The organism is Methanoculleus sediminis (genome assembly GCF_001017125.1).
Lineage (GTDB): Archaea > Halobacteriota > Methanomicrobia > Methanomicrobiales > Methanoculleaceae > Methanoculleus > Methanoculleus sediminis.
Map to the genome: position 1 here is coordinate 217,597 of NZ_JXOJ01000002.1, position 111,073 is coordinate 328,669.

118 protein-coding genes and 2 tRNA genes (1 of these 120 cut by a window edge) are annotated in these 111,073 nt (G+C 63.3%); 54 read left to right on the forward strand and 66 right to left on the reverse strand.

All coding sequences use genetic code 11. The features are described 5' to 3' along the window. Positions 1-769: the 3' portion of an MBL fold metallo-hydrolase gene (locus SZ63_RS03875; protein ID WP_048181472.1), read on the forward strand. Its footprint begins 17 nt before the window's first position; only the last 769 of its 786 coding nucleotides appear in the window; the start codon falls outside the window, past its left edge; it ends in the stop codon at positions 767-769. Positions 770-773: 4 nt separating this feature from the next. On the opposite strand, the gene SZ63_RS03880 is transcribed toward SZ63_RS03875, so the two are convergent. Then, entirely contained in the window at positions 774-2,033 is a 1,260-nt protein-coding gene (locus SZ63_RS03880; protein WP_048181475.1) for a PAS domain S-box protein, read from the reverse strand. A gap of 265 nt (positions 2,034-2,298) precedes the next feature. After that, entirely contained in the window at positions 2,299-3,474 is a 1,176-nt protein-coding gene (locus SZ63_RS03885; RefSeq protein ID WP_048181478.1) for a hypothetical protein, read from the reverse strand. Positions 3,475-3,751: 277 nt separating this feature from the next. Here SZ63_RS03885 and SZ63_RS03890 point away from each other — a divergent pair, with 277 nt between their 5' ends. The 7 genes from SZ63_RS03890 (at position 3,752) to SZ63_RS03920 (ending at position 10,096) form a co-directional block, all read left to right on the forward strand. Next, a complete protein-coding gene (locus tag SZ63_RS03890; RefSeq protein WP_048181482.1) occupies positions 3,752-4,162 on the forward strand; it encodes a PaaI family thioesterase in 411 nt (136 codons plus the stop codon). A gap of 138 nt (positions 4,163-4,300) precedes the next feature. Then, on the forward strand, positions 4,301-5,890 hold the full coding sequence (locus SZ63_RS03895) for a CTP synthase (RefSeq protein ID WP_048181484.1): 1,590 nt from the start codon (positions 4,301-4,303) through the stop codon (positions 5,888-5,890). A 9-nt stretch (positions 5,891-5,899) separates the two neighbouring features. Beyond that, positions 5,900-6,817, forward strand: a complete 918-nt coding sequence (gene guaA / locus SZ63_RS03900) for a glutamine-hydrolyzing GMP synthase (protein WP_048181486.1) — start codon at positions 5,900-5,902, stop codon at positions 6,815-6,817. A gap of 4 nt (positions 6,818-6,821) precedes the next feature. Continuing rightward, positions 6,822-7,946, forward strand: a complete 1,125-nt coding sequence (locus SZ63_RS03905) for an acetylornithine transaminase (RefSeq protein ID WP_048181493.1) — start codon at positions 6,822-6,824, stop codon at positions 7,944-7,946. Then, a complete protein-coding gene (gene hisC, locus SZ63_RS03910; protein ID WP_048181497.1) occupies positions 7,930-8,988 on the forward strand; it encodes a histidinol-phosphate transaminase in 1,059 nt (352 codons plus the stop codon). The genes SZ63_RS03905 and hisC overlap by 17 nt, the downstream gene beginning before the upstream one ends. Beyond that, positions 8,985-9,497: an adenylate kinase family protein gene (locus tag SZ63_RS03915; RefSeq protein ID WP_048181503.1), complete on the forward strand. Its 513-nt coding sequence runs from the start codon at positions 8,985-8,987 to the stop codon at positions 9,495-9,497. The genes hisC and SZ63_RS03915 overlap by 4 nt, the downstream gene beginning before the upstream one ends. Further along, positions 9,494-10,096: a CDP-alcohol phosphatidyltransferase family protein gene (locus tag SZ63_RS03920; protein ID WP_048181507.1), complete on the forward strand. Its 603-nt coding sequence runs from the start codon at positions 9,494-9,496 to the stop codon at positions 10,094-10,096. The genes SZ63_RS03915 and SZ63_RS03920 overlap by 4 nt, the downstream gene beginning before the upstream one ends. Before the next feature lie 132 nt (positions 10,097-10,228). Here SZ63_RS03920 and SZ63_RS03925 read toward each other — a convergent pair whose 3' ends face one another. Further along, the gene (locus SZ63_RS03925) at positions 10,229-10,711 is read right to left on the reverse strand and encodes a TspO/MBR family protein (RefSeq protein WP_048181511.1); all 483 of its coding nucleotides are present in this window, start codon (positions 10,709-10,711) and stop codon (positions 10,229-10,231) included. Positions 10,712-10,818: 107 nt separating this feature from the next. Beyond that, a complete protein-coding gene (locus tag SZ63_RS12355; RefSeq protein ID WP_082122638.1) occupies positions 10,819-12,798 on the reverse strand; it encodes a hybrid sensor histidine kinase/response regulator in 1,980 nt (659 codons plus the stop codon). 146 nt (positions 12,799-12,944) lie between these two features. Here SZ63_RS12355 and SZ63_RS12890 point away from each other — a divergent pair, with 146 nt between their 5' ends. Next, complete coding sequence (locus SZ63_RS12890) at positions 12,945-13,139, forward strand: LPXTG cell wall anchor domain-containing protein (RefSeq protein ID WP_156168357.1); 195 nt, start codon at positions 12,945-12,947, stop codon at positions 13,137-13,139. 629 nt (positions 13,140-13,768) lie between these two features. Here the strand turns inward: SZ63_RS12890 and SZ63_RS03935 are convergent. The 6 genes from SZ63_RS03935 to nifS are packed head-to-tail and all read right to left on the reverse strand — an operon-like array spanning position 13,769 to position 17,227. Continuing rightward, the gene (locus tag SZ63_RS03935) at positions 13,769-14,044 is read right to left on the reverse strand and encodes a DUF1894 domain-containing protein (RefSeq protein ID WP_048181515.1); all 276 of its coding nucleotides are present in this window, start codon (positions 14,042-14,044) and stop codon (positions 13,769-13,771) included. Then, a complete protein-coding gene (locus SZ63_RS03940; protein WP_048181520.1) occupies positions 14,023-14,496 on the reverse strand; it encodes a DUF1890 domain-containing protein in 474 nt (157 codons plus the stop codon). The genes SZ63_RS03935 and SZ63_RS03940 overlap by 22 nt, the downstream gene beginning before the upstream one ends. Then, entirely contained in the window at positions 14,493-15,242 is a 750-nt protein-coding gene (gene fdhD, locus SZ63_RS03945) for a formate dehydrogenase accessory sulfurtransferase FdhD (RefSeq protein WP_048181524.1), read from the reverse strand. The genes SZ63_RS03940 and fdhD overlap by 4 nt, the downstream gene beginning before the upstream one ends. Next, positions 15,242-15,559, reverse strand: a complete 318-nt coding sequence (gene cutA / locus SZ63_RS03950; protein ID WP_048181527.1) for a divalent-cation tolerance protein CutA — start codon at positions 15,557-15,559, stop codon at positions 15,242-15,244. The genes fdhD and cutA overlap by 1 nt, the downstream gene beginning before the upstream one ends. A gap of 25 nt (positions 15,560-15,584) precedes the next feature. After that, a complete protein-coding gene (locus tag SZ63_RS03955; RefSeq protein WP_048181530.1) occupies positions 15,585-16,028 on the reverse strand; it encodes an iron-sulfur cluster assembly scaffold protein NifU in 444 nt (147 codons plus the stop codon). Next, complete coding sequence (nifS, locus tag SZ63_RS03960; protein WP_048181536.1) at positions 16,028-17,227, reverse strand: cysteine desulfurase NifS; 1,200 nt, start codon at positions 17,225-17,227, stop codon at positions 16,028-16,030. Before nifS ends, SZ63_RS03955 begins: the two co-directional genes overlap by 1 nt. A gap of 114 nt (positions 17,228-17,341) precedes the next feature. Between nifS and SZ63_RS03965 the strand changes: the two genes are divergently transcribed. From SZ63_RS03965 to SZ63_RS03985, 5 genes are all read left to right on the forward strand, one after another. After that, positions 17,342-18,490, forward strand: a complete 1,149-nt coding sequence (locus tag SZ63_RS03965; RefSeq protein WP_048183560.1) for an LL-diaminopimelate aminotransferase — start codon at positions 17,342-17,344, stop codon at positions 18,488-18,490. Then, positions 18,487-19,779 carry a diaminopimelate decarboxylase gene (gene lysA, locus SZ63_RS03970; RefSeq protein ID WP_048181540.1) on the forward strand — a complete coding sequence of 431 codons (1,293 nt, stop codon included), beginning with the start codon at positions 18,487-18,489 and terminating at the stop codon, positions 19,777-19,779. Before SZ63_RS03965 ends, lysA begins: the two co-directional genes overlap by 4 nt. A 16-nt stretch (positions 19,780-19,795) precedes the next feature. Further along, the gene (locus SZ63_RS03975) at positions 19,796-21,085 is read left to right on the forward strand and encodes an OB-fold nucleic acid binding domain-containing protein (protein ID WP_048181546.1); all 1,290 of its coding nucleotides are present in this window, start codon (positions 19,796-19,798) and stop codon (positions 21,083-21,085) included. A 101-nt stretch (positions 21,086-21,186) separates the two neighbouring features. After that, a complete protein-coding gene (gene radA / locus SZ63_RS03980; protein WP_048181550.1) occupies positions 21,187-22,161 on the forward strand; it encodes a DNA repair and recombination protein RadA in 975 nt (324 codons plus the stop codon). Next, positions 22,155-22,859, forward strand: coding sequence for a phosphoglycolate phosphatase (locus SZ63_RS03985; protein ID WP_048181554.1), 705 nt, complete (start codon positions 22,155-22,157; stop codon positions 22,857-22,859). The genes radA and SZ63_RS03985 overlap by 7 nt, the downstream gene beginning before the upstream one ends. Here SZ63_RS03985 and SZ63_RS03990 read toward each other — a convergent pair. From SZ63_RS03990 to SZ63_RS04000, 3 genes are all read right to left on the reverse strand, one after another. After that, entirely contained in the window at positions 22,841-23,092 is a 252-nt protein-coding gene (locus SZ63_RS03990; RefSeq protein WP_048181559.1) for a PRC-barrel domain-containing protein, read from the reverse strand. The two genes, SZ63_RS03985 and SZ63_RS03990, sit on opposite strands and share 19 nt — an antisense overlap. A gap of 228 nt (positions 23,093-23,320) precedes the next feature. Then, positions 23,321-23,530 (reverse strand): histone family protein, encoded by a 210-nt coding sequence (locus SZ63_RS03995; RefSeq protein ID WP_011844756.1) that lies wholly within the window; start codon positions 23,528-23,530, stop codon positions 23,321-23,323. A 143-nt stretch (positions 23,531-23,673) separates the two neighbouring features. Beyond that, entirely contained in the window at positions 23,674-24,555 is an 882-nt protein-coding gene (locus SZ63_RS04000; RefSeq protein WP_048181563.1) for a CBS domain-containing protein, read from the reverse strand. 48 nt (positions 24,556-24,603) lie between these two features. On the opposite strand from SZ63_RS04000, the gene SZ63_RS04005 reads away from it, so the two are divergent. Then, positions 24,604-25,584, forward strand: coding sequence for an NOG1 family protein (locus SZ63_RS04005; protein WP_048181565.1), 981 nt, complete (start codon positions 24,604-24,606; stop codon positions 25,582-25,584). Here the strand turns inward: SZ63_RS04005 and SZ63_RS04010 are convergent. Further along, positions 25,523-26,428, reverse strand: coding sequence for a presenilin family intramembrane aspartyl protease PSH (locus SZ63_RS04010; RefSeq protein WP_048181569.1), 906 nt, complete (start codon positions 26,426-26,428; stop codon positions 25,523-25,525). The genes SZ63_RS04005 and SZ63_RS04010 overlap by 62 nt on opposite strands. 57 nt (positions 26,429-26,485) lie before the next feature. Between SZ63_RS04010 and SZ63_RS04015 the strand changes: the two genes are divergently transcribed. The 5 genes from SZ63_RS04015 (at position 26,486) to SZ63_RS04035 (ending at position 30,766) form a co-directional block, all read left to right on the forward strand. Further along, positions 26,486-26,800: a hypothetical protein gene (locus SZ63_RS04015; protein WP_048181570.1), complete on the forward strand. Its 315-nt coding sequence runs from the start codon at positions 26,486-26,488 to the stop codon at positions 26,798-26,800. Between the two features lie 48 nt (positions 26,801-26,848). Continuing rightward, a complete protein-coding gene (fen, locus tag SZ63_RS04020) occupies positions 26,849-27,850 on the forward strand; it encodes a flap endonuclease-1 (protein ID WP_048181574.1) in 1,002 nt (333 codons plus the stop codon). Positions 27,851-28,233: 383 nt separating this feature from the next. After that, positions 28,234-29,733: a DUF2193 domain-containing protein gene (locus SZ63_RS04025; protein ID WP_048181577.1), complete on the forward strand. Its 1,500-nt coding sequence runs from the start codon at positions 28,234-28,236 to the stop codon at positions 29,731-29,733. An 11-nt stretch (positions 29,734-29,744) separates the two neighbouring features. Beyond that, entirely contained in the window at positions 29,745-29,954 is a 210-nt protein-coding gene (locus tag SZ63_RS04030; RefSeq protein ID WP_048181580.1) for a DUF2180 family protein, read from the forward strand. A 68-nt stretch (positions 29,955-30,022) separates the two neighbouring features. Next, the gene (locus tag SZ63_RS04035; RefSeq protein ID WP_048181582.1) at positions 30,023-30,766 is read left to right on the forward strand and encodes an MIP/aquaporin family protein; all 744 of its coding nucleotides are present in this window, start codon (positions 30,023-30,025) and stop codon (positions 30,764-30,766) included. A 519-nt stretch (positions 30,767-31,285) separates the two neighbouring features. Here SZ63_RS04035 and SZ63_RS04040 read toward each other — a convergent pair. From SZ63_RS04040 to SZ63_RS04050, 3 genes are all read right to left on the reverse strand, one after another. Further along, on the reverse strand, positions 31,286-32,905 hold the full coding sequence (locus SZ63_RS04040; protein ID WP_048181585.1) for a thiamine pyrophosphate-binding protein: 1,620 nt from the start codon (positions 32,903-32,905) through the stop codon (positions 31,286-31,288). Continuing rightward, the gene (locus SZ63_RS04045) at positions 32,886-33,089 is read right to left on the reverse strand and encodes a rubredoxin (protein ID WP_048183565.1); all 204 of its coding nucleotides are present in this window, start codon (positions 33,087-33,089) and stop codon (positions 32,886-32,888) included. The genes SZ63_RS04040 and SZ63_RS04045 overlap by 20 nt, the downstream gene beginning before the upstream one ends. A gap of 92 nt (positions 33,090-33,181) precedes the next feature. Then, entirely contained in the window at positions 33,182-34,138 is a 957-nt protein-coding gene (locus SZ63_RS04050) for a slipin family protein (RefSeq protein ID WP_082122640.1), read from the reverse strand. An 89-nt stretch (positions 34,139-34,227) separates the two neighbouring features. Between SZ63_RS04050 and nfi the strand changes: the two genes are divergently transcribed. From nfi to SZ63_RS04070, 4 genes are all read left to right on the forward strand, one after another. After that, complete coding sequence (nfi, locus tag SZ63_RS04055; protein WP_048181588.1) at positions 34,228-34,932, forward strand: deoxyribonuclease V; 705 nt, start codon at positions 34,228-34,230, stop codon at positions 34,930-34,932. A 158-nt stretch (positions 34,933-35,090) separates the two neighbouring features. Beyond that, positions 35,091-36,281 (forward strand): FprA family A-type flavoprotein, encoded by a 1,191-nt coding sequence (locus SZ63_RS04060; RefSeq protein ID WP_048181592.1) that lies wholly within the window; start codon positions 35,091-35,093, stop codon positions 36,279-36,281. A gap of 101 nt (positions 36,282-36,382) precedes the next feature. Beyond that, positions 36,383-37,405, forward strand: a complete 1,023-nt coding sequence (locus SZ63_RS04065; protein WP_048181595.1) for a phosphoribulokinase — start codon at positions 36,383-36,385, stop codon at positions 37,403-37,405. A gap of 80 nt (positions 37,406-37,485) precedes the next feature. Continuing rightward, positions 37,486-38,943, forward strand: coding sequence for a TrkH family potassium uptake protein (locus SZ63_RS04070; RefSeq protein WP_048181599.1), 1,458 nt, complete (start codon positions 37,486-37,488; stop codon positions 38,941-38,943). 44 nt (positions 38,944-38,987) lie between these two features. Here the strand turns inward: SZ63_RS04070 and SZ63_RS04075 are convergent, their stop codons facing one another. Continuing rightward, positions 38,988-39,536, reverse strand: coding sequence for a hypothetical protein (locus tag SZ63_RS04075; protein ID WP_241481236.1), 549 nt, complete (start codon positions 39,534-39,536; stop codon positions 38,988-38,990). A gap of 297 nt (positions 39,537-39,833) precedes the next feature. Between SZ63_RS04075 and cfbC the strand changes: the two genes are divergently transcribed. The 3 genes from cfbC (at position 39,834) to SZ63_RS04090 (ending at position 42,269) form a co-directional block, all read left to right on the forward strand. Continuing rightward, on the forward strand, positions 39,834-40,652 hold the full coding sequence (cfbC, locus tag SZ63_RS04080) for a Ni-sirohydrochlorin a,c-diamide reductive cyclase ATP-dependent reductase subunit (RefSeq protein WP_048181605.1): 819 nt from the start codon (positions 39,834-39,836) through the stop codon (positions 40,650-40,652). Further along, on the forward strand, positions 40,612-41,679 hold the full coding sequence (locus SZ63_RS04085; protein WP_048181608.1) for a nitrogenase component 1: 1,068 nt from the start codon (positions 40,612-40,614) through the stop codon (positions 41,677-41,679). Before cfbC ends, SZ63_RS04085 begins: the two co-directional genes overlap by 41 nt. A gap of 116 nt (positions 41,680-41,795) precedes the next feature. Then, complete coding sequence (locus SZ63_RS04090) at positions 41,796-42,269, forward strand: universal stress protein (RefSeq protein WP_048181611.1); 474 nt, start codon at positions 41,796-41,798, stop codon at positions 42,267-42,269. Between the two features lie 34 nt (positions 42,270-42,303). On the opposite strand, the gene SZ63_RS04095 is transcribed toward SZ63_RS04090, so the two are convergent. The 7 genes from SZ63_RS04095 to SZ63_RS04125 all read right to left on the reverse strand — a co-directional run bounded on the left by SZ63_RS04095 (position 42,304) and on the right by SZ63_RS04125 (position 48,487). Further along, complete coding sequence (locus tag SZ63_RS04095; RefSeq protein WP_048181614.1) at positions 42,304-42,891, reverse strand: PH domain-containing protein; 588 nt, start codon at positions 42,889-42,891, stop codon at positions 42,304-42,306. 29 nt (positions 42,892-42,920) lie between these two features. Beyond that, positions 42,921-43,382: a GNAT family N-acetyltransferase gene (locus SZ63_RS04100; RefSeq protein ID WP_048181617.1), complete on the reverse strand. Its 462-nt coding sequence runs from the start codon at positions 43,380-43,382 to the stop codon at positions 42,921-42,923. A gap of 73 nt (positions 43,383-43,455) precedes the next feature. Then, positions 43,456-43,665, reverse strand: a complete 210-nt coding sequence (locus SZ63_RS04105; protein ID WP_048181619.1) for a hypothetical protein — start codon at positions 43,663-43,665, stop codon at positions 43,456-43,458. Between the two features lie 175 nt (positions 43,666-43,840). Next, positions 43,841-45,007: a nitrogenase component 1 gene (locus SZ63_RS04110; protein ID WP_048181622.1), complete on the reverse strand. Its 1,167-nt coding sequence runs from the start codon at positions 45,005-45,007 to the stop codon at positions 43,841-43,843. Positions 45,008-45,633: 626 nt separating this feature from the next. Next, the gene (locus SZ63_RS04115) at positions 45,634-46,755 is read right to left on the reverse strand and encodes an isocitrate/isopropylmalate dehydrogenase family protein (protein WP_048181625.1); all 1,122 of its coding nucleotides are present in this window, start codon (positions 46,753-46,755) and stop codon (positions 45,634-45,636) included. After that, on the reverse strand, positions 46,740-47,231 hold the full coding sequence (locus SZ63_RS04120) for a 3-isopropylmalate dehydratase small subunit (RefSeq protein ID WP_048181627.1): 492 nt from the start codon (positions 47,229-47,231) through the stop codon (positions 46,740-46,742). The genes SZ63_RS04115 and SZ63_RS04120 overlap by 16 nt, the downstream gene beginning before the upstream one ends. 2 nt (positions 47,232-47,233) lie before the next feature. Next, a complete protein-coding gene (locus SZ63_RS04125; protein ID WP_048181630.1) occupies positions 47,234-48,487 on the reverse strand; it encodes a 3-isopropylmalate dehydratase large subunit in 1,254 nt (417 codons plus the stop codon). Between the two features lie 145 nt (positions 48,488-48,632). Between SZ63_RS04125 and mutS the strand changes: the two genes are divergently transcribed. Then, on the forward strand, positions 48,633-51,254 hold the full coding sequence (mutS, locus tag SZ63_RS04130) for a DNA mismatch repair protein MutS (RefSeq protein WP_048181633.1): 2,622 nt from the start codon (positions 48,633-48,635) through the stop codon (positions 51,252-51,254). Further along, the gene (gene mutL / locus SZ63_RS04135) at positions 51,251-53,008 is read left to right on the forward strand and encodes a DNA mismatch repair endonuclease MutL (RefSeq protein WP_048181636.1); all 1,758 of its coding nucleotides are present in this window, start codon (positions 51,251-51,253) and stop codon (positions 53,006-53,008) included. Before mutS ends, mutL begins: the two co-directional genes overlap by 4 nt. Before the next feature lie 477 nt (positions 53,009-53,485). On the opposite strand, the gene SZ63_RS04140 is transcribed toward mutL, so the two are convergent. From SZ63_RS04140 to SZ63_RS04150, 3 genes are all read right to left on the reverse strand, one after another. Continuing rightward, positions 53,486-54,085 (reverse strand): PsbP-related protein, encoded by a 600-nt coding sequence (locus tag SZ63_RS04140; protein ID WP_048181639.1) that lies wholly within the window; start codon positions 54,083-54,085, stop codon positions 53,486-53,488. 43 nt (positions 54,086-54,128) lie between these two features. Beyond that, entirely contained in the window at positions 54,129-54,998 is an 870-nt protein-coding gene (locus SZ63_RS04145; RefSeq protein WP_048183576.1) for a S16 family serine protease, read from the reverse strand. A gap of 159 nt (positions 54,999-55,157) precedes the next feature. After that, a complete protein-coding gene (locus SZ63_RS04150; protein WP_048181641.1) occupies positions 55,158-55,955 on the reverse strand; it encodes a methyltransferase domain-containing protein in 798 nt (265 codons plus the stop codon). Between the two features lie 252 nt (positions 55,956-56,207). On the opposite strand from SZ63_RS04150, the gene SZ63_RS04155 reads away from it, so the two are divergent. After that, positions 56,208-58,025: a C45 family peptidase gene (locus tag SZ63_RS04155; RefSeq protein WP_048181644.1), complete on the forward strand. Its 1,818-nt coding sequence runs from the start codon at positions 56,208-56,210 to the stop codon at positions 58,023-58,025. A 135-nt stretch (positions 58,026-58,160) separates the two neighbouring features. On the opposite strand, the gene SZ63_RS04160 is transcribed toward SZ63_RS04155, so the two are convergent. From SZ63_RS04160 to SZ63_RS04265, 22 genes are all read right to left on the reverse strand, one after another. Next, positions 58,161-58,727: a HemK2/MTQ2 family protein methyltransferase gene (locus tag SZ63_RS04160; protein ID WP_048181647.1), complete on the reverse strand. Its 567-nt coding sequence runs from the start codon at positions 58,725-58,727 to the stop codon at positions 58,161-58,163. 2 nt (positions 58,728-58,729) lie between these two features. Continuing rightward, positions 58,730-59,503 (reverse strand): 16S rRNA (adenine(1518)-N(6)/adenine(1519)-N(6))-dimethyltransferase RsmA, encoded by a 774-nt coding sequence (gene rsmA, locus SZ63_RS04165; RefSeq protein WP_048181650.1) that lies wholly within the window; start codon positions 59,501-59,503, stop codon positions 58,730-58,732. Beyond that, on the reverse strand, positions 59,500-60,063 hold the full coding sequence (locus SZ63_RS04170; RefSeq protein ID WP_048181653.1) for a DUF655 domain-containing protein: 564 nt from the start codon (positions 60,061-60,063) through the stop codon (positions 59,500-59,502). Before SZ63_RS04170 ends, rsmA begins: the two co-directional genes overlap by 4 nt. A 17-nt stretch (positions 60,064-60,080) precedes the next feature. After that, positions 60,081-60,431 carry an RNA polymerase Rpb4 family protein gene (locus tag SZ63_RS04175; protein WP_048181656.1) on the reverse strand — a complete coding sequence of 117 codons (351 nt, stop codon included), beginning with the start codon at positions 60,429-60,431 and terminating at the stop codon, positions 60,081-60,083. A gap of 21 nt (positions 60,432-60,452) precedes the next feature. Next, a complete protein-coding gene (locus SZ63_RS04180) occupies positions 60,453-60,746 on the reverse strand; it encodes a 50S ribosomal protein L21e (protein ID WP_048181659.1) in 294 nt (97 codons plus the stop codon). A 2-nt stretch (positions 60,747-60,748) separates the two neighbouring features. Then, a complete protein-coding gene (locus SZ63_RS04185; RefSeq protein ID WP_048181661.1) occupies positions 60,749-61,987 on the reverse strand; it encodes a tRNA pseudouridine(54/55) synthase Pus10 in 1,239 nt (412 codons plus the stop codon). Beyond that, entirely contained in the window at positions 61,987-62,556 is a 570-nt protein-coding gene (gene trmY / locus SZ63_RS04190; protein WP_048181664.1) for a tRNA (pseudouridine(54)-N(1))-methyltransferase TrmY, read from the reverse strand. Before trmY ends, SZ63_RS04185 begins: the two co-directional genes overlap by 1 nt. Further along, positions 62,553-63,884 (reverse strand): signal recognition particle protein Srp54, encoded by a 1,332-nt coding sequence (locus SZ63_RS04195; protein ID WP_048181667.1) that lies wholly within the window; start codon positions 63,882-63,884, stop codon positions 62,553-62,555. The genes trmY and SZ63_RS04195 overlap by 4 nt, the downstream gene beginning before the upstream one ends. Continuing rightward, positions 63,884-64,975 (reverse strand): signal recognition particle-docking protein FtsY, encoded by a 1,092-nt coding sequence (ftsY, locus tag SZ63_RS04200; protein ID WP_048181670.1) that lies wholly within the window; start codon positions 64,973-64,975, stop codon positions 63,884-63,886. Before ftsY ends, SZ63_RS04195 begins: the two co-directional genes overlap by 1 nt. Further along, complete coding sequence (pfdA, locus tag SZ63_RS04205) at positions 64,975-65,433, reverse strand: prefoldin subunit alpha (protein WP_394298770.1); 459 nt, start codon at positions 65,431-65,433, stop codon at positions 64,975-64,977. The genes ftsY and pfdA overlap by 1 nt, the downstream gene beginning before the upstream one ends. Continuing rightward, entirely contained in the window at positions 65,426-65,617 is a 192-nt protein-coding gene (gene rpl18a, locus SZ63_RS04210; protein WP_011844802.1) for a 50S ribosomal protein L18Ae, read from the reverse strand. Before rpl18a ends, pfdA begins: the two co-directional genes overlap by 8 nt. A 7-nt stretch (positions 65,618-65,624) precedes the next feature. Beyond that, positions 65,625-66,287: a translation initiation factor IF-6 gene (locus SZ63_RS04215; RefSeq protein ID WP_048181676.1), complete on the reverse strand. Its 663-nt coding sequence runs from the start codon at positions 66,285-66,287 to the stop codon at positions 65,625-65,627. Position 66,288: 1 nt separating this feature from the next. Then, positions 66,289-66,552, reverse strand: a complete 264-nt coding sequence (locus SZ63_RS04220; RefSeq protein ID WP_011844804.1) for a 50S ribosomal protein L31e — start codon at positions 66,550-66,552, stop codon at positions 66,289-66,291. A 4-nt stretch (positions 66,553-66,556) separates the two neighbouring features. Then, positions 66,557-66,709, reverse strand: coding sequence for a 50S ribosomal protein L39e (locus tag SZ63_RS04225; RefSeq protein WP_011844805.1), 153 nt, complete (start codon positions 66,707-66,709; stop codon positions 66,557-66,559). A 20-nt stretch (positions 66,710-66,729) separates the two neighbouring features. Continuing rightward, on the reverse strand, positions 66,730-67,320 hold the full coding sequence (locus tag SZ63_RS04230) for a DUF7411 family protein (protein ID WP_048181679.1): 591 nt from the start codon (positions 67,318-67,320) through the stop codon (positions 66,730-66,732). Further along, positions 67,320-67,658, reverse strand: coding sequence for a DNA-binding protein (locus tag SZ63_RS04235; RefSeq protein ID WP_048181682.1), 339 nt, complete (start codon positions 67,656-67,658; stop codon positions 67,320-67,322). The genes SZ63_RS04230 and SZ63_RS04235 overlap by 1 nt, the downstream gene beginning before the upstream one ends. A 19-nt stretch (positions 67,659-67,677) precedes the next feature. After that, a complete protein-coding gene (locus tag SZ63_RS04240) occupies positions 67,678-68,127 on the reverse strand; it encodes a 30S ribosomal protein S19e (RefSeq protein ID WP_048181685.1) in 450 nt (149 codons plus the stop codon). A 51-nt stretch (positions 68,128-68,178) separates the two neighbouring features. After that, on the reverse strand, positions 68,179-68,439 hold the full coding sequence (locus SZ63_RS04245; RefSeq protein ID WP_048181688.1) for a YhbY family RNA-binding protein: 261 nt from the start codon (positions 68,437-68,439) through the stop codon (positions 68,179-68,181). Continuing rightward, on the reverse strand, positions 68,436-68,753 hold the full coding sequence (locus SZ63_RS04250; protein ID WP_048181691.1) for a ribonuclease P protein component 4: 318 nt from the start codon (positions 68,751-68,753) through the stop codon (positions 68,436-68,438). Before SZ63_RS04250 ends, SZ63_RS04245 begins: the two co-directional genes overlap by 4 nt. A gap of 71 nt (positions 68,754-68,824) precedes the next feature. Continuing rightward, positions 68,825-69,451 carry a phosphoribosylglycinamide formyltransferase gene (gene purN, locus SZ63_RS04255; protein ID WP_048181695.1) on the reverse strand — a complete coding sequence of 209 codons (627 nt, stop codon included), beginning with the start codon at positions 69,449-69,451 and terminating at the stop codon, positions 68,825-68,827. A gap of 21 nt (positions 69,452-69,472) precedes the next feature. After that, a complete protein-coding gene (locus SZ63_RS04260) occupies positions 69,473-70,753 on the reverse strand; it encodes a hemolysin family protein (protein WP_048181700.1) in 1,281 nt (426 codons plus the stop codon). Between the two features lie 95 nt (positions 70,754-70,848). Then, positions 70,849-71,673, reverse strand: a complete 825-nt coding sequence (locus tag SZ63_RS04265; RefSeq protein WP_048181703.1) for a sugar phosphate isomerase/epimerase family protein — start codon at positions 71,671-71,673, stop codon at positions 70,849-70,851. A gap of 39 nt (positions 71,674-71,712) precedes the next feature. On the opposite strand from SZ63_RS04265, the gene xseA reads away from it, so the two are divergent. Both xseA and xseB read left to right on the forward strand, forming a co-directional pair. Beyond that, the gene (gene xseA, locus SZ63_RS04270) at positions 71,713-72,960 is read left to right on the forward strand and encodes an exodeoxyribonuclease VII large subunit (RefSeq protein ID WP_241481238.1); all 1,248 of its coding nucleotides are present in this window, start codon (positions 71,713-71,715) and stop codon (positions 72,958-72,960) included. Further along, positions 72,944-73,129, forward strand: a complete 186-nt coding sequence (gene xseB / locus SZ63_RS04275; RefSeq protein WP_048181707.1) for an exodeoxyribonuclease VII small subunit — start codon at positions 72,944-72,946, stop codon at positions 73,127-73,129. The genes xseA and xseB overlap by 17 nt, the downstream gene beginning before the upstream one ends. Here xseB and SZ63_RS12360 read toward each other — a convergent pair. After that, positions 73,104-75,059, reverse strand: a complete 1,956-nt coding sequence (locus SZ63_RS12360) for a PAS domain S-box protein (RefSeq protein WP_052959054.1) — start codon at positions 75,057-75,059, stop codon at positions 73,104-73,106. The genes xseB and SZ63_RS12360 overlap by 26 nt on opposite strands. 138 nt (positions 75,060-75,197) lie before the next feature. Here SZ63_RS12360 and SZ63_RS04285 point away from each other — a divergent pair, with 138 nt between their 5' ends. After that, entirely contained in the window at positions 75,198-75,386 is a 189-nt protein-coding gene (locus SZ63_RS04285) for a hypothetical protein (RefSeq protein ID WP_156168359.1), read from the forward strand. Positions 75,387-75,483: 97 nt separating this feature from the next. Here the strand turns inward: SZ63_RS04285 and SZ63_RS04290 are convergent, their stop codons facing one another. Next, positions 75,484-75,924 carry a DUF371 domain-containing protein gene (locus SZ63_RS04290; RefSeq protein WP_048181712.1) on the reverse strand — a complete coding sequence of 147 codons (441 nt, stop codon included), beginning with the start codon at positions 75,922-75,924 and terminating at the stop codon, positions 75,484-75,486. A 32-nt stretch (positions 75,925-75,956) separates the two neighbouring features. On the opposite strand from SZ63_RS04290, the gene SZ63_RS04295 reads away from it, so the two are divergent. Further along, a complete protein-coding gene (locus SZ63_RS04295; protein ID WP_048181717.1) occupies positions 75,957-76,547 on the forward strand; it encodes an HVO_0476 family zinc finger protein in 591 nt (196 codons plus the stop codon). A gap of 3 nt (positions 76,548-76,550) precedes the next feature. On the opposite strand, the gene SZ63_RS04300 is transcribed toward SZ63_RS04295, so the two are convergent. Both SZ63_RS04300 and SZ63_RS04305 read right to left on the reverse strand, forming a co-directional pair. After that, positions 76,551-76,829 (reverse strand): thioredoxin family protein, encoded by a 279-nt coding sequence (locus SZ63_RS04300; protein ID WP_048181719.1) that lies wholly within the window; start codon positions 76,827-76,829, stop codon positions 76,551-76,553. 44 nt (positions 76,830-76,873) lie between these two features. Further along, positions 76,874-77,572, reverse strand: coding sequence for a hypothetical protein (locus SZ63_RS04305; RefSeq protein WP_048181722.1), 699 nt, complete (start codon positions 77,570-77,572; stop codon positions 76,874-76,876). A gap of 157 nt (positions 77,573-77,729) precedes the next feature. On the opposite strand from SZ63_RS04305, the gene SZ63_RS04310 reads away from it, so the two are divergent. The 4 genes from SZ63_RS04310 (at position 77,730) to SZ63_RS04325 (ending at position 82,395) form a co-directional block, all read left to right on the forward strand. Next, positions 77,730-78,200 (forward strand): Hsp20/alpha crystallin family protein, encoded by a 471-nt coding sequence (locus SZ63_RS04310; RefSeq protein ID WP_048181725.1) that lies wholly within the window; start codon positions 77,730-77,732, stop codon positions 78,198-78,200. 69 nt (positions 78,201-78,269) lie between these two features. After that, positions 78,270-79,058 carry a CBS domain-containing ParB/RepB/Spo0J family partition protein gene (locus SZ63_RS04315; protein WP_048183586.1) on the forward strand — a complete coding sequence of 263 codons (789 nt, stop codon included), beginning with the start codon at positions 78,270-78,272 and terminating at the stop codon, positions 79,056-79,058. Positions 79,059-79,353: 295 nt separating this feature from the next. Further along, a complete protein-coding gene (locus SZ63_RS04320) occupies positions 79,354-81,354 on the forward strand; it encodes a cytochrome ubiquinol oxidase subunit I (RefSeq protein ID WP_048181727.1) in 2,001 nt (666 codons plus the stop codon). Positions 81,355-81,429: 75 nt separating this feature from the next. Then, positions 81,430-82,395 carry a hypothetical protein gene (locus SZ63_RS04325; RefSeq protein ID WP_048181729.1) on the forward strand — a complete coding sequence of 322 codons (966 nt, stop codon included), beginning with the start codon at positions 81,430-81,432 and terminating at the stop codon, positions 82,393-82,395. Between the two features lie 99 nt (positions 82,396-82,494). Here the strand turns inward: SZ63_RS04325 and SZ63_RS04330 are convergent, their stop codons facing one another. Next, positions 82,495-83,673 (reverse strand): sugar phosphate nucleotidyltransferase, encoded by a 1,179-nt coding sequence (locus tag SZ63_RS04330; RefSeq protein ID WP_048181732.1) that lies wholly within the window; start codon positions 83,671-83,673, stop codon positions 82,495-82,497. A 95-nt stretch (positions 83,674-83,768) separates the two neighbouring features. Here SZ63_RS04330 and SZ63_RS04335 point away from each other — a divergent pair, with 95 nt between their 5' ends. Then, entirely contained in the window at positions 83,769-84,266 is a 498-nt protein-coding gene (locus SZ63_RS04335; protein WP_156168361.1) for a YkgJ family cysteine cluster protein, read from the forward strand. Beyond that, positions 84,259-84,519 carry a hypothetical protein gene (locus tag SZ63_RS04340; RefSeq protein ID WP_048181734.1) on the forward strand — a complete coding sequence of 87 codons (261 nt, stop codon included), beginning with the start codon at positions 84,259-84,261 and terminating at the stop codon, positions 84,517-84,519. The genes SZ63_RS04335 and SZ63_RS04340 overlap by 8 nt, the downstream gene beginning before the upstream one ends. Before the next feature lie 6 nt (positions 84,520-84,525). Here the strand turns inward: SZ63_RS04340 and SZ63_RS04345 are convergent, their stop codons facing one another. The 3 genes from SZ63_RS04345 to SZ63_RS04355 form a co-directional block, all read right to left on the reverse strand. Continuing rightward, entirely contained in the window at positions 84,526-84,861 is a 336-nt protein-coding gene (locus SZ63_RS04345; RefSeq protein ID WP_048181737.1) for a type II secretion system protein E, read from the reverse strand. A gap of 129 nt (positions 84,862-84,990) precedes the next feature. Then, a complete protein-coding gene (yciH, locus tag SZ63_RS04350; RefSeq protein WP_011844832.1) occupies positions 84,991-85,296 on the reverse strand; it encodes a stress response translation initiation inhibitor YciH in 306 nt (101 codons plus the stop codon). Positions 85,297-85,338: 42 nt separating this feature from the next. Next, complete coding sequence (locus SZ63_RS04355) at positions 85,339-86,985, reverse strand: adenosylcobalamin-dependent ribonucleoside-diphosphate reductase (RefSeq protein ID WP_048181740.1); 1,647 nt, start codon at positions 86,983-86,985, stop codon at positions 85,339-85,341. Between the two features lie 59 nt (positions 86,986-87,044). Between SZ63_RS04355 and SZ63_RS04360 the strand changes: the two genes are divergently transcribed. Next, on the forward strand, positions 87,045-88,532 hold the full coding sequence (locus SZ63_RS04360) for a cobyric acid synthase (RefSeq protein WP_048181744.1): 1,488 nt from the start codon (positions 87,045-87,047) through the stop codon (positions 88,530-88,532). Continuing rightward, a complete protein-coding gene (locus SZ63_RS04365; RefSeq protein WP_048181747.1) occupies positions 88,529-89,113 on the forward strand; it encodes a GrpB family protein in 585 nt (194 codons plus the stop codon). The genes SZ63_RS04360 and SZ63_RS04365 overlap by 4 nt, the downstream gene beginning before the upstream one ends. 192 nt (positions 89,114-89,305) lie before the next feature. On the opposite strand, the gene SZ63_RS04370 is transcribed toward SZ63_RS04365, so the two are convergent. From SZ63_RS04370 to SZ63_RS04385, 4 genes are read right to left on the reverse strand one after another with little or no spacing between them, the layout of a single operon-like run. Further along, positions 89,306-90,310 (reverse strand): type II secretion system F family protein, encoded by a 1,005-nt coding sequence (locus SZ63_RS04370; RefSeq protein ID WP_394298771.1) that lies wholly within the window; start codon positions 90,308-90,310, stop codon positions 89,306-89,308. 46 nt (positions 90,311-90,356) lie between these two features. Further along, entirely contained in the window at positions 90,357-91,280 is a 924-nt protein-coding gene (locus tag SZ63_RS04375) for a type II secretion system F family protein (RefSeq protein WP_048181753.1), read from the reverse strand. Then, on the reverse strand, positions 91,277-93,769 hold the full coding sequence (locus SZ63_RS04380; RefSeq protein WP_241481239.1) for a type II/IV secretion system ATPase subunit: 2,493 nt from the start codon (positions 93,767-93,769) through the stop codon (positions 91,277-91,279). Before SZ63_RS04380 ends, SZ63_RS04375 begins: the two co-directional genes overlap by 4 nt. Beyond that, positions 93,756-94,394, reverse strand: coding sequence for a hypothetical protein (locus tag SZ63_RS04385; protein ID WP_048181755.1), 639 nt, complete (start codon positions 94,392-94,394; stop codon positions 93,756-93,758). The genes SZ63_RS04380 and SZ63_RS04385 overlap by 14 nt, the downstream gene beginning before the upstream one ends. A gap of 405 nt (positions 94,395-94,799) precedes the next feature. On the opposite strand from SZ63_RS04385, the gene SZ63_RS04390 reads away from it, so the two are divergent. From SZ63_RS04390 to leuS, 4 genes are read left to right on the forward strand one after another with little or no spacing between them, the layout of a single operon-like run. After that, the gene (locus tag SZ63_RS04390) at positions 94,800-95,573 is read left to right on the forward strand and encodes an A24 family peptidase C-terminal domain-containing protein (protein WP_241481240.1); all 774 of its coding nucleotides are present in this window, start codon (positions 94,800-94,802) and stop codon (positions 95,571-95,573) included. A 6-nt stretch (positions 95,574-95,579) separates the two neighbouring features. Continuing rightward, positions 95,580-95,945, forward strand: coding sequence for a phosphoribosyl-AMP cyclohydrolase (gene hisI, locus SZ63_RS04395; protein ID WP_048181760.1), 366 nt, complete (start codon positions 95,580-95,582; stop codon positions 95,943-95,945). 23 nt (positions 95,946-95,968) lie between these two features. Continuing rightward, complete coding sequence (locus SZ63_RS04400; protein ID WP_048181764.1) at positions 95,969-97,864, forward strand: PINc/VapC family ATPase; 1,896 nt, start codon at positions 95,969-95,971, stop codon at positions 97,862-97,864. Between the two features lie 40 nt (positions 97,865-97,904). Beyond that, positions 97,905-100,682, forward strand: a complete 2,778-nt coding sequence (leuS, locus tag SZ63_RS04405; RefSeq protein ID WP_394298772.1) for a leucine--tRNA ligase — start codon at positions 97,905-97,907, stop codon at positions 100,680-100,682. Between the two features lie 382 nt (positions 100,683-101,064). Here the strand turns inward: leuS and SZ63_RS04410 are convergent, their stop codons facing one another. Further along, positions 101,065-101,391: a DUF5611 family protein gene (locus tag SZ63_RS04410; RefSeq protein WP_048181769.1), complete on the reverse strand. Its 327-nt coding sequence runs from the start codon at positions 101,389-101,391 to the stop codon at positions 101,065-101,067. Positions 101,392-101,450: 59 nt separating this feature from the next. Here SZ63_RS04410 and SZ63_RS04415 point away from each other — a divergent pair, with 59 nt between their 5' ends. From SZ63_RS04415 to SZ63_RS04430, 4 genes are all read left to right on the forward strand, one after another. Further along, positions 101,451-102,164, forward strand: a complete 714-nt coding sequence (locus SZ63_RS04415; RefSeq protein ID WP_048181772.1) for a proteasome assembly chaperone family protein — start codon at positions 101,451-101,453, stop codon at positions 102,162-102,164. A 5-nt stretch (positions 102,165-102,169) separates the two neighbouring features. Beyond that, complete coding sequence (locus tag SZ63_RS04420) at positions 102,170-102,559, forward strand: DUF473 domain-containing protein (protein ID WP_048183593.1); 390 nt, start codon at positions 102,170-102,172, stop codon at positions 102,557-102,559. Positions 102,560-102,637: 78 nt separating this feature from the next. Then, positions 102,638-102,712: transfer RNA gene (locus SZ63_RS04425), tRNA-Arg, on the forward strand. Positions 102,713-102,830: 118 nt separating this feature from the next. Further along, positions 102,831-103,133 carry a YunC family protein gene (locus tag SZ63_RS04430; RefSeq protein ID WP_048181775.1) on the forward strand — a complete coding sequence of 101 codons (303 nt, stop codon included), beginning with the start codon at positions 102,831-102,833 and terminating at the stop codon, positions 103,131-103,133. 56 nt (positions 103,134-103,189) lie between these two features. On the opposite strand, the gene metG is transcribed toward SZ63_RS04430, so the two are convergent. Next, positions 103,190-105,184: a methionine--tRNA ligase gene (gene metG, locus SZ63_RS04435; RefSeq protein WP_048181781.1), complete on the reverse strand. Its 1,995-nt coding sequence runs from the start codon at positions 105,182-105,184 to the stop codon at positions 103,190-103,192. 42 nt (positions 105,185-105,226) lie between these two features. Here metG and SZ63_RS04440 point away from each other — a divergent pair, with 42 nt between their 5' ends. Further along, on the forward strand, positions 105,227-106,012 hold the full coding sequence (locus SZ63_RS04440; protein WP_048181788.1) for a hypothetical protein: 786 nt from the start codon (positions 105,227-105,229) through the stop codon (positions 106,010-106,012). Here SZ63_RS04440 and SZ63_RS04445 read toward each other — a convergent pair. Further along, the gene (locus tag SZ63_RS04445) at positions 105,999-106,973 is read right to left on the reverse strand and encodes a DHH family phosphoesterase (RefSeq protein ID WP_048181793.1); all 975 of its coding nucleotides are present in this window, start codon (positions 106,971-106,973) and stop codon (positions 105,999-106,001) included. The two genes, SZ63_RS04440 and SZ63_RS04445, sit on opposite strands and share 14 nt — an antisense overlap. 116 nt (positions 106,974-107,089) lie before the next feature. On the opposite strand from SZ63_RS04445, the gene SZ63_RS04450 reads away from it, so the two are divergent. Then, positions 107,090-107,163: transfer RNA gene (locus tag SZ63_RS04450), tRNA-Phe, on the forward strand. A 39-nt stretch (positions 107,164-107,202) separates the two neighbouring features. Beyond that, complete coding sequence (locus tag SZ63_RS04455; RefSeq protein ID WP_048181800.1) at positions 107,203-107,862, forward strand: phosphoribosylanthranilate isomerase; 660 nt, start codon at positions 107,203-107,205, stop codon at positions 107,860-107,862. Between the two features lie 130 nt (positions 107,863-107,992). Here the strand turns inward: SZ63_RS04455 and SZ63_RS12615 are convergent, their stop codons facing one another. Next, positions 107,993-108,229 carry a DUF5320 domain-containing protein gene (locus SZ63_RS12615; protein WP_082122644.1) on the reverse strand — a complete coding sequence of 79 codons (237 nt, stop codon included), beginning with the start codon at positions 108,227-108,229 and terminating at the stop codon, positions 107,993-107,995. 223 nt (positions 108,230-108,452) lie between these two features. Between SZ63_RS12615 and SZ63_RS12365 the strand changes: the two genes are divergently transcribed. Next, positions 108,453-110,855: a PAS domain S-box protein gene (locus tag SZ63_RS12365; protein ID WP_052959055.1), complete on the forward strand. Its 2,403-nt coding sequence runs from the start codon at positions 108,453-108,455 to the stop codon at positions 110,853-110,855. Positions 110,856-111,073 lie beyond the last annotated feature (218 nt).

Here is a 111,073-nt window from a genome sequence, read left to right on the forward strand (position 1 = left end):
CGCCAGCGGGAGCAAAGGAAACTGCACCTATCTTCGGGGGGAGCGGGGTGCGCTGCTCATCGACGCAGGACTCTCCGCTCGCGAGATCCTTCGGCGTCTCGAGGCCGCCGGTGGGGACGCAACGCTCATCGAGGCGATACTCGTCACGCACGAGCACATCGATCACATCCGGGGCGTCGACGTCCTGGCAAGGAGGCTCGGGGTGCCGGTCTACGCGACCGGCGGAACGCTCGAGGCGTTCACCGCAAAGTGCGGGGGAACGAGCGCGGAGGTTCGGCGATGCCGCTCCGGCGAGACGTTCTCCGTCGGTGACTTCTCGATCGAGCCGTTCGCCGCCTCCCACGATGCCCGTGAGCCCTGCGGGTTCTGTGTCGCCGAAGGCGATCTGCGCATCGGGTGCTGCACCGATACCGGCACCGTCACCTCCTCGATGTTTGATCGGCTCGCATCCTGCGATGCCGTCCTTCTCGAGAGCAACCACTGTCCGGATATGCTTGAAAACGGCCCGTATCCCGCATACTTAAAGAGCCGGATACGATCGAAGCGCGGGCACCTCTCGAACCCCGACGCCGCCCGCTGCCTGCAGAGACTCGCCGGTCGCATCCACATGGCGATGCTCGCCCACGTGAGCGAGATCAACAACACGCCGGAAAAAGTCCTCCTCTCCGCGCTTGAAGGGCTCGGGCTCTACTCCGACCAGATCGGGGTCGCCGTGGCGCCCCAGGACCCGGGAGCGGTTCACCCGGAATCCTACGGCTTTCGGCTCTGAAGATTCACGCCTTCCGGAACGTGCAGACCATGCCGATCACGGTGCCTGCACCATCGGCGATCGGGTCGCCGGAGACGCGGACAACCTCTTTCGACCCGTCGCTTCTCACGAGTTCCGCTCCTACCGCGCACTCCACGGACCTGCCCTGCCCCAGCACTTCCCTGACGAGATGCTCCCCGACACCGACGCCCGAAAATAACGACGATACCGGCTTCCCGGCCAGTTCGTCCCCGGCGTAGCCGGTGAGGTGTTCCGCCGCCATGTCGACGATGACGATCGTCCCGGCGGCGTCGGTGGTGATCCTCGCTTCCCCGGGTTCATCCGCCCCGAGAGAGCCCAGTTCGACCGATAAGTCCAGCCAGTCCTCCGCAGCTTTGCGCTCGGTCATCTCGATATAGTAGAGGAGCTGCTCGAGCTGCTTGTTCGCGCGTTCGAGTTCGGCGGTTCGCTCGGCAACGAGTTCCTCCAGGTGCTCGCGGTGGCGGTGCAGTTCCTCTTCCGCCTTCTTGCGCTCCGTAATCTCCCTGATGATGACCATCAGGTGCATCTCCTGCAGCGGGATGACGCGGGCCTCGTAGTGCCGGGTCTCTCCGGCTACCGTTCGGCTGAACTCAAGGGGTGCCGCGGGCGTATTCGCCCTGACGGCCTCCTGCAGCGCGGCAGAAAGGGCATCACCCACTCCGGCGGGGAGCAGATCCTGCACCCGCCGGCCGAGATGCGTCCGGGAGACTATCGGCGCTTCCGCGAGCCTCCCCGCCCTGACGTCGAGGATCGTGCCGTCGGCGTTCAACCTGATGAAGAGATCGGGAAATGCTTCGATCACCGCGGTCAGTTCGGACGTCGCCTGCCTGAGGTTCTCCTCGGTCAGGGCCTGCTCGGTTACGTCCCGGACGGTGAACAGGACAGAGCCGCCCTCGATCGACGCCCGCCGGAACTCGATGTCGCGCACCCTGCCGTCCCGGCAGACCGCGCTGGCAACCATCGTGTCCCGCTCTCCTGAAAACAGTTCCTGCCCCAGCTTTTCCACTTTCTCCCGGTATGCAGGGTTCGGGTGAGCACGCTCGAACCACAACGCAAGTGTCGGGACATCCTCCCGGGTATACCCGGTTATCCGGGTAAACGCCGGGTTCAGGTACCGGCATCCCCCCTCACCGTCCAGAAGAACGAGGCCGTCCGGCGCTTCACGGAGGATCGAGAGGCAGATATCCCCTCCAAGGTCAGGCGATTCGCGGGCGCCATCCCGAGTTGTTCTGTTTCCCGTCATCGTAACCGATCCTCCACGGCATATCTGCGTATTCGGGCCTGCAAGCGCCGCTTACAGGAAATTTTGCCTTTCGAGATAGATATATGCATCGTTCTGTCTTTCCGCGTTATTTTCGAAACGGACAATTCCGATCGATTATCTGGAGAAACGCCGGCACAGGGAAACCTATCCGGGACTAACGGCGATCCGCAGGCGGAAAAGAGGATTCTCCGCCACGAGGTCCGGAGTTCCCCGGGGGAACTTTGCAGCACACCAACCACTCCCGTCACTCCCTGATCTTCAAGACCCGCATGCTGTACTGATCCATGGCCGTAAAGAACGTGGATCGTGCACGCTTCGCCCGTTCTTCATCTCCTTCGATGAAGTCGCGGAGGATGTAATCCAGTGCCGTGGTGTAGTAATCCCGTCCGGGAGAAGCCTTCTTTGCCTCCTCGAAGCAGACGTAACTCTCCATCTTGTGGTTGCACATGACCTCGAAGACGGCATCGAGCATCAGGAGCAGGTGCCGGGGGAACTCTTTCAAGATCGCCAGTTTCCGGAAACTCGCGTAGGATCTCGGCTGAGCTCCGAGAATCGCGAGTTTCATCCCGTAGTAGAGCGGCTCGAGATCGTCGGGATACTGCTGCATCATCTGTTTGACGATGGCGGCGGCACCGCTCCCGTTGCGCAGCTCCACGCGGGTGTTGAACGCCTCCGTCAGGAAGAACCTGTCGTCCGAGAACCGCTCCGTTGCATGAGCAAGGAGGTGGTTGCGGCGTTCGACGTCCCCCTCGTGCTTCGTCCAGGTGACGCCCATGCGGTAGAACTCCGGTTCGCTCGGGAACCAGGCGAACGCCAGGTCCAGCATGAACCAGAAGATCGAGTTCAACCGGCTGTCTTTGCGATTGAAGAGGCCAAGACGGTTGAGCGGGGCGCGGACCCGGGAGAGGTTCAGCATCTCCTCGCGGGCATGCAGTTCCAGGTCGTCGGGGCGAAGTCTCGACTTCTGGTTCTTCGCGAGGGACAGAGCATAGTAGCAGTAGGCGATTGCAGCGTTGATGCGGCCGTCGTAACTCCTGTGGGGCGTAAGACACTCCATCGCCTGGTAATAGTTGCCGGAGTCGATCAGCTTGAGGGCCACAATCACGTCGAGCGTTGCCCGCCCCTTGCGGCGCCGCTTGTTCCCCATGGCGTGCCGCAGGACTTTATCGAGAAACTCCGGGGTAGGTGCCTCGCTCGTGACGCCGAGAAGCGCAGAAACGGTCGCATCGATGAAGTCGTCGTAGGTCCGATCATCGAGATCGGGAAACGTTTTGTCGAGCGTGGCGGCAACGTGCCCGAAGAAGACCGGGAGATTCTCCTCCACCTGTCCGGTGTTCTTTACGATGTAATCGTCCATGGTGGCCCGGAGCTGCTCGAGTCTCCTGTTCCTGAGCGCTTCAGGCTGCCACGCATCTTCCATACCTGTATTGGTGGAGAGGTGAAGAGATATTTCTTGTTATATGCTCTCCGGGGCTCCCCAGCCAGGAGAGGACTTCGAATCCCATATATGGAGCAGTACAACGGGATTTATTCCGGAAAGGGTTTTTTGGACGGTGAGGCGGCAACGGATTCTGCCGCCGGGACTCCGGCGTCCCGCCGGTAAAAGCGCAGGATAAACGAATCGGATTCCGTATTCGGAATCGGAATTCACAACGTTTATCCCGACAGACCCCAAATTTTCCGGGAGGTGTGATCGCGTGGGCTACATTGACGAGCTGAAACGGGTAGGAAGGGACGCGAATCCCTTCTTCAAAATGATGGGGATAGACGTGGGCGAATACGGCGACGGGCGCGCCCGCCTCACCATGGAGGTCCGGCCGGAGATGCTGAACGGCGCCGGGTGGCTCCAGGGCGGGGTCTACGTGGCGCTCGCCGACGAAGCGATTGCGCTTGCGCTCTACACGCTCCTTTCCGAGAACGAGCGAATCGCCACGATCGACGAGCACACCAGTTTCATCAAGGGCGTCAGCACGGGGGCGATCGTCGCCACCGGACGGGTCGTCCGCAAAGGCCGCCGGGTTGCGTTTGCAGACGGGGAGGTCAGGAGCGCGGCGGACGACACGCTTCTTACCCGGACATCGACGTCGTTTGCGGTCATCGAGGGGTAGCACCGCGACGGCCCGCCCGGCGAAACCCCTCTTCGCGCCGGCGGTGATTCCCCGGGACCGCCGGAACAATACATTCTCAATACCCGAGATCACATACATAGGATAGAGCATCCGGAACAACCGGAGGGGAACGAGAGCTTGAAGTATATCGTTGTAACCGGCGGCGTCATGAGCGGGCTCGGAAAAGGCATCACCACCGCATCCATCGGCCGCCTCCTGAAAAACCGCGGCTACCTGGTAACGGCGGTGAAGATCGACCCGTACCTGAACATCGACGCCGGCACCATGAACCCCGCCCAGCACGGTGAAGTCTTCGTCCTCTCCGACGGAGGGGAAGTCGACCTTGATCTCGGCAACTACGAGCGGTTCCTAAACATCAACCTCAAGTCGATCCATAACATCACGACGGGCAAGGTCTACCGGAACGTCATCGAGAAGGAGCGGCGCGGGGACTTCCTCGGCGCGACCGTCCAGATCATCCCCCACATCACGGACGAGATCAAGCACTGCATCAGCCGCGCGGCACAGGAAGCGGTCAACGGCGGCAAGGTTGCCGATGTCTGCATGGTCGAGGTCGGCGGCACGGTGGGCGATATCGAGAGCATGCCGTTTTTAGAGGCCGTCCGGCAGATGCACGGCGAGCTTGCGCCGGAAGAGATGATCCTGGTTCACGTCACCCTGGTCCCGATGGACACGATGGGTGATTTCAAGACCAAACCCACGCAGCACTCGGTGAAGGCGCTCCGCGAACTCGGGCTGCAGCCCGACATCATCGTCGCGAGAAGCAGCGATGTGATCGGGCCGCAGACGAAGAAGAAGATCTCCGCCTTCACCGATGTCCCGGTAAAAGCCGTCGTCTCCGCAAAGGACGCTCCCGACATCTACCAGATCCCGATGGAGCTGGAGAAGGAAGGGCTCGCGGACGTCGTCTGCAGTTACCTTTCCCTGGAGAACCGGGAGCCGGATCCCGCGTGGTACCGGGTGGTCTCGCAGGAGTACACGAACCGGGCGACGGTCGCCATCGTCAGCAAGTACGGGATCGAGGACGTCTACATGTCCATCAAGGAGTCGCTCAAGCACGCCGGAAGAGCGCTCTCCACCGAGGTAAACATCCGCTGGCTGGATGCGGAGACGTTCGAACTCCGCGATCTCGCCGACGTCGACGGCATCCTGATCCCGGGCGGGTTCGGTCAGCGCGGGATCGAGGGCAAGATCCGGGCGATCCGGTATGCCCGCGAGAACAAAAAGCCCTACCTCGGCCTCTGCCTCGGGTTCCAGCTCTCGGTGATCGAGTACGCGCGGCATGTCCTCGGCATCGAGGATGCCACGAGCGAAGAGATGGGCGACGGGACGCACGTCATCGCCATCCTTCCCGAGCAGGAAGAAGTCAGCGACCTCGGCGGCACGATGCGCCTCGGGGACTGCGACGTCGTCCTGAAAGATGGGACGAGGGTGACCGGCCTTTACGGGAAGACGGCAATCGTGGAGCGGCACCGTCACCGCTACGAGGTGAACCCCGCGTTCATCGCGGACCTCGAAGATGCCGGGCTCGTCTTCTCGGGAACCTGCGGGCCGCGGATGGAGGTCTGCGAACTCCCGGATCATCCCTTCTATCTCGCGACGCAGTTCCACCCCGAGTTCAAATCGAGCCCGACAAACCCCTCCCCACCCTACATCGGATTCGTAGAGGCATGCAAGAAGAATAAATCATCATCAGAGACCAGGTGAGACAGCAGAATGGTAAACGTCGAGAAGTTTATCGACCGGGCAGTCAAGCAGATACGCGATGCTGCCGGCGAAGAAAAGGTCGTGATGGCGCTCTCCGGAGGCGTGGACTCGTCGGTCTGCGCGGCGCTCGCGACCCGCGCGATAGGCGACCAGCTCGTCCCGATATACGTGGATACCGGCCTCATGCGGAAGGGAGAGACCGATCGCATCCGGTCGCTCTTTGCCGACGCAAACCTCCGCGTCGTGGATGCCGCAGACGAGTTCTTCGAGGCTCTCGCGGGCATCGTCGACCCCGAGGAGAAGCGCAAGGCCATCGGCGCGAAGTTCATCAGGATCTTCGAGCGGGAAGCGAAGCGGACCGGGGCGACGATGCTCCTGCAGGGGACGATCTACCCCGACCGCATCGAGAGCGAGGGGGGCATCAAGAGCCACCACAACGTCGGCGGCATGCCCCTCGATATTGAATTCAAAGGCGTCATCGAACCGCTTGCCGACCTCTACAAGGACGAGGTCCGCGAGGTCGCCGGCGGGCTCGGCCTTCCCGCGGAGATCCAGCACCGGATGCCCTTCCCGGGCCCGGGGCTCGCCGTCCGGGTGCTCGGCGAGGTGACGAAGGAGAAGATCGCGATCGTTCGCGAGGCGAACGCCATCGTCGAGGAGTGCCTGGTGGAGGAGTACCGCCCCTGGCAGTGTTTCGCGGCGCTGATCGGGCTCGGAACCGGGGTCAAGGGAGATGTCCGGCTCCACGGCTGGATCGTCGCCGTCCGGGCCGTCGGGTCGCGGGACGGGATGACCGCCGATCCGCTACTCCTGCCTTACGAGACGCTTTCCCGGATGGCAACAAGGATCACCGCCGAGATCCCCGGCGTCGCCCGGGTCGTCTACGACGTCACCCCCAAGCCCCCGGCGACGATCGAATACGAGTGATATCATGGCAGAAGACTCACGCGTGCTCGATGCACGCTACTATATGCCCGCGTTCAGCCGGACGATGAAAATCGTCCGCGGTGCGGGGTCGCGCGTCTGGGACGACCAGGGGCGCGAGTATATCGACTGCGTGGCGGGTATTGCGGTCTGCAGCACCGGCCACTGCCACCCGTTGGTCGTCGAGGCGATCTGCAGTCAGGCAAAAGAGTTGATCCACTGCTCAAACCTCTACTACATCCCGAACCAGGCGGAGCTCGCGGAGAGACTCGTGGGAATCACGGGGCTTTCCAAAGCCTTCTTCTCGAACTCCGGCGCGGAGGCGAACGACGGTGCGATAAAACTCGCCCGCGTCCGGACGGGGAGAAAGAAGTTCGTCGCGTTCGCCCACGGGTTCCACGGCCGGACCTGCGGATCGCTTGCCGTCACCCACAAGCCCGCCATAAGGGAGCCGTTCGAGCCGCTCTCGACCCCCTGCACCTTCGTCGACTACGGCGACCTGGACGCTCTTGCGGGAGCGGTCGATAAGGATACCGCCGGGGTCTTCGTCGAGCCGATCCAGGGCGAAGCGGGCGTCCTGATCCCGCCCGACAAGTTCCTCCTTGGCGTCCGGGAGATCTGCGACGATACCGGCGCGCTGATGATCGTCGACGAGGTGCAGACCGGCATGGGCCGGACCGGAAAGTGGTTCGCCTTCCAGCACTCCGGGGTGACCCCCGACATCGTCACGATAGCAAAAGGGCTCGCGAGCGGCTTTCCGATCGGCGCGCTCGTCGCCCGCGAAGGGCTCGAGTTCAAGAAGGGCGAGCACGGGAGCACCTTTGCCGGAGGGCCGCTCGCCTGCGCGACGGCGCTCGCGACGATCGGCGTCATCGAGGAGATCCTCCCCGATGTCGCGCGGAAGGGCGAGCGGTTCAAGAAGGGCCTTGCCGCCCACAACCCCCGGGGCCGCGGCCTGATGATCGGCATGTCGGTCGGCGACCGGTGTCCGGAGGTGCAGCAGACCTGCGCCGATAACGGGGTGCTCGTCAACTGCGCCGCCGACGGAAACCTCCGGCTGATCCCGCCGCTGGTGATCACGGACGAGGAGATCGACGCGGCTGTCGGTGTCATCAATGCGGCGCTTGGTTAGGGCGTGCTATACGGGCACGGGCGGTTACTCCTACGCGAAGAAGGCCGACGACGTCGCACGGGAGCACGGCTTCGACCGGGTGGCCCGTCTCGCGAGCAACGAGAACCCCCGGCCGCCGTCGCCCGCCGCGCTGGAAGCGGCAGAGGCCGCTCTCCGGGAGGGGAACCGCTACCCGGACGAGCGGGCATCTGCGCTCGTCGAAGCCCTCCGCCGCTACCACGGCGACTACCGGTTCGTCACCGGCGCCGGGATGGACGGCGTCATCGAGACGGTGATCCGGACGGTCGTCGAGCCCGGCGAAGCGGTGGTCGTCTCGACCCCGACCTTCTCGTTCTACGGGATCGCGGCCGCGGCGCACGGGGCCCGGGTGGTGAACGCCCCCCGGAGGGAGGACTTCTCGGTCGATCCGGCAGGATTCGTTGAAGCCTGCCGCGGGGTGAAACTCGCCTTTCTCTGCTCCCCGAACAACCCCACAGGGAACTCGGTTCCGATCGAGGACGTCGAGGCGATCCTCGAGGGGATGGACGGGCTGCTCTTCCTCGACAACGCCTACGTCGATTTTGCGGATATCGATTACCGGCCGCTGATGCGGCGATACGAGAACCTGGTCCTCGGGCGGACGATGTCGAAGATCTTCGCCCTTGCCGGGTTCCGGGTCGGCTACGCATTCGTCCCCGCATGGTTCGAGCCGTTCTACCAGAGGGCCGCAACACCGTTCGCGCTGAACTCGGTCTCGATGGCCGCGGGCGCAGGAGCGCTCGCCGACACCGAACAGGTGAGGGAGACCCGCGACCATGTGCGGGAGTGGCGGCGGCGGTTCCTTGAAGAGGTGCCGTTCAAAGTATACCCCTCGGACGCAAACTTCGTCATGATCGACGTCGGCCCCCACACAGGCGACGAGGCAGTGGCGCGCCTCGCGGCGAAGGGCGTCCTCGTCCGGTCCTGCACCAGTTTCCCGGGGCTCGGGAGCCACTACATCAGGGTCTGCATCGGTGAAGACTGGGAGAACATCCGATTCCTCGAGGCGATCAAGAACTTATGATGACGGGCATCACCGGCACGCCGGGAACAGGGAAGACATCCATTGCGGCGGAACTCGAGCGGCGCGGATATATGATCGTCCGGCTGGCGGATACGGTGCGACCCTACGTCATCGAGGAGGACCGTGACCGGCAGACGCTGGTGGTGGACGTCGACCGGTGGGCGGAGGAGTTCGAGCCCCTCGACGGGATCGTCGAAGGCCACCTCGCCCACCTCCTCCCCTGCGACCGGGTGGTGGTGCTCCGGTGCCGGCCGGACGTCCTCGCCGCGCGTCTTTCCCCGAGGAACTATCCGGAGGAGAAGATCACGGAGAACGTCGAGGCGGAGGCGCTCGACGTCATCCTGATCGAGACGCTCGAGGAGCACCCGGACGAGCACGTTCTCGAGGTGGATACGACCGATCTCTCCGTCGACGAGTGCGCCGACCGGATCGAGCGGTTCGTCCGGGGAGGACTCCCGCCGTCCTGCGGCTCCATCGACTGGTCGGAGTACCTGGAGGTCGGGAGATGACACTCGACCAGTTCCGGCCGCAGGTGCAGGGCATCATTCAGCCCGTGGTGAACCTGATGCGAAGGCTCGGGGTCACCCCGAACGCGCTGACGATTGCATCGTTCCTCGTCTCGGCACTTGCGGGCATCGCGTTCTATGCCGGAGGGGTCGTCTTCGGCACCGTCATGGTCGCGTTCAACGCCGTCTTCGACGCGCTCGACGGGGCGCTCGCCCGGGACATGGGGGTCGCGGGCCTCCGCGGGGACTTTCTCGATCACGTCATCGACCGCTACGCCGACATATTCATCATCACCGGGATATTTGCGGGCGGGGCCGCACCCTGGCAGATCGGCGTCTTCGCGCTGACGGGCGTCCTGATGTCCTCCTACCTCGGCACCCAGGCGCAGGCCGTCGGGGTTGGCAGGTTCTACGGCGGAATCCTCGGCCGGGCGGATCGGCTGGTGCTGATCATCATCGCAGGCGCCCTCACGGTGCTGATACCGGGAGAGATCTACGGCCTGAACTATCTCGGGTGGCTCCTCGTCATATTCGGCTTCCTCGGGCACTACACCGCGTTCCAGCGGTTCGCCCACGTCTGGCGGCAGATAGAAAAACAGTAGAAACTTCCGCTCATTTTTGTGGCCCGAAGGATTTCGGCCCACGTGCATCCTGTGGCTCGCACAGGGTCCCCTCGCCGTGACGGGGTGCAGCATCCCCGCATTGCCCAAAAAAAGCGGGGTTGTCGACGACCCCTACGGGTTGAGGACGTAGATGCCGTAATTGAGATAAGCCGCGAAACTCACCCAGAGCAAATAAGGGACGAGCAGAATCGCCGCGGGCACCGAGACCCGGTCGAAGGCGACTATCGTCATGAGGATTGCAACCCAGAGGAACAGGATCACGATGAGCGCGAAGAACGGCGCCTGCATTCCGAAGAATACGAACGACCAGACGACGTTTAAGATCAGTTGAGCGCCGAAGATCGCCGTCGCGACGTGCACGTTCTTATGCCATCCCTTGCTCCAGACGAGATAGAGCGCGATGCCCATGAGGATGTAGAGCACCGTCCAGACGGGGCCGAAGACCCATGAGGGCGGGCTGAACGCGGGCATTGTAAGACCGGCGTACCAGGTGGGGATCGCCGGCATCGTGAAGATCGAGCCGATCTGCCCGGCCGCGAGACTGACCCCTATCGCCACGATGAACTGGATGATTCGGACGTAGGCTGGTGTCACGTTGGGAAATAATGTTTCCTGCGCTCTTAAGCCTTTTGATCCACGCAGCAATCGTCAGTCAGGGTTCCGACGGAAAGCCGACGATGCGCCGTCTTCACCACGGAATTTTATTCGCACTCCTCTCCGTCCGGGGTATCGTCATCCTCGTCGTCGCCGGCGGGGAGAACCTCATGGAGGGTGAACCTGAATGCCGCACCGAGATCCGGCCGCCCTTCCACCCGGTCCTCCACCCGGATGCTGCCGCCGTAGCGCTCGACCAGGGCACGGACGATGAAGAGGCCGAGGCCGTCGCCGTATCCCCCGACCCATCCCCGCTCGAACCGGGAAAAGATCGACTCCTTCATGGGATCGGGTATGCCCGGCCCGGTATCCTCGACCGAGACCAGCACGCTCTCGCCGTCGTAATCCTCCACCCGGATGGCGATCCTGACCTCCTGGCCGCCGAACTTGACGGCGTTCCGGATGAGGTTCGCAAAGACCTCGGGGAGAAGGTCGTCCGCCCAGACCCGGGCGAGGGCGCTCCCCGCAAACTCGATCGCGACGTCCGGGAAGGCGGCGACCTCTTCCCTGATGACGGCGTCGAGGTCGACCGGCCCGACGTCGGGCGAGTCGTGATGGATACGGCGGATCGTGGTGACGTTGCCGAGGATCTCCGCGCTCCGATGAATGCTGCTCCGGATCTTCCTCGCGTAGAGCGCGGCCTCTCCGTCAAGCATCTCGAGGAGGAGATCGGTGTAGAGGTTCGAGACATTCTCGGCGTTCTTGATGTCGTGCGTCATGATGTCGAGGTAGAGGTTCGCCTCCCGGTTGGCCGCCTCGAGTTTCTTGTGCAGCATCCCCTTCAGGATCCCCGACCCGATCTCCTGCCCTATCGTCTCGAGGAGTTCCCTCTCATCCCGGGAGAAGGATGCTTTCGTTCTGCTGCCGGCATATACCGCACCGACGACGACCGACTCCGCGACGAGGGGGATGCAGGCGAGTGCGGAGACCTCGAGTTCCCGGAGTATGCTCGCCTCGATGGTGTTGAGGTCGGCCTGCTGCTCGATGTAGCGGGGCTGGCCGGCGATGAAGATGAAGTTGAACGGCCAGTGGTGAACCTTGATCAGGCGGTTCCGGGTCAGGGCCGATTCCGGCATCCCCTTCTGGTGCTGCAGCAGCGCCCGTTTTCGCTCGGCGTCGAGCATATAGACGATACCGACGTCGAGCCTCATCAGTTCGAGTGTCTTTTCGAGAGACTCCTCCAGGAGTCCGGCGAGAGAGAGGGAAGCGGCCGTGACGCCGATCACCTGGTTGAGCACCATGAGGTGCTCGTTCCGGACCCGGAGTTCCTCCTCGGCGCGTTTGCGCTCGGTGATATCCATGACACCGGCAATCGAGCCCCGGAACCTGCCGGACTCGTCGGTGACCGGCGACGTGACCACGAGCGCGTGGACGCACCCGCCGTCGCCGTGGAGGAGATCCAGTTCGAACTCCAGTCTCTCTTCGGTCTCCCGGCAGAACGGATTCTTCGAAGCGGTTCCCTCCGGACCGGGGGCATCGAAGAACCCGGCGACCGGCGATCCGACCAGGCGTTCCGCGGAGCAGCCGAGGATCTCCTCCATCGCCGGGTTCGCGAAGGTGATGCAACCGGCCTCGTCGACGGCGATGACACCTTCGTTGAGGTTCTCGACGAGCCTCCGGTACATCGCTTCAGAGTGCCGGAGCGCGACCTCCACCCTTGTGCGCTCGAGCGCGTACCGGATCGCCCGGCAGAGCAGTTCCGCGTCGGTCTTTCCCTTGACCAGGTAATCCTGCGCGCCGTTCTGCATCGCGTGGAGCGCAGCGGGGTCTTCTCCCGCCGCGGTGAGCACGATGACCGGGACGTCGGGGACCGTACGGCGCAGGCGGTCGAAGGCCGCCGCCCCCCGTCCGCCCGTGAGATCGAGGTCGAGGAGCACGACGTCGATTCCGCCCCCCGATACCGCGGCAAAACCGTTCTCGGGCCGCTCGCAGTGGATAAACTCGACGTCGCGCCCGCACTCGCGAAGCATCTCCCCGAGATTGCCGGGACTTTTCCCGATCAACAGCACGCGTAAGGGTTCGCTCATGGTCTCACTCGCATCCAGGGCCGGTACCTGCCCGTATCGGTGTAGATTCAGGTTTCCCGGCCGCAGACGGCCGCCGCGGGCATGATCGCACGCGGCCGGGTTCTCATTACTGTAGTACGGTTCTCCGGGAATTTATATCTCGTTCTTTGAGTGCGCCCGCCGCACCGGGCCGGGGGCTTCGGGGACGGCGGTGTCGTACGCGGCCAGCAGGGCCCGGCGCAGAGCAGACCCCGATCGTCCTTGCAGCCGGGGTGATCCTGGTGCTCACCGCCGGCGGGTTCCTGGTCCGCCGCTGGTGGACGCACCGGCAGAGCCCGGCGCTCTTCCGGGACTACGACTGACTCCGCGATCGATGAACCGGGGCAGATTGCCCCCATATTTTTGTAAGGGGATTCCCGGGAGTCTCTATCAATACACTATATTAAGGGGAAAACCGGATTTGTTGAAATCCTTCCCCGGAGGACGAATCACCTCCTAACCATACATCACTCCTGCATAGTTGCCTCACGCGAAGGCGCGAACTCCGGCATCTAGTGCATTGTATCATCTTATTTCAGAAACTTTTGTCGCATGTTGGGACGGACACTCCGGTCTCATGCGGGAGTGCGCGAAGGTTGATATAATCCCCCTGAAACGTCCCTTCGCGCTCTTCGCGGCTTCGCGTGAGGGATACTAGAGCGTAGCGAAGTCTCACGCGAAGACGCGAAGGTCGCGAAGAGGGATGGGCGATCTCTAATTTTAAGATGACAACAAGCACTAGTTTCCGGCGACCCTTCGCGTTCTTCGCGGCTTCGCGTGCGCCGTGGGGATACACCCTCACCCCGGGTGTGATGGTTTGTGAGTGCGACTACCGTCCTGGCAGGAACTCGAGCACTATCAGGCGCGAAGATGCTATTAGCCTTACGGGTTCCGCGCAAAGCAACGGTGCAACTGAACGGTCGGGACAAACACTACGGGTTCTAAAAAAGGGTTACTTCTTCCCCGCCCGCAGCCGCGCGATCTCCTCGCCGCCGGCGACCTTCACCACGAACGTCCCGTGGCAGGGCTTGGTGTAGGGGAAGATCAGGTTCTCGCCCTCGACGCCGACATAGAGCGGCGGGACGCCGATGATGTGGACGTCGAATATCCGGTAGCCCGGCTCCACCTCGTGATACTCCCGGACGTTCTTCTTGATGTACTCCCGCGCCTCCTTAAAAGACGACTGCGAGAGGATGATCTCGGGTTTCAGCGCTTCGAGACAGCCCATTGCATCACCTCGTCGAGTCTCCGCTTCAGCGGCATGGGGTTATGGACGGCCTTCGCCGCGACGACCTCACAGGGGAACTCGATCTCGCCGGCGAGTTCCTCCGCGTGCTCCCCGAAGAGGAGCGCATACAGCCGTGCCTTCGATATGTAGGCCATCGTCCCGGCATACGCGACTCCCGAATCGTTGTGGATGAAGACGAAGCAGAGGTCGAAGTCACGCTGCTTCTCCGCAATCGCGTCGATCGCGTCGTCGAGATCGGCCATCTCCGAGAGGTAGTGCCGGGACGGGTCGGCCGTCTCCATCAATTTTCGTGCCGCAGGCGTCCCGGCAACCACCGGCCGGATGCCCTGCTCTCTCAAGCCGTGCACCAGGTAAAGCGCCATGCTCGTCTGGACGGGCACCTGCGGGCACCCGAGCAGGATCAGTGCAGTTTGTTCGTCGTTCTCCGTCATGCTCTGGTCTTCTCCAGTTGTTCGAGGACTTCGGGCACCCGTTCGGGGTGCGTGTAGATGGTGAACCGCTCCCCCCGCGAGAAGCCGATAAGGGTGAGCCCCGCGCGCTCCGCTGTGAGGATGCCCCGGTCGGTCGTGGCGGCGCGGGAGACGACGATCGGGATCCCCGCGTTCGCCGCCTTCGCGACCATCCCCGCCGGCTGCCGGCCCGTGCAGCCGAGGATGCACTTCGACCGGTCAAGTCCCCGGAGAGCCGCATGACCCACGACCTTGTCGATGGTGTTGTGCCTCCCGACATCGCACGCCCGGGTGATGAGCTCGCCGTCGCAGAAGAGGACCGAGCAATGGACGCCGCCGGTTCTCCGCCACGTATCGGACTCGATCGCCGCCGTGACCGCCCGGATGCCGTCCGCCGTGATCGTGATCGACGACGCGACCGACCCCGGCTCGCCGACCACGCGGGCACCGCCGGACGACTCCGTCTCGAGCCTGATCTCCTTTCTCACCGGGGTGGTGATGTAGACGTCCTTTCCGGCGACCTCCACCGACTCGACGTTCTCGGCCAGCCCCTCGCAGACGACGAACCCGGCCCCGAGATCGTCGAGCCGGTCGGCGCTCGCCACGAGCGCCGTGAGGAACTCACCGTTCAGGAAGAGCCGGACGTGGTCCTCGACGATGATGTCGTCGTGAACCTCGCGTGCACCGTCACCCGTCATCTGGATGCCGGCGCGGCAGACGATCTCCATCAGGCCGTCTCCTCCCGGACCCAGTCGAGGTACGGGGCGTAACCGCCGACGATGGGAAGGGCGATGATCTCAGGTGTTTCGTAGGAGTGGAGCTCCCTGATCCGTTCGATGAGCGGCTCGAGCAGGCGGTGCTGCGTCTTCGCGACAAGGAGCCGCTCGGCCTCGCTCTCGACCGTGCCCTCCCACCGGAAGCAGGACTGCACGTCGACGACGTTCACGCAGGCGGCGAGGCGTGCATCGACGAGCGCTCTTGCAAGGTCTTCCGCCTCGCCGGCGGGTGCCGTGCAGAAGACCACGACGAATTCCGGGAGAACCATGGTTTACCTTTCGTAGCGCCCGTATTTAATCGTTCCCGGGGCAGGAATCGCAGCCGCCCTCCCCGGAGCAGCAGCAGCCCGACCCCCGCTCCAGGGGCTCGAGTCCCCGGCGGGTTCGGAAGTCGTTGATCGCGGCCCGGATGGCATCGCGGGCAAGGAGCGAGCAGTGTACCTTCGGTTCCGGGAGGCCGCCGAGGGCGTCCACCACGTCGGCGTTCGAGAGGTCCCATGCCTCGGCGAGGGTCATCCCCAGGATCATCCGGGTGGCCATCGAACTCGAGGCGATCGCCGCTGCACACCCGAAAGTCTGGAACCGGGCGTCGGTGATCCGGTCGCACTCGACTTTCAGGTAGATCTTCATGATATCCCCGCAGGTGGGGCTCCCCGCCTCGCCGACGGCGTCGGCGTCGGCCAGTTCGCCCACGTTCTGCGGGTTCGTGAACTCTTCGATTACTTTCTCCGTATACATCATTCGGCCTCCGGTACCCGGGTGCGGGCAGGCGTCAGCGGCGATATCCGCCGGAGCCGCCCGATCACCTCCGGCAGCACTTCAAGGACATGATCGACATCTTCCCCGGTGTTGGCGTCGCCGAGCGTCAGCCGGAGCGAGCCGTGCGCCTCCTCGTGGGAGAGTCCGGTCGCGAGCAGGACGTGCGACGGTTCCGACGACCCCGAAGAGCAGGCGCTTCCCGTGGAGGCGCAGATCCCGCGTCCGTCGAGCAGCAGCAGGATCGACTCCCCCTCGATGTAGCGGAAACTGAAGTTCGCGTTGTTCGGGAGGCGCTCGGTCGGGTGGCCGTTCAGCCGTGAGTCCGGGACGGAGCCGAGGACACCGCGGACCAGCCGGTCGCGCATCGCGGCGATCCGGCGGTTGTGCCCCTCGATATCGGCGGTCGCAAGTTCGATCGCCCGCCCGAGCCCGACGATGCCGGGAACGTTCTCGGTCCCGGCCCGCCGGCCCCGTTCCTGCCCGCCGCCGTGGATCAGGGTCTCCACCCGGGTTCCCTGCCGGATGTAAAGCGCTCCCGTCCCCTTCGGGCCGTAGAACTTGTGCCCGGAGAGCGAGAGGAGATCGATCCCCATCCGCTCCACATCTATCGGCACCGCCCCGATCGCCTGGACGGCATCGGTATGGAAGAGGACGCCCCGGTCGTGCGCGACGCGGCCGATCTCCGCAACCGGCTGGACTGTCCCGATCTCGTTATTTGCCGTCATCACCGAGACGAGGATCGTCTCATCGGTGATCGCCTCCCCGACTCTTTCCGGCTCCACCCGCCCGAACCCGTCGACGGGGAGATAGGTGACCGAGAACCCCTGCCGCTCCAGCCACTCGCAGGTGTGGAGGACGGCGTGATGCTCGATCGCGGAGGTGACGATATGGTTGCCGCGGTTCCGGTTCGCAAGAGCGATCCCCTTGATCGCCCAGTTGTCGGCCTCCGTCCCGCCGGAGGTGAAGAAGATCTCGCCGGCGCTTGCGCCGACGGCCGCCGCAACCTGCCCCCGCGCCTCCTCGACGCCGTTTTTTGACTCGCGGGAGAACCGGTAGAGGGACGAGGGGTTGCCGAAGTGCTCCGAGAGGTACGGGGCCATCGCCGCGACGACCTCGGGCTTCATGAATGTCGTCGCCGCATGATCCATATAGAGGGTGCGTTGATCCTGGTCGCTCATGTCCGGTAGATCGTTGGTTTTGGGAGCGTATCAGCGTTACCGGTCAGGGGGACACCGGGAACCGTTCCACCGCGAGTAAGAAGTTAAATAGGGTCCTGTGCGCAATATCTGATGATGTATTCGAGACGCATGGATCACCTTCCCCCCTACCTTTTTGCACGCATTGACGAGATGAAAGAGGAGAAGCAGCGTCAGGGTGTCGACGTCATCGACCTCGGGGTCGGCGACCCGGATCTCCCCACCCCGCCGCACATCGTGGAGGCGCTCTGCGACGCGGCCCGTGACCCGAAGAACCACCACTACCCCTCCTACACCGGCATGCTCGCCTACCGCGAGGCGGTGGCCGACTGGTACCGGAACCGGTTCGGGGTCGACCTCGACGCGAAGAAGGAGACCCTCGCGCTCATCGGATCGAAAGAGGGCATCGCTCACATCGCCGAGGCCTTCGTCAACCCCGGAGAGGTCGTCCTCGCCGCCGACCCCGGTTACCCGGTCTACAAGACCTCCACGCTCTTTGCCGAGGGGAAAGTCCACGAACTGCCCATCCGGGCGGAAAACAATTTCCTCCCGGTGCTCGAGGATATCCCTGCCGGCGTCGTGAAGCAGGCGAAGCTGATCTTCATCAACTACCCGAATAACCCCACGGCCGCAATCGCGCCCCTCTCGTTCTTCGAGGAGGTCGTCGAGTTTGCACGGGAGCATAACATCGTCGTCGTCCACGACAACGCCTACTCCGAGATCACCTTCGACGGCTATAAGGCGCCCTCGTTCCTCGAGGTCGACGGCGCGATGGAGGTCGGGATCGAGATGCACTCGCTCTCGAAGACCTACAACATGACCGGGTGGCGGATCGGGATGGCCTGCGGCAACCGCGATATCGTCGCCGGGCTCGGCCGGGTCAAGACCAACGTTGACTCGGGCGCGTTCGACGCCATCCAGCACGCCGCGATCACGGCGCTGACCGGGCCGCAGGACTGCGTGGCGAATGCCTGCTCGATCTACCAGGAGCGCCGGGACGTGCTGGTTAAAGGGCTCACCGAGATCGGGCTCGACGTCACGGCACCGAAGGCCACCTTCTACGTCTGGGCGCCGGTCGACGACTGCATGGCGTTCTCCGCGAAACTCCTCGATCAGGCGGGGATCGTGGCGACACCCGGCGTCGGGTTCGGGAAGAACGGCGAGGGGTTCGTCCGGTTCGCGATCACCCGGTCGATCGAGCGGATCAACGAAGCCGTAGAGCGGATGCGGGGGATTGACCTGTGATTCTCCCCTCGCACCTGACGGTCCGGGATGGCCGCCTCGCGATCGGGGAGCACGACACGGTCGAACTCGCGGAACGGTTCGGCACCCCGCTCTACGTCACGAGCGAAGACCGGATCCGCGAGAACTTCCAGCGCCTCTCCGGCGCGCTCACCGCCCATTACCCGAAGGTCCGCATCCTCTACGCCGCGAAAGCGAACGGCAACCTGGCGATCTTCAAGACCCTCGCATCCATGGGCGCCGGAGCGGACGTCTTCTCTGCAGGAGAGGTCGCACTCGCCCTCACCTCCGGGATGCGCCCGGAGTCGCTCCTCTTCAACGGGAGCTCAAAGACCCCCGCCGACCTCGCCCTCGCGGTCGAGAGGGGCATCCGGGTCTCGGTGGACTCGCCCGATGAACTCCGGCAGCTCGATGCCGCGGCCGCAGAGACGGGCAAGACCGTTGATATCGCCTTCCGGGTCAACCCGGCGATCGAGGTCCCCACCCACCCGAAGATCGCGACCGGTCTTGCGACGAGCAAGTTCGGTATTCCCGCAGGGCAGATCCTGGATGCCTACCGGGAAGCGCTCGCGCTCGAGCACGTGAACCCGGTCGGGATCCACTGCCACATCGGCTCGCAGATCCTCGCCGTGGAGCCGTTCGCCCGCGAGGTCGAGGTGCTGATCGGCGTCGCCCGGAACCTCATGGATATCGGGGTCGAGCCGAAGTTCATCGATATCGGGGGCGGCCTCGGGATCCCCTACCACCGGGAGACCGACCGCGCCCCGACGCCGGAGGAGTACGCGGGAGCGGTCATGCCGGTCTTCCTCCGGGGCATCAAGGAACTCGGGATCGAGCCCGAACTCTGGGTCGAACCCGGCCGGTGGCTCATCGGCGACTCGACGGTCCTCTTGACAAGGGTCAACTCCGTCAAGACCGCCCACAAGACGTTCGCGAACGTCGACGCCGGGTTCAACCTTCTCGTCCGGCCGACGATGTACGACTCCTACCACGAGGTCGTGGCGGCGAACAGGGCCGACGCGCCCGCCGTGCGGGAATACTCCGTCACGGGGCCGATCTGCGAGACCGGCGACATCCTCGCGAAAGACCGGATGCTCCCCGAACTCGAGGCAGGCGATCTCATCGCGGTGCTGGACGCCGGAGCCTACGGGTTTGCGATGTCGTCGCAGTACAACAGCCGTCCCCGGTGCGCCGAGGTCCTCCTCGCCGGCGTTAAGGCGGCCCTGATGCGCCGGGCCGAGACGATCGACGACCTGACCGCCCCCATGGTGACGGTGCCCTGGCAGGAGTAGGACCGGAGCCGCAGCCGTGAAGTTCCACTACCTCCTGGTCGACGACCTCCTCGCAAAGGAAGAGTTCGAACGGCGGGTGGAGGAGAAAGTGGCGGAGTCGGGGGACCTCCTCGACGAACGGACAGCGGCGATGCTGGTCGTCAGGGATCTGGGCCGCTCGCACATCCGGATACGCGACCTCGCGGCGGCCCCGAGCCTCGCGTGCTTCTTTGCGAAAGTCCTCTCCGTCGGGGAGCCCCGGGAGTTCGAGCGGCCCGACGGCACCCCCGGCATCGTCGCGAACGTGACGGTGGGCGACGAGACCGGCAGGGCCAGGCTGACCCTCTGGGACGAGAAGGCCGCCGCGGTCGCGGAGATCGAGGCGGGCGACGTCCTCGAGATTCTCGGGCGGCCGAAGGGCAAAGGAAAGGTCCCCGACGTCACCGCCGTCGCCGTCCAGGAGGCGGCATGCGAGATCTCCTGCGATGAGGACGCGGACGCTTCGGTTCCAGGGCCGGCGGGGGATCTCGAGGCCCGGTTGATCTCGATCGGGAGCCCGCGGACGTTCACGAGGCGCGATGGGACACCCGGCGAGATGGTCGAGGCGGTGATCGGGAACGAGGACGGCGTCTTCCGGCTCGTCGCCTGGGCGCCGGATGTCCTCCTCGGGGTGGAGCCGGGGGAGATGGTCGTCATCCGCGGGGCGGTTGCACGCGAGAGCGACCGGGGGATCGAGTACAGTCTCGGCGAATCCGCGTCCGTCTTACGATCCGACCGTGAGATCGATCTACCCATGGACACCATCGCCGGGATCGAGGAAGGCGGGGCCTACTCGCTTGCCGGGACGGTTCTCTCCGTGCAGCCTTCCCGATCGTTCACCACGCGGAACGGGCGGCAGTCCTCGGTCAGGAATCTGGTCATCGCCGATTCGACCGGCGAGATCCCGCTCGTCGCCTGGGGCGAGAAGGCGGACGAGCACCTGGTGCCCGGCGACCGGATCGAGGTCTACAACGCGACCGCACGGCGGGGTCGGTACGGCGACCTCGAAGTACACCTCTCGTGGGGGAGCGCTCTCGTCATCCTCGCACAGGAGGAGGAGGAGATCGAGGTGACGGGGACGATCGTCGCCACCCGGCAGGGAACCGCTCTCGACACCGGCGACGCCTGCTACCTCCTCGACGAGCCGCTGCCCGTCGGGTACGTCGTGCGCGCGCGAGGCACGGTGCACAGGGGCGTGATCAGCCCGAGCAGTCTCGAGGCCGTACAACCCGATCCCGACGGCCTGCAACGCCGCCTGGATCGGTTTGCCGAAGAACCCCGATCCTGATCTTCACTTTCACCCCGCACGGCAAGCGACCTTTATGTCTCCGGCTAGAGACTCTAGTGTATCATACAGAAACACACTATAGAGATCAAGTGAGGATTGAGATGTCAGAGATTGATCTTGAAGATTTACCCGGCGTCGGAGCGACCACTGCCGAAAAGCTCCGCGAGGCCGGATACGGGACCGTCGAGAGCGTTGCGACGGCCACCACGTCGGATCTCGCCGAGGCGGCGGAGATCGGCGAGGCAACCGCAAAGAAAGTGATTCTCGCCGCCCGGAAGATGGCGGATATCGGAGGGTTCAAGACGGGCCGCGATATCCTCGATAAGAGGAAGGATATCAAGAAGCTGAGCACGCTGGTGCCCGAGTTCGACGAGCTGGTCGGCGGCGGCCTCGAAACCCAGGCGATCACGGAAGTTTACGGCGAGTTCGGGTCCGGTAAGAGTCAGCTCGTCCACCAGATGGCCGTCAACGCCCAGCTCCCCGAAGAACTCGGCGGCCTCGCCGGCGGAGTCATCTACGTCGACACCGAGAACACCTTCCGGCCGGAGCGGATCGAACAGATGCTGAACGGCCTCCCCGAAGGGGCGGAGATCGGAGAGATCGAGGAAGTCCTCGAACGGATTCACGTCGCGCGGGCGCACAGTTCCGACCACCAGATGCTGCTCCTCGAGACCGCACGGGAACTTGCAAACGACCTGCGGAACTCCGACTATCCGGTCAGGCTCTTCGTCATCGACTCGTTGACGTCGCTCTTCCGCTCGGAGTACGCGGGACGGGGCACCCTCGCTCCCCGGCAGCAGAAGCTGAACCGGCACATGCACGACCTCCTGAAGCTGATCGACGACCACAACGCCGTCGGTCTCGTGACCAACCAGGTGATGTCGAACCCCGGCGTCCTCTTCGGCGACCCCACGAAACCGATCGGCGGCAACATCGTCGGCCACACCGCAACATTCCGGATCTATCTGCGGAAGAGCAAGGGCGGCAAGAGAGTCGCACGCCTGGTGGACAGCCCGAACCTCCCCGAGGGCGAGGCGGCGTTCATGGTCGAGCAGGCAGGGCTCAGGCCGTGCTGAAGGCGCTCGTAACGGACGTCGACGGCACCATCACCGATCGGCGGCGGCGGATCAACACCGCTGCCGTCGAGGCCGTCCGGACCCTCGTCGACGCCGGGATAGCAGTGGTGCTTGCAAGCGGCAACACCGTCTGCTTCATGGACGGTCTCTGCAAGATGGTCGGGACGGACGGGACGATCATCGGGGAGAACGGCGGCGTCTACCGGAGGGAGTTTTCAGGTACCCTCCGCATCCCCGGCGACAAGAAAGCCTGCCTCGCGGCATTCGAGGTTCTCAAAGACTATTTTACCGAAAAAGGCGTGGAACTCGAGCTCTACAGTGCGCAGTACCGGTTCGCCGACGTTGCCTTCGCCCGGAACATCGACCCCGACGAGGCAAGAGCGGTCATCCGCGACCACGACCTCCCCGTCCGGGTGCTCGATACCGGGTTTGCAATCCACCTCCAGACCCCCGGCGTGAGCAAAGGAACGGCGCTCGTGGAACTTGCCCGCGAGATGGGGCTTGCCCCTTCCGAGATGATGGCCGTCGGAGACTCCGAGAACGACACCGAGATGCTCGAAGCCGCCGGCATCGGCGTCGCGGTACGAAACGCCCCGGCACGAACCCGATCGGCAGCGGACTGGGTCTCCGAAGGGTCTTACGGGGACGGATTCGTGGAAGCGGTAAAAAAGTATTATCCCTATCTCTTCAGCAGGTAGCGGTCGACGACGACGTAATCTTTTATGTCCTTCACCGCCTCGAAGGGGACGAGCATCTTGTCTCCATCCGTCCTGTAGCCGTCGGTCTTGAACGTCTCGTCCGGTTTGACGAGCAGGTCGACAACCTGCCCCGTGTTGAGGTCGACTATGATATTCTTGATGGTCCCGATGAGCATGCCATCGTTACTCATCACTTTCTTCCTGGCTAGGGAGCGGCAGAAGGTTTTGCTCATACAAAACCGTGGGGCGTTTGTACTATTTAAATCTTCTAAAGTCTATAAAATCACGGGAAAACAGATTTATAGATAATTACCGGAAGGGCAGGCGCCACCGTTGCCCGCGGCGGAAGAAAGTACGGTATAGAGGCTTTCTTCACCAGCGAGCCGCATGTCGGATCGCCCTCATTGCAGTCTTCCCGGATCTGCGGGCGTACCACGAAACAAAAAGAGTTTTTTGTAGGGTTACTTCACGGTCTCGGCCGCCATCCGGACATCGGTTGCCTTGACCGTCTTCCTGCCTGCATGACCCGCCAGCTTGATCGCCTCTTTCGCGATCCGTGACGCGTACTGCTCCATTAATTTTGCGAGTTCTTCATTGGCATCGGAACTCACGCGCTCCGCGCCGGACTTCTTTACGATTCTGCCAACAGGCGCCAGTGGTATATCAGTCATGATCCATTTCCCCCTTTTCATTGAGTTCTGTGAAATGCACTCACACACAGAACTCGTTTTACAGAAGCACCATAGGTATTCTCATATAAATACTTATCCGTCGTCAGAGGGGTTGAAGCACGAAATTTCGAACGGGGAGGGGATCAAAGTGAGGGAAAGACCCGAATTATATCGGTCTGGGTAACGATCCCGACGGGCTTGCCGTCCTCGACCACAATCAACCTCCCGATCTCCCGTTCCTTGAACCGGCCCACGAGTTCGTAGAGCCGGATCGTCGACGGCGCTTCCACCACATCGGCGGTCATGACCCCTGCAACGGGCGCATCCAGGGTCAGGCCCTCATCCAGGCCGCGGACGATATCGCTCAGCGTTACGATGCCCGCGAGTTCGCCGCCGTCCTTCAGCACCGGCGCACCGTGGATATGATGGGTATTGAAGAGGCGGACGGCATCGCGGAGGGTGGCGGTGAGCGGCAGGGTCAGGAGCGGGGTGCTCATATAGTGCTTGATGGGCTGTTTCGGGAGGGATATCATCTCCGAGACACTGATAAGAAGCGCCTGCAGGTTCTCGTCCATCCCGAAGACCTCGCCGCGGACGAGGAGTTTATTCACCGGCGTAGGTCCGATCGAGACCATATCCCCGACACGGAAGAGCTTCACGCTCCCGATGATCCGGACCATCGCCTGGCACAGGTCGGGGTGGCAGAGGGTGGTGAACCCGAGCTCCCTGACACGGACGCCCTTCACCTTCTCACCGTCGCGGAAGATCGGCACCTCGGACTGGTGCTCGAGATCCCCGAGATTCAGCTCCCTGTACGCACCTGCGGTCGGGCTGTATCCTCCTTTCGGGCCGGGAACGCCGTCGACCAGCCCGAGGGCTTTCAGGGCCTGCATCTGGTTGCGGACGGTGCCGGGGTTGCGCTTCAGCACCTCCGCGATCTCCTCACCTTTTATAGAGTGGGAAGACTGATGGTATAGGGTAATCAGGGTTATCAGGATATCCTTCTGAATCGGAGAGAGCTCCATAATTATCAGTCATTATACGTTGTTTAAATACATTAGGTTGTGCGTAACGTGGAATTCGAAACCATCCCGACCGTTCCTACGGCGGACGAAGTGCTCGACCGCAGTCTTCGCAGGGCGGCAGCCAAGAAGAAGCTGAAGACCAACGTCGATACCGCGAACGAGGAGTTCGTGAGAGCGGTCGCGAAAGCCATCCACGACAAATTAAAGAGTGTGGTCGGCTCGTTCCCGAGCTTCGAGCGCCTCTCGCCCTTCTACCAGGAGGCGACCGACATCCTGGTCTCGCTCGACCGGCTGAAACGATCCCTCGGCGCCGTCAACTGGGCGGCCGACCAGGTCTGGGTCATCGGCTCCGGTTACGCCCGCAGCATGCGATCCGGAGTAGACACACCCCCAAAACGGCGGCAGGCCGTCGCTCGCATAGCCTCCATCGTTCACCAGGTGGAAGACGATCTCGTATACTTAAACGAGGCCCGCAACATCCTGCGGAAACTCCCGCACGTGAACGACGACAACTTCACCGTGGTGGTGGCGGGATTCCCGAACGTCGGGAAATCTTCATTTATCAGGCTCGTCTCGACGGCCGAACCCGAGATCGCCGCCTACCCGTTCACCACCAAGGGGATCATCGTCGGCCACCGCGAGATCGGCAAGCGCGACCGGATCCAGTTCATCGACACGCCCGGCGTCCTCGAGCGCCCGGCAGAGGAGAGGAACCCCATCGAGCGGCAGGCGGTCAGCGCCATCATCAACACGGCCGACGTCGTCCTCTTCGTCCTGGACGCAAGCGAACACTGCGGCTACTCGCTCGACGATCAGAACAGGCTCCTTGCGGAGATCAAAACACTCATCGACATCCCGGTGGTGACGGTCGTAAACAAGGCGGATATCCGGGGAATCGAGGGCTACCCGGAGATGTCCACGCTCACCGGAAAGGGGGTAGAGGAGGTGCTCGATCTTCTGCTCACATTCAGAAAGGAAGCCACGAAAACGAACCTGCGAGAGCCGCCCCAACCAGAAACCCAAGAATAGCCCCGCCGTTTAAGGGCGGGAGCCCCGCCTGGGGATTGCCCCTGTTGACGAAGTAGAGGAGCACCGCAAGGCCGACGAGCGCTCCCGCCATCGCGCCGAGTGTCGGGGCGGAGAGGAGCCAGAAGACCGCGGGCGCATCCACGAAGACGTGCGACGACGCGACAAGGATCGAGGGCATGATAAGATCGCCCATACCCATGACGAACGCGCCGCGCTCCTCCCCCTCACCGATGTTGAGCCCCTCTTTCCTGAACGAGTAGTCCGCCCTCTTCGGAACCACGACCATGATGGGCGCCTTCGTCTCGAGAACGCCTTCGGCCAGCGTGATCATGTGTTTTGTCCGGTAGACCGATATGGCGTCGTAGACCGCGAGCAGCACGAGCAGCATGATCACCGGCAGGACGGCAAGGGATATCCCGAAGATGGAAGCAACCCCGGCGGATATCAGCACCCCCAGAACATCGATGACGTACCATTCCGGGTAGAGGTAGAGGAGCGCAGTCGCCGCGACGGCACCGATGAGCGTTCCGGCCGCGGCGGCGGTGGTGGGCCCGAGCGCGAGGAGGGAGAGCGCGCCGAATATGTAGAGGAACGTCATGAAGAGGGCAAACCCGATGAAGAGGGCGATGAAACGCCGGCCCCCGGTCCGGAGCAGAAAGAGCAGAACCAGGGTGAAAGCGAGCAGCATCCCTATGAATATCAGGGGATTCGCCACCGATTCGGGATCTTCAAACGCAACAAGCCCCGCCGCCTGCATGGGCATGACGAGGACGATAGCGATGATCTGGACGAACAAAAGCATCAGGGGCATTCCAAGAAGAGGCAGCCAGTCGCGTATCTGCATCACAAAACTCCACTCATTATAGGTAGGTTAATTAATGCATCCTCATTACTTTAAATTATGGAGATTCGCGAACTCATTGGCGATATCGTTCTCACCATCGTGATGGTGGTCTCCACCGTCGTGCTGGTGATGCGGTTCTGGCAGGACCTGATCATAGCGACTGCTGCGACGTTCATGATGCTCTCTCTCGGAGGCCTGCTCATCTCTCTCGGCATGAAGATCGTGAGCCTCGAGGCGAGCGTCGTGCAGCGGGAGCGCACCATGCGCGTGAACATGGAGGAGATGGGAAAGACGATGACCGCCAGGTACGACAACACCATAAGCCACATCGAGGAGATCGTCGACGGCCTCTCCCGGCGGATGTACCGGTGAACCGGATCGCCATCTTAATGGCATCTCCCTCTCTCATGATCAGGTAGCATGGGCGTTGCTATCCGAGACCTCCTGGCAGACTGTAAAGAGACGTTGACGTGGGACGATCTTTCCGGCATCGCCGCATTGGATGCTCATAACGCACTTTACCAGTTCCTCTCCATCATCCGGCAGCCGGACGGCACCCCGCTGATGAACGGTGCGGGCCGGATCACCTCGCATCTCTCCGGCATCCTCTTTCGGACGGTCAACTTCCTGGAAAAGGGCGTCCGCCCGGTCTTTGTCTTCGACGGGAAGCCCCCGGAGTTCAAGCAGGAGACGATCAACGAGCGGCGCGAACATCGCGCCCGGGCCGACGAGGCCTGGAAGACGGCGCTCAGGGAGGGCGATATGGAGGAGGCCTACAAGCAGGCGAGCGCATCCGCCCGTATCGACAGTCACATCATCGCATCGTCCCGCGAACTCCTCGACCTCCTCGGCATCCCCTGGGTGCAGGCGCCGAGCGAGGGCGAAGCGCAGGCGGCCTACATGGTGCGCAGGGGGACGGCCGCCTACGCGGTCTCCCAGGACTACGACTCGCTCCTCTTCGGCTCCCCGGTGCTGGTCCGGAACCTCACCGTCAGCGGCCGGCGAAAGACCAGGGGCCGGACGATCACGGTGAGCCCCGAGCGGATCGTCCTCTCCTCACTTCTCGACCGTCTCGGCGTCACGAGAGAGCAGCTCGTCGAGATCGGCATCCTGGTGGGCACGGACTTCAACCCGGGGATCCGGGGCGTCGGCGGCAAGACAGCCCTGAAGATCGTGCGGAACGGCGAGTTCGAGGGAGTGATCGCCGAAAAGCAGCCCGACTTCGACCCCGCTCCGGTCCGGGAGTTCTTCCTCGACCCGCCGGTCACCGACGACTACGCCCTCGAGTGGAGGACGCCGGACGTCGAGGGCGTCGTGGAGATGCTCTCTAGCCGCTACGACTTCTCCGAAGAGCGGGTCAGGAGCGCTCTCGCCAAGGTCTCGGTGAAGGCGACGCAGAAGACGCTGGACGCCTGGTTCTGACCGCCGAAACCGCGAGCGTCCGAAGACAAAGAGCCGGCTTGAGTTGTCCGATGGGCTAAAAAAACCCTATTTTTCACTGAATACGGACTCCGGCGAACGACACAAGAGATATATGTGAGGACGACCCATCAGGCCGATTGAAGACTCCATACCGGGATCTCAGGGCAGTATGGAGGGTGCACGAACCAGAAAGAGGGGATCGTATCCCTGATCGCCGTCCTCCCGGCTCTTCGGGCCTTGTTACCGGGGCCACACCGTCCGCATTCTCCATCGCCGGAGCAGTGCCGCTGGATCCGGAGGTTCCTCAGGAACCGCCGTAAGAATCGCTTTCTCGAACATGCTGTCCGAAGGACCGGGCAGCAGGAACCATACAGGTGATTGATATGAGAGAACTCTACGAGAAGATGATCAACGAAGCCATGGCCGCCCAGCGGGCGGACGTGGAGACGGTAAAAGCAAAACGCGGCCAGAAGTTCGTCCTCGCGGACACGAAACCCTACATCGACGCCGTCCGGGGGATGACCGCGATCGGCGACCAGAGCCGGGCGGTCATCGACCTCCACAAGAACTCGGTGATCTCGCATGCCGAGGTCCTGCAAAGCCTCACGACAACCGTCCGCCCCGAAGACGATCCCTTCGTCGAGCACTACCAGACGCCCGTGGTGCTCGATATCCTCAAAAGCCAGGACGAAGCGTTCGCAAAGAGCGTCGACGCCTTCACGAAGGCGATCGCGGACACGGAGGCCAGGATCGGCCTTGAAGCGGTCCGCCGCTACGGCGGGTTCTACGGCCCCACCTGCGTCGTCGACTTCGCGCTGATCCCGGGCAGCACGAGCAACGTGGTGAACCGGGTGCTCCAGAAGACCGATATCCCGGTCGAGCACAAGCGCGCGATCCTCGCCGCCAAATCGTGGGGGATGAACACCTCCTACGGGTTCGGGGAGTTCTTCGCCCACGCCCTCGAGGAGGGCGCCACCCCCGGCGAGGCGACGGCGAAAGAGGTCGAGATCATGCAGAGGATCTACCGCGACCCGATCGAGGCCCAGGCGGAACTGATGGATGCGGCGGGAATGTCGTCGTTCGACCCGCGGAAGTACATGGCCGAGTACCGGCGGCGGATGGAGCCGACGGTTCGGGCCGCTGTCGACGACGGCGTCCACTACGCGAACATCCTGACGGTTCCCGCCTACAGCGTCGGCGACGTCGCGCACCATATCGCCCAGTCGACCTTCAACATGTGCAAGGACGACGTCGTGATGGCGATCATCGAGGCGGTTACCGGGGTGATGGAGTCGTCGCTCAAGAACTCGCTCGATGCCTACAAGAGTTACTGGGACGTCCTCTCGCTCGCGACCGGCGCATCCGCGGCGGCCACCGAGTACATCCTCGAGCTCGACGCGCTCAACGCCCCCATGGTCGTCGACCTGCTCACGAAGAGGTTCCACAACTACGTTGTCTGCTATCCGGCCCGGGGGGCCGCTGCGGAACTCCACAACTGCGACTTCATGGACATGATCTACCGCGGCTGGAAACTCATCGACAAGGCGCGGAAGTATCGGAACGGAGCCGACGAGACCCTGACCCCGATGGTCGGCAAGTACCCCGTCGACCTCTCACCCATCCACGCAAACGAGGTGCTGATGAACCCGCAGTGGTACGCCTACCCGGCCTGCGCCATAACCGTCCGGTTCTCCGCCCTGATGCGCCTTGCCGACTACCCGTGCCTCCTGACGAGCGAGCCCGTGACCGCGACGATGATGACGAACATCATCGCTCTCGAGAAGGAGACCGCCGCCGCGCCGGTGCGGGCCTGCAAGAACTGCGCCACGACGAGCCTTGTCGACCAGCGGCAGCGCTACTGCCAGTGGAAAGAGGCGATCTAGAGAGAGGGATCATGAAGTGCTACTACTGTGCCCTCGAGGGGAAGGATAGCGAAGCGGTGGCGATCTGCATCGTCTGCGGGATGGGGCTCTGCATGGAGCACGCGATCAGAAAGGACGTCGACGTCTGGGAAGGCGGCTACCCGCTCCCCAGCAAGCGCGTGAAGGCTCCGCTGCCGCGGATCCTCTGCCCCGCATGCTATAACGCCCTGTATGCGAAGTAAAAGCACACCCAGGCCCTTTTTTTGGGCTAAGGTTCATTAAAAGGAGTATCCTACGTACTGGTGAAACCATGACTATATCTCTTGGAAAACGATGCGTCGCCGAAGCCGTCGGGACGTTCATCCTGGTCTTCTTCGGGACCGGCGCCGCAGTCGTCACGCTGATGCTCGCCGCGGGGACGACCCCGGCGACCCCCTTCAACATAGGGATCGGGGCGCTCGGGGGGCTCGGCGACTGGCTCGCCATCGGACTTGCCTTCGGCATCGCCATCGCCGGGTCGATCTACGCCCTCGGGCGGATATCGGGCTGCCACATCAATCCGGCGGTGACGATAGCCCTCTTTGCGACCCGCCGGCTCCCCGGCCGCGACGTCGTCCCGTACATCGCCGCCCAGCTCGTCGGCGCCGCGGCTGCAAGCCTCCTCTTCGCCTGGGCCGTCGGCCCGGACGCCGTCACGATCGGGGGCCTCGGGGCGACGGCACCCTTCTCCGGTATCGGCTACCTGCAGGCGATCGTCATCGAGGCGGTCGGGACGTTCCTCCTGATGCTCGTCATCATGGGCGCCGCCGTCGACGAGCGGGCCACGCCGGGCTTTGCCGGGCTTGTGGTGGGTCTCGCGGTCGCGGGCATCATCACGACGATCGGGAACCTGACCGGCGCGTCGCTGAACCCCGCCCGTACGTTCGGCCCCTACCTCGGGGACTGGCTGCTTGCCGGCCAGAACCTCTGGGAATTCTTCCCGATCTACATCATCGGCCCCATCGCCGGTGCGGTGCTCGCCGCGTTCCTCTACGACTACCTCACCGGCGAGTGATCCAGCCCCGCCCCTCTTTTACCATCGCGACGTTCCAACGGAACGGAGCTTGAGAAGACCGAAAGTCTTTGAGTTGCGACCGGCGGGAGCGTCGTGCGATGCGCCGTGAGGAGCGGGGCAGGAGCATGAGAAGACCGAAGATCTTCGAGTTGCGACGGGCCGAGGGTGCGACCGCCAGCCATACGGCCGTCGCGTAAACTCTGTAGAAATCCTTCTGGAGAACGGTTTCACACAACCCCGGGATGCCCTACCGGGAACGACTGACCAGCAGAAGAGCGGTGAACCGGAGCGGATCCGGTTTGCCGCAAGTATGCCCGGGACGCCCGTTCGGGCCACCCGGGATCCCTCAGCGTGGAGCGAACAACGAGTTCTCGATGCTCCCACCCGGATCGATATCCGGAGATCCGCGCTTGCCCGTATCGGGCGCCGTCGACCGGACACCCGCGACCGGGCTGTTCACATTTACCCTCGCCCCTCATTCCCGCGGGAGACATTTATAGATTTCGGATATGCCGCGCCTCACTCGAACCGTTTCGGATCGGTCTCGATATCGACGACGACGGGCACGTTCATGCGCACAGCACGGGAGATCGCGTCCGCAAGGTCCTGCGGCCGGGCCACCCGTATCCCGGCACCGCCGCAGGCCTCCGCATACGCCGCGAAGTCGGGATTCGTGAGTTCGGTGCCGTAGGGTGGATAGTTCGCCTCCCTCTGCTCCTCCCGGATCATGGCAAGCTCGTGGTTGTTCATGATCGCGACGACGATGGGAAGGTCGTACCTGACCGCCGTGACGAAGTCGGCCATGACCATCGAGAATCCCCCGTCCCCGGTGATGCAGACGACGGTCGCATCGGGGTAGGCGAGTTTCGCCGCGATCGCCCCGGGGAGCCCGAACCCCATCGTCCCGAGGTAGCCGGACATCGCGAACCGCTGCCGCTTCATCCGGAAGTTCCTCCCGAACCACCACTGGTTCTCCCCGACGTCGAGGGAGATGACCGCGTCCTCCGGGAGGGTCTCGGAGAGGACTTTCATGATGTAGGGCGGGCGGATGGGGACCGCTTCCGGGTCGGCCTCCCGGTCGAGGTTCATGAACCACTCCCGTTTCCGCTCCGCGAGCCACGCCCTGGCCCCCGTATCATCCCGCGGCCTGACCCGCTCCCGGATCAGGGGTACAGCAACGGCGCAGTCGCCATAGACCCCTGCCGCAAGCGGGTGCTTGCCGAGCTGGAGCGGATCGATATCGATATGGACGGCCTGCTTCTCACCGGGGATCCCGGTGAAGTCGGAGAAACTCGCCCCGCAGGCGATCACGAGGTCCGACTCCGCGACGAGTGTGCGGGCGTGCGGTGTCCCGAGCGGCCCGTGCACTCCGGCAACCCACTCGTTCTCGTCGGGGAGGATACCCTTCGCCCTGAAGGTGGTGACGATAGGCGCCCGGATCGTCTCCGCAAGCTCGAGGACCGCTCCCGCCGCACGCATGGCGCCGAACCCCGCGAGGATGACCGGCCGCTTTGCGCCGTCGATCGCCTCCGCCGCCGCCCGGACGGCCCCGTCGGTCGGGGCCGCCGCGACCGCCGAAAGGCATGTCTCGCGTTCGCAGTAGGCGGGTTCGAGCGGCTCCCTCTGGATATCGTTCGGAAGAGAGAGCTGGGCGACGCCGCGGCCGATGATTGCATAGCGTAGCGCCCGGGTGAGGAGTTTGACCGCCGTCGACGGATCGGCGACGGTGTTGTTGAAGACCGCGATCGGACGGAAGAACGCGTCCTGGTCGATCTCCTGGATGCCACCGGGGCCCGCGTACTGCGCCTGCACCTGCCCGTTCAGGGAGAGCACGCTCGCCCGATCCTCTTTCGCGTCATACAGGCCGGTAGCGAGGTTCGTCGCCCCCGGCCCGGCGATGGTCAGGCAGACGGCGACCTTCCCCGTGAACTTGTTGTAGGCCGAGGCGGCGAGCGCAGCGGTCTGCTCGTGCCGGACGACGATGTAGCGTGCGTCCGGGTTCCTTCTGACCGCGTCCACGAGCGGAAGCGACGATGAGCCGGGGATGCCGAGGTACAGGGTGATCCCCCAGGCCGCGAGCTCCGAGACCAGCACGTCGGCCACGGTCATGGCGCCCCCTTCAGAGGTAGTCTTCGTCATTCATCTCCACCTCACCCTCTTCTTCACCGGCTCGCACGAACGCCTCCTTTCCCGCGCTGCAGCGGGGGCACCGCCAGTCGTCGGGAAGATCCTCGAAGAGTGTTCCCGGCGGCATCACGGTTGCCGGGTCTCCCGCCTCCTCAACATACTCGTAATCACAGACACTGCAGACCCATCGTGCCATATCCTCCACACTCCGAGAGTGACTCTCCGGGCCGTACCCCATCTTCACGTATAAAAATGCCTCGCCGCCCGGTGGCCGGGCCGGGGTTCCGGTCAGGGAACCCCGGGCCCTCCCGTTGCAGGCGGACGGGCTGTCTCGTCGCCGGCCGGGGTTCCCCGGCGGTCCCTGTCGCCTTCCGTCACATGTTTCGCAAGCGCCGAGAGGCCGAGGGTCGTCCCGAGGTTCATCGTATCGAGCACCGATGCGGGGACGAGGACGAGCGTCGCCTTCTCTTTGAGGCCCTCGTAGAGCATGTTCATCGCCCGGAGGTGGAGGGCGGTCGGGTTGTCCTGGTAGGTTCTCGCCGCCTCCTCGAACTTCTTTGCGACCTGCAGTTCGGAGTCGCCGAGGATCACCCGCGCCTGCCGCTCCCGCTCCGCCTGTGCCTGCATGGACATCGCGTCCTGCAGCTCGCGGGGGATCAGGATGTCGCGGATCTCGACAGAACTGACGTGGATACCCCACTGCTCCGTCCGGACGTCGATGATCCGCTGCAACTCCGCGTCCAGCCTCTCCCGGCCTTCGAGCATGTTTGCGAGATCGGACTTCCCGATCACCTCCCGGAGCGCCGTCTGCGCCGCCCAGCTGATGGCCGAACGGTAGTCCTCGACCTCCAGCGCCGCCCTCTCCGGGTCCCTCACGCGCCAGAAGAGGACGGCTTCGACATCGACCGGCACGGTGTCCCGGGTGAGGGTCTTCTCCGCCCGAAACGACGTCGTGATCGTCCGAAGATCGATCCAGTAGGCCACCGTATCGATGAGCGGCACGATGGCAAAGACTCCCGGACCCCTGAGGCCCGAGAACCGGCCCAGGCGCAGCACGAGCGCTTTCTCCCACTGGTCGGCGATCTGCACCGAGGCGGCGGCGAACACCCCCGCGAGGACGACGGCGGCGGCAGCCCAGAGGAGAGGAGAGAGACCGGGAATCGTGAGAGCGGCGTATGCGATCAGTGCTCCGAAGAGCGCGATCAGGAGAGCAATCGCATAACGAATCGGGTTATTGCGGCTCATAGGACGTTACCCGTGGTGTGCTGCATGTCCCAAGCATATAATAGTAGGTATATACACCACCACCCTGATCCGGATAGCGGGAGACGGCCATGGAGATCAGAGAGGCACACCCCTTCGACCTGACGCCGGCGGAGGCGATCCGCCTCCAGGAGAGGCTCCGGGAGCAGGTCCGCCGTTCCGGCGATGCCGGGGAGGTCTCCCTCGTGGCCGGCGCCGACGCCTCCTACGCGAAGGGCGAAGACGTCATCCACGCAGTCGTCGTCGCTCTCAGTTACCCCGACCTCACCGTCGTCGAGCGGGTCTCCGCCGCCGCCGTGACGCCGTTTCCCTATATCCCCGGCCTCCTGACCTTCCGGGAAGGCCCTGCCCTCATCGAGGCGTTCCGGAGACTGCGCTCCGAGCCGGACGTGATCTTCTTCGACGGGCAGGGGATCGCCCATCCCCGGGGGCTCGGCATCGCAAGCCACATGGGCGTCCTTCTGGACCGGCCCGCCATCGGGGTCGCAAAGAGCCTCCTCGCGGGTACGGTGTCGGAGCCGGGGGCCGGCAGGGGATCGACCGCCCCCATCCTCCGCGACGGCGAGACGATCGGGATGGCGGTGCGGACGAGAGAGAGGGTGAAGCCCGTCTACGTCTCGGTGGGCCACCGGATCGATCTTTCGCAGGCGGTCGACCTCGTCCTCGCGACCGCACGGGGGTACCGGCTCCCGGAACCGACCCGGCAGGCCCACCTCTTTGCAAACGCCGTCAGGAGAGGGGACGGGCAGGCCACCCTCCCTTCCTCCACGAGATAGAGCGAAACCGTTATCAGCGTTCGCGCCGGAGAGACGTCTGCCGGACGGCGCGACAGAGATACGCCGGGACGGTTAAAAGTCAATGGAGCACGAAGCATGTCGGATACCATGATACGCCGGAAATCGGCCGGAACACGACCAATGGAGGCGACGGGATAATGGCAGCACGTGAGATCGTGCCGGGCGTCTTTTCCGTCGGCGCCATCGACTGGGACCGCCGGCTCTTCGACGAACTGATCCCGCTCCCCGACGGCACCACCTACAACAGCTACCTGGTGCGGGGCAGCAAGAAGACAGCGCTGATCGACACTGTCGACCCGACCAAGACCGCGGAACTCATGGGGAACCTGGAGTCAATCGGGGTCGAGACGATCGACTACATCGTCTCCAGCCATGCCGAGCAGGATCACTCGGGCTCGATACCGGCGATGCTCGAGCGGTTCGGCGATGCGAAGGTGGTGACGAACCAGAAGTGCCGCGACTTTCTGGTCGATCTTCTCCACGCCCCCGAAGATCGGTTCATCGTCATCGGCGACGGCGACACGCTCGACCTTGGGGAAAGAACGTTCGAGTTCATCATCGCCCCCTGGGTCCACTGGCCGGAGACGATGCTGACCTACCTCAAGGAAGACCGGATCCTCTTCCCCTGCGACCTCTTCGGCTCGCACTACGCGACGAGTTCCCTCTACGTCCCCGACGAGGGCGCGGTCTACGAGTCCGCGAAACGCTACTACGCCGAGATCATGATGCCGTTCCGGTCGAGCATCAAGGCGCACCTTGCAAAACTCGCGACACGCGATATCGACCTGATCGCCCCGAGCCACGGCCCGATCTACGACCACCCGGCGTTCATCGTCGACGCCTACCGGGACTGGACGGGCGACGCCGTGACGAACACGGTGGTGCTCCCGTACGTCTCCATGCACGGAAGCACCCAGGCGATGGTCGAGCACTTCGTCGACGCCCTGATGGAGCGCGGCGTCGAGGTCCAGCCGTTCAACCTGCCCCGGACCGACATCGGCGACCTCGCAAAGGCGCTCGTGGACGCTGCGACGGTCGTGATCGGGGCGCCGACGGTCATCTTCGGCCCGCACCCGCAGGCGGTATACGCCACCTACCTCGCAAACCTCCTCCGCCCGAAGACCCGCTACGCGACGGTGATCGGATCCTACGGCTGGGGCGGAAAGACGGTCGACACCATAGTGGAGATGCTCGGCAGGCTCAAAGTCGAGTTCCTCGACCCGGTCTACGTCAAAGGCCACCCGAAGGAGGAGGACTTCGCGGCGCTCGACCGGCTCGCCGACGAGATCGCAAAGAAGCACGAGGAGGCGGGGATCCTCCCTTCCTGACCATACCATCCTTTTTCACGGCTGCCGCCCCGTTCCCGAACCGGCCGGCCCGCACCGAAATCTTAACACGCCAGGATACCGACCAACCTTCGAGCTGAATCATGCCCCCGTCCGACTTCAAGAGAGTCATTGCCGAGTCGCCCTACGTCTTCATCATCGGCGTCGCCGGAGACAGCGGGTCCGGAAAGACCACCTTCACCCGGGCGATCCGGGAGATCTTCGGGGACGATCTCGTCTCCACCATCACCATTGACGATTACCACAGATACGATCGCCGGGAACGCAACGAACTCGGGATAACCCCGCTCGTCCCCGAGGCGAACCGGTTCGACCTCTTAGAGCAGCATCTTGCCGAACTGAAGGCGGGAAGAGCGATTGAGAAACCGGTCTACAACCACGATTACGGCCGGTTCGATCCCCCGGTGCCCTTCAGCCCCACGAAGATCCTGATCCTCGAGGGGCTGCACCCGTTCATCACCGGGACGCTTCGGGGCCTGATCGACTTCAAGCTCTACGTGGACCCGGACCCCGACGTCAAGCGTGCCTGGAAGATCAAACGCGACGTGGAGCGGCGGGGCTACTCCACCGAGGCCGTCCTCCGGGAGATGGAGGAGCGCAAACCCGACTACGAGCGGTACGTCGCGCCGCAGTGCCTGTTTGCGGATGCGGTCATCCGGATTGCCTTCTCGAAGTACGGCAGAGACGTGAGCGAGAAACGCAACGTCTACCGCGTCACCCTCTGCCAGAGCAGGCTTGATAAGAGCATCGGGGACGTCGACCTCTCGATCGACCTTTTCGGGCTCCTCTCGCTCTCCGAGCGCGACTTCATGGTCGAGTTCACCATCGAGGACGTCGAGGGGACGGCGATGGGGGCGCTCACGTTCGACGGGGAGCTGAACGACGCCGTCGCGAGAAAGCTGGAGCGGAATATCGAGATTCAGACACAGGTGGAGCCCATCGACATCAGCCAGGACAGCGACTATCTGACGGCCGGGGATATGGCACAGCTCATCCTCGCCTGGCGGATCATCAACCGGCGCATCTTCATCGAGAGCGCTCCGGGAGCGGCCGAAACCGGACGGACGGTGGCCGGTAACGACGGGTGCGAATGCGGCCGAAGGTGATTTTAGCCCCACTACGACCCCGGGAAGTCGAACGGCCGCACAGGAGAAAGTAGATAAGAGCGCCCGGAGAACGTGTAACGATGGATAGGATCGAGCAGTTCTCGATCATCGCAGCAGACATCGGCAGCATCTTCAAGTACATGAGCATCGCCACGGCGCTGCCGCTTGTCGTGGCGGTGATCTACCAGGAGTGGGAGATGATCCTGCCCATGGTCTCCGTCCCTGTCGTCCTCTTTATCCTCGGAATGTTTCTTGTCCAGGTGCCCCGCGAGGATCGCGAGGCACCCCTATCCGCCGCCCTCATGGCGGTCGCCCTGATCTGGCTGATCATCGCGCTGGTGAGCGCACTCCCGTTCTGCCTCGGACTCGGCGTCTCATACCTCGACGCCGTCTTCGAGGCGATGTCCGGGTGGACGGACACGGGCCTGACGATGATGCGGTCGGTCGAAGAGATGCCCCGGACGCTTCTTTTCTGGCGGTCGCTGATGCAGTGGCTCGGCGGCATCGGAATCGTCGCCTTCACCGTCGCGATGGCCTCGAGAACCGGGCTGACCCAGTTCCGCCTCTACCGGTCGGAAGGCCGCTCGGAGGCGCTGATGCCGAGCGTCGTCGCGACGGGGTTCGAGATGTGGAAGATCTACCTGGTGCTGACCGCCGCTTCGATCGGCCTCATCCTGCTCTCGGGGATACCGGTCTGGGACGCGGTGAACATCGCCCTCGTCGCCATCGCCACCGGCGGGTTCTCCGTTCACTCGGAGGGAATACCGTTCTACAACAACCCGCTGCTCGAAGTCCTCATCGTCCCGGTCATGATCGCCGGCGCCCTCCCGTTCAAACTCTACTACCTCCTCTACCGCCAGAGAGACACGAGGTTCTTCGGCGACCAGCAGGCGCGTCTCCTTCTCATGCTCATCGCGCTCGGGATCGTCGTGATAGCATGGGATCTCGTCACGCTCACCGCGACCGATCTCCCCACGGCCGTCCGCCAGGCGCTCTTCATGGCTACCGCGGCGGCCACCAGCACCGGGTTTCAGGTCGCTTCCCCGAACGAGTGGGCGAGCGTGACCGTACTCTTCCTCGCGATGCTGATGGTGATCGGCGGAGCATCCGGGAGCACCGCCGGCGGTATCAAACTCTCCCGGGTAGTCCTCGGGTTCCAGAGCCTGGTCTGGTGGTTCCGGCGGATGTTCGTCTCCGGGAAGGTGCTCGTGCCGTTCAAGTACGACGGCAAGGTGATCCCGAAGAACGTCGCCGACCTCGAGGTCTCGCGGAACATGCTGACGATCATGCTCTACTTTTTGATCATCTTCGTCGCCACGATACTGGTGATGCACCTGCAGCCGACGTCGTTCGATTCGAGCAACGTGATCTTTGAGGTCGTCTCCGCGATGTGCAACAACGGCATCTCCACGGGGTTCGTCTCGCCCGATATGGAGTCTCCGGCGAAGGCCCTCTTCATCCTGATCATGTGGATCGGGCGACTTGAGGTCATTCCGGTGATCATGCTCGTTATGGGTCTCTTCAAGCGGTCCGACTGAAGGGGCCGATCCACGGAGGGGCTGCAAAAAAAAGAACCAGCCGGTTACTCCGGCCGGTAGTTCAGGTACAGGTCGTCCACCGCCGCCCGGTCACCGCCGTTCTTGACGAGCAGGTCCATGTAGGTGTGAACCTCCGGGGCGTACTTCTTCAGGACTGCCGGGGAGGTGTGGTAGAGCATGAAGGCCTCGGCGAAGATCGCCGCTTCCCTCTCCTCACCGGCGGGAGGGGTGATCCGGGCCAGGTAGGTGCCCGGGTTTTCAGCAAGCGCCGCAAACGCCTTGCTCTCCCCTAATTCCATCGTGTGGTAGACGCGGTAGCCCACCTGCTGGACAAAGACCTCGTCGGCTCGCGCCGGATCCCTGTCCGACCGGATGTAGACGGCGTTCTCCTCGGGGACGTAGACTCCGCTCACGTCCCCGGACACACCCTCCCGCCTGAACACTTCGCTCCTGCTGTCGATGTAGACGGTGAGATTCTCCATAAATTTTTCTCTGATCTTGGTGCTCTGCTGCAGCACCAGGGCCTCCGCAAGTGCTGCTTCGGTGCCGCTCCCATCCCTGTTCTCCAGACGGAAACCAGCAACCGGGCTCACTGAGAAGACCGAACAAACGACGAAAATGAGAATGATCGCCGCAACCAATCTTGATCGGAATCGTGGGTCCATGGTTTTCCCTCTGCTTGACAAGAGTTTCAAACTGTTCATTATATACTTTTCTAATTTTAAAAATTAAATTATAAATGTCAGAATATCAAAAAGACGCAGATAAAGAAATACTTTGTTTGAAGAACCTTCCAGAGATGAGGATCGAACTACAACAAAGGATATATAGTTCCATGACATGAACGGCACCCGACACCTAATTACCCATGCAAGCGCATAGTAGATGCAATGAAACAGATCGCCCTCTACGGGAAGGGGGGAATCGGGAAATCCACCACTGCAGCAAACCTTTCGGCGGCACTCGCGGGAGAAGGGCTCGATATCCTGCAGATCGGGTGCGATCCGAAGCACGACAGCACCCGCATGCTGATGCACGGGACCTGGATCCCGACGGTCCTCGACCTCATCCGGGAGCGCGGAGACGAGAGCATCACCGCCGACGACGTGGTCTACCGGGGCTTTCGCGGCGTGCGCTGCGTGGAGGCCGGAGGGCCCGAGCCCGGGATCGGGTGCGCCGGCCGGGGGATCATCGCGACGTTCCAGCTCCTCGAACGCCTGGACGCCCTCAAAGGCGACGTGATCGTCTACGACGTCCTCGGCGACGTCGTCTGCGGCGGGTTTGCGATGCCGATGCGGGAGGGGTACGCCCAGGAGATCTACCTGGTCACCTCCGGCGAGTTGATGTCCATCTACGCGGCAAACAACATCGCAAAAGCCATCGCCCGCCTCTCGCGCCGGGTGCGGAGCAGGTGCACGCTCGGGGGCGTGATCTGCAATGCAAAGAACATCGAGGGCGAGCGGGAACTCGTGGAGGAGTTCGCCCGCCGGATCAACTCCCGGCTCATCGCCTACATCCCCCGCTCGAGGGTCGTCCAGGTCGCGGAACTGCAGAAACAGACGGTCGTCGAGTACGCCCCCGAGTCCGACCAGGCGGCGGTCTACCAGGAACTCGCACGCACGGTCTACGGAAACGAGACGACGAGCATCCCCACACCCCTCGAGATGGATGAACTCGAATCCTTCGCCCTCGAATTCGTCCAGGTTTGAGGGGTGTACCCTGACCGGAGCGCTCTCGGTACTCACGGAGGTACGGGACGCCGTCTCCGTCATCCACGGCCCGGCGGGATGCACGCACCACAATTTCTCTCTCCTGCACGCCACCCACCTTGCAAACGACCGGCTCGAGGTCCCCCGCCTTCTCTCCACCCGCTTAACGGAGAACGGGATCATCTTCGGGGGCGAAGACGCGCTGGAGGAGACTATCGCGCAGGCGCTCTCCCTCTCGCCCGCCTCCGTCTTCGTCCTCTCAACCTGCATCGTCGAGACGATAGGAGACGACGTCGCGGCGATCTGCGCGAAAAGCCGGGGCGTCCCGGTGATCCCCGTGCCGACCGCCGGGTTCCTCGGGGGGGTCTTCGAGACGGGGGTGAAAAACGCCCTCTCCTCCGTCGCATCGCTTGCCGGTCCTGCGGACGCAAAAACCCTGTCGGCAAACCTGATCGGCGAGAAGAACCTGGAGTACGGCGTCGACGAGAACGCAGCCGAGATCGAGCGCCTTCTTTCCCGGCTCGGCATACCGGTCAACCTCCGGTTCGTGCGGGGGCTCGGTACACTGGATATCGGACGGCTCGGCTCGGCCGCCGTGAATATCCTCCGGGAACCGGCGCTCCGGCCGGTCGGTGAAGACCTCGAACAGAGGCTCGGCACGCCGTACGTCGACTCGTTCCCGGTGGGTCTTGCCGGAACGTGCCGGTTCCTCGAAGAGGTCGGCCGGATCTGTGGGATCGATGCATCGATCGCCGTCGAGGAGGAACGGGCCCACCAGGCAGAGATGCTCGGGCGGTTCGACGATATCGCCGGGAGCCGCGTGCATTTCCAGTCCCCCCACCCCATGCTCAGGGGCGACCCGGGTGCGGAGGCGATCTGCACCGAGTGCGCCGAAGCCCTCGATCTTTCCGTCGACCCGGACGGGGCGGCGATCCCGCTCCCGTATCCGGCGCCCGTCGGGACCGCCGGTCTTGGACGGATGCTGCACCGGTGGCGGGTGCTGATCCGGGAGAAGCGGCGGGGGTGAGGGGACGGGGCCCGCAGGCGGCAGGCAGCCCCGTACCCACCTCGTCCTCCGGCGCCCGCACAATCTCTTTTATACCTCCTCTGCAGAAAAGGTCTCATCGGAGAGAGTGCCTGAGTATGTTCGAACGCATCCTGTTTCCAACGGACTTTTCAGCGCCTTCCATGAAGGTGCTGGACTACATCCCCGTGCTGCACGAGGCGGGAACCCGGGAGGTGGTTCTCGTCCACGTCATCGACTCAAAGGAGATCACGCTGATCGCTTCGGGCGGGCAGGGGTTCCTCGGGACCGTGCCCGACCGGGAGACCGAGGCCCAGAAGGAACTGCGGGAAGAGATCCAGCACCGGATCATCGACACCCGCCGGGCGCTCGAGAAGCGAGGCGTGAAGGTGACCGTCCGGACGCCCGTCGGCATCCCGGGAAAGGAGATCGTGACCGCGGCCGATGCGGAAGGAGCCTCCCTCATCGTCATCGGCTCCCACGGCCGGTCGAACATCCGCGACCGCCTGCTCGGGACAGTCTCGGAGTACGTGATCAAGAACGCCCGCCAGCCGGTCCTGGTCATCAAGCGGGAGACGATCGGTGGGAGATAGGCCTCCCCCACCTCCCTGCATCGTAAAAAGGTGTCTATCGATCCTGCCGGGCCTCGAGCAGCCGCCGGATCGCCCGCAGTTCCTCCACCACCGCATCGGCTGCCGGCCCCTCTGCCGGCTCGCCGCCGGTCGCGGCGACCGGCCTGGTAGTCCGCACGAAGTTCATGATCGTCTCCTGAAGATCCTTCGGGTCCGCTATCCCGTTGAGGATGATCTCCGCCCGGGCCTGCGCCGAGTAGCCGGCGGTCTGCACCCTGACCGCCGAGAAGGAGAAGAACCGCATCAGGGGCCCCTGGGCGATATCGACGTTCGTGATCCGGTTGTAGGGGACGATCCCCGTCTGCCGGAACCAGACCCCGCGCTGCCAGGTCACTTCGGTGACGGTGAGACGGTAGACGATGCTCTCGTGGTAGAGCGGGATCCAGTAGGCGACGAAGACGACGATGGCGAGCACCGGCACGGCAATGGCGAGAGCGACGGGCAGCGGGCTGAAAACGACGATGGGAGCGAGCCATGGCAGGACGAAGGCGACGACGGCCAGGATCAGGGACGCGTAGAGGTACAACCGGAACTGCGGCACCGGTTTGAACGATTCCCCTAGGCGGAAGGTGGTGAGGGACATGATATCGCACTGATCTCAATCGGAACAGATTAAATCTTGCCGGTGAGGCCTCTTCGGAGGATACAGCGATCGCCTCCCTCGCCAAAGTAGGCCGGGCAGAAGTCCGTCTCCCGAAAACCATGCCTCTCGTAGAGCGCGCGGGCGGCATGGTTTTCCGGCGCGACCGAGAGGTAGACCTCGTCCGCTCCCCGCTCCCGGAGGGCGGCGAAGACGGCGGCGACGAGGTTCTCCCCGAACCCCCTGCGCCGGTACCGTTCCGCCACCACCAGCCGGACGATCCATCCCGTTGCCTGCCGGTGCTGGACGAGGGCCCCGATGGTGTAGCCGGCCACCTTCCCGTCATGTTCCGCAACCAGAAACGTATCGCCAAAGAGGACGCCGGCCTGCCGGATGAAGACCTCGGGCTTGCAGCCCTGCGGGCTGTTCTCCCTCTCGAGGGCACAGACCGCCGGAAAATCCGTATCAACGTATCCCCTGATCGTCAGGTCCATGCCGGTAGATTCGTCGTGATGGGTAAAAAAGAGGAGACAATCCCCTGACGGGGAACATTTCCGGACCCGGCGCTCACGTCTTCTTGATGCTCGCCTGAAGCATGTCCCGCGCCATCTTGTAGGTCTCGATCTTGTACTGCATCAATTCGATATGCTGTTCCTTCGTCCGGATGCGAGACTCGATCATCCGTACCATCAACTGCCGCATCTCGTCCTCGTCGAGGAGATCGTACATCCTCGCGAGAAGCATATCGTGGGCGCCGTATCCACCGTGGTGCGTCATACCATAACCTCCCTCTCGTACCGGCCCGCCCAGCGGACGAGCCGGCTCCCCGGTATCCGCCGGTTCATAAATATCTATGGCAGGTACGGCCGCTCGCCGGGAGGGCAAGAACGGATGGCCGCGTTTTGCCCGGTCCCCGGACGGATGTGCCGGCACCGGGAGAATTGACGCTTTGCTAGAAGAATTCCGCACCCTCTCCCCCGGGGCGCCGGTTCCGGTTGATGCAGGCGTTGAGCACCTCTTCCATCAGCCGGAGCGCCCCTTCCACCCCGGCGATCGCGTGGGAGGAGAGAGCGACCCTGTCCCGGAGAGGCGGCGTCAGCCCGACGAACGCGGCGCCGGGAGCGATCGCCGCCTCGTAGGTGGAGCCGAGGATCAGGTCGGGTTCGGCGCCACGGATCGTCTCCCGGATGACCGAGAAGTCGGTCGTATGGATAATACCGCCACCGGATGTACCGGGACTGTTCCGGGCGGCGACGCAGGCGATCTCGGCACCGAGATACCGGTCGAGGAGGTCGGCGGCAAACGAGGCATACGCGGCGCCGCCGGCAATCGCCACGCGGGGAGGGTCGAACCTCCTGAGGTACTTCTCGCAGGCTTTTCGGATCCGGGCATCGGCCCATGCGACTTCGTCCATGACCGGGCGGATATCAGCACCGTCGATCTCTGCGCCAAGCCGCTCGAACGCCTCACCGACCGCATCGAGGCCAAGGAGCGAACCGCAAGAGGTTCCGACGCCGCTCGCGAGATCCGGGTCCGTCCCGACGGTGAACGGCGCCGCCCGGCGGGTCGCGGCGTAGCGGTCGAGGCAGAAGGTGGTAGCGACACCGACGCCTGCAAGGCCGAGCAGGCGCCGCGCCTCGAGGGCGTTTCCCCGGCAGAAGGGGTCGGTGCGGCAGATGCCGTCGATGTTGACGCCGAGAACGTCGGGGTCGACCTCCGGCGCGATCGTATCGAGAGCACGGCGGTAGCCGGCCTCGAGGTCGCCGAGGAAGCCGGGGCTGTCGACGACGAGGACCTGCCCCTCATCGGCAAGGTCGCCGATATCCTCACCCATGATCGCGGGGACGCAGGTGTTGACCACGGCTATCCGGGCGTAGCGGCCGGCGAGTTCCCGGATCACTTCCGCGAGGCGGGACTCCGTCCCGAAGATGATCTCGTTCTCGACGAGGAACGTCCCGTGGATGGGAACCCCGACGAGCGATGCGGGGTAGAAGTAGCACCCGCTCGAACCGTGGACGACGACGGCGACGTCCTCGAATCCCGAGAGACAGGCGACCGCCCCGGTCATCGCACAGGGCCAGAGGGGGTTCTCGCACGGTGTCTGCTGCTCTTCCGGCATCGTTCTACAAGATCATGGCGGTGCGGGGATATAAAAGACAGTACCTTGAGGGAAATGGCTTTCTTTGTTGAAACCGTTTTCGGGTCATCCTCCCTACCTTGGCGAAATTGATACTAGAATAGGCTTGTCCCTGGAATCAGTTTTTTCTTCGAGCGTGTTCCCATGCAGTGAACCGTGGTGGCTATCGCCACTGGGGGTGGGGCTGACGGGGAGTGCGATGGGCGGAACGCCCGGAGCTCGACCACCGTCAGGTGGGGAGGGGGTCTCCCCCTCCCCTGTCTCCACCTCACTACAATCCGCACATCCCATCAACCCCACCCCACCCGCGCTTCGCGCTCCTCAATCGCACCTGACGGTGCTTCAACTCCACTCCTGGCGGAGTGTCGCACTCCGCACCTTCGGTGCTCAAACTCCTGCTGTTCCAGCAGTCGTTCCCCGCCCCAAAGGGCGGGGGCAGTCATGGCGATATGCGATGGACACAACCAACATCCGGAGCACGAGCACCGCAAGTGCGCAACCCGGTGGAAAGTCGTGCCCAAGAGTTCCTCTGGGTTGCAAACGTCTGGCGCAAGCAGGCAGGGCTTGAGCAAAGCCAAATAAAAACAGGAGACGAAAGGCCGGCGGCCCTACACCGTCTTCACGAGCGAGGCAAGGTACCGCCCGACCTCGCTCGTCTTCTTCGCGCCGCCCATATCCCGGGTGACGTAGCCGTCGAGGATGCTCCTCTCGATTGCCGCGAGAACAGCCGCCGCCGCCTCGTGCTCGCCGAGGTGGTCGAGGAGCATCGAGCCCGCCCAGACGGTGGCGAGCGGGTTCGCGACGTCCTGGCCGCGGTACTTCGGCGCGGAGCCGTGGATCGGCTCGAACATCGAGGTGCCCTTCGGGTTGATGTTTCCGCCGGGGGCGAGCCCGAGCCCGCCCTGGATCATGGCCCCAAGGTCGGTGATGATGTCGCCGAACATGTTCGGGGTGACGACGACGTCGAACCACTCGGGGTTCTTGACGAACCACATCGTGACGGCGTCGACGAAGTTGAACTCCGTTGCAACGTCCGGGTAGCCGGCGGCGACGTCGGTGAAGACGTCCCGCCAGAGGCCGTAGACGTCGGAGAGGACGTTCGCCTTGTCGACCGACGTGACCTTCTTCTCCCTTCGTTCGGCAAGGTCGAAGGCGTAGCGGATCGCCCGCTCGGCACCCTCTCGCGTGACGACGCCGATCTGGTAGGCGAGCTCTTCGGCGTCGGTCTCGACGTCGAGGCCGAACCTGACGCTGTAGATGTCGCGGACGACATCGAGGGTCTTTTTCTCGCGTTTTCCGGCGAACCGCGAGCCGATCCCGACGTAGAAATCCTCGGTGTTCTCCCGGACGACGACGAAGTCGATATCCTCGGGGCGCTTGTTCGCGAGCGGCGTCGCAACCCCGTCGAGGAGTTTGATCGGCCGGAGGTTGACGAACTGGTCGAAGTGGAACCGGATGGCAAGCAGGATGCCCTTCTCGAGGATCCCGGGCTTCACCCGGTCGTCGCCGATGGCGCCGAAGTAGATCGCGTTGAACTTCGAGAGCTCGGCGATATCCTCCTCGGTCAGGAGCTCGCCGGTCGCGAGGTAGCGGTCGGCCCCGATATCGAAGTCGGTCCACGCGATATCGAACCCGTAGCGCTCTCCCGCGGAATCGATGACCTCTTTACCCGCAGCAACGATCTCGGGGCCGATCCCGTCCCCGCCGATTGCGGCTACTCGGTGCTGCATCTCTTCACCTCGTCCAGGTTCTTCGCGTAGGCCACCAGGCCGCCGGCATCGACGATCTCCTTCATGAACCCGGGCACCGGCTCGATGGGGAGCCGTCTCCCGCCCGCCTCGATGTAGCCGTCGGCGAGGTTCACCGCCACGGCATCGCCGTCCCGGATACTCTCCGCCTCCGGACAGACCAGCGGCAGGAGCCCGGTGTTGACGGCGTTCCGGTAGAAGATCCGCGCAAACGACTTCGCGACAACGACCTTCACCCCGGCGCCGAGGAGCGCGAGCGGCGCGTGCTCGCGGGAGGAGCCGCACCCGAAGTTGCTGCCTCCGACCACGACGTCGCCCTCCCGCGCCTCCTTCGCGAACTCGTCCCTCGTTCCCTCGAACGCGTGCTTCGCGAGTTCCGCCGGGTCATAGATGGTGAGGAACCGCCCGGGGATGATTGCATCCGTATCGATATCGTCGCCGAACTTCCAGACCCGCATGATCACACCTCCCTCGGGTCGGTGATCTCGCCGTAGAGGGCGGTCGCCGCCGCCGTCGCCGGCGAGGATAGGTAGACCGACGCCTGCGTGCTCCCCTGCCTCCCCCGGAAGTTCCGGTTCGACGTCGAGAGCGAGACCTCCCCCGATGCGAGGAGGCCGAACGCCCCGCCCATGCAGGGGCCGCAGCAGGGAGCCTCGACGAGCGCACCCGCCTCGACGAACCGCTCGATCAGCCCTGCCCGGAGGGCCTTCAAATACTCCGTCCGCGAGGCCGGGATGACGATCACCCTTACACCGTCCGCGAACCGGTCGGCGTCCCCCATCACCTCCGCCGCCTCGAAGAGGTCCTCGTAGCGGCCGTTCGTGCAGGAGCCGATGAAGACCTGGTCGACCTTTGTTCCCGCGACATCGCTCACGTCCACGACGTTGTCGACGTTGTGCGGGACGGCGACCTGCGGGGCGAGGTCCGTGACGTCGTAGCGGCGGCGCTCCGCGTATGCGGCGTCCTCATCGCCCGCAAGGTCGAACGGCTCGATCTCGCGGCGGGCGGTCACGTAGTCCCAGGTTGCCGCATCGGGTGCCACGATCCCCGCCTTCGCCCCCATCTCTATCGCCATATTCGCGCAGGTCATCCGGCCCGCCATACCCATCTCGCGCATCGCCCGGCCGGTGAACTCGAGCGCCATGTAGGTCGCCCCGTCGGCGCCGATGTCGCCGGCGAGGGAGAGGATGAGGTCTTTTGCCCCGACTCTTTTGCCGAACGCACCCTCGACCTCAAGGAGGATGCTCTCGGGCACCCGGAAGTAGAGCGCCCCGAACTTCAGGACGAAACCCATATCGGTCGAACCGATCCCGGTCGCGAACGCCCCCGCCGCACCGTAGGTGCAGGTGTGGGAGTCGGTGCCGACGATGATCTCGCCGGGCGCCGCCCGCCCCTTCTCCATCACGACCTGGTGGCAGACGCCCTCGAGGAGGTCGTAGTTGTGGATTCCCTGCTCTTCAGCAAACTGCCGCATGAAGACGTGGTTCTCGGCGGCGGGTATCGAGTCGGCGGGTACCTGGTGGTCGAAGAGCATAATGATCCGCTCGGGATCGAATACGCGCTCTCCACCCATCTCGCGAAAGACCCTGACCGCAAGCGGGCCGGTGATGTCGTGGATCATCGCTGCATCCACGGGTGCCATCACAACCTCTCCCGCACGGACGGGTCTCCCGCACCGTTGCGAAAATATCTTTTCTGCGATAGTCGCCGACATACTGTATCGTGTCTTTGGTACGCGTTCCGGACGTATTTAATTTGTCCGGGGCCGCCGGAGTGGTGCAGTAAATCGGAGCCTTTTGTGGCCGATTTTCGGGACAGTACCCTTATGTGGCCCCGTGCGGATTCTATAAGGAGAAGCGATGACCGACGGACCGACCCCGGCAATGCGGCAGTACTATTCAGCGAAAGCCAGGTACCCCGACGCCGTCCTCTTCTTCCGGATGGGGGACTTCTACGAGACCTTCGGCGAGGATGCCGGCGTGGTGGCCCGCGAACTCGACATCACCCTGACGGCCCGGGGCAGGGACAAGAACGGCGACCGGATGCCGCTCGCGGGCGTCCCCCACCACGCCGCCGACGGCTACATCGCCCGCCTGGTGAACAAGGGCTACAAGGTGGTGATCTGCGACCAGGTGGAGGACCCAAAGACCGCAAAAGGCGTGGTCAAGCGGGACGTGACCCGGGTGATCACCCCCGGAACCCTTATTGACTCCTCGATGCTCGTCTCGGCCGGCGCCCACTACCTGATGGCGGTCGCACCCGATCGGAAGGAGACCTTCGGCCTCGCGTTCCTGGACGTCTCCACCGGTGAGTTCTTCGTCTCCTCGGGGAGCACCGGGCGCGACTACGCCGAGATCGTCTCGGAGGTGGTCAGGTACCGTCCGACGGAGGCGATCGTCCCCGAAAGCCTCGCGGACGGCCTCCCCGCCCGGCTCGAAGCCCTCGGGGTGCCGGTGAGCCGCTACCGCGACGATGCCTTCGATCCCGACACGGCCTGCGAGCGGCTCTGCGAGGCTTTCGGGACGGCGACGCTCGATGGCTACGGGTGCGCTGAAATGCCGGGAGCAGTCGCCGCGGCAGGTGCGGCGCTCCGCTACGCCCAGGATACGCAGCAGTCGCCCCTCTCCCACATCTCGGGGCTCTCGACGCGGGTTCCGTCGGGGAACATGGCGCTCGACGCGATCACCCTCCGGAACCTGGAGATCACGGCGGGCATACGGGGCGAAGGCGACGCAAACACCCTTCTTGCCGCGCTCGACGCCACGGAGACCTCGATGGGGAGCCGGACGATGCGGTCGTTCCTGATCGCCCCCCTGCTCGGGAAGACCGCCATCGAGGAGCGGCTCGACGCGGTTGAGTGGTTCTTCGACCACGCGCTCGAGAGGCAGGCGCTTCGCGCGACCCTCGGCGACTTCGCCGACATCGAGCGGATCGGGGGAAGGATCGCCTACGGGAACGCAGGGCCGAGGGATCTCGCGACGCTCCGCGACTCTCTCTGCACGATACCGGACGTAAAAGCGCTCTTCTCCGCCGATGCCCCGGCCCTGGTCCGCGAGGCCCTCGCCGCGATGAGCGATCACGCTCATGTCGTCGATCTCGTCGGCCGGGCGATCGTCGACGAACCCCCGGCACGCGCGGTGGCCGGCGGGATGATCCGGGAAGGGTTCAACGAGAAACTCGACGAACTCCGGCACCTCGCGACGACCGGGAAGGACTGGATCGCGGAGTTCCAGCAGCAGGAGCGGGAGAGAACCGGAATAAAATCCCTCAAGGTCGGCTACAACCGGGTCTTCGGCTACTACATCGAGGTGACGAAACCGAACCTGCACCTGGTGCCGCCGGAGTACGAGCGGCGGCAGACGACCGCGAACGGCGAGCGCTACACGATCCCCGACCTCCGGGAGAAGGAGGCGATGATCGCGACCGCCGAAGAACGGCTCGGCGCCCTCGAAGCGGAGATTTACGCCGAACTCGTCCGGACGCTCGCGGCGGAGGTCGCCGGCCTCCAGGCGACCGCCCGGGCGGTGGGGCTCCTCGACGTCTATGCGGCGCTCGCCGAGGTCGCCGCCCGCTACGGCTACACCCGCCCGGCGATCGAGGAGAGCGGCCGGGTAGTCGTCCGCGACGGCCGCCACCCGGTGGTGGAGCGGCACCTCCCGGTGCCGTTCGTCCCGAACGACACGGAGCTCGACTCCGCCGGCGACCAGATCATGATCATCACCGGAGCGAACATGGCGGGCAAGTCCACCTACATGCGGGCGGTGGCGCTCTGCTGCATCATGGCCCAGATGGGAAGTTTCGTTCCGGCCCGGCACGCCACCGTCGGGATCGTCGACCGGGTCTTCACCCGGGTGGGGGCGTTCGACGACCTCGCCTCCGGGCAGTCGACGTTCATGGTCGAGATGCTGGAACTCGCGAACATCCTGAATAACGCAACCCCGCAGAGTCTCGTCATCCTCGACGAGATCGGGCGGGGGACGAGCACGCTGGACGGGTGCTCGATTGCCCGGGCGGTGGTGGAGTTCCTGCACGGGAAAGCGGTTGCCGGGCCGAGGACGCTCTTTGCGACCCACTTCCACGACCTGATCGACCTTGAGGGAACCCTCAAGCGGGTGAAAAACTTCCACTTCGCGGTGAAGGATACCGGAACCGACGTCGTCTTCCTCCGTAAGATCATCCCCGGTGCGACCGACCGGAGCTACGGCGTCCACGTCGCCCACCTTGCCGGGATCCCGAAGAAGGTGACCGAGCGGGCGATGGAGATCCTGAAAGAGACATCGGCGCGGGAGTTCTCCGGGGGTCCGCGGGCTCCCCGCTACACCCAGATGCTCCTCGTCGACCCCGGCGAGGGGGCCGTTCAGGAGAACCCGGCGGTCAGGGAACTCAAAGATCTGAACCCGAACGAGATGACGCCTATCGAAGCGTTAACCACCCTCTGCAGGCTCCAGAGGATTGCGAACGGGGAGAGGAGTGAGCGATGACGAAGATCTGCGTCCTCGACCCCGACACCGTGAACCAGATCGCCGCCGGCGAGGTCGTGGAGCGGCCTGCATCGGTGGTGAAGGAACTCCTGGAGAACGCGATCGACGCGGGGTCGACGAGCATCCTCCTCGATGTCTCCTCGGACATGACGGGGATCACGAAGATCCGGGTGACCGACAACGGGGAGGGGATGGATCCGGAGGAGGCGATCCTCGCGTTCACCCCCCACGCGACGAGCAAGATCCGGGATATCGCCGACCTCTCGGCCATCCGGACCCTCGGGTTCCGGGGGGAGGCGCTCGCGAGCATCGCCGCCGTCGCGGAAGTGACCCTGGTCACCCGTCCCCGGGGAGGGGGAGCGCTCGCCGGGACACGGCTGGTGGTCCGGGGCGGCGAGATCGTGGAGAAGAGCGAGGTGGGAGCACCGGAGGGGACAACGGTCGCGGTGGAACGCCTCTTCTACAACACCCCCGCCCGCCGGAAGTTCCTCAAAAGCAGGAACACCGAGCTCGCCCACGTCTACGCGGTCGTGGAGAGTCTCGCCCTCGCGCACGGCGAGGTCGCCTTCCGGGTGGTGCACAACGGAAAAGAGCGGATGGCGACCCAGCGGGCGGCAGGAGCCTTGAACACCATCGCGGGGCTCTACGGCGCGGACCTTGCACGGTCGCTCGTCCCGGTCGAAGGGCGGCTCCCGTTCCTCGCCATCCGCGGCTACATCTCCCGGCCGTCGGAGAGCCGGGGGAACCCCTCGCAGATATCCGTCAGTATCAACGGCAGAAGCATCTCCTCCCGCCAGATCGCCGCCGCCGTCCGGGAGGGCTACGGCACCCTCCTCCCGAAGGACCGCTACCCGGTGGCGTTCCTCGAACTCTCGATCGACACCGGTCTCGTGGACGTCAACGTCCACCCGACCAAACGGGAGGTCCGCCTCTCCCGGGAGCGGGAGATCACGGGGGCGATTGCCGCCGCAGTGGAAGAAGCCCTCGCCGGTCACGACCTCGCACGCGAGACCCCGGCCGAGCCGGTGCAGCAGCAGATCTCCCCGGAGGGGATCGAACCGGTGCCGTCCCCACCGCCGGTCGCCGAGCCCGGGGCGGCCTACACGGCCGACCACCGAAGTCTCACTCTCTCCGACAGGCAACTCCGCCGGACGGAGACGGAAGGCGGAGAGAACCTCCTCCCGGCGATGGAGCCGATCGGGCAGGTGGCCGCGACCTACATCGTGGCGGAGGGGACCGACGGCACCCTCTACCTCGTCGACCAGCACGCGGCCCACGAGCGCATCCTCTACGATCAGGTCGCGGAGCAGCGCAATAAGGCGGCCGGGTCGCAGGAGCTGATCACGCCGGTCGTCCTCTCGCTCCCCCCGAAGGAGTCCGCCGCACTCCGTGACGCGACCCCCCTTCTCGCGGAAGAAGGGTTCGTGGTGGATGAGTTCGGCCGGGACACCTTCGCCGTCCGTGCGGTGCCGGCCGCCCTCGGCGCGGTCGAGGATCCCGGGACGGTCCGGGAGGCGATCGCCGACCTTCTCGCCGACGAGTCCCGGACCGCCCCCGACCGGCGCGAGGCGGTCACCTGCATCGTCGCCTGCAGGGGGGCGGTGAAGGCCGGCGCCCTCCTCACGCCCGAGCAGCAGAAGCGCCTCATCATGCAACTCGCCCGGACAAAGACCCCCTGGACATGCCCGCACGGGAGGCCGACGGTCGTGGCGTTCGACAGGCGCAAACTCGACGGGATGTTCAGGCGAGGGTAAGGACACCCGGGCGGAGCGATGTGAAATAACCCGGATGCTCTCGTTTTTTTAAAATCAATCGGGGTAAAGCACCTTAAAAAACAAAATCCCGTATCACAATGGATTTATTCAGGGAGATCAGTACGATTGTACGTCGCAGCGGGCCTCCGCTGCAGACGAAACGGATTGAACCATACGACACCACTCCAGCAGATTCGCCTCCATATGAGAGGAACAGAGGACAACCACCACAGGCCCTGATAAGCGACCGGACTATCGAATCGCACTTCGATATTCTCTCCCAGCGATCCTCCCTCTGGTCACCCGCGATCTCACGCTGGAGAAGAAACAGGTGACGGGGAAACACCCCTAAACGTCCTGCCGAAAAATCACCTCTCAACAACTCCATTTACCCGCCACCTTTTTTTTGGTGATGCCGAATTTACAGCCAGGGCTGTCATTCTCAATGCTTCCGGAGTAATGTCCGGCCAAAAAAGGTTAGAGGAAACGGAACGATTCTGCCGCCGGAGCCGCATCGGCGTTGTAAACATCGTACCCGGGAGGGAACACCGTATGCATGACCGAGTAGATGACGTCGTCCCTGACGGCGTAACGGATGACGAAGGTGTACCGCTCCTCATCGACGATGGGGACGGAGAACTCCGATCGGTATGCCGGGACGCCGTCAAGGGAGATCCTCTCCGTCGAGACCCATTCGGCATCGATCCCGGTGCGAAGATCCTCCGCATAGGTCGCGTTCAGCGCTTCGAGAACGTTCTCCGTGTCGGTGGCGCTCTGGCCCGAGAGCGGGTTCGTGTTCACGCGAACCTCCTCGTGCTTATCCGGCGAGGAGAACCAGACACTCTCGCCGGACTCGGTGTAGAACCACCCCTCCGGGCAGGTGACGGCATACCCGTACGTGGTGTTGACGTAAGTGCCGTTCCCGGGAACGGGCACCGGGGTAGGGGTCGGAGCCGGAGGCTGGGTCGGGTCGGGGCCGGGCGGCTGCGGCGAGGAGAGTCCCGGCAGCAGAACCGCCACGACAATGGCCAGGGCCACCACGAAAACCCCGGCGATCAGCAGATTTCGTGATCTCATACTATCCGGGTACGTGGCCCGGGGAAGAATAAATACCCTTCAGTCAGGATGCCCCGGCGGCCGGATCAGGTGCGGGGGCACGAAGATCGGCGAGCAGGTCGTCGAGGGTATCTACGTATTTCACCCGGATGCCGAGGTTCTCCTCGATATACTCTTTTGCATCCACGACGATCGGCCGTTGCCGAGCGATCCGCCATCCGCCGAACGATCGGGTCTCCTCACGGTAATCGAAGACCCGGTTATTCTCCTCGGAGAGGATGAGAAGTGTCTTCCCGCCGCGGCGAGCGGCCTCGGCCTTCTCGAGGATCCCGCCGACCGGGCCGATGCTCCCGTCCTCATCGATAGTCCCCGTCACGGTCACGCTCTCGTTGAGCGCAAAGTCCTCCAGCACCGAGAGGAGCAGCGCGGCCATCAGCGCCCCCGCACTGGGGCCGTCGATCTCGGAGATATCCCCCGGCCCCTGGATGCTGAAGATGATATCGTTCTCTGTAAGATCCGCGCGGGACTGGTTGGCAGCGACAACGACCGCAAGATTCGCGGCATCCTGAAAGACTATCCCCATCCTGGGCGTCGTCTGGACGAGCACCCTTCCTTTTCCGGGAACGACCTCGACCGAGACGTTCACCATCGCCCCCTCTTCGGTCACCTCCTCATAGAGTAACGGGCCGCCCCGGTCGACCTCGACCTTCTGGAGGATGACCGGCACCTGCATCGAGGCAGCACTCCCGTTCCCGACCACCTTCACCGGGAGCGGAGGGGCGACGGTCGCGGTCGGAGAAATTGCAGCGTCCTCGGGTTTGGAGAGCGCCGGGGAAGGGTCGTCCGCCGGCATGAGGGCGACGGCCAGGAGGAAGACGTTCGCGACGAGCGACAGAACGAGCAGAATCGTCAGGGTCTTCTCCCGTATGCGCATATGCTGCCCGAATACCATGCAGCCGGATATATATCTTTGGTGCGCGATGGCTCGTTAGAGCCGGAGCGTGAGAAGACCGAAGGTCTTCGAGTCGCGACGCGTGCCCCGCAAGAGGCAGGCGGAGCCATCAGAATACCGTCCCTCACCCCCTAATCCGGGTCAGGGCTCCGGCTCTTTGACCGCCTCCACCTCAAGGCGCACCATGGGGACGTGGACGCGACCGTCGGGCGAGGGGAACCTCTCCACGTATCGGTTCGCCACTTCTTCGATGAACACCGGCCGGAGATCGTCGGGCAGCGGCTCCAGGTAAAGGTGCCAGGTGGTCCGGACCCACCCCATGAGGCCTTCGGGCAGATCGAACGCCATGTCTTTTCCGATCAACTCGACCCGCAGGGGCGTGAGCCCTGCCGTTTCCAGCAGTTCACGCTCCTCCTCGGGGCCGTAGAAGGCATAACAGGGGGCCGGACCGCCGAAGAGCCTCATCCACGGCTCCTCCGCGAGCATCTCGTCCGCGATCGCGATGATCGGCGCGGCGTTGCCTCTCCCGCCCATCTGGAGGAGAACCCTTCCCCCCGGCCGGAGGGCGCGGGCGATGCCCTGAAATACCCTGCCGTGGTCGGCGACCCAGTGCAGGGCGGCGTTCGAGAAGACGATGTCGAACTCCTCATCGAACGGCAGGTCGAGCATGTCCCCCTCAATGAGGCGGAGATTCGGGTACTGCTCCGGTGGGAAGCGTTCCCGGGCAAAGGCGATCATGTCGCGGGAGAGATCGATGCCGAGCGCCGAGCCGGAGGGGAGGCAGGCGGCAATCTCCGCGGTCACCTTCCCCTCGCCGCACCCGAGATCGAGCACCCGCTCGTCGCCGGCAAGCACGAGCTTTGCAATCAGTTCATGCGCCCAGGCCTGCTGGGCGGCGGAGTGCCGCCCGTAGTCGTTTGGATTCCACGCGTGTGCCATGATGTTCACCTCCGTGTTGCCTGCACGTTCTCCAGGTGAGAGGTATCGCCTCCGCCCGTCATCATACCTTCGACAACGGGCCGTCCCGGCAGGTTCTGCAGGCCATCACGCTCCGCCCCCTCACTCTTGAACCATCCAGTACCAAAAAAACCGATAACCGGCAAAATTCATCAGGATTCTCGCGCTTCGGTATGTATCGTACACAGGAACGCTTCAATACGATTTTATCCTCCTCCATCGGAAGAAAAAATAATGAACCAGGTACCAGAGCGCCTCCTGCGCGTTTGCCTGCCCACGTGTATCCTCGGTGTCGCGATCCTCTTCATCGCCGCTGCGGGCTGCACGAACACCGCCTCGACCGATGGGAACTCCATCTCCGGGAGCGTCGCAGGAGATTATGCGGGAGGAACAATCTACGTCGCGGCGATCGACGCCGCGGCATATTCGGCGTCGGAGATCAGGGTCATGGAGATAGGGGAGCATCCCGAACACTCGCAGTACGTCAGCGGTTTTGCTGCGCTCGATGCGCCGGGCGATTACGCCATCTCCGGACTCCCTCCGGGCAACTACACCGTCTACGCCTGGGCGGATACGGATGACGACGGCCGGATCGATCACCTCGACTACCGCGACCCGACCGGGTGGTACTGCACCCCGTCGCACCTCACCCCCGTCCGCGTCGCCGTTACACCGGGGAACACCACGACCGGGGTTGATATAACTCTCGTCGCCCCGGCGCCCTACCCCGACGAGGATCGGGAGATTGCGGTCGGCAACGGCGGCGGAAGGCTCACCGTCATGAAAGGCTGCCATATCCTCCAGGTGTGGGGAACGCCGGAGGAGCGGGCGTATGCCTACGGTTACCTCTGCGGCCCGCAGATCCGGGACTGGATCGACTACGTCCTGATCGAGTCGTTCATGCAGTCGCCCGCCGACTACGAGGAACTCTTCGTCCCCTACATCAGGGAACATATGGCACCGGCAAACCCGACGTATATGGCCGAACTCGACGCCATGCTCGCCGGGATGAACGCAGGCGGCACGGATCTCTACCTCCCGCCGGTCTCGCGGAACCTCACCCGCTACGACCTCCTCGCGGAGAACACGTATGACTTCATGCTCTACTACAAACTCTACGGCCTCATGATGGGCGACCTCGGCATAAACCGCACTGTAGCGGGCGACGCCGGGGTGTCGCCGCACCTCTGCACGAGCGCGATCGCCTGGGGCAACCTGACGGAGAACGACGAGCTCGCCGGCGGGTTGATCCACGGCAAGAACATGGACGGCGAGAACGACCTGCGGAAGGTCACGGTGAACAGCCTGCTCGTCATCGCGACCGATCCGGGTCCGGGCGCGAAACGCACGGTCGGGATAGACTGGCCCGGGTTCATCGGGACGTTCAACGGCATGAACGAGGACGGCCTCGTGCTCGTGCCCCACTCGTCGCCGTCGATCCCGGACTGGAACGCGACCGATCTCATGCCCACCACCTTCCTCTACAGGAATACGCTCCAGAGCGAGAGCGACGTTGCCGGGGCATGGGCCTACTGGGAGAAGGCCAACGGAACCAGGACCGGCGGGAACAACGCAGGGGTCTCGGCACCCTACGGGAACGGGACGGGAAGCGTCCCGGCGGCCTTCGAGACGGACTCCTACGGCGGCGCGGTGCGAGGACCGGGCGTCGTCGAGCCGGACGGCTGCCTCTTGATCGCGAACAACTACTACCTCTACCGGGGCGCCTATCCCCGCGCCGTCGAGCGGGTGGACGGCTACCACGCCGAAGTCAGGCCCGAGGACTACCGCTACCGGAACATGCTCGCCGTTCTCGACGGCTACCGGGAGGAGGAGAGAACCATCGGCACGCCCGAGATGATCGCGCTCATGCAGTCGGCGTCCGTCTCGGAGGAGTACCGGGGCACCACCGAGTACACCTTCATCGCGTACCCCGACGCGGGTGCATTCGCCGTTGCAAAAGAGGATCTCGCGAAAGGGCTTTTAGATGCACCGTTCGCGGAGTTCACGCACTTTGAGTTTGATGAGGTGTTCGAGCGGCCCTCCCCGGCATGACCGAAAGGGCTCGCCACTCTTTTTTCCATCAAAACACGCAAGAGAATCGCAGATGCCGTTTTGCGGATTATTTTCCGGCCGAGGATCCAGACAACAGGCGGCGCCGTGCGACACTTGAACCAGCTACCCGGAAAATCACGCTCCCATCCGGCAGAGGTCACGCATCCCCCGCAGAACGTAGAGCCGCTCCCCCTCGATCGGTTCCTCGTCGACGACGAACGAGACGAACCCCGCCCGGGCGAAGAGATCCCGGACGTCATTAAGCCCGGTCAGCGACGAGACCAGGAGCAGGATGCGCCCGAAGGACGAGAGTACCCTCCCGGCATCCGCGATGAACCGCTCGATCGTCGCTCTCCCCGTCGGCCCGCCGTCGAGGGCGTACTCCAGCCAGTCGTCCATCCGCTCATCGGGAGCCGTCGGGAGGTAGGGCGGGTTGAAGAGGATGAGGTCGAAGGGGCCGGAGACGCCCGCGAAGAGGTCGGTTCGGACCGCCGCCACCCCGCGGGCGCGGGCGCACCGGGCGGCGTGGGGGTTGATATCGGTCGCGACCACGCTCGCCGCCCGGCCGAGAAGTCCGGCCGCGACATAGCCGCTCCCGGTCCCCACCTCGAGCACCCGGTCGGTTTCCCGGACCTCGGCAAGCGCCGCCCGCAGAAGGAGGAACGAGTCCTCGGCGGGAGGATAGACCTGATCGGGGAGCATCCCTACCTCCCGCTCATCCGGTTCGCGATCAGCGCGAACTCCTCGAGCGTCAGGTCTTCGGGCCGGCGCTGCAGGAGATCGTCGGGGAGACCCGCGATCGCCCGCTCGATCGCCTCCGGTGAAAACGCATCTTTGCCGCTCCGAAGACCCTTCCGGACGGTCTTACGCCGGTGGGAGAAGAGCACCCGGACGACGTCAGCGTAGACCTCACGGTCCGCGATCGGGTACGGCGGCTCGTGCGGCGTGATCCGGACCACCCAGGAGCGGACCGCGGGCCTCGGCCGGAACGAACCGGGCCCGAGGTCGAGGAGCGGTTTTACCGAGGCGTAAGTCTGCACCATCACCGAGAGCCGGCCGACGTTCGCCGTTCCCGGCGGCGCGATCATCCGCTGGGCAAACTCCTTTTGGTACATCAGGACGGCGACCTCAAAGCCCATCTCGAGCAGCCGGAACGTAATCTTCGAAGAAACAGAGTAAGGAAGGTTCGCGACGACGATATCGAACGGCGGGATATCCACCTTCTTCGCGTCGCCCCGGATGATCTCAAGGCGCCCCTCCTCGATCTCGTCGGCAAACGCGATCTCGAGCTCCTCCACGAGAGCCGGATCGATCTCTACCGCAATGACGTCTGCATCCCGGTCAAGGAGGGCGCGGGTGAGGATCCCTTCGCCGGGCCCGATCTCGAGCACCCTCCGGCCGGAGACGTCGACAAAACCGGCAATCTTCTCGACGGCACGCTGGTCGACGAGAAAGTGCTGATCCCTCGGAGCACTCATCTCGATGTGAAGACGTGATACTTCTCGTCCGGGTCCTCGATCTCGCGCAGGATCCGGCTGACAATCATCCGATCCGGGTGCGGGAGGGACTTGATCCGTCCGGAGATATCGGCGAAACTCTCGAACGGCTTCTTCCCGCGCTGCTCGATGATCTCCCACATCAGTTTCTTCCCGATGCCGGGAAGCAGGTGCAGCATGTGAAACTTCGGCGTGATGGGCACGGACTTGTTGAAGAAGTCGACGAACCGCGGCTCGTTCTCGCTGACGATCTGCTCGACCACGAACGGGAGCTCGAGCTTCGCCGTCGCCGTCAGGTCGTCGTAACTGATCCGCCGCTTGACGCGCTCGATCTTCTCCCGTTCCGCATCGCCGATATAGACGCGGTCGTAAAGCTGGATATCCGCACCCGGTTTCGGGATGAGCTCGAGCAACTTGAACTGGTCCACGCCGACCGCCTGGACGACCGGCTCACGCTTGTAGGCCGGGCGCTGCTCGCTCACGTATCCCATGGGGAGGACATCGATGACTACCGCGTTCTCCTCTTTCCTTTCGGTCTTCATTGGCACCACCCCTTCAATCAGAAGTGGGTCATTACCAGGTCGAGGATCTCGTCCAGCTCTTCCGTTGTAAGATTGAACCGTTCTTTGGCGTAGATAGCCCGCAGTTCGTCCCGGGTCCGCGGCATCAGGTTCGCGATGCGGTAGGCGATCTCCTCTTTCATCTTCTCGAGCTTTAAGAGCTCCTCGACAAGGGCGTGGGCCCTCTCGGAAGATGTCTTTGAAAGCTGGTTGGCATGCTCGATGCTCTTACGAAGCTCGTAGGACATCTCCTCTCCGGATTCGAGCCGGGCTGCTTCCACCGATAGGAGAGTGTCCCGCAGTTCGGGAAGCAGCATCCGCTCTTCGCTCACAATTCGTTTTACCTTCATGCCAACCACTACTGTTGAGGATTATACTTTCTGCGCTTTTAGATGTTGCGGTCTCGCAATCACCTGTTTTACCGAATCTCCATCCCTGACCTCGAGCAGCCATGCGCGTCCGCGCTGTCCGATGACCGTACCGGTCTTCCCATGGAATCTCCGGTGGGGCATGCCCTTCTGGACACTCGGCTCGACCACGACGTGTACCTTCTGCCCGATCTCGAAGTTCTGAATCACCGAGGTGACCGGGGGGATGCCACGTTTTCTGAGGTCCTTCTTGAACTTATACCGCGTCTTCTTGCGTGGTCCATTGTGATGTGCCATGATTACTCACCATACTCGTTTGCTGTTGTGACCAGCACCACATCGAGGCTGACAACACTTGCGGTGCGCCCCAGGATCTGGGCAAGGCTGGGCTGGGTTCTGCCGCTGTCACCCGATACCAGTTCTTTGATGTACAGGCCCGCTTCGCCGACGACTTCCACCCAGTATCTGCCGTCGACGCTACCCGTGCATTCGATATCGAGGACCTGCCGTTCCCGAACTTTATCTGCCCGTCGGTGTGACACCCTATTCGGGGTGCGCTGCCGTATCGTTACACCTTTTAACTGATCGAGGGCCGCCCTGAACTCATCTGGGGTTACAGAACCGTCGATCTCGACCAGGATCCTGTATTTTTTATGCGCTTTGTCGGATTTAAGGCTTTGCACCATCTTCCGATCCGCCCATCCTTCGAGGTGAACCGCCACCCGTTCGGCGGCCTCCCGGTTGATCTCCGCTTCAAGCGCCGCGAGATCCACCGAACGTTTCCGCGGCTCCTCGATCTCCATCACGAAGGGGCGGCCCGACCCGAGCATCCGGGCGTCGATATCCTCCCGGCCGGCACCGTGCAGGACGGCGTTTGCTGCGTTAAAAGCCTCGATCGCCGGCCGGCCGATCAGTTCCTCGACGGAGTCGGCGTACTGCTTGCCGGTGAAGTTACATTTCTCGCATCCCGCACCGCGGCACGCCCGGCAGTCCCAGTGGGTCTGGGGGATGCCGCGCTCGTACTTCAGGTAGCGGCCGGAGAAGAAGACGGGGTTGACCTGCACCTCGACGGTGCCTTCCCCGAGATCGAGGATCGCGACGACGTCGGGCTTCTTGAGGTCGGCCGTCTTTCCCGATAGGGCCGAGACGGCTTTTCCGACCTCCCGGTTCATCTCGGCCTTCAGCGGTTCGGGGTCGCGGAGCGAGAGATCGCTCCAGACCATCTCCTCGCTCTCCGCGACGAGCGGCGGCACCTTCGTCCCGATAAGGAACGTTGAAAACTCGATACCGTCCAGTGCCTCGATCACCCTCTTCGCCCAGTCTTCGGTGCGGGAGAGTTCGCCGGCGCATATCCAGCAGGAATCCGGGTCCGGTTCATGGTGCGGCTCGTTTGCCGCAATCTCGTGCGCGATCCGGAGAGCCCTGCCCCGCTCCTCGTTCGTAAGCCCAAACGACCGCTTGCCGAAGAACCGCCCGAGGCAGTGGTTGCAGGTATCGCCGTATCCAAGAATTGCTTCTACCTCTTGTATGATATCCATCAGGATTCCCTCCGGTCCATCTCGTTTAAGAGGACGGTGATCGTGTGATCGGCGTGCAGCGACCGCGGCCCGACCGAGTAGCGGGGGTAGCCCGCGATCGAAGCCTCCTCCTCCGCGGTGAAGTTGTGGTGATCCGAGAGGAGATAGTTCTCCGGGAGATCGGGTGCCGCCCTGACGTCCTCGCCCGCCTCGTCGAGCACCGCGAACGGGATCTCGGCAAGCAGCCGGGAGAGCCCGCCGCGGCGGACGTAGACGCCCGGGGTCGACTCCCGGAACTCGTCCCCGCAGGGGATCGAGAGCGCCTTCTTGATCAGGGCGGCGCTGCTCCGCTCGTCCGGCGAGAGATGCCTGACCCCGGCGCCGCGAAAGAGGACGGTCTTCTCGGGCCCGGGCTCGCCGCAGAGGATGAGGTAGCACTCGACGTCGCGGCGCAGATCGTGAGAGAGGAAGAACGAGGAGTTGACGGAGCGGCAGAGGACGTCCATCCTCCCGCCGCTCCCGGGCAGATCGTTGAGGCTGAAGGTGCCGCTCGTCACGGCAAGGTGGCCCACGACGGCAAACCGTTTCATCTACTAGGTCCACCGAACTTCTTCATCATGCGCTGCATGTTGAACTTGCCGCCGCCCATGCCCCGCATGCCTTTTAAGGCACGCTGCATGATCTTGTAGTACTTGATGAGGTCGCGGACGTCGTCGGGCGTCACGCCGGCGCCCCGGGCGATTCGCTGGACCCGGGAACTCCCGATCATCGACGGGTCGTCGAGTTCCGGGGGCGTCATCGAGTCCATGATCACCTTGTAGCGCTGCATCTTCGTGCTGGTGATGTCGTAGGCGTCGTCCGGGATCTGCATGCCGCCGAGGGGGAGCATGCTCATGATCTGCTTCAGGGGCCCCATCTTGTTCAGGGCCTCGAGCTGCTTGTACATGTCCCGGAGCGTGAACTTGCCCTTGAGCATCGCGTTGACGTCGAGATCCTCGCCCGAGACCGCCTCCTCCGCCCGCTCCACGAGCGCTTTCAGGTCGCCCATCCCGAGCAGCCGGGAGATGAATCCGTCCGGGTCGAACCGCTCGAGGTCTTCGATCGTCTCGCCGCTCCCGATGAAGACGATGCCGCTCTGCGTCTCGGCAACCGCCGAGAGAGAGCCGCCGCCTTTCGCCGTGCCGTCCATCTTCGTCACGAGGACGCCGTCGATCCCGATCGCCTCGTGGAACCGGCGGGCCTGCTCGCTCGCCTGCTGGCCGAGCGCCGCGTCGATCACGAGCCACCTGTGGTCGGCGTGCGAGATCTCGTTGATGTTGACGATCTCCTCGATCAGGTTATCCTCAAGGGCGTGCCGCCCCTGGGTGTCGATGATGATGACTTCGTAGAGCTTGCGGTACTTCGGGAGGCCTTCCCGGACGATCTTGAGCGCGTCGGGCTCCTTCGGATCCCCGAAGCACGGGACGCTGATCCGGTCGCAGAGCGTCTTCAACTGTTCGTAGGCGCCCGGCCGGAAGGTGTCTGCGCAGATCACCCCGACCCGGAGCCCCTTGCGCTGGAAGTAGCGGGCGAGTTTCGCCGTCGTCGTAGTCTTCCCGCTCCCCTGCAGCCCCGCCATCAGGATCGTCTGCGGCTCGAGCGCCACCTCGCCGGGGGTTCCCATCAGCCTGACGAGTTCCTGGTAGACGATCCGCAGAACGTGCTCCCGCACGCCCATCCCCTTCGGGGGTTCCTCCTCGAGGGCGCGCTGCTTGATCGCCTGGGAGAGGTGCATCACGAGTTTGACGTTGACGTCGGCGGAGAGGAGCGCCCGCTGCAGGTCGCGCACCAGTTCGTCGACCGCCGCCCGGTCGATCACCGTCTTGCCGGCGAGTTTCTTGACGGCGTCCTTTAAGGACGTGCCGAGGTTATCGAGCATCAGGCTTCATCTCCCAGAAGTTCGTTCACCACCGCCCGGGGCTGAAACGGCATGATATCGTCGTAGCCCTGGCCGGTCCCGAGGAAAATGATCGGTTTTCCGACGGTATGCGCGACCGATATCGCCGCGCCGCCCTTCGGATCCATATCCGCCTTCGTCAGGACGACCGCGTCGGTGCCGACGGCCTTGTTGAACTCGTCGGCCCGGATGACCGCGTCGTTGCCCGCAACCGCCTCGTCGACGTAGACGACGAGATCGGGCTTCATGACCCGCCGGATCTTCTCGAGCTGGTTCATGAGGTTCGCCCGGTTGTGGAACCGGCCGGCCGTATCGGCGAGGACGACGTCGATATCGTGCGCCTTCGCGTACTGGACGGCGTCGAAGAGAACCGCGGAGGGGTCGGCGCCCGCCTGGTGCTGGATCGTCTTGATCCCGAGGCGGTCGGCGTGGGTCCGGATCTGCTCGATCGCACCCGCACGGAAGGTGTCGCCTGCGCCGATCACGACCGTAAAGCCGTTCTTCTGCAGGTACTGCCCGACTTTCGCGACGGTCGTCGTCTTGCCGGTCCCGTTCACTCCGGTGAAGAGGATCTTCACCGGCCGCTCGTGCTCGCGGATGTAGCGCGAGAGGTCGAGCCCCTCCCCCAGCACCCCGCAGAGCGCGGAGCGCAGGGTCGAGACGACCAGGTCGTCGACCGAGGCGCCGATCTTACGGCGTCTGCCCACGAGATCGCGGCGCATCCGGGCGATGATCTCGTCCGTGACCGGGAGTGCGACGTCGTTTTCGAGAAGCACCATCTCGAGTTCGAAGAGCGGCTCCTCGACATCCTTCTCCTGGAGGAGAACCTCCCGCTCCCGGACGAGGACTTTCACCTTCTCAAAAAACGTAGGGCTCTCCCGGCCCTCGTGCACCGGCTCCTCCGCGGCCTCTGCTTCAGGCCGGGCGGCGGGGGTGGAGACGGGTTCTTCCGTCTCCGCTCCCTCCGGCAGTTCTGCAACCTGCGGCTCCGGTTCGGCCCCGGCAGCATCCTCGATATTCGAGGCGAATTTGGTCCTGATATTCTGAAGTTTTTTCTTTAAGGAATCAAACATTATGAACTTCCGCCCTGGCCCGCCTGGGCCTGCCGGGCCCCCCGGTACGCCGCCTCGAGGCGCCGGGAGATCTCCGTTGCCTGGCCCTGCAGTTGTTCGACCGAACCCGCGACCTTCTTCGCGAGCGCCTCAAGTTCGGTTATCCGATCCTCCAGATACTCCACCGCATCCGCGGTGGCCCTCTCGACGGAGACATCCGCCCCGATGTTCACGAGAACGTGACCGGCGTCGAGCACCTTCACCCGGAGGTACGCGCCTCCGCCGATGGGGAGAAGGACGGCACCGTCCGCGTTCTCCTGGAGAGCGCGGAGGGTCTCGATGGCGGCGGTGCCCTCAAGCCGCTGCTGCTCGATCATCGAGAGCTGCTGCGTCATGAGTTCTATCTGCTGTCCGTACTCGTTCAGGTACATCTGGAGGGTCTGTATCTCGCGAGGATCTGCCTGATTCACGTTATTCACCAGCTACTACGTTAACCGATTCGATAGTGATATAACTTCTCTTCAGGCGGTGTTTGCTCCCGATATCGGTAAGAACCTTCTCTTTTGCCTGGTTCTCGTTCGGGGCGCCGACGACCTTGCGGTACGGTTTCCACTCGTTGTTGATCTTGCACGCGCCTACAACTTCAAACGTCTGGTTCTCCATGATAATATCACTCCAAAAACCCAAAGACTTCTTCTATTCGTCCCAGTTCAAACCCGGTCGTGACGGACCCTGCGACGTAGCCCTTGCTGTTTGCAAGGAGCCCGGTACCCACGAGACCGCTTCCCATGTTGACCGACCCGAGCCCGATCGGGAGCTTGACGACCCGTTCGAGGTTCGCGAGCTCCGTATCGTTGGCTCTCGGGTGGACAAGGACACCTTTGTTCGTCGCGAACCCGGCCATGCCGACGGTCTTGATACCGCCGAGCGTTAGCCGGACCACCGGCACCCCGAGGAACGACCCGATCTCTTCGGCAACATCGAACGGCATCTCGGGGTGGACGGCGGCAACGCAATCGTTTGCGAGAATAACGTTGCCGGCCGCGTTCATAGCCCCCTCGAGCAGGAATATGTCCCGGTACTCGTTCAAGGCCGCCAGTTCCTCGTCGGCGGCGAGGCCGCTGACAACAAGACCACGGCTGTTTCCGGCAACGAGCGAACCGATGATGCTGCTTCCCTGGATAAAGGTGCTCACGATCTCGACGTCGAGTTCCCGCGCGAGGGCCGCGGTGAACTCCGCGGGCGCCCCGGGGTATACGATCGCTATATCCTCAAAGACTCGGGCATAAACGCCGATGTTCGGATCGCCGGCGAGATCGATCGTCCCCGTCATTTCACTCCTCGGCGAGCTCGGCCTGGACCTGCCCGTCCTCGAACTTCATCGCGCGGACGCGAATCTTTCGCGGTGGCTTGGAACTTCCGTTCTCCCAGACCTTCTCGTTGATGCTCTTATCGAGTTTGACGTCCTCGCTCTTCATATGCCGCACGAGAAACGCCCTGATATCCTTGATCGCGGTGTTGCCCCGCTTCCACCGGGGTGCACGCTTCACCTCGCGGAGGGGGATGATATAGATATGCTCCTTCAACGCTTCTGCCATAACCTTACACCTTCAGGGAACTCCGTCTCCAGTTGCGCCGCTTCGGATGGGACGCAACCGCACGGTTGGTCTTGATCATCACCCATGCAGGCACGCGGCGATTCTGCTCGCATGCCTTTGCCAGCCGGATCTTCCGGCCCTTCATCAATTTGCTCATAATGTTCACTCTCGTAATATTCAGGTCTCTCTCCTCGCGACCACCAGCGACTGCAGGTGCCGGGAGGGGAAGAACGACGCCGGATCGATGCCGCGAGCGCACAGCGCGCTCCTTAGCTCCCCTTCGTAGTCGCCGTTCCCGATGTTGCCCGTCTCCCCGTATCGCACCACGAGCAGCCGTTCTGCGAGACGTTCCACCTCCGCTTTCCCGTAACCGAGGAGCGGCCGGACGTAGGAGCAGCCGGTTGTCATCTCCAGGTGCTGGACCTCGGAGCGTTCGAGCCGGGGAACCCGGTCTTCCCGGCGGGTGCCGTCGCCGACCACCGCATACTCGGCCGAAAGGGTCTCGACCGCCGTCCGGTGAACCATGTCGATTGCGTCGTTCGGGTACCCGCACGTTAGAAGCAGGTCGACGGCCTCGCGAAGGAGATCCTTCCCGAGCACCCTTCGCTTGAAGGGAAGTCCCAGGGCGGCCGCTGCGGCCCGCACCTCCGGAACCTCGCGGTCGGGATCGAATACACAGGTATTCAGTTCCACGCCGTAATCGCGCGCGAGCATGATTGCCGCGAGCGCGCTGTCTTTCCCGCCCGAGAAGAGCACACCTGCTTCCATTATTTCCGCGTAATCCTGAACTCTTTCTTCGACGGCGTCAGCTGGGCAAGCAGGGCTTTCAGCTGCTCGTCGGTGATCCGCTGCCTGACCCTGCCGCTCTGGGCGAGCATCACCAGCTGCTGCTCGACCGCTTTTGCAAACTCCGGCCGGGTCAACTTGATGGTATTGAGTCTCTCCCTCGCTTCAGGTTCGAGGATCTCCATGAGCGCGGCACGGACCTGCGCATCGATCTGCTGCTGGCGTGCGGCCTCGTCCTCCATAGCCTGCTGATCCATCGCCTGCCGCTGCATCTGTTCCATCCTGCGGCGGCGGAGTTCGGCGAGTTCGTCGTCTACCATCTGTCATGCCTCCTGTCGATCAGTACTTCGCAAGGCCCGGGGCGGTTGCGGCGGCCTCTGCTTTCAGGCCGTTCGCAACGTTGTCGAGGAAAGACCTGCCCGCCGGGGTTACCGTGCGCCCCCCACTACCGTGGGCGACGTATCCGGCCGCTTCGAGCTGCTGGAAGATCTTCCGGACGATCGACCCGCTCCCCCGCTTGAACCGGTTCGGAGCCGAGCCGCGGTCGTGCTTGCCGCCGTAGGCGGAGCGCATTCTCTGGATACCGACGGGGCCGTCGGTGTAGATCCGCCGGAATACCGCCGCTGCACGCACGTACCACCAGTCGTCATTCTCGGGGGGCATCTCTTTGTGTACCCCCGTCTTTGCAAAAGCGGCCCAGTCGGGGGGCTGAATCTGCGAATTTTTCTTGAGTTCTTCTGCCACCTGCCGGATGAGCATATCGGCAGGGATGTCATATACAGTCGTCATAGATGAACCTCACTCTCGCTAACAGTCTTTACATATTCGTCCAGTGATGTTTTATATATTTCGAGGACTGTGCCCGGGCGATCGGTTCCGCCGCTCCGTGAGGACGAGCGTCCGCCCCCGGACCTCGGCCAGGACCGCACCGGCCGACGCCGCTATCTCCTCCGGATCGACCTCGGTGTTCCGCAGCCATCTCACCTTGACGACCTTCCGGTCCTTGAGTTGCCGCCGGATCTCGTCGATCATGACGTTCGTGATGCCGCGTTTCCCGATCCAGATGGTGGGCTTGAGATCCTGAAACGATTCTCTGCTCATTGCCGGGGCCTCCCGACCGGGAACCGGGAACGGTGCCCGCAGGCAAGACAGGTGACGACCACGCGGCCCCGGTGAACCCTGACCCGGGCGTTCGACCCCGGGACAAGGTAGGCGTAGCACCGGCGGCAGAAGCGGCGTTTCAGCGGGCGTTCTATCCGAATCCGATGACGCATCCCGATCTTGCGGGCCAGTTCCACGCACCGGTTGCTCCTGTCGGGGCTTTCCGGGTAGAACTCCGCTGCACGCGCAAAGAGAACGGCGATCCTCTCGCGGGCAAGTCTCCGGGAGCCTGATTTACGTGTAGTATCTGCCATGGTGCGATCCGTTTCAGTGGTGGGTCTTGAGGTTGGAGGCGTGAGAATATATAAGAAATTGATGGCCGCGGTCAACGGACCCGCACACGCCGGCCGTCGGCCTCCAGGCGGCCTTCGCAGAAGAGTTTCACGGCGAGCGGGAGAGCTTCGTGCTCTTCTGCGAGGATTCGGTCGGCGAGCGTCGTCTCGTCGTCGTCCGGGAGGACCGGCACGCACCGCTGGACAACGATGGGCCCGGTATCCATCCCCTCGTCGACCAGGTGGACGGTACAGCCCGCGACCTTCACCCCGTACTCGATCGCCTGCCTCTGCGCGTGCAGCCCCGAGAACGCCGGGAGCAGGGCGGGATGGATGTTCATCATCCTGCCCGAGAACTCGCGGACGATCCCGAACCCGAGGATCCGCATGTAGCCGGCGAGGACGAAGAGATCGGCCCGGCAGGCCCGCATCGCGGATAAAAGTGCCTCCTCGTATGCGGCCTTCGCCGGGAACCGCGCGTAGTCGACGACCGTCACCGGGATACCGGCGCTCTTCGCCCGCTCTATCGCGTACGCCCCCGGGTTGTCGGTGACGAGCCCGACGCAGATCCCCGGGATCGTTCCCGCCGCAATGGCATCGATCACCGCCTGAAAGTTCGATCCTCTCCCCGAGGCGAGGAACGCAATCCGTTTCTTATCGACAGATCTCTCTGGACTCATAACTACCATTCTCCGGACATCCTACCGGGCCTCGCCCGACGTGTTCTGAGGCGCGATGATCAGTTTCACCTTGACGATCCGCCGGCCCCGCATCTGCATCACCACCAGCATGATGTTGCTCTCCTCGATCTTGACCACCTCGCCGCGGCGGGGGATGTGCCCCAGCCGGTCGATGACGAGGCCGCCGATGCTCTCGTAGGTATCGGTCAGCGGGAGAGCGAGGTCCAGGTCATCGTTGAGGTGCTCCACCCAGGCCCGCGCATCGACCAGATAGACACCGTCCTCGATCTGCTGCACCTCGGGCTCCTCCTCGTCGAACTCGTCCATGATCTCGCCGACCAGTTCCTCGAGCATGTCTTCGACGGTCACGATCCCGGCAAACGAGCCGTACTCGTCGAGGACGACCGCCATATGCTGCTTCTTCACCTGAAGCTCCTTTAAGAGCTCGTCGATCTTCTTGCTCTCGGGAACAAAGTAAGGCTCGTACATCAGGTTCCCGATCGTCGCGCTCGTCTGCTGCCGGAAGACTGCCGAGAAGACGTCTTTCACGTTCAGGAGCCCGACGACGTTGTCGATCTGTTCGTGGTAGACCGGTATCCGGGAGAAACCCGTCTCGTTGAAGATGGAGAGGGCGTTCTCGAGCGTGGACACGTCCTCGACCATGACGACGTCCACCCGCGGCGTCATCACCTCGCGGACCGTCGTGTCTCCAAAGCGCAGTACCGAGTAGAGCATGTCCCGCTCCTCCTCCTCGATGGTGCCCTCCTCCTCGCCGACGTCGATCCACTCCTTGATCTCCTCCTCGGTGACGACCGGCTCGGTCACACCGGGCCTGAAGGCGAACTGCCGCTTGATGCGGTCCGCGACCCAGAGCACCGGGTAGAGCACTCTCGAGAGGTAAAGGATCGGCCGGGCGACGCGGAGCGCGAGTGCCTCGGTGTGCCGGGAGGCGTACATCTTCGGCCCGATCTCCCCAAAGACCAGCATCAGGATGACCGTGACGCCGGTCGCTATCCCGATACCGACGTCGCCGTAGGCGGCGATGGCGATCGCGGTCGCGAGCGATGCCGCGGCTATGTTGACGATGTTGTTCCCGATCAGGATGGTGATCAGGAGGGCGTCGGTCGATCGTTTCAGCGTATCGAGTGCTTTCGCTCCTTTCCTACCCTGATTTAAGAGGGCGCGGACTTTCGCCCGGGTTATCGATATGAGGGCGACTTCCGAACTCGAGAAGAAGCCCGAAAGGAGCAGACAAACAATGAATAAAATGATCTCTATGGTTAGAAGGTCTACGACTACCATTTACTCCACGCCGCATCAAGCGGCAGCATCCGGTATTGATTGATTCCCGGCATTTTATGAATTATGTCGCGCGCAGATGTTATAAAACCAGCGCTTCACGGGAATACCTCTCGTAGCGCCTCCGATTCACGCGAGAGAAGCACGACCTTCTCCTCGGACGAGAGCGCCCCGGGAAAGACCATGTCCTCGAGTTCCAGCGTGAGGTATCCGCCGTAGCCCCGGTCGGCAAGTTCCGCAAGCACCCGCAATGCCTCCGGATCATCATGGATGGGGTGGTGGGGCCGCCCGTTCCCGCCGAGCGCGCTGACGTGGACGTTGACCGTTCGTTCGATGCAGAGGTCGATGAACCGGATTACCTCGTCGCAGGACGTCATCATGGCGTGTCCCATATCCAGCGTGAACCAGAGCCAGGGTTCCCGCTCGAGCACCTCGGCGGCATCTTCCGCCGTCGAGAGGAGGGCGTTGACCCGGGGCTCCAAGTTCTCGATCGCCACCTTCACCCGTGTTCCCTCGGCGACTTCGCGGAGCCGGGCGATATAGTCCTCGAACCGCCGGTAGTCGTAGGCGCTCGGGTGGCGTTTCGCCGTCCGCTTCCCCGGGTGGACGGTGACCACGGCGGCACCCATCCGCTCCGCCATCCGGACGGCCTCGACGGCGTAGTCGACCGAGATCTCGGCGACCCGTGGATTGATGGAGCAGGGGTTCAGGTCCAGCGACGGGGCGTGGACGGTGATCGGCGAGAGTTCCGGGTGGCCCGCGATGCACCGGCCAAGTTCGCCTTCAGGACGGTCGCGAAGCCAGAAGTGCGGCGTCTCGACCCAGAACTCAAGTGAATCAAGGCCGGATTCGGCGACGTAGTCGAAGATATGGTCGCAGGGATACTCGTGGAAGAACATGGTCGAGACGGCGAAACGACCCATAACACTACTTGATATAAACCATCGGTCTAATAGATTGTGATGATGCTCGGCGGTCATTCCACGGGCCCGGAGCGGTTCGGCACCCCGATCTTCGGGGTCTCGGAGGTCTCGGGGCTCATCTGCGACCTCCTCGACGACGCACGCCTGCGCCAGATCTGGGTGCGGGGGGAGGTGACCAACTACAAGAACCACGGCTCCGGCCACCGCTACTTCTCGCTCTCCGAGCAAAACGGAAGGGATTCCGCGGTGATCAACTGCGTTATGTGGCGCACCTCCGCTTCAACGCTCGCGTTCGCACCCAAAGACGGCATGGACGTCCTCGCCTGGGGATCCGTGGAGGTCTACGAGCCTCACGGCAGGTACCAGCTGATCGTCCGGGAGATGCTCCCGGCGGGCCTCGGCGAACGCCACCTCATGGTCGAGCGCTGGAAACAGGAACTCGACGCCGAAGGGCTCTTCGATCCCGGGCGGAAACGGCCTCTGCCCCTTTTCCCACGACGTATCGGCGTGGTCACCTCATCGACCGGCGCGGCGGTGAAGGATATCCTCTCGGTCATCTCCCGGCGCTACCCGGCGGAAGTCGTCCTCTCCCCGACGGCAGTCCAGGGGGAGGGGGCGCACGTCGAGATCGCGGAGGCGATCCGGCGGATCGACGGGCTTGTGGACGTGATCATCGTCGGGCGCGGCGGGGGGAGTTTCGAGGATCTCTTCCCCTTCAACCACCCGGACGTCGTGCGGGCCGTCGCGGCGTGCAGAACGCCGGTGATCAGCGCCGTCGGGCACGAGGTGGATACCGCCCTCTGCGACTTCGCCGCGGACCTCCGGGCGCCGACCCCGTCCGCGGCGGCGGAACGTGCGGTGCCGGAACGCCGGGAGGTGCTCCGGGAACTTGCCGGGTGCGAGGAGAGGATGCACCTGCTCGTCCACAGCCGCCTTGCCGCATCACAGAGCGAGGTCGAGGATCTCCGGGAGCGCATGCGCCCCGGACGGCTTGCGCGCCGCATCAACGAACGGATGCAGCGCCTCGCTGAACACGACGACCTGCTCCGCCGGGCGGCGGTCACCCGGATGCAGCGGGAACGCTCCGCCCTCACGGAGGTTCGCGCCAATCTCGAAGGAAAGAACCCGCTCGCGATCCTGGAGCGGGGATACTGCATCGTCGAGGCGGGCGGCAGGGTCGCGAGGAGCGCCGCGAGCCTCGCACCGGGCGAGCGCGTGACGATCAGGATGGTGGACGGCCGGGCGAAAGCCGTCGTGGAGGAGACAACGTATGACGAAGACCTTTGAAGAGATGCTGGAAGAACTGCGGGAAATTGTCCGGAAACTCGAAGACGGCGATACGAGCCTTGAGGAGAGCATCGCCATCTACGAACGGGGTGCGCTCCTCGTCAAACAGTGCGAGGACCTCCTCGGCACGGCCGAGATGAAACTTACCGAGCTTGGCCGCGACCGGTGAAGCGATAGAACCCCGGCGGGACGTCGATCTCGAATCGCACACCCTTCCCGGGCTCGCCGGTCTCCCGTATGGAGAGATCGGTGATGCCGAGGATCTCCCTGGTAAGAAAGAGCCCGAACCCGGTCTTCCGCCCGAACCCACGCTCGAAGAGGTTCTCTTTTGCTGCATGGGGAATGCCGATGCCGTCGTCTTCGTAGACAAGGCTGATCCCCCGGCCGGACTCTTCGGGATAGATGCGTATCCGGGTAACCCGTTCGCCGTGCCGGAGCGAGTTGTCGATGAGGTTTTCAAAGACCCGGACGATGAGCGGGTCGGCGTACACCTCCAGATCGCGCGTCCGTACCTCGACGGCAACCGGTCCCGGGTCAAGCCCCGCCGCCGCCTCGCGGACGATACGCCGGACATCCTGCCAGGCGGGAGCGGCCACGCCGACATCCCGGTATTCCGCGGTGAAGGCCATGTAGCGCCGGATGTCCCGGACGGCTTCTTCCTCCTTCCGACAGTACTCCAGCAGTTCCGGGTCGCTCACCTGCTCCCGGTAGAGGTCGAGGTAGCCGGAGAGGACGTTGAGCCGGTTTAAGATGTCGTGCCGGGTCACGTCGGAGAGGAGGTTGAGTTTCCGGTTCGCGAGGAGGAGCGCCTCCCCCGCCATCCGCGCATCGGTGATATCCCGCCCCACCGACTGGTACTCGACGGCGGAGCCTCCTTCGTCGAAGGCCGCCGTGTTTGTCCACTGCTGCCACCGGACCCTGCCGTCCGGCATGATCACCCGGTGCTCGACCGCCGATACCGGGTGGCCGGGGGTGAGGGACGCGAGGCTCTCCTGGATCCGGGCCTGGTCGTCGGGCGGGACGGTGAGGGCGTACCGCCGCCCGATGAGGTCGCTGCACGGGATGCCGAGGTAACGGCAATAGGCGTCGTTCGCAAAGGTGATGGTGCCGTCGGGGAGCCTGCGGCAGATCAACTCGGTCTGGCTCTCGACGACCATCCTGCACCGCTCCTCGCTCCGCCGGAGGGCAACTTCGGCCTCGCGCCGGGCCGTAATGTCCCGTATGTAGACGGAGACGCCCGCACGGGTGGGGACCGCACGCACCTCGAAGGCATGCTCCCGCCCGTGGAGGTCAAACCTGCATTCGCTCACGCCGGGCCGGCCGGTCTCTGCGATCTTTCGGAAAAACCCGATAACATCATCGTTCTGGAGTTCCGGGAACAGATGGTAGATGCTCTGTCCGACCGCTTCCTCCACCGGGCGGCCCGAGAGACGGGCGGCCGCCCGGTTCCAGGAGATGACGCGGCCGTCCCGGTCCAGGGCGAGAAATGCGTCGCTGACGTTCTCGGTCAGTTCCCGGTACCGGTCTTCGCTCTCCCGGAGGTCTTTCTCGACTCGCTTCTCTCCCGATATGTCGTGGAACACCCAGAGGTACTCGGTTGCACGGCCGCCGGAGCCGTAAGTTGCGGAAACGGCCGCGGTCGCCGGAACGGTGCCGCCGTCGGCGCGGACGAGCAGGAACTCCTGCGCCGGCAGATCCTCGCCCCGGCCGAGCGCTGCAACAGCCGACCGGAAAGCCGGAACGCTTCCCGGGTGGAGATGTACGCCGAGAGGCGACCCCTGCAGTCGGTCGGCAGCGATGCCGAGCAGGAGGGCCGCCGCCCGGTTCGCCTCCAGGACGATGCCGTCCGCGCCCGTGCAGAGGCAACCCGCCGGGAGGTCGAGAAATCGGTCGCGGTACCGCCGGTATGCGGCGTCGATGCTCCGGATATCGGCGATCAGCGCGTCGACCTGATCGTAGATCTCGGCGAGATCGGGTTTGAGCAGGAGCAGGTTCCCCACGGGAGCCGCATCTTCGCCGGCCCTGAGCGGGCGGAGGCGGCGGTCGAGATCCTCCAGGTGTTCGAGGAGGTCTTCGAGAGCCGGGGTGAGCGGTTGCATACCTGACCAGTTCCCCACACCCTGAATGCATAAACCTATCCCCGGCAGCTCACGGACGGGCACGCGGGTTCGGGAACCGGCCGTGATCGCGGAACTCCTTTCAAAGTGTATATCGCACAGAACGGCGCACCATGCATCGTGGTAGACGAGAAGGTGTGGGCGGTAATGACGGTCTTTGCTGTGGGCGTCGTCGTGATCCTGGATCTCCTGGGCGGTCTCCCGACGGGAGTGGTCCTGATCGTCGGGCTCTTCGCGGCGGTTCTGCTCCTCGGAATCGGCATACTGGTGCTCGGCGAGATCCGGGACGGGATGCGGGACGCCCGGTGAGGGAGGGCGCTCAAGAACATCGCACCTGATGGTGCTCAAACTCCCGGCTCGAAGACCTCCGGTCTTTTCGTGCTCCGGCCCTTCGGCCCATCGCACCTTACGGACAGTCGTTCTCCGGCACCTCAACCTCGAGCTCGACGACCAGTTCCTCCCCCCGCCGGAGCGCCTCGATGAACTCCCGGGGGAGGGTCGCCGCCACCCGGTCGGAGCGGATGCCCACCGTCCGGTCGGAGACGAAATCGCTCCGCCGCCAGACGAGATCGGCGGGGTGATCCAGGGTGAACGCCGCGCTGCCCCGCGACGTCACCTCGACGGTCTCGCCCCCCGCGGTAAGCCGTGTCGTCAGCACCGCCCGATCGTTGCGGAGCAGCGCTTTGAGGGCGGAATCGAGGTCGGCGGCGCCCTTGTCGGCGGCGACGCCGACGATGCAGTCGCCGGTCTCGGTCAGCATCTCGTCCCTCGTCACCTCAAACGTCGTCGGATGGGTCCCGCTGACCAGCGGGTGCCCCCGCGCCCGCACGATATCCCTCGCCTTCATGCTTATTAGGAGAGGGATGCTATTGCTAATGAATGATTAGCATCGTCTGCCCCGTCTGTAAAGAGGAGTGCGAACACCAGGTTCTCCGGGAAGCCGCCGATCTGGTGGTGCAGTGCTGCGAGTGCGGCCAGGTCCACCGGGTGCCGAAGCCCCCCGAGCCCGAGATCCTCACCATCAAGGCCATCGTGAGCCAGGAGACCGAATCGATGGTCTGCAGTGTCGAGATGCTCGAGGAAGAGGTCGTCTCCGTCGGCGACCGGATCGTCGCGGAGTGCGGAGACGAAGTCTTCGGGGTCGAGGTCACCGGCATCGAGGCGGGACCAAAGAGGGTTCGCCGGGCGGCGGCCGACGAGGTGACGACCCTCTGGACACGGGGGATTGAGCAGGTCGTGGTGAAGGCGTCGATTCATACCGGGCGCACGACCCTCCCTCTCTACCAGACCGCCGACGGCGAGGACGAGTTCGTCGTCGGGGAGACCTACACCTTCGGCGGGCGACGAATCCGAATCTCGCACATCAAACTCCGCGACGGCCCGGTCATACGCAAAGAGGGCTGGAAGACGGTAGCCCGCAGGGTGAAGCGGATCTACGGGTATCTCGAGGGACGCTACCAGGGGCGCTGACCCTCACCGGGGCAGGGGCTCGGGGAGGTGGCGCCGGATTGCAGCCTCGAGGTCTTCACGGTGGACGAGCCCTTCCATCCGCTCCCTGATCTCGTCGCCGTCGAGGACAAGGGTCGTCGGCGTCACCCGGAGGTTATATTTCTGGATGTAATCCGGGTTCTTCACGGCATCGATCTCTTCCACCTCGATCCCGAGATCCGTCTCTGCCTCGCGGAGGATCGGGGTCTGCTCCTTGCACCCCATGCATCCTTCCTGATAGAAACTGATCACCTTTACCGCCATATACGGCAGGTCGCGGGGAGACTATAAAAAAGTGTGGGGGGCCGTCACCCCGTTATGACGCCGAGCGTGACCCGGGCGCTGCCGTAGCGGTGCGCGATGGTCATCGAGTCGGGATTCTTGGCGGTGACCTTGCCGAAGCGCAGCGCAGGGCTCTCGTTGCTCTCGTTGCCGAGGGAGATATCCGGCGTCGTCGTCAGCCCGAGCGGCACGAATTCGCCCACCTCCGTCTCGGTGAAGTTGAGACCGATGCCGTTTGCATCCTCTTCGCTCAGGTTCATGGCAAGGTCGTTCGTTCCGTAGGAGAAACCGATTGTCTTCGTCTCACCGGGCCGCATCCCGACGAGCCCCACGGAGATGGCGTTGGTCTCGAAACCGAGCAGACCGAATCCCGAGAAGCCGCTGATCTCCGGGTATAAGACAGGGATAACGGCAATATTCTCGCCCGAGACCTGTCCGCCGACAGGCATCTCCAGACGCTGGGTCAGGAGGACGACGTTCCCCTTCTTGTATTCGCTCTCAAGGAGGCTCTGGTCGGTCGTGATGAGGGGCCGTCCGTCCTCGGCAAGAACCGTGTAATCGATAACCGCCGTGTTTCCTACCTGGGCGGCCGCCTTCTTCTCGAACATCGGGGCCAGGTAGGTGCCGACCATGGCAACCGCAACCAGAACGGCAATTCCCACGTAGGCCCATTTCATCCAGGGGGCATTGTCGTCCTTCGAGGTCTTCTGCTGTGTCTTTTTCATTACAAGTACAATTCGCCGTTTGGTGAAATAAAATGGTATTGTTATGAGAAGAAGAAGGGAGGTCGAAGATAAATTTATATTATTTCAGCACTACCTTAAGGTTAGCCTCGGGCGACCCGCTTGTCCGGGGCGATCCGAGTATACAGGAGTGATTACGATGGCAAGAATAGAACGAGGGCCGTACCGGACGATATGGCAGGACTTCGACGACCTTATGGCCGAGATGGAAAGCAGGTTCCAGTCCTTGCTCGGGGGGATCGGCTCACGCGGAGAGGAAGTCCGGGGCCGGGTCGTCCCGGCGGTCCGCGACTTCCGCGTGGATGTCCGCGACCACGAAGACGAAGTGATCGTCGTTGCAGACCTTCCCGGCGTCGAAAAAGAGAACGTCGCCGTCCGGCTCATCGATCCCCAGCACCTGGAGATCGCCAGCAGGCGGACGGGAGAGACCGAGGAGGAGAGCCGGGATTTCTTCATGCGGGAACGCATCTATGGGCTGATGAGCCGGACGGTGCTGCTTCCGGCGGAAGTGACCGAGGAGAGCGCCGCTGCAACGTTTAAGAACGGTGTTCTCGAGGTCCGGCTGAAGAAGGCGCCGACCGAGACCGGGACCACGATCCCCATCGAATAACCTTATTTTTTCATGCCGATAGGTATTTCAACCGAATAGTTCATGTCGGGCCAGCGTGACACTATCATGATGGATAAAAAGAAGGTCAAGGATTACATGACCTACGACGTCGTCACCGTCGACGCACATGGAACGGTCCGGGACGTCATCGAAGCAATAAAAAATACGCATCACGACGGCTTCCCCGTCGTGGAGAACTCAAAAGAGGTAGTAGGTTACATCTCGGCGCGGGACCTTCTCTTTGCCCATCCGTCAACTCCGATAGAGCAGGTGATGTCCCGCCACCTCATCGTCGCCGACCCGGACATGAGCGTGAACGACGCCGCCCGCGTCATCTTCCGCTCCGGCATCCAGAAACTCCCGGTCGTCAACGACAAGAACGAGCTCATCGGGATCATGTCGAACGCCGACGTCATCAGGTCCCAGATCGAACACGTTTCGCCGGAGAAGGTCTTCAAATTCATCGAGACCCTCAAAAAACTCTACGGAGTCGAACCGGTCTTAAGAAGGGGTTCGGTCCCGATCAACGATCTCCTGCCCACCCAGTCGAAGATCTACGAGGACGAACTGGAGGGAAGGATGTACGAGATCAAGAAAGGGCTCGCCGAACCCCTGATCGTGGTCAGGCGGCCGGGCCGCTGGATCCTGGTCGACGGGCACCACCGCGCGATCGCGGCGAAACGGCTCGGGATCAAGAACCTCGACGCCTACATCATCGAGGTCAGGGAGAACATCGAGCTCGGGATGGAGCGGACGGCCCGGACGCTGAACCTCAAGACGCTCGACGACATCAAGGTGCTCGACTACGCCCGCCACCCCCTCGTCGCGCTGACGCACCGGCTCGTGCGGCACGGGTGAACAGACATCTTTTTTATTCCATCGGCATTGCCGTGACCGTCCTATACGGATTTCACCCCGGTGTGCCGGTGACACCCGTCAAATTCGCATAAGGTCTACTTAACCTGCTTGAATCTATCAGAAATTATATCTAACATTAAATAGCATTTCGAACCATCAGAAACGGCCGCTCTTCATTCAGGGAGCCAACGGACCTCAAATGCCCTGAAGGCACCTCAAGAAGGCCGTTTCGCAGCCGGCATGCCTATTCGCGGACGAGAACGGGCGTGAGACCAGGCTCGAACGGGGCATCGAGATGAGAGAGATACAAGAAACCATAACCCGCCGGACAAAAGACCGTCTCGGGGAACAGCCGCCGCACCCGGCGGCGATCGCCGGACTCTACCTGCTCTGCATATCGCTCATCTGGTTCCTTCCGGGCTTTCTCGCGCCGGAACTCTTCGGCGGGGGCAACGCTTACCCGTTCATCATCTTCGAATACGGCGGCGTATACCTGCTCGCGGCCGTCCTCTTCGGATGCTCCGCGGCACTTCTCTTCGCACTGGCGAGGCAGATGAGCGGGCCTGGCGTGCGGGCATTCGCCCTGGCCGTCGCGCTCCTCCTGCTCTACCTGGTCCCCACCTATCTCGGGGGATCGATGCAGATGATACTGCCGTTTTACGTCCCCGGGTGGGATTATTTCGGCCTATCGCCCGCAGTCGACGTCCTGATGAGCGCCGTCATCTCCTTCTCGGGCATCGGCCTCCTCGCTCTCGCGACGATCGTACCCATCCTCCTCATCGACCGGTACGCCCCAATGAAGCGGCCGTATGCCGCCGCGGCAGTGCTCGGCACCCTCCTCTTCCCCTGCCTGGCGGCGGCGATCTTCAGGACCGATCCCGTTCCGTCCCTCATCCCCTGGCTCTCCCTCTCCCTCTCGACCCTCTCCGTCCTCTGCCTCGGGGTCGCCGGGGCGGCGGTGCTCTCCATCCCTCTGGTCGTCCGCCGTCTCCTGAAGGGGAGCGGCAACCCGCCGCAGCAGGCCCGGATCTTCGGGTTGCTTCTCCTCTGTCTCCTCCTCGTCTGGTTCGTCCCGGGGTATCTCGAGCCCGGATTTTTTCTTACGGGCTACGACTCCTCCAACCCCAGCTCCTGGCAGAAGAGGAGTTGGTTCACCCCCTACGGCCCGGGGGATCTCGAATGTCCGTTGTCCACCCTCCCCACGATCGAAGGCAACTATCTCATCGACATGAACGTCTTCCCGGCCGGCCCCCACTCAATCATCTCCCCCTGCACGATGTACACCCACGAACACACAGAGGAACGGTACATCGTCGGCCAGCAATGGTACAGGGACGAATGGACGTTCCGAAGCGAGAAGAGGACATTATTCGAATCGCTGACGGGCATCGGGGAGGTATCGGAGACGACGCTCGATCTCGGCGACCACCTCCTTGCCGCCGGGTTCGAGCGCTCCGACGCGGAGCGGGAATACCCCGCCTGGCTCTTCATAAACGAGACCACGAGGGGCTACATCCTCACCTACGAGAGGCCGTTTGACGACGGCAGGAGCAACGACTTCTTCATCGTCTACTACGGGACATACAACACCATGGGCCCCGATCCGGACAGGTCTCTCAAAGCGCTGATCGCACAGCGGCTCTCCCCGTCGGCGATCCGGGCTCCCGGCGAGGGGCTCTACGAGGAAGAACGCCTGAGCCGGATGCCGGAGGCGGAACCGTTCCTCTACATCTCCGGGATGCTCCGGTATGCCGGCATCCTCCTCCTGACGCCCTTCCTCTTCGGGTGCTCCGCCGCGCTCCTCTTTGCGGGTGCGCTGACCGAACTGGAGACCCAAAAAAGACGATTCGCCATTGCGATTCCGCTCCTCGCCGCCGTCCTCCTGTACCTCTCTCTCATCTCCGCCTACCTGACCGGTTCGACCTGGATGCCGATCCCGCCGTTTTATCTCCCCACGAGCGAGCCTCTCGGCGTATCGACGCTTCTCGAGGTCCTGCTGAACCTCATGATATTCCTGTCGGCCCTCACGTTCATCGGTCTCGGGGTGATCGCGCCGTACCTTCTCCTCAAGCGCTACCTCCCCCTGAAGCGGCCTTTCCGGGCTGTTCTCGTCTCGGGCACCCTCGTCTTCGGCATCCTCGTCTACCCGCTCATGATGATGCTTGCCGTCTGGGGCGGATTACGTCCTGCCCCCTGGCTCTCCCCTCTTGTCTGGGTGGCCCTCGGGTTCTGCCTTGCCGCCGCGTGGGCGGTGGTGATCTACGCAGTCCAGGCAGCGGCGGGGCGGAAGGGGTGAATCGCGTAATTCTCTGCAGGTGGATTCCGGAAAGGTAAAGGTAGCTATCGACGATCATAAGTTCAGTGTGAATCCATGACGTCCAAATATTATACAACCCTGCAGAACCTCATACGCCTCCTCCCCTACTCGCTCTTCGCCGGCCTGGTCGGCGGCGGACTGCTGGCGCTCCCGGCCTGCGTCCATACATGGTGCTGGGGCGGGATCGCCTGCTACAACCACGGGCTCTTCGACGGCATCGGCACGTTCCAGGGCCTGGTGCTCGGCATCCTCGCTCTCCTCCTTACCGGGATGCTCCCGGTCGCCATGCGGCGGGAGGGCGGGATGGAGAGGAACTTTGCCGTCCTCGCAGGCGGGATCGCCGGGTTCACGGCATTTCTCGTCCTCGAGATTTATTCAATGGTAACAGCAGTCTCCGGGCACGGATACGCCGCAGGACCCTCCGACGTCCTCTCTCTGGCCCATGACACCCTCACGGATCTCCTCCTCCCCCTTCTCGCCATCGCCCTCGCTATGGCGGCCCTCGCCGCTCTCGGAGCCTTCGCCGTCTCGTTCATCCGGGAGAGAGCGGCCGGGCCGAACGAGGGTGCCGCGGCATCGCGGCTCCTCCTCTGCTCCACGGCCGCCCTCATCCTCGTCGTCGTGGTTCTCCCCCCGCTCACCGCCCACGCGATGCTCGGTGCAGGGATGATCGACGTGAACCCCGGAACGGCGCTGATGACGGCCGCCGTCTCCGCCGAACGCACCGCGCCCGACACCATCGTCATCACCGTCGAGGAAGCGCCTCCCGCTTCCGCGCTCGACCACGATCTGCCGTTCTCGGTCTTCATGAACGGATTCGACGTCTCCGATGCTTCCGCGTGCGCCACGAGCGGTTTTGCCGCGACGGTCGACACACCCGGGGGGCTTGAGGCCGCCAGAGGATCGGAGGCCGCCTGGACGGGGGCCGGGGTCTCAAACAACGGCACCCCGGTGGACATCGTGGTGATGGGCCACGGGGCCGACGGCTCGGATATCATCGTCATGAGCCGCACAATTTAAGCAGGGGCAGTTGACGCCACGCTCCGCCGGCATGTTGCGGAGAAAAACGCCTGCAGGAGAGTCTTTGCGGGTAAAAAGTGAACCGGGTATGTCGGGGTCCTACGACCCCTCGGTCCGGGTATCGAAATCCTCGTTCAGGACATGCTCTTTCACGACCGTCCCCTCCGGGATGATCACCTCCGGCCAGAGCCGGGTCCCGGAGTGGACGACCACGCCGCCTTTCAGCACCGCACGGGGCCCGATGACCGTGTCGTGCTCGATGTTGCACCCGCTCCCGATGAGCGTATCGTTGTCGATGATGCTCCCGCTGACGGTGCTGTCTCTCCCGATCACCACCCGGTTGTAGATCGACGAGGAGAAGATCTTCGCGCTGTTCTTGATTATGCAACCCTCTCCGATGCTCGTATACGGCCCGATAATGACGTTCTCCTCGATGATCGTCCCGGCGCCGATCGAGACCGGCCCGATCACCCGGGAGTTCGCCGCAACCGAGACGCAGCTCCCTATCTGTGCCGGGCCGAGGATCCGGGCACCCTTGATGTAGAGGTCGCCGGAGATGTTCGTGAACCCGATATCCTGCAGTTTCCACCTCTCGGCTTCACGGAGCGACCTCGGGCTCCCCACATCCGACCAGTTGCCGCGGGCAAGCCAGGCTTTGAGGGGGTACCCCTGCTCCATCAGTTCGGGGAAGAGGTTGCGGGCGAAGTCGAACTTCTCGCCGGTCGGGATGTGGTCGAAGATCTCCGGGTCGCAGACGTACATACCGGTGCTCGCGAGGTTCGAGAAGATCTCCCCCGGGCTCGGCTTCTCCTTGAACCGTTTGATCTGGTAATCCGCATCGATCTCGGCGATCCCGTACTCGGTCGGGTCGTCGATGCTGATGAGCCCTATCGTGGTGATCGAGTCGTTTGCAAGGTGCTCGCGGTAGAACTCGAGCAGGTTCAGGCCCACCACGTGGTCGCCGCCCACGACCAGGAACGGCTGCTCTTCGAGGTATTTCTGGGCATTCTTGACGCTCCCCGCCGTCCCGAGCTTCGTCTTCTCGTGGACGTAGGTGACGTCGACCCCGAAGAGCGACCCGTCCCCGAGAGCCTCCTCGATGGACTCGCTCATGTAGCCGAGCGTGATCACCACGTCGGTGAACCCGAGGTTCGCGAGGTGTGAGACCAGGTGCTGGATCGAGGGTTTGTTGACGATTGGAATGCACGGTTTTGGACGCCCGAATGTGAGGGGGCGGAGCCGTGTGCCCTCCCCTCCGCACATTATGCACACCTTCATGTCACTCCATTGTATGCGTATCGATTTAACCCTTGGGGCAGCACGGGGCACCCGTTCCCAACCTTTATCCTCCGGTATGCAAAGAATCTACAGAAATGACGGTGTTCGAATGTAAACTCTGCGGGAAGTGCTGCATGCACGCAGGAGACGCGCTCATCGAGGTCGAGAAGAGGCTCACAAGCCGCGACTTCCTCTGCCGGCAGAAGGTCGTCGGCGGCACGTTCCGCGCCCGGGTAGAGGAGCGGTTCCTCGACGCCTTCAGGGATACCGCCGAAAACGACAGGCACCCGTCCTGGTGCCCATTCCTCCGGGGCCTTCCCGGGGAGAAGGGGAAATACGTCTGCACCATCCATAACAGCCGTCCGCTGATCTGCCGCTCCTACGTCTGCTGCACCATGCGGATCTTTGATTCCGGCGGAGAGGAGGCCGGGAAGGTAAAGGGGAGGAGGAGCCTCGACACCACCGATGCCGCTCTCGCCCGGTGCTGGGAGGAATCGATTGCACCGCTCGCGACCGACGACGACATCGCCTGGGAGAGCGAGGTTGCCGCGATCCTCGGGCGTTCCGGCTACCGGGTCGAGACCTATGAGTGAACCGCGGCGGCTTCCCGTCGTCCGGGGCCGGGTGCAGTGCACGGAAAAAGAGAGCGTTCCCGTCGCCCAATGCAGACTCTGTGTCCATTCCGCCCGTGTCGTAGTCAAAGGGATAGAACTGCCGTCGCCGGCACGGGCCTACTGCAGCCGGTGCCGCGACGCACCCGATATCGATATGGCGAAGGTCGAGACGGTTCTCTGCGACGATCTCTCCGGCGAGGGATTTCGGAGCATCGCAAACATCATCAGTTAGCCGGGCTTACTTCCGCCAGAATTCCCACGGGTGTTTCGTCTGGAACGGAACGCCCTTCGCCTCGTTGTTCCAGTCGGTCTCGATCGTGTGGTGAACCAGCCGGACCTCGTTGCGAAGCTCGGTAAGGACTTCTTTGACGCCCTCAAGTTCCTGCTGAAGCCGGTTCAACTCCTCAAACGAACGCGGCTGCCGGACCGTCGGCGTCCCCGCCTCTCTACAGGCAAGGCCGGCCTCGATCAACTCGAGAATCGCCTCGTTCCTGTCGAACGCGTGATCCCTGGCAAACTGATCGATCTGCTCCATCAGGTCGGGATCGAGCGCAAACGAACATCTCATCACCATAAGTCGTCCATTCCCACTATTGCACCTCTCTGCTGATTATAGTGTCTGCCGTCCCGTGGAGGGGCAACCTATCAGGTGCAGCGTCTTTGCAAAAAAAGTGTCACGGGTCCTCTATGGAGGACAACCCGGTCAACTGATATTTTCCATGTTGTATCCTTTCTGGGCGAGCAGATCCTTCACCCGCTCGCGATGGTTGCCCTGCAGCTCGATCGAGGAGTCCTTGACCGTGCCGCCACAGGCCAGTTTCGCTTTCAGGAACTTGGAGAGGTCTTCGAGATCGATGTCGTAGGGGTCGAGGCCCTCGATGACCGTGACTTCCTTTCCGTACCGACGTCTGTTTATCTTTACGCTGATTCTCTGCTGTTCCTTGGCTACTTCTTCACAGATACACAGTTCTTTTGGCAGTCCGCAGGTCGGACATATCCCACCGTTCATTGCATGTACCTTTCAGCTCTCGTTATATATTATTTGGCATGGTCATCCGTCAATCAGGCAGACATCGCACCCTAGCGAGAATATCTGGTCGGGTCTGCTCCGGTAGCGGTAGACGGTCGTGCCCTTGCATCCGAGATCGTGGGCAAGGGAGAAGACACGGCCGATCTCGTCGACGGTTGCGCTCTCCGGCAGGTTCACGGTCTTCGAGACGGCGTTGTCCACGTGCTTCTGGAACGCCGCCTGCATCCGGACGTGGTGCTCCGGTGCGATCTCGGTTGCCGTCCTGAAGAGGTCGCGGGCATGGTCGTCGAGGGGGAGGCCGGCGACCGTGCCGTGGCGGCGGACATGCCCGGCCACATCCTTCCCGCCGGCGGTCCGGGGCAGGAATTCGGCGACGAGGCCGCTCGTGATGCTGACCGGCCGGCCGTCGATCGTCCGGTCGTAAGCGAGCGAGAAGAGCGGCTCGATCCCGCTCGTCGTCCCGGCGACGAGGTGGATCGAGCCCGTGGGGGCGATGGTGGTGACGGTGGCGTTCCGCATCTCTCCCGAAAAGATCGAGCCCTCGATCGCCGGAAACGACCCGAGCTCCCTCCCGAGTTCCTCCGAACGCTCCCGGGCCGTCTCCTCTATACGCTCCATCAGGCTCCCGGCAAACCGGAGCGCCTCCTCCGATTCGTAAGGAATCCCCATGCGTATGAGCGCCTCGGCGAACCCCATGACGCCGAGGCCGATCTTTCGGGTCGACAGGGTCCTCTCCCGGATCAGGGGCAGGGGGAAGCGGTTCACGTCGATGACCGCATCGAGGAATTCGACGCCGCACCGGACGATTTTTGCCAGCAGGTCTTCGTCGAGGTCGTTCTTTCCAATGCACCGGGCGAGGTTGACGCTTCCGAGGTTGCAGCTCTCGTAGGGGTAGAGCGGCTGCTCGCCGCAGGGGTTGGTCGCCTCGATGGGGCCGAGGTGCGGGGTGGTGCTCCGGCGGTTGATCTCGTCGAGGAAGAGCACTCCCGGCTCGCCGGAGATACGGGCGGACGCGGCAATGAGACGCCAGAGCGATCGGGCGTCGATGCTCTTCCACACCGTACCATCGCGGGGGTTCGTGAGGTCATACTCCTTCCCCGTCGCGAGGCACGAGAAGAACTTCTCGTCGACGCCGACCGAGATGTTGAAGTTCGAGAGCCCTCCTTCCTGCTTCGCGGTGACGAACTCCTCGATGTCAGGGTGGGAGGCCGCGAGCACCCCCATGTTCGCTCCCCGCCGCCGGCCGCCCTGCCTGACCGCCCCGGTCGCCGCATCGAAGACCCGCATGAACGAGACCGGCCCGGTCGCGGCGCCCATGACCCCATTGACGGCGTCGCCGCGAGGCCGGAGGCGCGAGAACGAGAACCCGGTTCCTCCCCCGGACTGGTGGATGAGCGCCATGTGGCCGAGGGTCCCGAAGATCCCCTCGAGCGTGTCCTCCACGGGAAGGACGAAGCAGGCCGAGAGCTGCCCGGCGGCAGTTCCCGCGTTCATCAGGGTCGGGGAGTTCGGGAGGAAGAGGAGGCCTGAAAGGAGCGAGAAAAACTCGCGTGACCGCGCCGTCCCGCCCACGGCGTCCGCGACCCGGGAGAAGAGGCCGTCCGGCGTCTCGCCCGGGAGGAGGTAGCGGCTCTCCAGGAGGAGGCGGCCTTGCGGGGAGATCTCCATATGATCCCTGATGGAACCCCGCCCTTAATAACCCGTCGTGCCAAACTCTTCTGCCGGCAATGTCTCTCATCGTGCTCGGAACTGCATCCCATGTCGGGAAGAGCCTGACCGTTGCGGCGCTCTGCCGTGCGCTCTACCGCCGCGGAATCCCGGTTGCGCCGTTCAAATCCCAGAACATGAGCCTCAACTCCTACGTCACGGCCGACGGGAGCGAGATCGGGATCGCCCAGGCCGTCCAGGCCTTCGCGGCCGGGATCGAACCGGAGGCCGACATGAACCCGATCCTCCTCAAGCCCAAGGGGGATTCGGTCTCGCAGGTGGTGCTGCTCGGCCGCCCATATAAGGATGTGCAGATCCGCGATTACTACAGAGAGACCGATACGCTTCTTGCCGAGGCCGTCACTGCATTCGAGCGGCTGAAAAGGCGCTTCGGGAACGTGGTGGTCGAAGGTGCCGGGGGAGCGGCGGAGGTGAACCTCTACGACCGCGATATCGCGAATATACGGCTCGCCCGCTCGCTCCGTCTCCCCATCGTCCTGGTCGCCGACATCGAGCGGGGCGGGGTCTTCGCCCAGGTCTACGGGACGCTCGCCCTCCTGCCGGAGGACATCCGCCCCCTCGTCGCCGGCGTCATCGTCAACAAGTTCCGGGGAGACCCGGGGCTCTTTGCGTCGGGCGTTACGAAACTCGAGGAACTCACGGGCGTCCCGGTGCTCGGGGTGGTGCCCTACGCGGAGATCCCCCTCCCGAGCGAGGACTCGCTCTCGATCGGTGATAAAGGAGAGCGATCGACCGCACGCCAGGTCAGGATAGCCGTCCTCCGCCTCCCCCGGATCTCGAACTTCACCGACTTCGAACTCCTCGAGCAGTACGCCGCGGTGGACTACGTCCCGCCCGGCGGAACGCTTTCCGGCTACGACTGCATCATCCTCCCCGGAACGAAGAACACCGTCGAGGATCTCGCCGTGCTGAACCGCCACGGCGTGGGGGAGGAACTCCGGCTCGCCCGGGAGCGGGGAGTCCCGATCATCGGGATCTGCGGCGGTTACCAGATGCTCGGGAGCCTGATCGTTGATTCCGGCATCGAGTCGGAGACCCCGGCAGAGCACCCGGGCTTCGGGCTTCTCGACGTCGTGACGGCCTTTACCGGCTATCGCAAGACGACGGTGCAGGTCCGGCGCCGGGCGACCGGCCCCGGCCCCATTCTCCCGGCGATGGGGGAGGTGGAAGGCTACGAGATCCACATGGGCGAGACGGAGCGGGGCGACCTCTCCGAAGCGTTCGCCGGCGAAGGGGCCGCAACCTCCGACGGCCTGGTCTTCGGGACCTACATGCACGGCCTCTTCCAGAACCCCGGTGCGGCAAACGCCCTCCTCGCCTACCTCGCAGGGCGGCGGGGCGTAGCCTTCGAGCCGGTGACGGCGGAGAGCACCGCCCTCGGGGCCGCGGCATCCTACGACGACCTGGCACGGCACTTCGAGGAACACGTGGATATGGGGGCGATCCTGGAATTCTTTATTGTTCCCGACTCACGTGAGAGAGGATGAATGAAAGAGAGATCTCTCCATCGGACGCAACCGTTCTCGATTACATACACGTCCGCGTCGTCGATTACGATCCCGCCTGGCCGGACCTCTTTCGCACGGAAGCCCGTCTGCTGGAAGATATCCTGAAAGACAACCTGGTGGCTATCTTTCACATCGGCAGCACGTCCGTACCGGGTCTCCGGGCAAAACCCATCATCGATATCATGCCGGTCGTCCATGACATCAAGCAGGTTGATGAGTGTTCCCGGCAGTTCAGGGCTCTCGGCTACGAGGCCATGGGCGAACTCGGCATACCCGGCAGAAGATACCTTCGCAAAGGCGGGGAGAACCGCACCCACCAGATACATGCCTTCCAGTACGATAACGTGCAGAATATATTGAGGCATTTAGCCTTTCGGGATTACCTGAGGTGCCATCCCGAGATCAGTCACGCATATGCCGCTCTCAAGTCGGAACTTGCCGCCCGGTATCCCGGGGATATAGGGGGATACTGCAACGGCAAAGACGGTTTTGTGAAACACGTGGAACGTGACGCGTTGCAATGGTACTGGAAAAGATACGGGGCAACCAGCCGGTGTTAGGCACCCGGACCCGGGCACCGGGGAAACCGCTCTTCGCAGCTTCACGTTCTTTGCACCTCGCACCTTTGGTGCTCAAACTCCGGATGTCCCATCCGTCGTTCTTGCGTGCGGCCCTCTCAACTCGAAGGCCTTTGATGCTCGAATACCGGCTATTCGGCTTTCACAAAAAAAAGAAACCCTGTCCCGGCTCTTTCAGATGATGAACCGGAACGCCATCCAGGCGACGAACACCATCAGCGCCGAGTACTTCAGCCCCGCGACTACCCGGCCTTCGCCCATGATGCCCGCCGCCAGCCCCGAGAAGAATCCCTGGATCAGCGCTGCGTGGCAGAAGAGCCGGTTGTAGAGGAAGAGGTCCACATTGCCCATGAACGACTGGGCCGAACTCGAGCCCGACGCGGCGACCGCCTCGCCCGCCTCCGCCATCGTGGTGAGGAAGGTGCCCGAAAGCACCCCGATGACGAAGAGGAAGACGAAGAACGACATCAAAACGATGATCATGTAGATCATCATGCCGTTTTTGCGCTCCGACTGCAGGTTGAAGAACTCATATGCGTCGTGCGCCGCCGCCCGCAACACCTCGCTCACGTCACCCCCAGCGGAGCTCGCGTGGGCGATCAGGTCGACACTCCGCTCCGCGAGCGGAGTATTCACGGCCTTTCCGAACCGGCGGATGGCCTCCACGAACGGAACGCCCCAGGACATCTCGGTATCGAGTTTGCGGATGTGCGGCGTGAGGGCCCCGTATTCGCCCTCCGAGACGATATGAATGGCGTGCGGGAGCGTCATACCCGAATCGTTCATTCCGGCCACGTCGCGGAAGAAGTTCGGAAGCGATGCCTCGACGCTCGATATGCGCCACGCCTCCTTGAAATCGAGGAGAGCAAGCGGCACGATGGCGAGGAGGAGGGCAAAGACGAAGACGTCGTCGAGCATCGTCGTCGTGAAGAGGGCCCCGATCCCGTAGGACGTCACCATGCTCACGAACCCGCCGATAAGGAGGAGGAGGGCGACCGGAACGGATACGAAGAGGACGGTGTAGGGCTCCTCCATCATCACCCTGACCGGGTGTTTGAGGAAGCGGTAAAATCCTTCCTGATACTTCCGCCAGTTCTCAATCCTGCCGAAGATCTCCTGGTCCTGCTCCACGAACCGTTCGGGCTCCAGGGCGTCATCCGGAACAATCTCCTGTTCCACAGGCCGCCTGTTCAGGAAATCGTTGAAAATATCTTTGAATCCCATATCACACCTCCGGAGTCATGGAACTGATCAGGACGACGAACATCATGCTCCCGAACGGCACAATCATGTAGATGATGATGCAGAGGAAGAACGGGTCCGAGTCGCCCGAGAGGATCGTCATCACCGACTGCAGGATGATCAGAAAGAGCATGCCGGCGACCATCGCGGTGACGTAGGACTCCGCGATCAGCCCGAGCGTCTCTAAAAACGACTTCTGCTGCTGGTTGTTCTCGAGCGTGTACTGGTGAGCCTTGTTGCGGAAGTATTCCGTGAGGTTGCTCCCGCTGGAGATGCTCGCAACGGCTCCCTGCAGGAACTCCCGCATCCGTTCGCTCGGCGTCGCCTGCGAGACCGTCCGCAGGGCATCGAGAAGATCCTTCCCGAAGAAATCGGTCTCCCGGGAGATGTAGCGCGCTTCGACGGCGCTTTCGCCGTATATCGTGCTCTGGCCGAGCAGCCGGAAGACTTCGTCGGGGGTGATCCCGGCCGAAGACATGGCGGTGACGTAGTTGATGGCGTACGGGAGGGTGGCATCGATATTCCGGCGACGTTCTCCCGCCTTTATACCGGGATAGAGGAGGTAGATCAGGTAGGTTATCCCCCCGAAGACCAGAAGAGAGATGACCGTGATGGCGATGGTTCCGAGCAGCATCTTGTGGTCGTTCAACGCGTACAGGACTTCCGGAACCGCCCCGCGGTAGACGATCATATCGGGAATCCGCAGGAGGTAGACCAGGAGCCCGATGAGCGCGGCGGCGGCCAGCCCCACGGCGACCGAGGATACGTAAGCGGTCGCAAGATATGCCTCGAACGGCGTATTCATCCGGGCTCCCATCAGGTCGTTTCGGAGGCTGATGTAGTCTCCCCGCTTCTTCTTCAGGCCGTGCCCGATCAGGTTGAAGCAGAACCGTTCGTAACTGTTCATGCGGAACCACCCTCCCCGTAGAGGTCGGCACGCACCCGCTGGACGACCGTCTCCGGATCGCGGAAGTAGGAGACCAGGATCTTGCTCACGTCCTTGAAGTGGCGGATCTTCTTGATACGCATCCATTCAAGGACTTCCTGCCGGCGTTTGAGCTCTTCACGCATCCGCTCCTCGCTCCAGCCACGGTCTTCCATGATCTGTTCGAGGATGTAGGATTTGCCGGAATACCGGATCTCGTCGGTTGCCGGATGCCACCGGAAGACCTCGTTGGTGATCAGCTCGTTCGTCCGGGGATCGATATCCAGGATCTCGATGAGCTGCTTGTTCCGCCGGATCCGCTGGCCGCCGATACGGGCCTGCACCTGGATGGACATCAGGTTCAGTGCAGAGAGCATGTTTCTCGGCACGTCGATCGGCGGGTTCTCCAGACGGTGGACGGCGCTCGCCACCGAGTCGGCGTGCATCGTCGCGTAGGTGACGTGGCCGGTGCTCATCGCCTGGAAGAGGGTCAGGGCCTCCTTGCCACGGACCTCACCGACCAGGATGTACTCCGGACGCTGCCGGAGTGCGGCACGCAGGAGTTCGTACATATCGATCTCGCCCCGCCCGTCCTGCGAGAACGAGTCGCGGGTGATGCTCGGGATCCAGTTCGGGTGAGGCAGTTTCAGTTCCCGGGTATCCTCGAGGGTGACGATCTTTGCCAGCGGCGGAATGAAGAGCGATATGGCGTTCAGGGTCGTCGTCTTTCCGGACGCCGTCCCGCCGGCAAAGATGCAGGACTTGGCGTTCTCGACCGCAAGCCAGATGAAGGCGATCCCGAGCGGCGAGAAGGTGTGCCACTCGATGAGGTCCGTCGGCGTGATCGGCTCCTCGCGGAACTTACGGATCGTGAACGTCGAGCCGTGAGCGGTCACTTCCGCCCCGAGCGTCATCTGGATACGCGATCCGTCGCTCATCGTGGCGTCCAGCATCGGTTCGGCGATGGAGATGTATTTTCCGGCCCGCTGCGCAAGTTTCGTGACGAACGAGTCGAGCGCCACGTGATCGTGATAGACGAGGCTCGTCTTCATCGATTCGTACGTCGTGTGATAGACGAATATGTAACTGTTCACGCCGTCGCAGGAGATATCCTCGATGTACTTGTCGTGCATCACCGGGTCGATCAGCCCGTCGCCGAGGAACTCCTTCTCCACGTGATAGAGGATCTTCTCGCGCCCGAGAGGCTCAAGGCGAATTCCGTAGTCGGCGATGATCATGTTCGCCGCATCGCGGAGCGCTGTCCTTGCTTCGTCACGGGTGAGGTCGCGGGAAGTGATGTTGAGCGTCTCAAAGAGCCGCTCTTTGATCTCCAGGAAGAGTTCCTGCTCCCCGGGCGTGAGCACGGGCTCGATGACGTTGTAGGTATACTCGTGCGTCGTGCTGTCGTAGGTCACCCGGACATAGGCATACGGCTCGTTCACCGGGTAGAGTTCGATCTCCTCCACCCCCGGCGACGGCCGCATCGCGAGATCGACGAGCGGGCCGTGGAGCGTGGAGTTGTACTCCTCGACCACGGCGCCGACTTTCGGCACCTGGATCTTTTTGAGGAACCCGAACCGGGGCTGCGCAACCTCTTCGACCGGGGTCACCACCTGTGCGGCGGCTGCAGCAAGCGAAGTGGAGGAGAGGGACTGGGAGAAGAGATCGTCGAACTCCGACACGACCCTGGCGTTGTCGACGAAATCGAAACGGTGTTCGTTACGGTTGATGTTCAGTTCATCGATCGTGAACGTCGCGCTCTTCGGAAGGATCAGATCCGCCAGGTTCCCGAGCTCGTCGACCGTCACCACGCCGTCGGAGATCTCTCCTCCGACTCCGGAATCGCCGACATCCCCCACAACGCGGGGCTTCGGTTTGGTGGTGCCGGATTCATCACCCTCGCGCCACCCTTTCACCCGGTCGAGGATTCCCGCGGGGGTGTGGTGCCCGGAGGGAGAAGCCGGCGCATCCGGCTTCGCCGGGATATTCTCAACCGTCTCCGATGGAGCGGCCGGCACGTCCGGCTCGGTCCCAGAATCCTTCTCCGTCACCGGCGAAGCGGCCGGAACCACCGGCTCTGCCGGAGCGGATGCGACCTCTCCACCGTTTTCCGGCTTGTTCCGGCCGATCCGATCGAGGAGCGCCCTGACCGGATCCTTGCCGGCGGGTGCACGCGGTTCGGCGGTCTTTTCCGGTCTCGCCACCGTGTCGATAAGCGAACGGATCCCCGTGCTCTTCTGCGCCTGCACCGGCGAAGGCTCCGGCTGCTCGTCTATCTCATCGGTAACGGGCTCCGCAGCCTCCGGAACCGGCTCTTTCCGCACATCCTCTTCCGGGGATCGGGACGGCAAACCCGTATCGGCGCTCTCCGTCGTGGTTTCTCCGTCGCCGGCCTCCTGTTTCCCGGGTTGTGCGAGAAGGCCCCTGACTGCTGCTATCAATTCACGTTCTTCATCTTCACCTGAACTCATCCTCTGTGCCCCCAATATCAACGTACTTTTCTACCTGAGGTTCATGGAACTCAATGATGCACCGTGTCCGCTCTCCGATCCGATCCGAGACCACACACATGTAGCGCCCATTAAGCAGTCGAAAACTGACCTTTCCCCCGGAATCCGTCACATCGCTCGTCATAACGAGCTTTCCCTTCCGGATCGCGACGTGGGCCCCGGCAAGAGGCGTCCGGCCGTCGCGCACGATCAGGCAGAGCACCCCTATCCGTTGCCGGGCAGGCGTGCCGACGGTCGGGATGTCGAAGCGACCGTTCTTCTTCAGGTGGCTCTTGTCGAAGACCCTGCACCGTGAAACCAGCGCGTCGACAATCGGCGGCGTCACCGGGAAGAGTTCGAACTCTTCCCGCCCGGTCAGGCGCAGGACGGCCGAATCTCCAAAGAGTGTCCCCATCGTATCGACGAACATGGCACCGTCCGGTTCGCCCCCGGAGAAAATCAGGAAGAACGTCTGTCCTTTCTCTTTCGAAACCCCTATTCCGGTCGGGGAATGGCTGCTGCTGTAGTGCAGCAACTCGTCAAGAGTGAAGTGTCCCTCGCTCGTCGACTGTTGAAGGATCTCGTCCATAAGGTCGTTTATGTCCATGCAGATCTTCAGGTACGGTATTTTGTAGTTTTTATGCCGGAAAGGGGATTTTTACCCCCTATCACAATATATCACATCAGTATGCTATTATTAATACCTTGTGATAATGGGATCGGGATTCTAACTAATATTCTTGAGAAAGGGGCGTATCCGGAAGTCGGGAGGAGACCGTTTACGCGCAGAAGTCTCTGATAGGTTTCCGACCGTAGAGGGAATTGCAGCCGAAGAACCCGAACATCTGAACTGCTCCGGCCGGGGGCAGGTGCCTGTATAGTGCCGAATCCATCCGGAAAATGCATCGAAACGGCAGCGATCCCCTGCGAAGAAAGATCGCCAGAAATAAGAGATAACAGGTGAATAGAGTACCCGCCCATGATTCTTCCGCCCGTGGTAACTGTCCCCCTCATGATTGCAGCAGCTGCAATAGGGGTCACGCTCATATATGCGTCCATCTTAGATGCAAAGGAGCGGCGGGTGCCCCACAAAACCTGGCGTCCCGCACTCGCGATCGCGATCCCGGCAGCCGTCTGGGTGTACGGACTGACCATCCTCGCGGACTGGCAGGCGGCAGCGGCGTATCTCATCCTGGTCGCGGTCTTCTGCGGATTTTTTTACCTCTTCCAGGCCGTAAACCTCTTCGGCGGAGCGGATGCGTACGCTCTCATCATCATAACCGCATGCATCCCGTTCTACCCGCTCGAACCGTTCTTCGGTGCATCACCCCTCGGGTTCTTCCCGTTCAGCGTGCTGACGAACGCCGTGCTCATCAATATCGCGGCACCCGTCGCAATACTCGCGAAGAACGTCCTGGAGGGGAACCGGGCCCCGCTGCCCTGCCTCCTGCTCGGCTTTCCCGTCGACGGGAGATCGATCCAGAACGAGTTCGGTTTCGTCATGGAAGATATCGAGGAAGGGGAGGACGGCAGGCTGGTCAGGCGGTTCGTCGGATTTACGGAATCGCTCGGGCGTATCGTGCGGGGGGAGCGGCGGCTATACACAAAAGATCTCAGGCTGCACCCAAAAGACTACCAGAGGGAGCTTGCCCTCTACAGGAAGGCCGGCCGGGTCTGGATATCCTACGGCATTCCATTCATCATACCGATCACTGCGGGATTCCTGACCGCACTGTTCATGGGAGATATCCTCTTTGTAATCATGAAGGCAATCGCGGGAATGTGAATAGATATGGAGATACAATTCAAGGACGGATTGGTGCCTGTCATCGTGCAGGAAAGAGGGACTCGTGATGTCCTGATGCTCGCCTACGCAAACGCAGAGGCGCTGGAACTCACCAGGACCACCGGATATGCGCATTATTACAGCAGGAGCAGGCGGAAACTCTGGAAGAAAGGGGAGGAGAGCGGACACGTCCAGCGAGTCTGCCGCATCCTGGTCGACTGCGACGAGGATGCCGTCCTCTACGAGGTGGAGCAGACCGGCGCGGCCTGCCATACCGGCCACGCCTCGTGTTTCTACCGGACGGTCGAAGGGGAGGAGATCGCCGGATTGGTCTTCGATCCGGAGAAGGTATACGCTAATAAGGGTGAATGACTTCATTACTATGGTGATTTTTTATGAAAATTGTACCCGATACAAGCGTCGTAATAGACGGACGCATAACATCGCTGATAAAAACCGGAGAATATAAGGGCGCAACAATAATCATACCGGAAGCCGTCGTCGCCGAGCTGGAGGCCCAGGCGAATCAGGGGCGGGAGATAGGGTTTTCCGGTCTGACCGAACTCCAGGAACTCTTCCGGATGTCGGGAGAGAATGTCATCGAACTCCGGTTTGCCGGGGAACGCCCGAGCCTCGACCAGGTGAAACTCTCCAGCGGGGGCGAGATCGATGCCCTGATCCGGAACGTCGCGATCGACCACGATGCACGGTTCATCACGAGCGATCTCGTGCAGGCGGAGGTGGCGAAGGCCAAAGGTCTCGACGTCACCTACCTGCGGCCGCAGATCGGCGACTTCTCGCCGCTCTCGATCGACCAGTACCTCGATGAGGAGACGATCGCGATCACGCTTAAGGAGCGGGCCCCACCGGTGGCAAAGATCGGGAAACTCCGGGAGACCCGTCTGGTCACCCTCCGGGATGCGCCGATGACCGAGTACGAACTCAAGGGCATGGCGCAGGAACTCCTCGAGCGGGCGAAACGCGACCCGGACGGCTTCATCGAGCTCGAGAAGCGGGGGATCACGGTCGTCCAGATCGGGTCGCTCCGGATCTCGATTGCCCGGCGGCCGTTCTCGGACGGGATGGAGATCACGGTGGTCCGGCCGCTCGTGGACCTCTCGCTCGACGACTACGACATGGCGCCGGAGATCAAGCAGCGGATCCTCGGGAACCGCCGCGGCGTCCTGATTGCGGGCCCGCCGGGAGCGGGGAAGACCACCCTCGCCCAGAGCCTTGCGACGTTCCTCGCCGACAACAACTTCGTCGTGAAGACGATGGAGGCCCCGCGGGACCTGCAGGTGCCCGACCACATCACCCAGTACACGGCGCTCGAGGGCAGCATGGCGAACACCGCCGAGGCTCTCCTGCTCGTCCGGCCCGACTACGTGGTCTTCGACGAGATCCGGAAGAGCGAGGACTTCAGCGTCTACGCGGATATGCGCCTCGCCGGGATGGGCATGGTCGGCGTGGTGCACGCCATGGAGGTGCACGACTGCCTCCGGCGGTTCTGCGACCGGGTGGACTACAGCATCCTGCCGCAGATCATCAACACCGTCATCTACGTCGTCCAGGGCGCGATCACGAAGATCTACGACCTTGAACTGGCGATCAAGGCACCTGAGGGGATGCCCGGCGACGCGCACATCCGCCCGGTGATCGTCGTCCGCGAGCACGCCCGGCGGGAGCCCGAGATCGAGATCTTCCGCTACGAGGGGGAGACCCTGGTGATGCCGCTCGCACGAAAGAAGAACGCCGGGGGGCCGCCCGCTGCACCTGCGGAGCCGCCGGTCGTCGCGGCAGCAGCAGCGGAGCCCGAGGAGAACGTCACCTGGAAGGTCGCCGAGAAAGAGGTCCAGCGCGAGATCGGGCGGTATACGACCGGGCCGGTCGAGGTCCGGATCATCAGCGATAACAAAGCCGTCGTCTACATCGAGGACAAGGACGTCCCGGCGGCGATCGGGAAGGGCGGCAAGAACGTCTCGGCGATCGTGAACAAACTCGGCATCGGGATCGATATCCGGCCGAGGAGCGAACTCGAGGCGCAGAAACCCGTCGAGGAAGAGATGCAGCTTGCCGGCGGCATCAGGATCCGTCTCGACAAGAAACAGCTGACGATCATCTCCCCGGAGAACAGGGGCAAGATCGTGGACGTCTTCGCCGGGAAGGAGTACCTCTTCACGGCAACGGTGAACGAGGAGGGCGACATCCTCCTCGCCAAGAACAGCACGATCGCCCAGGAGATGATCAAGCGTTACAACGAGGGCGAGACGATCCGGTTAAGACCGGTATGATACAGGGCAACTATGAGGAACCAGAATCTGGAGGCTTAGAGTGAGCGGATTAGATATGCAGGGCAACGAACGGGAGTGCATCGCCCGGTGGGAGCACGCGTTCGAGGCCGATCCGGCAGAGAAAGAGAAATATTACCTGACCGTGGCGTACCCGTATCCAAGCGGGGCGATGCACGTCGGGCACGGACGGACCTATATCGTCCCGGACGTCCTCGCCCGTTACCAGCGGATGAGGGGGAGACAGGTCCTCTTCCCGATGGCGTTCCACGTCACCGGCACCCCGGTCATCGGGATCTCGAAGAGGATTGCAAACGGCGACGCGAAGACGATCGGGCTCTACCGCGACCTCTACCGGGTGCCGCAGGACATCCTTGATCGGTTCATCGACCCGATGGAGATCGTCCGCCACTTCTCGGAGGAGTACCGGCGCGTGATGCAGAAGTGCGGGCTCTCGATCGACTGGCGGCGCCGGTTCATCACCGTCGACCCGCAGTACAGCAAGTTCATCGAGTGGCAGTACAAGCACCTGCACGAGGAGGAGCACGTCGTCAGGGGTGCCCATCCGGTCAAATACTGCCCCCAGTGCGAGAACCCGGTCGGCGACCACGACCTCCTCGAGGGGGAGAAAGCCGAGATCATCAGGTTCACCCTGGTGGTCTTCTCCTGGGACGGCGCCAGGATACCCTGCGCGACCCTCCGGCCCGAGACGGTCTACGGCGTGACGAACCTCTGGGTGAACCCGGACGTCACCTACGTGCGGGTGACGCTCGATAACGAGGAATGGATCTTAAGCCGCGAGGCGGCGGCGAAACTCGCCCTGCAGGACCACGACGTCCGCGTGGGAGAGGAGATACCCGGGACGGCCCTCGTCGACCGGACGGTCACCCACCCGCTCTCCGGCGACGTCCCCGTCCTCCCGGCGACGTTCGTCGACCCGGACATGGGGACCGGGATCGTCATGAGCGTTCCGGCCCACGCGCCCTTCGACTACATCGCGCTCCGCGACCTGCAGCAGCAGGGGAAGTATACGTCCATCCGGCCGATTCCGCTCATCTCCGTCGAGGGCTACGGCGAGATCCCGGCAAAGGACGCGGTCGAGCGGGCGGGCATCCGCGACCAGAACGACCCGGGGATGGAGGCACTCACCCAGGAGGTCTACAGCGCGGAGTTCTCCCGCGGGAAGGTCTTCGAGAAGTACGGCGGCAGGCCGGTTCGCGAGGCCCGGGACGACGTGGCGGCCGTGATGATGGAGCGTTACGGCTCCATCCCGATGTACGAGTTCGACAACCGCCAGGTCACCTGCCGGTGCGGCGGCAGGGTCTTCGTGAAGATCCTGCACGACCAGTGGTTCCTGGAGTACAGCGACCCGTGCTGGAAGGAGCAGGTGAAGACCCAGCTCGAGCGGATGGCACTCGTCCCGCCCGAGGTCCGGACGGAGTTCGACCGGACGGTCGACTGGCTGAAGGACTGGGCCTGCACCCGCCGGGTGGGGCTCGGGACGAAACTTCCCTGGGATCCGACCTGGATCATTGAGCCGCTCTCCGACTCGACGATCTACATGGCCTACTACACGATCGCCCATCACCTGAAGGCCATCCCGCCGGAGAACCTGACGCCCGAGGTCTTCGAGTACATCTTCAAGGGCGAGGGGGACCCGACCACGGTCGACCGCGAGACCCTCGATACGATCCGGAATGAGTTCCTCTACTGGTACCCCTACGATTACCGGTTCTCGGCAAAGGATCTCATCTCGAACCACCTCACCTTCCAGCTCTTCCACCACCGGGCGATCTTCCCGCAGGAACTGCAGCCGCAGGGCATGGTGGTCTTCGGGATGGGCCTTTTGAACGGGGCGAAGATGTCCTCGAGCAAGGGCAACGTCTTCCTGCTCGAGGACGCCGTGGAAGAGTTCGGTGCCGATACGGTTCGGATGTTCCTCGTCGGGAGCGCCGAGCCCTGGCAGGACTTCGACTGGAGGAATGAGCTCGTCTCGTCGACGAAAAAGCAGATCGAGCGGTTCTGGAACACCGTTTCGGAGGCAAAAGGGGCGGCCGGCGCCTACGATATCGATGCCTGGCTCGCGAGCAGGCTCCAGCGGCGCATCGAGAGCGCCACCGCGGCGCTCGATGGATTCCAGACCAGACAGGCGCTTCAGGAGGCGTTCTTCGGCGTGGAAGCCGACCTGAAGTGGTACCGCCGCCGCCTGCCCGATGGCGCGAGCGGCGGAGCGGTGATGCAGGACCTCTGCCGCACCTGGGTGCGGCTGCTCGCTCCCTTCGTCCCGTTCACCTGCGAGGCGCTCTGGAAAGACATCGGCGGGAAAGGCCTAGTCTCCTTCGCCCCCTGGCCCGGGGTGGACGAGAGCCGGGTCAGCCCGGAGATCGAGCTCGCCGAGGAACTCCTCGCCCGGACGGTCGAGGATATCGAGTCGATCAGAAAACTCATCCCGATGGAGCCGACGTCCATCAGCCTCTTCGTCGCCCCGGCCTGGAAGCACGAGGCCTTCCGGATCATCGCGGCCTCGGCCGACAAGACGAGAGTGATGCGGGAGATCATGCAGAACGAGGAGATGCGCAAGCGCGGCCGCGAGGCGACCGATGCCGCAAAGCAGATCACGAAACTCGTCCTGAAACTGCCGCCCGACCTCGTGAAGCAGCTGCAGGAATCGCCGCTCGACGAGCAGGCGGTCCTCGAGGCCGCACGTGCGTTCCTGGAGCACGAGTTCGGCGTGCCGGTGAAGGTCCAGAGCGCCGAGGCGAGCACGCACCCGAAGGCCTCGGGAGCGCTGCCGTTCAAGCCGGCGATCGTGATCGAATAACACCCTTTTTTTCAAGCCGTGCCCTATAAGGCTCCAGATCTACTTTCTCCCCGCAGCGAGAGGATATATCATCCTGCCGGACGACCGTGGATGTCTATGCTCCCGTAACGGTTCGCGGGAAGGCGGCCATTTGACCTCTCGTTCCAACGGAGCAACGAATGGAGCGTGTGAGATGATCGAGTCACGATGCGGCATACTCTGCGGCGAGTGCAAGTACCGGGCACAGGTCGGCTGCAGGGGGTGTACGGCAATCACGAAGCCGTTCTGGAGCGACACCTGTGCCGCACTCCCGGGCAAAAATACCCCGAAAGAAGAAGACGGGCCGGTGAACCGCCTTCAGGGATCCCGGCCCCGGGCGACCCCGTCGAGGAGAACAAACCGGTTATTCTTTTCCCTTCACGGCCTGCTGGGCCTTCTTCGCCCGCTCTTTCGCCGTAAACCCGGTCACCTGCTGGAGATAGTTTCGGAACCGGCGGTTGGTGTCGATGATCGTCTCGTCGTCGGCATCCTTGCCCGCCTCGGTATCGACGATCAGGGTTTTGCCTCCCGTGCCCACCCAGACCTCAAGGCGCAGGAGCGCTCCGTAGGAGATGATATAGTGGCCGTCCTCTGCCGCACGGGGTTCGATCCCGAACTGGTCGCGGAGACCCTGAATCATGGATTCTGCGAGTTGTTTTGTGTATCCGCGCTTGATCTGGTATTCCTGCATAATATTTTTAAGGGACATCCAGCTATGTTAAACTAATCCAGGAGTGAGTGATTGATCCCATGGACGATATAAAGGTCATATCCAGAGCGCTCGAGGGCGCCGAAAAGACAGTCCTGATCGGCTTTCCCGGGAGCGGGCTCGTCGGGAGCATTGCCCTGCAATATCTCGTCGAGCAGATGGAATTCGAGCAGATCGGGGCGATCACGAGCAAATACTTCCCGCCGGTCGCCCTTATGACGAAGGGCGTGATCAACGCTCCCGTACGCCTCTACGAGAAGGATCACCTCGTCGCGGTCATCTCCGACGTTCCCGTTCACCCGGCGATCTGCTACGAGGTGGCGAACGGCATCATGGACTGGCTCGCGCAGTTCGACATCAGGGAGGTCGTCACGATCGCAGGGATCATCACGAACGAATCGGAAAAGAGAGTCTTCGGGGTCGCGACCAGCAGCGGAGTCCTGCAGCGTGTCGAAGAGAAGACGATCATTCTTCCCATGGGGAGCATCTCCGGCGTCGCGGCAAGCCTCCTCACGGAGTGCAAGACCCGGGGCATCCCGGGGATAGGGCTGCTCGGGGAGACGGTGAACACTCCCGATCCGCGGTCGTCCGCGGCCACGATCGAGGTCTTGAACCAGATCTACGGCCTCAACCTGGACATCCAGCCGCTGCTCGAACAGGCGGTGGAGATCGAGGCTGCGATGTCCCAGATCGCCGAACAGGTGCAGAAGACCGAGGCCGCGCCCCGGAGAGAGCAGCTGCCGATGTACGGGTGATGGCCATGAAGTATGCAGCGTTAACCGGAATCTCGCCGTCGGTCATTGCCGAACTCAAGAGCGGCAAGGCCCGCACCCTCGAGCTGAACAGCGCCCACAACATCATCACGCTGACCGAGACCGCTCCCGGGGAGTGTATCTTCGTGACGTCGGTCAACGAGGAAGATCTCTCGCCCGGCGATCCGGGGATCATGGTCGATCTCCTCGCCCTCAACATCAGCATGAGGCGGATCGAGGTCGCCAACCCGCTCTTCTACGAGGAGCGGGAGCGGATGTCCGCCCGGATCAAAGTCCAGTTCCGGGGGATAACCATCGCACGCGACGTGGAGGGGCGGAAGTGGGGGGACCCGACCAAGGTCGAGGTCATCCGGTCGGCATGTTACCGGGCCGGATGATGCGCCCCCGGTTTTTCACGCCCCGAACCTCAAAGAGTTAATAACCCCATGCGACCAAAATGTATGGGAATACCACAGGGGTCTGTGGCTTAGCCAGGACATAGCGCCGGGCTTCTAACCCGGATGCCGGGGGTTCGAATCCCTCCAGGCCCGTCGATTTTTTTGATCCCATTTTCCGTAAGAGGAATACGGGCATCTGATCCACGGGATGCTCCTCGCCGCGTGCCGCAGAACCGCGGGATTGATGCCGACATCCGGCCAATTACATCTCATGAAGCACGAAACGGTCAGACTGACCGGAAAGGACGCCGACGGGTATGTCATACCCCTCGGCCCGGTGAACCTCGTGGCGGTGGTGACCGATGCGGGTATGGTCGGTTGCGGTGCGTTCGACGTCGATGCGCTTGAAAGATTCGGATACCCAGCAGCGCGTGTCAAACCCGCGGGAGGCGCATCCTCGATCGAGACCGTCGAGGGTCTCCTCCGCGGCGAGATCAAGGGGGCGAACAGGCATGCATCCGAGCGCGGGGTCGCCGTCGGCATGACCGGGAGAGAAGCGCTCGACCGTCTCTAGAACGCCCTGATCGATTCACTTTTTCAGAAAAAACAGGATTGGCCGGAGAGAGCCGATCAACGGATTTTCGTCCCCGGCCTGACCGGGCGGAGAGGAACCAGGAGAGACGCCTCGTCGCCGGCGGCGAGGATCATCCCCCGGCTCTCGACGCCGAAGATCTTTGCGGGGGCGAGGTTCGCGATCAGCGCCACGTCTTTGCCCGTCAGTTCTTCGGGGGCGTAGAACTGCGCGATCCCGCTGACCACCTGGCGCTTCTCGCTTCCGAGGTCGACGACGAGTTTGTAGAGCTTCTTCGAGCCCTTGATCGGTTCGGCCGAGACGACCTTTGCGACCCGGATGTCGAGATTGCCGAACTCTTCGATCGAGACGACGGGCATCCTCGGTGCGGCCGCCTCCTTTGCCTGCTCCACCCGCAGGTTGAGGGTCGCCTCGAGGGCGGTGACCTGCTCCTTCTCGACCTTCGTAAAGAGCGTGGCGGGTTTTTCGAGCGGCCGTGCCCCCACCGGCGCCGTGGCCTCGGCGATCGGGTGATCCGCAACGTTGTCCTCGTAGCCGAGCATCGTCCAGGCCCGCTGCATCGCATCAGGCATCAGGGGCTGGAAGACGAGGACGAGCGCTTTCACGATCTGGATGCAGTCGGCGATCACCTGTTCTGCCGCCGCCCGGTCTTCCTTGATCACCTTCCATGGGGCATTGTTCTGGATGTAGCCGTTCCCGAACGACGCTAAAGCCATCATCGAATCGACGGCGTTCTTGAAGTCGTAGTCCCGCATCCGGGCATCGACGACGGAGAGCGACCGCTCGATCTCCGCGACGACCTCGGGCCGCGGAGCGAGGTCGGGCACGCCGGAGAACTCCTTCTCGGCGAAGTACATCGTCCGGTAGATGAAGTTCCCGAGCGTCCCGACGATCTCGTTGTTCACCCGCTCGGCATAGACCTTCCAGGAGAAGTCGAGTTCCTTCGTATGGTTCGTGTAGGAGAGGAGGTAGTAGCGGAGGTAGTCCGCCGGGAGGCCCTGGTCGAGGTAGTCGTCGTTCGTCCAGACGACGTAGCCCCGGGACTTCGAGAACTTCCGTCCCTCGATCGTGACCATGCCGCTCGCGACCACCGCGTGCGGGAGGCCGTAGCCCGCCCCTTTGAGGAGCGCCGGCCAGAAGATGCAGTGGTGGTAGATGATATCTCCGCCGATGAAGTGCGTGACCCCCGTCTCGTCGCCGCACCAGTAGTCCTTCCAGTCGGCGCCGGCATTCTGTGCCCACTCCTTCGTAAACGATATGTAGCCGATCGGTGCGTCGACCCAGACGTAGACGACGAGGTCGTCGCGCCCGGGGAACTTCACGCCCCAGTCGAGTGTCCGGGTGATGCACCAGTCGTGCAGGAGCTCCTTCACCCACCCGAGGGCGTAGTTCCGGGCGGTGGATGTCCCCCGGAGGTTTTCGAGGTACTCGAGGAGGAACTCCCGGAACGCCGAGAGTTTGAAGAAGTAGTGCTCCTGCTCGCGGTACTCCGCCTTACCGCCGCATATCTTGCAGATCGCGTCCTTGATCTCGCCGGGCTCGAGATGCTGCCCGCACCCCTGGTCGCACTCGTCGCCCCGGGCGACCGCCCCGCAGTGCGGGCAGATCCCCTCCACATAGCGGTCGGGGAGGAACCGCTCGCACTGCGGGCAGTAACTCTGGCTGACGGTCTCCGCGTAGACGTAGCCGTTCTCGATGAGCCGTTCGACAATCGAGCGGGCGGTCTCGTGGTTCATGGCATCGTCGGTCATCCCGAACCGGTCGAAGACGACCTCCATCCGCCGGAACGTCTCGTAGAAGTGCTCGTGATACCGCTCCGAGAGTGCGCGGGGCGTCGAACCCTCCTGCTCGGCGCTGATCACGATCGGCGTCCCGTGGTTGTCGGATCCGCATACAAAGACGACCTCCTCCCCGGACCGGCGCATATACCGGACGTAAAAGTCCGCCGGCACGTAGGTCCGCAGGTGCCCGATATGGCAGGGACCGTTCGTGTACGGAAGCCCGCACGTTACCAGCAACGGCTTACCACTCATCCTTATTTAATCTGGTTGCGATGCTAATAAAGATACCAGCGCATGGCACGACGAACTACGATACCGGTGAGATCGTTCGGCTCCGAGGTCGGAACGCCCGCCGTTAAGGAACTCGCGGAGTGGCTGAAGGAGAAGAGGGGGGTGGAAGCGGATCTTACCACCTACCGGCTCGAGCGGTCGCTCGACGCACAGGCAGGCGTGGCGGTGCCGGCTGCAGGCGGCGTCTTCTACGGCGAGCGGTTGAGCGGGGCATTCCTCGGCATGGAGGAGGGGGTGCTCGTCGGCGAACCGGGGATCGATGCGGCAGCCGTGGCCGAAGATGCCCGGTTCGTCCGGAAAAAGCAGAAAGACGCGTGGATCGCCCTCCCCGCCCCCCACATGCTCGGGTTTTGCGACGCCTGCATGGGGGACGAGGAAGAGTTCTCCGAAACCATAGCGGACCTGTACGCCCGGCTGATGCGGGAGATGCGGGACGCAGGCGTGCAGGCCCACGTTCTCGTCGCAGAAGAGGCGGATGCCATCGAACTCGAGATGCTCGCGGGGAGAAAAGTCCTCTTCTTCCCGAGAAACCCGGAGACCTTCGACATGGAACTCCTGCTCGAATACCAGGGCGTTCTCGTCCTCCCGGCGGCCGCGCTCGACCGGGCACCTGACCTGATGGAACGGTTCCGCGTCCGGAAACTTGTCCTGCTCGACGCGGAGGGCAGGGATCTCGCGGCGGCGGCCGAACTCGCCGACCCGGATATGCTCGAAGCAGGCGGCTACTGCGAGGACTCCTGCCCGGACTACTGGCAGAGCCTCGTCGACCGGGCGTTCATTCCTCGATAGACTCCGCCCTCTCCGCCAGGCGGCGGTAGTGGCGGTTCCTCTTAATGAGCCAGAAGAGGAGCCGGTCGAGGAGGGTGAAGGGGAACGTTCCCCCCGCCGCGTGGGGATGGCCGCCGCCGGAGAACTCCCGGGCGATGATGTGGCTGACCGGGGGGACGGAACGGATGGAGATGCGGCCGTTAGAAGAGACGATCACCTCGATGTCGGTGCCGAGCTCGTCGCGGATGGCGTGAGCGGTCTCGCTCGGGTAGCCGTAGAGGGGCGCGAACGCGATCCGGTAGCGACCGTCCTCGATGATCGTGGTGTGCCGGATGCTCTTTTTGATGTCGCGCTCCATCTCACGGACGATCTCGTTGTACTCGCTCTCGACTCTCGCGTCGACGATCGTTCCCCGGACAAGGTTGTCGCGGACGTACTCCCGGCAACCCTTCCGCATCACCACCTGCCCAAGCATCTTCGACCGGGGATCCAGGTGCTTCCAGAGGTCGTAGTCGCAGACGACCCGCGCGATCTCTTCGGCCACCGGGTCGCCGGGGGCGAGGTCGCGGGCGACGATCCCGGTCGCGCAGGTGGAGACGTCGACGTGGAGGAGGCTCGTCTTCTTCTCGACGGCACGGATCTCCTCGTCCTTCCAGCGGTGATGGTCGCGCCACTCGATCCGCCACCCGTTCGACCGGGCCTTCGCCAGCCGCTGCTCGACGCCCTGCTGGTAGCCGATATCCGATATGCTGAGGAGGTCGCCCCGTCCCGGAGAGCCGGCAACGGCGTCGAAGAGGGAGAGGAACTTGCCGACCGAAGACCAGACGGTAAAGACGTCCCCGTAAGCTCTCCGGTGAACGGCATCGCTCCCAACAGCGTCGAGGTCGTTGTGCGTGAGGTGCACGACGCTCTCCTTTCTCGTGGAGAGAGCCTGCATGAGGTTTTCGCCCGGGGCATCCGGCTTCCGAACACTTCCGCCCATTGTTCTTTATATCGGCATACGACGTGATAAACAGGCGGTTATGGGTCCGCTGCCGCCCCGCCGTCCCGGGGAACACAGTATTTATTAGGAACGACCGACAACATTGTAAGGCAGAAGCCCCTGTAGCTCAGACTGGGAGAGCGCCAGACTGAAGATCTGGTTGTCCCCGGTTCAAATCCGGGCGGGGGCACTTCGAGCAACTTTTCTGCCGTCTTCGCGAAGTGATCCCATGCGCATCAAATTCTGCGGAACAGCCAGCCTTGCGGATATGGAGTGCGCAGTCGATGCGGGCTGCGACGCCGTGGGGTTCATCATGGGCGTGACCCACAAAAGCAGCGATTTCGTAACGGCAGCAGAAGCCGCGAAGATGATACGCCACCTCCCGCCGTTCGTCGAACCGGTCGCGGTCACCCACCTGCAGGAGACACAGGACCTTATCGGGCTGGTAAAAGAATCGCGCTGCACGACGCTGCAGGTCCAGAACACCGTCGAACCCACCGAACTGGAGGTCATCCGCGACGCCCTCCCGCATGTCAGGATCGTGAAGGCCGTCCACGTGACGGACGTATCGGCCGTCGCGGCGGCAAAACGCTACGAGCCCTACGCCGACGCACTCCTCCTCGACACCAGGACCCATGAGAGGCTCGGGGGAACGGGGATCCCTCACGACTGGAATATCAGCGCAAGGATCGTCGCAGACTCGGCAATTCCCGTCATACTTGCTGGAGGACTCACGCCGGAGAACGTGGGAGCCGCAATACGGAAAGTCCGCCCCTACGGGGTCGACGTGCATACCGGCGTCAAGAAAGACGGTGTCCGCAACCCTGATAGAACCCGGGCTTTTGTCCGCGAAGCACGGAACGTTCTGTCCGGCTCCCCGGGCCCATAGGCGCCCTGTTCACCCGTCCTCCTGCACCCGGCAGGAAGACCTCGGTCTCTTCTGCGAGAGGCTATCCGGCCCGATAGTTGCCCGGGCAGGCGACCGGGAAGGCCGCCCGCCCGAAAAAAGATTCTCTCGTTCACCACCGGCGCCCGCGTCCGCCGCCGAAGCCGCGGCCACGGCCGCACCCATACGGGATTCCGCCTCGCCCGAGGCCGTAAACCGGCTGCTCTGCCGGTGCCTCCTGGGTGGTCTCGTTCGTTTCTCCGGCAGGGCTGCCCTCTGCCTGCGGCTGCGGCGGCAGGACGCACCGGCCCATGCGCCGCCCGGTCATCGGCCCCATACCCCGGGGCCCCATACCATCGAATCCTGGCATTGCTGTTCACCTCTGTTGCAACATATTACTCATATGCGCTAAAAGATATAACAGTATCTATTCACGCAGAGTATGCCCGATGTATGAACGGACCGTAAAATCTTCATGCACTACCGGAAATATCGGCCTGTCCGGGACTGACTCCTCCCGGTGCACTCCATGCCAAAGTTTACCGTCGATCAGGTTCCACCTCCAATAGAAACGCAGAACGACCGAACCCGCCATGTCTTCCACACCTGTATCCGATGAACTGCTCAATCCACGCGCCACCCTCGACGAACTCGAGGACGGCGTGCTCCTGCTCGACGCCGACAGGAGAGTGGTACGGGCCAACCGGATCTTCCGAAGCCTTCTATCGCTGCCGGACAACAGGGATCTTACCGGGGCGGACGCGATGGCGCTTATCCGCACCCATCTTGCACCGCTCATCGCCGATCAGGAAGCGGCCGGGCGGCTGATCGCGGCAATCCGGGAAAGAAAGGTGCTTTCCGGGCTGGAATGCCGAATCGCTCCCGACAGGTGGATGGCATGCTCGGTCCGGGTTCCAGGCAACGATGCGGTGCTCCTCCTTGTCAGCGACATCACCGCGAGGAAGAAGAGCGAGGAGACCTACCGCCGTCTCGAACAGGAGCAGAGGCACTACCGGGAACTCTTCGAACTCGCCCCCGACGGCTACTTCGTCTGCGACCCGCAGGGAACGATCCTCGACGTGAACCGGGCGGGAGCCCTCCTCCTCGGCAAGGAGAGAGAGAGCCTGATCGGGACGGCCGGCACCGATCATATCGTCCCCGGGGACAGGAAGGCCTGCCGCGACATCGTCGCCCGGTTCGAAGGCGGAGCCCCGGGCCCCCTCCGCGGGATCGAGGTCCGAATGCAGCCGGCGACCGGAGAGCCCATTCCCGTCTCCCTCTCGGCTGCGGCCGTCCGTGACGACCGGGGGGCCCTTACGGAGATCCGGTGGCTCGCCCGGGACATTACCCGCAGGATACAGGTGGACGCGGAGCGGGAGCGGCTGCTCGCCGAGAACCAGTCGCTCGCGGCGAACCTTGCAAAAGAACACGACATCCTCCGGACGGTCATGGAGTATACCGACGTCCACCTTGCGTACCTCGATCCCCATTTCCGGTTCGTTCGCGTGAACACGGCCTACGCAGAAGGATCGGGGTACACGAAGGAGGAACTTCTCGGGCAAGGGCACTTCGACCTCTTCCCGAACCCGGAGAATCAGGCGATCTTTCAGCGTGTACGCGATACCGGCGAACCGTTCCGGATATACGCAAAACCGTTCACCTATGAGAATCAGCCGGAACGAGGGACGACCTACTGGGACTGGAGCCTCGTGCCGGTGAAGGATGCGAAGGGAGGCGTCCAGGGGCTGGTCTTCTCGCTTGCCGACGTCACGGAACGTATACGGGCAGAGAAAGAGGTCCGTATCCGGAACAGGAGGCTCGCCGTCCTGAACGCGGTCATCACTGCCTCGGCATCCGCGTTCACCCTGGACGAACTGCTCGACAACGCGCTCGATGCGGCACTCGAGAACCTCGGGTTCGACGTCGGGTCGATCTACATGCTGGAGGGAAGAGACCGGATGCAGGCGACCGTCCGGTGCCACCGGGAAGTCTCCGAATTCGTCCTGATGCATAACGGAAGACTCAATGTGCGGCACTGGCCCTACAACCGGGTATTCGTCGCGGGGCAGCCGTGGTTCGTCGAGGGGAGGGAAGATGCGCCCGGCCGGGATCTTGACGTGCTCGCGGACTTCGGCGTCGCTTCGCTGGCCTTCATTCCGCTTGCCGCCGAATCCTCCGTCGTCGGGGCGCTCGTGCTCGGGAGCACCGATATCCGGGAGATACCGGAGGAGACACGGCTGATCCTGGAGGCTGTCGGCCGTGAGGTAGGAAACGGCGTTCTCCGGGGGATGCTCTACTCACGGCTCGAGGCGGCGAACCGGGAGGCGAACCTCTACCTCGACATCCTCACCCACGACATCAAAAACGCCGACAACATCGCAAGTATCTACGCCGAACTGCTCGGCGAGACGCTTGCCGGGAAGGAGCGGGATTACCTGCAGAAACTCCGGGCCGGTATCAGAAAGAGCATCGATATCACGGCAAACGTCGCCACGATCCGCAGGATCCGCGAGAGCCGGACGGTGCTTCGCCCGGTCGATCTCGACCGGGTGATCCGGGAGGAGATCGCGCACCATCCGGATACGCGCATCGCGTATGAGGAACCACGCGTGACGGTGCTCGCCGACGACCTCCTGCCCGAACTCTTCACGAACCTCATCGTCAACGCCGCAAAACACGGCGGGCCGGATGTCGAGGTCACCATAACCGTCGAGGATGCCGAAGAGGACGGGCTTGTCCTCGTCACCGTCGCCGACACCGGGCCGGGAGTTCCGAACGAGGCGAAGGAATCCATCTTTTCCCGGTTTGAGCAGGGGAAAGGCCGGGAGAGCGGCCAGGGCCTTGGCCTCTCGATCTGCCGGATGCTTGCTGCCCGCTACGGCGGCAGGATCTGGGTCGAGGACCGGGTGCCGGGCCGCCCTGAGGAGGGGGCGGCGTTTGTGTTCACGTTCAGGAAGGCCAGGGGTAACGGCGAACTACCGGCACCAGATATGTAGCGGGTGGTGCATAAGATCCTCCGGGCCATCGCAAGTTGTGTGAGGCAAACAGGGCAGAGACAACAGTATACTCTTCCGCGGAAGAGGTAAGCCGCACAGCAGCCCGAAGGTTCGGGCCGTCAAGCAAAAAAGGGCCCTGTTGAAATGCTTTCCACAACCCCTGGATAACACTCGGTTGCCGATAGAGGCGGGTGATGTGGGTCTCACGCGAAGCCGCG

Coding starts and splice junctions, on each gene's coding strand:
- SZ63_RS03880 (WP_048181475.1), bottom strand. CDS start 2,033: ATGACGGGAAACAGAACAACTCGGGATGGCGCCCGCGAATCGCCTGAC.
- SZ63_RS03885 (WP_048181478.1), bottom strand. CDS start 3,474: ATGGAAGATGCGTGGCAGCCTGAAGCGCTCAGGAACAGGAGACTCGAG.
- guaA (WP_048181486.1), top strand. CDS start 5,900: ATGGTAAACGTCGAGAAGTTTATCGACCGGGCAGTCAAGCAGATACGC.
- SZ63_RS03905 (WP_048181493.1), top strand. CDS start 6,822: ATGGCAGAAGACTCACGCGTGCTCGATGCACGCTACTATATGCCCGCG.
- hisC (WP_048181497.1), top strand. CDS start 7,930: ATGCGGCGCTTGGTTAGGGCGTGCTATACGGGCACGGGCGGTTACTCC.
- SZ63_RS03915 (WP_048181503.1), top strand. CDS start 8,985: ATGATGACGGGCATCACCGGCACGCCGGGAACAGGGAAGACATCCATT.
- SZ63_RS03920 (WP_048181507.1), top strand. CDS start 9,494: ATGACACTCGACCAGTTCCGGCCGCAGGTGCAGGGCATCATTCAGCCC.
- SZ63_RS12355 (WP_082122638.1), bottom strand. CDS start 12,798: ATGAGCGAACCCTTACGCGTGCTGTTGATCGGGAAAAGTCCCGGCAAT.
- SZ63_RS03935 (WP_048181515.1), bottom strand. CDS start 14,044: ATGGGCTGTCTCGAAGCGCTGAAACCCGAGATCATCCTCTCGCAGTCG.
- SZ63_RS03940 (WP_048181520.1), bottom strand. CDS start 14,496: ATGACGGAGAACGACGAACAAACTGCACTGATCCTGCTCGGGTGCCCG.
- fdhD (WP_048181524.1), bottom strand. CDS start 15,242: ATGGAGATCGTCTGCCGCGCCGGCATCCAGATGACGGGTGACGGTGCA.
- cutA (WP_048181527.1), bottom strand. CDS start 15,559: ATGGTTCTCCCGGAATTCGTCGTGGTCTTCTGCACGGCACCCGCCGGC.
- SZ63_RS03955 (WP_048181530.1), bottom strand. CDS start 16,028: ATGTATACGGAGAAAGTAATCGAAGAGTTCACGAACCCGCAGAACGTG.
- nifS (WP_048181536.1), bottom strand. CDS start 17,227: ATGAGCGACCAGGATCAACGCACCCTCTATATGGATCATGCGGCGACG.
- SZ63_RS03965 (WP_048183560.1), top strand. CDS start 17,342: ATGTATTCGAGACGCATGGATCACCTTCCCCCCTACCTTTTTGCACGC.
- radA (WP_048181550.1), top strand. CDS start 21,187: ATGTCAGAGATTGATCTTGAAGATTTACCCGGCGTCGGAGCGACCACT.
- SZ63_RS03990 (WP_048181559.1), bottom strand. CDS start 23,092: ATGAGCAAAACCTTCTGCCGCTCCCTAGCCAGGAAGAAAGTGATGAGT.
- SZ63_RS03995 (WP_011844756.1), bottom strand. CDS start 23,530: ATGACTGATATACCACTGGCGCCTGTTGGCAGAATCGTAAAGAAGTCC.
- SZ63_RS04000 (WP_048181563.1), bottom strand. CDS start 24,555: ATGGAGCTCTCTCCGATTCAGAAGGATATCCTGATAACCCTGATTACC.
- SZ63_RS04010 (WP_048181569.1), bottom strand. CDS start 26,428: ATGCAGATACGCGACTGGCTGCCTCTTCTTGGAATGCCCCTGATGCTT.
- SZ63_RS04015 (WP_048181570.1), top strand. CDS start 26,486: ATGGAGATTCGCGAACTCATTGGCGATATCGTTCTCACCATCGTGATG.
- fen (WP_048181574.1), top strand. CDS start 26,849: ATGGGCGTTGCTATCCGAGACCTCCTGGCAGACTGTAAAGAGACGTTG.
- SZ63_RS04025 (WP_048181577.1), top strand. CDS start 28,234: ATGAGAGAACTCTACGAGAAGATGATCAACGAAGCCATGGCCGCCCAG.
- SZ63_RS04030 (WP_048181580.1), top strand. CDS start 29,745: ATGAAGTGCTACTACTGTGCCCTCGAGGGGAAGGATAGCGAAGCGGTG.
- SZ63_RS04035 (WP_048181582.1), top strand. CDS start 30,023: ATGACTATATCTCTTGGAAAACGATGCGTCGCCGAAGCCGTCGGGACG.
- SZ63_RS04040 (WP_048181585.1), bottom strand. CDS start 32,905: ATGACGAAGACTACCTCTGAAGGGGGCGCCATGACCGTGGCCGACGTG.
- SZ63_RS04045 (WP_048183565.1), bottom strand. CDS start 33,089: ATGGCACGATGGGTCTGCAGTGTCTGTGATTACGAGTATGTTGAGGAG.
- SZ63_RS04050 (WP_082122640.1), bottom strand. CDS start 34,138: ATGAGCCGCAATAACCCGATTCGTTATGCGATTGCTCTCCTGATCGCG.
- nfi (WP_048181588.1), top strand. CDS start 34,228: ATGGAGATCAGAGAGGCACACCCCTTCGACCTGACGCCGGCGGAGGCG.
- SZ63_RS04060 (WP_048181592.1), top strand. CDS start 35,091: ATGGCAGCACGTGAGATCGTGCCGGGCGTCTTTTCCGTCGGCGCCATC.
- SZ63_RS04065 (WP_048181595.1), top strand. CDS start 36,383: ATGCCCCCGTCCGACTTCAAGAGAGTCATTGCCGAGTCGCCCTACGTC.
- SZ63_RS04070 (WP_048181599.1), top strand. CDS start 37,486: ATGGATAGGATCGAGCAGTTCTCGATCATCGCAGCAGACATCGGCAGC.
- cfbC (WP_048181605.1), top strand. CDS start 39,834: ATGAAACAGATCGCCCTCTACGGGAAGGGGGGAATCGGGAAATCCACC.
- SZ63_RS04085 (WP_048181608.1), top strand. CDS start 40,612: ATGAACTCGAATCCTTCGCCCTCGAATTCGTCCAGGTTTGAGGGGTGT.
- SZ63_RS04090 (WP_048181611.1), top strand. CDS start 41,796: ATGTTCGAACGCATCCTGTTTCCAACGGACTTTTCAGCGCCTTCCATG.
- SZ63_RS04095 (WP_048181614.1), bottom strand. CDS start 42,891: ATGTCCCTCACCACCTTCCGCCTAGGGGAATCGTTCAAACCGGTGCCG.
- SZ63_RS04100 (WP_048181617.1), bottom strand. CDS start 43,382: ATGGACCTGACGATCAGGGGATACGTTGATACGGATTTTCCGGCGGTC.
- SZ63_RS04105 (WP_048181619.1), bottom strand. CDS start 43,665: ATGACGCACCACGGTGGATACGGCGCCCACGATATGCTTCTCGCGAGG.
- SZ63_RS04110 (WP_048181622.1), bottom strand. CDS start 45,007: ATGCCGGAAGAGCAGCAGACACCGTGCGAGAACCCCCTCTGGCCCTGT.
- SZ63_RS04115 (WP_048181625.1), bottom strand. CDS start 46,755: ATGCAGCACCGAGTAGCCGCAATCGGCGGGGACGGGATCGGCCCCGAG.
- SZ63_RS04120 (WP_048181627.1), bottom strand. CDS start 47,231: ATGCGGGTCTGGAAGTTCGGCGACGATATCGATACGGATGCAATCATC.
- SZ63_RS04125 (WP_048181630.1), bottom strand. CDS start 48,487: ATGTCGGCGACTATCGCAGAAAAGATATTTTCGCAACGGTGCGGGAGA.
- mutS (WP_048181633.1), top strand. CDS start 48,633: ATGACCGACGGACCGACCCCGGCAATGCGGCAGTACTATTCAGCGAAA.
- mutL (WP_048181636.1), top strand. CDS start 51,251: ATGACGAAGATCTGCGTCCTCGACCCCGACACCGTGAACCAGATCGCC.
- SZ63_RS04140 (WP_048181639.1), bottom strand. CDS start 54,085: ATGAGATCACGAAATCTGCTGATCGCCGGGGTTTTCGTGGTGGCCCTG.
- SZ63_RS04145 (WP_048183576.1), bottom strand. CDS start 54,998: ATGCGCATACGGGAGAAGACCCTGACGATTCTGCTCGTTCTGTCGCTC.
- SZ63_RS04150 (WP_048181641.1), bottom strand. CDS start 55,955: ATGGCACACGCGTGGAATCCAAACGACTACGGGCGGCACTCCGCCGCC.
- SZ63_RS04155 (WP_048181644.1), top strand. CDS start 56,208: ATGAACCAGGTACCAGAGCGCCTCCTGCGCGTTTGCCTGCCCACGTGT.
- SZ63_RS04160 (WP_048181647.1), bottom strand. CDS start 58,727: ATGCTCCCCGATCAGGTCTATCCTCCCGCCGAGGACTCGTTCCTCCTT.
- rsmA (WP_048181650.1), bottom strand. CDS start 59,503: ATGAGTGCTCCGAGGGATCAGCACTTTCTCGTCGACCAGCGTGCCGTC.
- SZ63_RS04170 (WP_048181653.1), bottom strand. CDS start 60,063: ATGAAGACCGAAAGGAAAGAGGAGAACGCGGTAGTCATCGATGTCCTC.
- SZ63_RS04175 (WP_048181656.1), bottom strand. CDS start 60,431: ATGAAGGTAAAACGAATTGTGAGCGAAGAGCGGATGCTGCTTCCCGAA.
- SZ63_RS04180 (WP_048181659.1), bottom strand. CDS start 60,746: ATGGCACATCACAATGGACCACGCAAGAAGACGCGGTATAAGTTCAAG.
- SZ63_RS04185 (WP_048181661.1), bottom strand. CDS start 61,987: ATGGATATCATACAAGAGGTAGAAGCAATTCTTGGATACGGCGATACC.
- trmY (WP_048181664.1), bottom strand. CDS start 62,556: ATGAAACGGTTTGCCGTCGTGGGCCACCTTGCCGTGACGAGCGGCACC.
- SZ63_RS04195 (WP_048181667.1), bottom strand. CDS start 63,884: ATGCTCGATAACCTCGGCACGTCCTTAAAGGACGCCGTCAAGAAACTC.
- ftsY (WP_048181670.1), bottom strand. CDS start 64,975: ATGTTTGATTCCTTAAAGAAAAAACTTCAGAATATCAGGACCAAATTC.
- rpl18a (WP_011844802.1), bottom strand. CDS start 65,617: ATGGAGAACCAGACGTTTGAAGTTGTAGGCGCGTGCAAGATCAACAAC.
- SZ63_RS04215 (WP_048181676.1), bottom strand. CDS start 66,287: ATGACGGGGACGATCGATCTCGCCGGCGATCCGAACATCGGCGTTTAT.
- SZ63_RS04220 (WP_011844804.1), bottom strand. CDS start 66,552: ATGGCAGAAGCGTTGAAGGAGCATATCTATATCATCCCCCTCCGCGAG.
- SZ63_RS04225 (WP_011844805.1), bottom strand. CDS start 66,709: ATGAGCAAATTGATGAAGGGCCGGAAGATCCGGCTGGCAAAGGCATGC.
- SZ63_RS04230 (WP_048181679.1), bottom strand. CDS start 67,320: ATGGAAGCAGGTGTGCTCTTCTCGGGCGGGAAAGACAGCGCGCTCGCG.
- SZ63_RS04235 (WP_048181682.1), bottom strand. CDS start 67,658: ATGGTAGACGACGAACTCGCCGAACTCCGCCGCCGCAGGATGGAACAG.
- SZ63_RS04240 (WP_048181685.1), bottom strand. CDS start 68,127: ATGACGACTGTATATGACATCCCTGCCGATATGCTCATCCGGCAGGTG.
- SZ63_RS04245 (WP_048181688.1), bottom strand. CDS start 68,439: ATGAGCAGAGAATCGTTTCAGGATCTCAAGCCCACCATCTGGATCGGG.
- SZ63_RS04250 (WP_048181691.1), bottom strand. CDS start 68,753: ATGGCAGATACTACACGTAAATCAGGCTCCCGGAGACTTGCCCGCGAG.
- purN (WP_048181695.1), bottom strand. CDS start 69,451: ATGAGTCCAGAGAGATCTGTCGATAAGAAACGGATTGCGTTCCTCGCC.
- SZ63_RS04260 (WP_048181700.1), bottom strand. CDS start 70,753: ATGGTAGTCGTAGACCTTCTAACCATAGAGATCATTTTATTCATTGTT.
- SZ63_RS04265 (WP_048181703.1), bottom strand. CDS start 71,673: ATGGGTCGTTTCGCCGTCTCGACCATGTTCTTCCACGAGTATCCCTGC.
- xseA (WP_241481238.1), top strand. CDS start 71,713: ATGATGCTCGGCGGTCATTCCACGGGCCCGGAGCGGTTCGGCACCCCG.
- xseB (WP_048181707.1), top strand. CDS start 72,944: ATGACGAAGACCTTTGAAGAGATGCTGGAAGAACTGCGGGAAATTGTC.
- SZ63_RS12360 (WP_052959054.1), bottom strand. CDS start 75,059: ATGCAACCGCTCACCCCGGCTCTCGAAGACCTCCTCGAACACCTGGAG.
- SZ63_RS04290 (WP_048181712.1), bottom strand. CDS start 75,924: ATGAAGGCGAGGGATATCGTGCGGGCGCGGGGGCACCCGCTGGTCAGC.
- SZ63_RS04295 (WP_048181717.1), top strand. CDS start 75,957: ATGATTAGCATCGTCTGCCCCGTCTGTAAAGAGGAGTGCGAACACCAG.
- SZ63_RS04300 (WP_048181719.1), bottom strand. CDS start 76,829: ATGGCGGTAAAGGTGATCAGTTTCTATCAGGAAGGATGCATGGGGTGC.
- SZ63_RS04305 (WP_048181722.1), bottom strand. CDS start 77,572: ATGAAAAAGACACAGCAGAAGACCTCGAAGGACGACAATGCCCCCTGG.
- SZ63_RS04310 (WP_048181725.1), top strand. CDS start 77,730: ATGGCAAGAATAGAACGAGGGCCGTACCGGACGATATGGCAGGACTTC.
- SZ63_RS04315 (WP_048183586.1), top strand. CDS start 78,270: ATGGATAAAAAGAAGGTCAAGGATTACATGACCTACGACGTCGTCACC.
- SZ63_RS04320 (WP_048181727.1), top strand. CDS start 79,354: ATGAGAGAGATACAAGAAACCATAACCCGCCGGACAAAAGACCGTCTC.
- SZ63_RS04325 (WP_048181729.1), top strand. CDS start 81,430: ATGACGTCCAAATATTATACAACCCTGCAGAACCTCATACGCCTCCTC.
- SZ63_RS04330 (WP_048181732.1), bottom strand. CDS start 83,673: ATGAAGGTGTGCATAATGTGCGGAGGGGAGGGCACACGGCTCCGCCCC.
- SZ63_RS04335 (WP_156168361.1), top strand. CDS start 83,769: ATGACGGTGTTCGAATGTAAACTCTGCGGGAAGTGCTGCATGCACGCA.
- SZ63_RS04340 (WP_048181734.1), top strand. CDS start 84,259: ATGAGTGAACCGCGGCGGCTTCCCGTCGTCCGGGGCCGGGTGCAGTGC.
- SZ63_RS04345 (WP_048181737.1), bottom strand. CDS start 84,861: ATGGTGATGAGATGTTCGTTTGCGCTCGATCCCGACCTGATGGAGCAG.
- yciH (WP_011844832.1), bottom strand. CDS start 85,296: ATGAACGGTGGGATATGTCCGACCTGCGGACTGCCAAAAGAACTGTGT.
- SZ63_RS04355 (WP_048181740.1), bottom strand. CDS start 86,985: ATGGAGATCTCCCCGCAAGGCCGCCTCCTCCTGGAGAGCCGCTACCTC.
- SZ63_RS04360 (WP_048181744.1), top strand. CDS start 87,045: ATGTCTCTCATCGTGCTCGGAACTGCATCCCATGTCGGGAAGAGCCTG.
- SZ63_RS04365 (WP_048181747.1), top strand. CDS start 88,529: ATGAATGAAAGAGAGATCTCTCCATCGGACGCAACCGTTCTCGATTAC.
- SZ63_RS04375 (WP_048181753.1), bottom strand. CDS start 91,280: ATGAACAGTTACGAACGGTTCTGCTTCAACCTGATCGGGCACGGCCTG.
- SZ63_RS04380 (WP_241481239.1), bottom strand. CDS start 93,769: ATGAGTTCAGGTGAAGATGAAGAACGTGAATTGATAGCAGCAGTCAGG.
- SZ63_RS04385 (WP_048181755.1), bottom strand. CDS start 94,394: ATGGACATAAACGACCTTATGGACGAGATCCTTCAACAGTCGACGAGC.
- SZ63_RS04390 (WP_241481240.1), top strand. CDS start 94,800: ATGATTGCAGCAGCTGCAATAGGGGTCACGCTCATATATGCGTCCATC.
- hisI (WP_048181760.1), top strand. CDS start 95,580: ATGGAGATACAATTCAAGGACGGATTGGTGCCTGTCATCGTGCAGGAA.
- SZ63_RS04400 (WP_048181764.1), top strand. CDS start 95,969: ATGAAAATTGTACCCGATACAAGCGTCGTAATAGACGGACGCATAACA.
- SZ63_RS04410 (WP_048181769.1), bottom strand. CDS start 101,391: ATGCAGGAATACCAGATCAAGCGCGGATACACAAAACAACTCGCAGAA.
- SZ63_RS04415 (WP_048181772.1), top strand. CDS start 101,451: ATGGACGATATAAAGGTCATATCCAGAGCGCTCGAGGGCGCCGAAAAG.
- SZ63_RS04420 (WP_048183593.1), top strand. CDS start 102,170: ATGAAGTATGCAGCGTTAACCGGAATCTCGCCGTCGGTCATTGCCGAA.
- SZ63_RS04430 (WP_048181775.1), top strand. CDS start 102,831: ATGAAGCACGAAACGGTCAGACTGACCGGAAAGGACGCCGACGGGTAT.
- metG (WP_048181781.1), bottom strand. CDS start 105,184: ATGAGTGGTAAGCCGTTGCTGGTAACGTGCGGGCTTCCGTACACGAAC.
- SZ63_RS04440 (WP_048181788.1), top strand. CDS start 105,227: ATGGCACGACGAACTACGATACCGGTGAGATCGTTCGGCTCCGAGGTC.
- SZ63_RS04445 (WP_048181793.1), bottom strand. CDS start 106,973: ATGGGCGGAAGTGTTCGGAAGCCGGATGCCCCGGGCGAAAACCTCATG.
- SZ63_RS04455 (WP_048181800.1), top strand. CDS start 107,203: ATGCGCATCAAATTCTGCGGAACAGCCAGCCTTGCGGATATGGAGTGC.
- SZ63_RS12615 (WP_082122644.1), bottom strand. CDS start 108,229: ATGCCAGGATTCGATGGTATGGGGCCCCGGGGTATGGGGCCGATGACC.
- SZ63_RS12365 (WP_052959055.1), top strand. CDS start 108,453: ATGTCTTCCACACCTGTATCCGATGAACTGCTCAATCCACGCGCCACC.